Below are 115343 nucleotides of genomic sequence, written 5' to 3'. Positions count from 1 at the left end.
TAAAGTAACCAAATGGTCGTGCCTTGTAATCGCCGTTATGCGAAAATTAGATTGATTTGTTTTTCGATAAGAGGCCAATGCTGCTAAAATTAGGCTACCTAAACGGCGAGGTCCAAGAACAGCTACGTGGTCTCCAGATTTAGGAGGAGAGGCTAGGATTGCTTGGAGGGCCGCTGCAAATGGTTCCATAAGAACGGCTGCTTTGGGAGAAACTCCTTCCAAGGAAATAGCAGCATGAATTGGTGCTAAAATATAAGGACCAAATCCTCCGGGGAGCCTGTCGATTCCGAGGACCCTCCTTTCAGGGGAATGGGTAGGAATACCTTCTTTACAAAAAAGGTCTAAGTCTTTATCTCCTCGGGCCTCATAAGTATCGTTGATTTCGACTACAAATTGTTTGCCTTGGTTATCACCAAGCCCTTCAGCTAGAACTTCATGTCCGATGATTTGTGGGAGAGGGAAAGGTAAAAAACGTCGGTCTATGTCTGTAGAACAAACACCACAGGAGATTGTTTTGAGTGGAATGTAACCAGGTCCTAAATGAAGATAAGGTTGGCCATTTCGTTTGATTTCCCAACCTTCTGTTTCATTGCCAAAATACTCGTATTCTGCTGATTCAAACGAGTCATCGGATTTGTAATCCTTCGCTCGAAATTTTAAGTTCATTACCTATTGTTGATAAAAAATAGAAGAATGATAGTCAATGTAAAAAAGGTAAAGTTGAGAAGAAAGCCCTGTCTTATTTCACGTCTTTCTTTGTCACCAAGTAAGTAACTCGAAACAAAGACCGAAAAAAAACCACCTAGATGGGCCCAATGTGCCACTTGGTCACGAGCAAATAAATTGGTTACATCAGAATACACCATCATCCAACCAAATAGGAAAACGGGAAAAGGAATGGATTTTTTTTTAGAAATAGGAAAACGAAAGGGTGATAAGAAAGTTGCAGCAGATGCCAGACCCGAAATGGCACCACTTGCCCCAACGATGGGAGTTCTATCTCCGAAAATCAAACCTCTTACAATTCCATCACCTAATACTGATAATATGCCAGCCATAAAATAAAATAACAACCACTTTTCCTTGCCAACCCTGTTCTCTACAACTCTCCCTAGTAACAACAGAAAAAAAAGATTTGATAGAAGATGGGCACCCGATCCGTGAAAGAAAGTGGATAAAATCCAATTGATCGGTTCTAATTCTCCTGGTGTTGCTATAAAATAAACAGGAATCAAATCAGGGAAAAAAATAGAAACAGTAGGATACAGTAAAAAAAGAAATAATGAAAATCCGGCAGTGAGGGGAAATTCCCAAATAAATGATCGCATAACTATTTAAATGTGGGCGGAACAGCTTCTTCTGGGTTTCTTACGTATGCAGGATCAAAGCCAGGAATTCCTGCTGCCAATTCGTGAAGATCAGGTTGTTTCCAAATCAATTCGTAATAATCCAAAGAACCATAGGAATCAAAATGACTATCATATAACAATCGCAAGTATTTTTCACGATCATTAAACATGATTCTGTTTACCTCATGAACCATATCTGCGAAAGTTCGGGTTTCTTTATCAAATTCATCAATTGAATCATGTAACAAACCTAGCATAACTATGTACTTTTCTGCTTGTTTGAGCGATTTTAATGAATAAGCCAACTCTTGTAGTTTCATTAAATATAAATAAGGCCGAATGTTCTTTCCTACTAGTAGTTTTTGTTTTGCTACAGCGATTTCACGATATCCCAACCGCAAATATAACTTAGTTTCTGTTTTTTCTTTTCCGTTTGCAAGTCTTGCTAGCCTACCTAATTCAACTTCCAATTCTTCAATTTCATCTTCTAAAACGAGAATATAAAGTTGGATGAGTAACCCTTGTGTCCTTCTGAGTTCAGAGTAGGAACGACCCAAATCCATTTGCAAATGAAGAATTTCTGATTCGATATGGTGTTGTACGCAACGTTTGAAGTATTTTTTTTGATCTTCGGTACCACGATTGCTAATTGTCGAATTTAGAATGCGCAGAAACTCGTAGTTGTCCTTAAGTCCGTAGCTAACACGAATTAACTGAGTCGCTTTGGAACTGGACTGATCCGGTGTCATCTCTCCAATTGCAGTCAGAAAGAGCATTACTATGACCGAAAAACGTTTCATCTATGCAAATAGTTTCGGTCGTACGCAGAAAACATTAGCATGATAAAAAAGAAAAGACATATACGTCTCATATTCTAGTATTATGTCGGAGAAGAACCTTTGCAAAAGTTAGGATCACTACCAACTTCCCCTCTGGAAGCCATCGACCTCCTTAAATCAGAAATGGACCAACCAGTCTGGGAATCACGTCTTTTGGATTTGATGAAACTGGCCGCAGATGGAGATAAAAACATCTGGACTTTGATTTACCAAATCATACGGGAAGCCGACTCGGGTCGACTGAGTTGGGGATACCATAAATCTTTACTCTCTGGTATGGTTTATCTTCTATCTTATGTAGGAGATTCCAAAAGTTACCGAGTACTACTGAATTATGTCAAATCACTCGACCGAGCCATTCCCATTGGAGCGATGGAACTGATTTCAGATTTGCTCCCGACTTTTGCTGAGTTAGATGTAAAAGAGTTATTTACCATTGCTTCCAACTCTGATGAATTAAAATCTGCCTTCGGTGTACTTGCTTTATGCAAACTCAATTTGGAAAACAGACTTTCCGATGATGAAAAGGAAAAACTAAAAGAATTTTTAGTTTCTTATAAAAATTATAAATATTACCTCACTGATACAATCGAATTAACGTTAGAACAATTAAATGAAACGGATGCAAGCGATATGTTGACGGAGTTAGATGGAATCTTTCAATGAAAGCTGCAGTACTCCCGCAAGGCTCAAGAACTCTTGAAATCCAAGAATTGGATCTACCTTCCCTTCTCCCTAACCAAGTAAAAATCAAAGTCAAAGCCTGCGGAATTTGTGGTTCAGACATCCACCTAGTCCTACATGGAAAAATGAAGGCAACCTATACGCCTTGTGTTCCTGGGCATGAAACATCTGGAGTTGTGGAAGATGTAGGAGAACAGGTCACCAAATTCAAAAAGGGGGATCGGGTTGTTGTCAGTGCCGGGACTTCTTGTGGAAAATGTAAGCACTGTTTGGTGGGAAGAGAAAACCTTTGTGAAGAAATTGGAGTACTTGGATTTAACCAACGTGGTGGTTTTGCTGAGTATTTACAAATTGAAGAACGTTACCTTCACAACTTGCCAGACGAAATACCATTTGCAGAGGGAGCTATTTTGGCTGATGCCGTCTCTACCCCTTACCATGCCGTCAAATACCAAGGGGAAATCAAACCAGGAGACACAGTAGCCATCATTGGATGTGGAGGACTAGGAATCCATGCCGTTGCCATTGCCAAAGCTTTGGGTGCTGGCCGTATTTTCGCAGTTGATATCGATAGCGGATCTTTAGAAAATGCAAAAGCCTATGGGGCCGACGAACTCATATTAGTTGAAAAAAACATCCAGGTGGGGAAGGTTTTAAAGGAAAAATCAGGCGGCATAGATTTGTTATGCGACTTTTCCGGATTTATGCCAAATATCGAAAATTCGGTTCGTGCGATGAATCGTGGCGGAAGGATTGTACTTGTAGGAATTGGCAGAAACAAATTAGAAATTCCTATGCCTTTTTTTCTAATTGAAAGGCAGATACGTATCACAGGTTCTTATGGGTCGGACAGACGGGCAATCCCCGAACTCATACAACTCTATAAAGATAAAAAATTAAATCTTACTAAGTCCATTAGTGGAGTTCATAAATTAGAAGAAACCAATGAATTTTTACATGCTCTAGAAGAAAAAAAAGGTAACCCTATTCGCTTTATCATCAATCCAGAATTATAATTTTTAGTAGGAAGCTAATTGGATTTTGGTTTCAAATGAAAGACATAATATTGTTGGTTTAAAGTTTTGAAACGAGAGAATCATTTTATTTAATTTCTAATAATAAAAAACTTAAATCGTCCATCTGGTATTTCCAACCTGAAGAAAACCGAAAGAGAGAGTCTTGCACAATTGTTGCGAGTTCCTGAAATTTTTGGTACCGATTGTCCCATAACAATGATTTGAGTCTCTCTTCACCGAAGCTGTCACCTGCCTCATTTAACAAATCAAAAATTCCATCTGTGTATAATAAAATCTTATCACCTGGATAGAGTTTCACCGTATCTTCTGCATAAGGGATTTGAGAGAACAAACCCAAAGGTTTTCCTTTTACATTTAAATGAATGACTTCTGATTCTGAATTTCGAATGAGAAAAAAACCGGGATGGCCCGCATTACTGAAAGTAGCCGAATAAGATTCCGTATCAATAAACACATAAGAGGCCGTTATAAAAAGATTTTTGGTTTTACCCACTAAATGTCTGTTCATTAGATGAAACACACGAGAAGGAAACTGTAAATAGGGTCCGGCACCTACAAAGGCCATCTTGGACATGGCAGCTACCATCGCCGATGAAATCCCATGTCCAGATACATCTGCCATAAGAATGGCCCAATTTCCCATACTATCTTTTGTATGATCAAAGTAATCACCACCCACCGATTCTAAGTTTTGCGAAAATCCAATGATTCGAATTTTATCATCTTCATTATATTTAGAAGATAATAAAGATTTTTGGAGCGCATGAGCCAAAGCTAAATCTTTATCAATTTGAATTAACCTCTGAAGTTCTTTGTTTTTTGTACGTAGTTCTGCATTCATACGGTTGATTGAATGTAGAAGTTGCCAATAATGTTTGAATACATAAAATCCAAAAAGCATCAACATCATAAAAAAACCATAATGGATTACTCTTTGTCGATAACCAAACCATTCAAGATCTACTAAAATGTCATGCAGACCAGCGAAAACAATGACCAATAAACCGGAAGTAATAGTCTGTAAGTTTTTATTCCCTTTGATTAATACATAAATTGAAGCAAAAATTGCAACAATCGCTTCTAATACAATCACCCAATTATAATCATCTTCGCTATTAAGAAATGAGATTCCGTTTTCATAATTTTTAATAATCGAAAGAAAAAAGGCAACTATATGAAGGAAAGCTAGTATCTTAAATAAATTTCTAAAGAAGGGAGGAAAGATTCCGATCAAAAAAAGCAAAAGTGCAAATGGAAAAAATGCAAAATTAATATATGTTAGGGGAGTCACAATATACGAAAACTGACTCAATGAAAATCCAACAAAACCATTTAGAGCTTCTAGAAGTGATGCTGAAAATAATAGAATCGAAAAATTCAGAAATATAATTTCTCTTTTTCGCAGAAAATAAAATCCAAGAAATATAATTGATAAAACAAGTAAAACAGGAGCAAAAAAAGTTTCAGAAAAATTTTCTAAAAACAAATCAACCAATGCCATCGAATGATCTTTGAAAAACACTTTTCGATCCATTCCAATATAACCACGATACCTAGATTGAAATTGAATGATGAGAGAACCGGAAGGGTTTTGGTTTAATGGAATTATGTAAGGAAAAAAATGATCTTGCAGTTTGGATTCAAAAACTAATTCGTATCCTTGGTAAAGTTTAAATTGTTCTAAAGCAATTTCAACATAAAGAACTGGACTTTTGAGTTGTCTTACAAACTGATCGCTAAATTTTACATAAAGGTACTGGTTCTTTAATGAATCAAATCCTAATTGATTTGGTTCCATTTTTTGCCAATCATCGTTTGGAATAGAAGAAGGGTCTTTTATTTCCTCTGTTGACCAATAGTAATACCGGTCTAAAAGATAAATCGACTGTTGGAATTGCCGGTCGGGAGTAACTTCCGATTGCAAATCCAAACATCCAAATAACTGGATCAAAATCCCGAAATAAAGAACAAACTTTAAGAAAGTATGAATCGATTTATATGATTTGACTTCTTTCAAAATTTAATTCCTATAGGATCAAGCAGGATACGTTCAATGAATCGCAATCGATTCCTATCATTTTTTTATCTACTCTCCTTTCTATTATTGTCTCTTTCCACTCTTGTGGCCCAAGAAGAGAAAACTGCCCAAGAACTATTCGTGGAAGACAAAATGGAATGTTATTCCATAGCAACAGAAATCGACGGACAAGATTATCAGAAATCCCTAAAATGTATCTCTAAGGATTCTATCTGTTTCATCATCCAAGGATTTGCTATGAGTTGTATTCCCCGTTCCGGAAGGTATTCCTCCGAACTACCGAATCTAATTCCAAAACCGACCCAACCATAATCGTATAACAGGAGAATTATGAAAATCAAAACAAAAATCAGTGAAATGCTAAAAATTGATCTGCCAATCATTGCAGCCCCAATGTTCCTTGTCTCCTATCCGGAGTTAGTGGTGGCAGTTTCGGAAGCTGGTGGGATTGGATGTTTCCCATCATTAAATTACCGAACACCAGAACAGTTACGTGAAGGAATCTTAGAAATCAGATCCAAAACTAAAAAACCTATTGGTGTCAATTTGATCCTACACAAAGAACATAATCCGAATTGGGCAAAACAATTCGAAGTAGTTATGGATTTAAAAGTAGAGTTAATCATTACAAGTTTAGGAACTCCAAGAACCATCGCCAAAGAAATCAAAGCCAATGGATCAACTTTGTTTTGCGATGTTACCACTCTCAAACATGCGAATATAGTCGCAAAATCAGGAGCAGACGCTCTCATCGCAGTTTCTCAAGGAGCCGGCGGGCATGCTGGTGCCATCACACCTTTTGCATTAATTCCTTACTTAAAAAAAGAAGTTGGTTTGCCAGTAATTGCGGCAGGTGCCATTTCTACTGGTTCACAAATGGCCGCAGCGTTGTCTTTAGGAGCTGACGCAGTTTATATCGGAACTCGATTTATTGCAACTCCAGAATCAAAAGCACAAAACGAATACAAACAAATGTTAATTGATTCAAGTCCTGATGAAATCATCTATACCGAAAAAATTTCAGGAATCCCTGCTAACTGGTTAGCAAAATCAGTAGAACGGTCTCCTGATGTTTTAGAAGACGGTCCTAAAAAAATTGCCGCTGGTCATGCCGGTGGAGAACAAGCAGCAGAACAAGAGTACAAACGTTGGAGAGATATTTGGTCTGCGGGCCAAGGTGTAGCACAAATCCATGAAGTGAAACCTGCTGGTGACATTGTTAAAGAAATAGCCAGTGAATACTTAGCCACTCTCAACAATCTTCCTCGCTAAACATTTATTATGCGAACTGACCAAGTCAAGGTCAGTTCGTTTTACCTCAGTTTCCGAATTGTCTCGATCATTCCTTTGGTATCTAAATAATCATTCGATTTATAAATCATCTTTCCTTCAGAATCTAATATTAAAAAGAAAGGCAATCCTATTTTTAATTCTGGATAATTGGGATTGTTTGCAAACTCTTCAAAAATAGGATCTGTATCGTATACTTTCCAAAGTATGGCCTTGTTTTTAAATGTTTGATTCCACTCTTTATGGGTGAGTGTAAGTTTTTGAAACTCTTTACAATTGGTACACCAATCTGCATAAAAATCGATAAATATCGGTTTTCCGGTTTCCTTTGCGATTCTGTAAACTTCCGAGTCTGCACGGTGCCATTCTAAATTTCCATGAAATTCTATTGGCTCTAAGTTTGTTCTTAAATGCGAAGATCCCGGTTCCAGTTTCCAAAGAGCGGATTGTAAAAGCAAAATAAGAATGATCAGCGAAGTAAAGGCACCCATTTGTAAAAGTGCTAATTTCATTTTTTCGTGGGGAAGACCTTCTTTCTTTTGTAAATAGAGAAATACCAAAGTCAAAGTCCAAGTGAAAAATACTTTTATTGAAAGTGCAGAATCAAATCCCCAAAGAACAAAGGCTTTTTCTAGATAAGTAAAAGAAAAATAAAGAATCATCAAAGCAAGTATCCATTGGACGGCTTTCATCCACTTTCCCGATTTTGGTAAGGCAAAACCAAATACACCGATCAGTAAAAAAGGAATCCCAAGTCCCAAACCAAATACAAACATCTTTAGAGAAGTAAAAAGAATGGGAAATAAACTTATCCCTTCTGTTTGGTAAGCTATGAGTTGGACAAGTATCGATACGACAACCGGACCCACACAAGGAGAGGAAAGAAGTCCTGCACCAAGTCCTAAAAAAAATGTATTCGCATAACTTACATTTGCTGAATTTCTTAAGTCACCTGCAAAAAAAGGAAAGTATAAAAACTCAGCAACACTAAGACCCAAAACAAATAACAAAATAGAAAGGAAAACTTGTGTTTCAGGATATCGTAAAAAGGAATTGAATGCACCCCCGCTCAGTCCGGCAACGAGTCCAAAAACAGCATACATGAATGCAAGACCCAGATAATAAACAAAAGGGTGTGACCATTTGTGTTTTGAAACTCGCGATTTTAAAATTCCTGCTGTAATAGGATACAATGGATAGACACAAGGCAAAAGGCCTGCCAATAGCCCACCTAGTGCTAAAAAGAAAAAACTATAAACGGAAAAGGAACCAGAAGACAATTGCGATTCTATAAAGGTTTGGATTTCAGATACCATACTCTCATTCTTAGAACGTGGCTGTGGCTTTCAAAACAATACTCCGATCCAATCTTCCGTACTCAGAGATAGGATGCGCTACCGGTTTTGAAAACTGTTCTATATATTCGACACGATTTGATGCCTCCCCGGTACTGTCTACATACCATTTATTTGGTTCTCCTTTAGAATCATACGAACGCACTTCCGTATATCCTAATGCTAACCGAGCCGAAGGGGTCATAAACCATTCTCCAAAGATTTGTCTTGTGATATAGTAAGACTGGTCAGAATAAAGAGGGTCAGTAGTCCCTGGTTTGAATCGTAACCAAGGTTCCCGCTCAACTGTTTCTGTGGCTCTTAATCCAGGGGAAGGTCCACCTGTCGCAATTTCACCACGCATGACAAGGCGAACAGTTCCATTGCCAATACCTGCCCAAAGGTAAGCCCCGCGTCCTGTGAATTCTGCCACTTTGGTTGCAGGTTGGTAAGGTGCTGACTTATCTACGATTTCCCCACCTAGTTGTTTTTTTACCATTCCTCCAAGCCCTAAATTGAGAGTGTCTTTCCATAGCAAATGGGATTCGACAGCAATCACTTGCTCTTGGTTCAGGGAAACACTTCCTTGCTTTCTTGTGGCCGGATTTCCATCACTTGCGAGACAACTGGTTTTTCCTTCGCGACATTCATCACTCGCATAACCAAAAGCATTTGATGCCCTACCTAAAACATGGAGGCCAGTTTTTAAATTTTCAGACCAGGTGGGTTCCCATCCTAGTTTTCCAATCACATCATATCCCGTATTATTTGTATTTTGTGTATTCCTATACCCTTCGCCATTGACGACAGCAGTTTGTACAGAAAAGGATTTCCATCGAAGGATATAATTGATTCCTAGATCTACAGGATCTTTAGCAAAACCCATAGACTCCAACGGTGATTTATCAAAATAACGCCAATCGTAATTTCCTGACCAAACAGAAAACATATGTGGAAGTTCAAACATTCCAAATTGAATTTGGTGTTTCGTATTTCCCAATTCAAATGTTTTAGCAAGATTTGCTCGCCTAACTAAAAATACATACGGGTTTGATTTATTTCCTGTTCCCGCCAAGGTATCATTTGTTAATGCATCGTTTCTAAGAATTTCTCCCCAAAATTCCGCTTTAATCCCGGTATCCTCCCATTCTTTAGAAATGGTAACCATAGTCCATGGAAGGGAAAACCCAGCTTTATCAGAAGGAGATAGATCCGTGTTACCCGAGGCATTGTCTCGAATGCGGTAGGAGAGAGTGGGTGTTAAGATGGCACCAAGTTTTAATCCATAATAGGCATCTGGTTCGTCTTTTTTAGTTGTGATTACTTCTTCACCAAAGATTGGATAGGTGAAGAAGTATAAAAATAAAATTACTCGGAAATAAAAATTCACTTTTTACCGTAAGTTTCGTCCGGAGTAAAAGATTTGTCCTCCCAACCCACTGGTTTGTGACAAGGAAGGCAGCGAGATAACATCGGCATCTCTTTTCGTTTTTCTCTAAACTGAATGGTAGCACCTTCCTTGGTAATTATATCCTTGTAATCATTTTTTTCTAATTCAGTTGCTCCTTCCTTTAAGGCACCACCTGACCCTTTAGAAAATTCCGTTCCGTTGATATTGACAAGACCTTCACAAACGCAAGTATATCCTTTCTTTTCTTTTTCTTCATAAAATACACCGAATGCTGTTCCGCGAACACCGGCAGTGGTAGTAGGTGTTGAAACTTCAAAATTCCCTTTTTTAAAATTACTGACACGAAACCAAGCTGCGCCCTTTTCTACATAGGCTTTTGCGACTTTATTTTCAGTATTCCATTCTTTTAGCGTAAAATCAGAGTTTGGTTGGATTCGAATTTCTGTTTCTTTGTAGAAAAAGTCCGCTTTGGATCCATTCCCTGTTTTGATTCGATCCCCTGGTTTCAGAACATCATTGACTTTGAGAGTTTTCCAAAGTTTGGAGGAGTCAGTGGAGGAAAGAAAACTCACCTTCCCACGAGTAAATGTCGCCACGGCAAATTCTTCCGCAGATAGGGAAACGCTGGTTAGCAGGATGGAAAAAAGGGTTAGAAGGATTCTGAGGCTCATAATCCTTCTAACAACCATATTGATAGAATTTATCAATCAATTTTATCAATAAATTTACATGAGCAAGGTCTTACCAAGGAATGGCAAAACCCATATCTTTCAATTTGTACTCCAATTCCTCACGTTCACGACTTTTTTTAGCGGTGGAACCTTGTTCATCTAACAATCCTAGTTCGATTGCCTTTTGTTTGGCCCCTTCTTTACCGGAGGTATTGAGTGCTTGGATGATTTGTGTATCGTATTTTGTAAGATTTAATGCACTCAATCGATAATCAACAAAGGCTTCCCAAGCATTTGGAACCCATTTTTGAACAATTTGTTCGCCAATGGTTTTTGCAAATAATCGGATTTCCAACTGAGCATGGTCATCCATACGAAGAGCTAAAAAATGTAACAAATTATGTAAGTCTATTTTCCAATAAGCTTCTGTATAAGTAGCAAGAGGAAGATCTTTTCTTGCTTGTTCGCGAGCCACACCCATTTCTAATCTTTCATTATAAATATCAGTAGCAAACTTTTGGAATTCAGTTTCTCTTTTTGTTAGGTGGTCACCCTTGGATGATTCTAAATATCCATCACTTCCTTGTTTGTTTCCTACCGATTGTACTCGCCATTCTCCAGGAAGAGTCGTTTGTGCCGAGTCGATGGCTACGGAGTAACGCGTAGAGTATTCATTGACATTTGCCATACGGTGGCGAATCCATTGGCGCCAAGTGTCCATAGGAACGCGGACATGTAGCTTTAGTTCGCACATTTCGAAGGGAGTGCTATGTCTGTGGCGCATCAAATAACGAATGAGTCCGCGGTCTTCATTTACCTTTTTTGTTCCTTTTCCGTACGAAACGCGTGCAGCCTGAACGATGGATTCATCAGAACCCATGTAATCAACGAGCCTGACAAACCCATCGTCCAGAATTGGGAATGGTTTTCCGAGAATTGAGTCTAATTCGGGAACGGATACTCTTGAAATGGATTCGAAATCAGATTGTTGCATATTAGCTTTATTTTTTAGTTCACAGGCATATGAAAAGTCGAAAATAGAGTTATAGCGTACCGTATCGCCACATAAATAGAAAGGATGCTAAATGGCACTTGAAGAAAATTCGTTGGAAGATCGTTTGATCAAAATTTCTACCAGAGACAGCAATAAAAGCCTCATGGTAAACCCGGACAAAATCTTTATTTTTCCGGTTCCAAAAACTACGTTTCAATTTTTGGAAAATATTTGGCAATCCTTCGCTAATAAAATGGTTTCCCTTGTTGACTTCAACGACGATCCCATTTTTAACTTTTCCATTTTTGAAGTCATTGACCAAGATGAAATGAAAATTGTGGCCACTGCCACCCACTTTAAACTCAAGGAAATTGCAGAACGTAGAAGAATTCCAGGCATTGAAGAATATATCAAAAAATCGCGCCCCATCCATTTGGCTGATCCGCGTAACGAGTCTGCCGGTTTTATTCGAAAGTCTATCATTGATTTTAACAAAGGACTGAGACCAGAAGTCACTTTTATCAACCTCAAAGAAGAAGAAATCCATCCTGAGAAAAAAGTGTTACTTTCTGAAACGATGAACCATGCGATTGGGATTCCTCTCTTTGTAAATGAAAACCCAATTGGTATCCTTTGGGGAATCACGAAAGATCCAATCCCTGAGGAAAAAATTCGTCCACTCACTCTCCAACTTTATTCCTTGTTTGATGTGATCGAGTTTGTTGTCGCAAAAGAAATGGAATCGGGAAATGACCATTACATTGCTCAAAAAAATATCGAAAAAGCAGATACAGTTTCCAATTCAAGGAATTTGTTTTACACAACCACAAAAGACCAAAAAGAACCAGTCACTTCTATTATCTTTAAATCTCATCAGTATAATATTGAATACAGAATGGATGCATCCTTCATTATTCCGACGACTGATGGTTATGCGGTATCTTTAAAAAGTTTTACACCTGAAAAATTAAACAATACAGGAAAAAATATTTTATTGATTCCTGGATTTTTTTGCAGACGTTCCGTTATGGATAAACTTGCCAAAGAACTCGCTCTAAAATATGGTTATCGTGTTTTCCTGATGGATATGAGGGGAAGGTCCAGACAAACCATGCCAAAACATGGAAAAAAAGAAGGATGGACAGTTGATAATTACATCCAAGATGATTTTCCGGAAATTTTGCGTTGGATCCGTTGGCATTATCCAAGTGAAAGAACAGTAGTTCTTGGTCACAGTATGGGAGGAATGATCCCTCGTTTTTATGTATCTTCTTATGAAAAAATCAAAGAACTAAAAGAAGAGTTTAATTTACCAAAACCTGAAGAATACATTGCAGGAATTGTTTCGATCACTTCACCAAACTATATTAGTTTAAAATCCAACTTCATCGGACTTGATACTTTGAAACGTGGGTTTAGTATGCTTCCGCATAAAATGATTTCCGATATGATTTTGAGTATGGCAAGTTTTTCTATGCAAGCCACGATCCAAACCATTGACTTAAAAAAATTCTTTAAACTAATTTTGAACTTACATTCGAGTTTACGAAGTTTTAGTTATAATATTGGAACCAAAGTTTTGACAATCAAAGACTTTGTGGGTTATAAAGAAATCACACCTCCGGAATGGTATTTTCTCATGGAAGATGTGTTTTGCGAAGAGTCTGTCTCCGTAATTATGCAGTTTTTCCAAAGCCAAATTTCTAACGAAAGGAGCTTCTGGTCAAACGATGGTCGTATCAATTATACGGAAAACTTTTTAAACAACTTCAATATGCCAATTTATAGTGTAGTTGGTACAGTTGATAAAATTGTTCCCGAAGAAAGTTTAACCGAATTAAAAGATCTGAAATCAGAAAACAAGGTGATCACTTATTATGAACAAGGCCACCTTGGGATCATCTTTCATGGAGAGACAGTGCGAAAAATTTGTAAAGGGATCGATGAATGGATCCAAGGATTAAAATAATCTCTCTTTTCCCCTAACGTCCGCTAAACCGGTTGTGGATGAGTTCCATCTCTTTTTGAAGAGTAGCGTCCCGACCGGCCAGAAAATATGCCCCTCTTACAGGAATACTTGTGATTTCTGAATCTTCCGTAATTGTAACCACTGTTCCAGGAATTTTTCTTTCCAGTGAATACGTCCAAGACCCACGCATTTTAAAACTCGCATCCGTTAGTTCAATTTTCCAAAGTTTATCGGGAATGGATTCACGAAGTTCAAAAATCATATAACCGCCCATTTCTGGTGTTTCTTCCCATTTTGAAATCGTACCATCTGGCTTAGTTTCTAAAATTTTAATCGCTACCACATCTTTTCTGCGATTGGGTAGGTCACGAACATCCGTAATGTATGCCCAAATATCTTCTGGTTCAGCCTTTAACCATTCACTTGTTTCTGAATGGTATTTTGGATTTTGAAAATAACCGACAGCTAAAAAAAGAACAACAAGTCCGATGAGTAAAAAACTGGTTCCAAAAGCAAAGAGAACAATTCGTTTCATAACTTTTTTTCTTGCTAAGTCTTGGATTGATCAATCATAATCTTTTCCACAATGAATGCAAATGAAGAGTTAATTCAAAAGTTTTACACGGCCTTCCAAAACAAAGATGGCCAAACAATGGTTTCCCTTTACCATCCCGAAATTGAATTCAAAGATCCTGCCTTTGGTCATTTGAAAGGAAAAGAAGCTGTAGCTATGTGGCTTATGTTAATCGAAAAAAGCCAAAACCTAACCATTCGATTTTCGAATATCAAAGCAGATGACTCTCAAGGTTCTGCAGATTGGGAAGCAGATTATAGTTTTAGTAAAACTGGAAGATTGGTTCAGAACAAAATCCATGCTAACTTTACCTTTAAAGATGGAAAGATCTTCACTCACAAAGATCATTTTTCCATGTGGAAGTGGCTTGGAATGGCAATGGGTCCTGTCGGTTATTTTCTCGGTTGGTGGCCGGCACTCGGTAACAAAGTCCGAAAAGAAGCTGTGACAGGTTTACAATTATATATGAAACGAAAACGTATGTAGTTTGTTTCTTCAAATAGGGAATCCAATTTGGTTTCTAAATAAAACCAAATTGCCTTTTCTATTCAATGACCATTGGTATTGCCAGTTAAGGATTTGGCATATTGGAAAGTCCACCGGCGTTTGTTACATCCGAATAACCAATGGATTCCAAAAACGATTTTGCACTTCCGCTGCGACCACCAGAAGCACAATAAACTATGATCGATTTATTTTTATCGCCAAACTCATCCAAACGTTTGGATACTTGGTCTACGGGAATATTAATCGCACCAGGGAAATGGCCAGATTGGTATTCCGCAACGGTTCTTACATCTACAACCAAAGCACCAGCGTCGATTTTTTCCTTAACGAGTGAAGGATTTCCACCTAACGAAGTTTTTAATTTATAAACTATAAAGATTACGCATACAACAACTAAGACGATTAAGACAATTCGATTCAAATCTACGCTCCCACTTTACTTGTATAGACGAATGAAACAGAATCATTCGCACCTAACTCTCGGAAAAAACAAGAATAATATCCCGTGTGGCATGCTGCCCCGATTTGGTTTGTTATGTATTGCACAAAAAAAGGATTAGTATGTACATAAATTGCATTTAGGTTTTGAAGATGACCCGACTCTTCTCCTTTCACCCACTTTCCCTTTCTAGAACGACTATAGTAAGTACCAAGTCCGGATTCTACTGCCGACAAAAGACTTTCCTTTTTCCCCCAAGCCAACATCAAATCTTTTCCCGAGAGGTCTTGTGCAAGAAACGGAGAAAGCGGCGGAATGGTTTTTTGAAATAATTTCCATTCTTCTTCCGAAAATTTCAAAGATCCAGATTCCCATAACAGACGTTTATTGAAATTTGATAAACTTGGATTGATCTCCAATAAGGCATCTTCATCACAATCAATAAACAATTGTTTTTTAGTAAAATCAAAATGATTCACAAAATCTTGTGCGAGATCGGAAGTCATCACTTTCAAACTTACCTCATTTGAGTTTAAAGAAGATTTCGAAATGATGGTGATCTCTTTTTCTTTTGGAAGTTGGATCATCAATTTGTCTCCAGAGATAAAATTTCCGTTGTTTTAGTTTTTCCACGAAGAGACAATATGCCCATCGATTTGATTTTTAAATTTTGTCGAAACTCTAGTGAAATATGGTCGTACAATTCTTTTGAAATAAGAAAATTTCGTTTTAATTCTTTTCCTAAAGATTCCAGTCTACTGGCAGCATTGACTGTATCGCCAATGACAGTATATTCCAAACGTTTTTCCACACCTACGTTTCCGACGATGACTGGACCATAGTGAATCCCGATCCGAATGGATATAGGTTTTTCGCCGTTTGATTCTCTTTTTTCGTTCCAAAGAGATAAGGCCTGTAACATGGCAACACCTGCTTTGATTGCATTGGTGGCATCGTCTCTGCTAGGTATGGGTGTTCCGAAAGTTACCATCATTCCATCTCCAATAAATTTATCGAGAGTTCCATTGTGACCAAAAACGATATCCAACATAAAACTATGGTATTCCGAGAGTAAGGACATTGTTTTTTCAGGTCCGAGGGTTTCTGAAATTTGAGTGAAATTAGCAATGTCACAAAATAAAACGGCGACTGTTGATTCTTTCCCGCCCGGTTTAAAAAAATCATCATCTGCTTGCCCCATTTGGTTAGCTACATTCGGCGAAAAATACCTGGAAAGTTGAGACATTTTAATTTCATTTGTGACGGCAGTAAGAACTGTTCGCCTAACACGATATGTAAGGTATGCCAAAAAAAATCCAAGAACACCGATGATGCCCATAGACATGATGTAATTATTTACATGGGCCGCTGGACCAAGAAAGGCTTCTTTAAAACTTTCGGTACTGACAAACCTTGGATCCTGTTGTGCGTACACTAGAATTCCCGCTTGGCTTATAACAACTCCCAAAGCATAAATCATTGGATAAATTGGTTGGATGCTAAAGGCATTCATCACTAACGTTGCTGCTATGATAAAATGTAAATATGTTTTGATTAAATAGGTTCTTGGTACCTGTGACTCACCACCAACTGCATTGTACCAAATGAAAGGTAGGATAGTAATGATAAACAAATCGATCAATACACAAAACAATCCAATAAAAGAAATATACTTCCCTCGTTTCAAAAACTTGGACAAAATATAAAGAATAAGATTTAAAGCTAAAGAAATTGATGCAATCGTTAATAATTCAAATAAAGTCTGGGCAACAAAGAAAGTTCCAATAGTTAGGAGAGAAAATATGATAATTTTACCATAGAGACTAAATTTAATCCCTTCGATTTCCTTCTCTCTTAAGATTTGTTCTGACTTTGTTGCCATTGTATTATTTTAAAAGGTCTCCTGGAGCTGCATCACGATCCGGAACAAATAACGATAAAGTTTTTTCTTTTCCTGATGCCAGTAACATAGCTTCTGATAACCCAAATTTCATTTGTCTTGGTTTTAAATTAGCAACCACAACAACTTTTTTTCCTACTAGCTCTTCTGCTGTATAACTCGCTTTGATACCTGCAAAAACGTTTTTGATTCCTTTTTCTCCGAGATTTACCTTTACGAACAAAAGTTTGTCGGCGCCTTCCACAGGGTTTGCTTCTATAATTTGTCCCACACGAAGTTCAACTTTAGAAAGTTCGTCTATGGTAATGAATCCATCTTCCGAAACAGTTGTTGCACCCGCTGGAGTGGCAGCTGTTTTACCAGGTTCAGATTTTGATTTCTCTGGATTTGCTTTGAGAAATGCCTCTTTTGTTTCCTCAATCATAAGTGAAATATTTTTTTCCTCTACACGTTTTGATAACATTTGGTATGGCCCAAGGACTTGATTTTCCAGTGTTCCTTTCAAATTTAAAAAACTTAAATTTTCCACTTGGAAAAGCTGAGCCACCGAATTTACAATTTTAGGAGTGACTGGTGCTAAATAAGTAAATAGTATCTTTGCACAATTGAGAGAAGTAGTCACGACCTCTCTTGCTTTTTCCACATCCGTTTTGATTAAATTCCATGGAGCATAATCGTTTACGTATTTATTAACTTTATCACCAAGGCCTGTGATTTCTCTCATCACCTTTGAGTAGTTACGCGACTCATATGCCTCACAAATTTCACCTTCTTTGGATAAAAGTTCCGAAACTAATGATTTTCCTTCTGCAGAAAGACTACCTAGTTTACGATCCATTTTATCTAAGATAGACGTAGACACACGAGAGACTAGATTCACAAGATTTCCAATAAGATCGGAATTGACTCTAGATACAAAATCATCGAAAGAAATATCTACGTCTTCCATTCCAGATCCCAAACGGCAAGCGAGATAAAATCGGAAATGTTCTGCATCTAAATACTTTGCGAAAGTAGAAGCATTGATAAACGTCCCTCTGGATTTGGACATCTTCTCACCATTGACAGTTAAAAATCCATGAACATTGAGTTGGGATGGTGTTTGGTAATCGGATCCCATGAGCATCGCTGGCCAAAAAAGTCCGTGAAAATATAAAATGTCTTTTCCAATAAAATGAACAATTTCTCCTTTGCCTTCTTTCCAAATTTCATTGAACTTCTTTTCATCTTTTAAAAAGTTCATTGCGGATGCCATATACCCGATCGGTGCATCCAACCAAACATAAAAGTATTTATTCTCTTCTTCAGGAATCGCAAAACCAAAGTATGGGCCATCACGACTGATATCCCATTCTTGTAATCCAGAGGTAAACCATTCCTTCAATTTTTTCTGTGCACCTTCATTCAATCGGCTTTCACCTTCGATCCATGTTTGAAGTTGGGATTGAAAGTCTTGGAGTTTAAAAAATAAATGTTTGGATTCTTTGAGTACGGGTGTTGTTCCACAAATTGAACAATAAGAATCTTTTAAATCTTTTGGAGAATAACTAGTCCCGCATACTTCACAAGAATCACCATATTGGTCTTTGGATCCACACTTGGGGCAAGTTCCCTTAATGAATCTATCAGGAAGGAACATTTTGTCATGTTCGCAATACGACTGTTCAATGTTACGAGCAACAATATGTCCTTTTTTCTTTAAGGTGAGATAAATTGATTCTGAGAATTTTTTGTTTTCTTCAGAATTAGTCGTATAATAGTTATCATACGAAACACCAAAAGAAGTTAGGTCTTTATAATGTTCCTTCTGTACTTCTTCGATCATGGTTTCGGGAGTTTTACCTGCTTTTTTTGCGGCAATCATAATGGGAGTTCCGTGCGTGTCATCCGCACAGAAAAAATAACAATTGTTCCCAACTAACTTTTGGAAACGTACCCAGATATCTGTTTGGACCGCTTCTAACACATGTCCTAAATGGATGGAACCATTCGCATAGGGAAGCGCACTTGTAACGAGTATATTTTTCGACATAGATTAATTCCAGTTTCCTGATTCGAAGTTCCAATTCAGCCCATTTTTGGGAAAAATCAAGAAAAGAGTAAAAAAATGAAGTTGAAGGGAGAATCCGAAGCAATAAAATTCCTGATTGTTATGGCAAAGAAAATCGTTCAAAATTTGAAACAAGTCAAGGGAAACAAAAAGAGACATCCAGAATCCATCCAATCGACTTTGGATATCGAAAGTGACCTTCATATTGAATATGCCAAAGTCCTTCTCAGTTTATGGTCCTATGCTTGTCATGCTGATGGGCAGTTCAAAAAGAAAGAAGGCGAAATTGTTGGGGAACTTGTGAACGTACTGTTCGAACCGGATTGCCTACTCAGCGGCTTCCAAACCCAAAAAAAACAAGTTTTAGATATCTTATCAAAAACTTTTGAAAATCCACTCCCTATGAAGACTATTACCAAGGTTGTTTCTGACAACGATGAGTATGCTTTGAATTTTTTTGAAGACGCTGTCTGTATTGTTGCCTCCGACGGGTCACTCAATCAAGAGGAAATTCGTTTTTTGGAAGATTTAGCTACCGAATTAAAAATCAGTCATATGGATAAAGTCAGAGTTGAAAAAAAATATTTAAGTTGAGATCGTAAAAACCTCCCTATAAAACAATCGTTTTCAAATACCAGGGCATCTCACGATGATCAATGCCTTGGTTTGGAATAACAAATCCAGTGACGATCGGTGATTGTTTCTAAATTCAATTTTGAATCAAGCCTTACAACCTCTAACATTTCTTTTACTTCTTCTAGTCGATAAGCCGCAAGCAAACTATTATAAAAATCTCTTTTCAAAACTTCAGGTTCATCATTCGCATAACGCTCTACTAGTTGATTTGCAATGTTAAGTGAATCTGGTCGTATCAAATCAGAAATAAAGATAAAACTTTCTGGTTGTATGGACCTTTGCACCGCAGCCCAAAATTCAAATGGATCATACAAATGGTGCAATAGGGAATTAGAAAATACTAAATCATACGGGGATTCAGGAACAAAATCCTGAATGAGTTCTTTTTTAAATTCAATTTTTTTGTTTCTTTTTTTTGAAACCAATGTACCCATACGCTTCTTACAAAGATCTAACATGAACTCAGAACCATCTAAAAACGTAAAATTTCCATTCGGAAATTGTGAATACAAACGAGAAGACATATCTCCAGGTCCACAACCTAAATCCAAAATGGATTCAGGAGTAAACCTTTGAGGAAGTCTATCTTGAAATTTACGTATCAGGAAGGAATGAGCTGTTTCGAAGTCAGCATTGGCATAGGACTCTACTTGAGTAGGTTCTTCCATAAGTTCTGGCTCTGGAATTCGAATCATGTGGTGAAAGGAAAAGTTAACAGACCGTTTCATTTTATACTAAGGATAAAATTCTCATGAGACAAATTTTTCTATCCATTCTTTTCTTTGTCTTTCTGACAAATTGTATGCTCACAGAAGCAATTGGTGTTCCAACGTATGGTGCCATCAAAGGTTCAGAGGCCAAAAAAAGGATTTCCGAAGCAATTTTTGAGGCGGAAACTACCGCTTCTTCCTTTTGGTTAGCACAATCTGGAATGAAAGGTGGCCAAGGACCCATCTCACCTCTCCTCCTGATCAATGGTTTTCTAGCAAAAATTCTATATTCGTATCTTGCAAAAGTTGAAGATGAAGAATTTTTTATGGAATCCTCTGTTTTACAGTGTGAATCAGATATTCGTACCAAAGGTGCATTAGTTTTGGGTTCTATATATGATGGTTTAACGACTGTTGGGGGAGTATCGCGTGATGCATTATTGTTACCTGAATTTGCCTCCTGCGACCTGGATCGCACCGGAAAAATCATCACTTTGGAACCAATCCGCTTTTAAATGAGGTAACTATGAAATCAAAAATTTGTATAATATTCGTAATGTTTGTTTCTTCTTTTTTAGTGAATTGTCAAAAACCTGTGTCAACAGATAAGGACACTCAATCAGTTCTTATTGCCGGAATTTTTGGATCCTGTTTTAGTCTCGATAGTTGTTTTGATCAATACGCAAAAACAACGGACGAAGGTGCCAGTTTCCAAGTATTCGATCAGTCAGGTAACAGAATTTATGCGAGACAATCCGTTTTAGATTACAGTACTTATCGACCGATTGCTTCTGGATCAAAATGGGTAACTGCAATTACTGCTATGAGGGCCATAGATTGTAACACCAATAGTGGCACTTTTGCAAACTGTGGTTCAGTGACCACTGGGACCTGTGCCACCGGTGGTACTTTATCTTTAAGTAGGACTACGGGAGATATTCTTGGTTGGACTGGGACAAAGGGAACAATTACGCTTCGTCAGTTATTATCTTTTACCTCGGGATTGAATGCCGGAGGTGGAAATGGTTCAGGACAAGCGACTTGTATTTCTACACTACCAGTCGGTGCTTCCGGTACACAAAAAGATACTTGTGTCAATGAAATCCGAGATCTATCTACCGGAACACCTGGCGCTTTGTTCCAATACAATTCCAATCACATGGCAGTCGCACAACGTATGTTAGAAGTATCATGCGGAAAAACATGGAACACCATTTTCACGCAACTCATTCTCACTCCATTGGGATGGGATGCAAGCCAAGCGGTTTGGAAAGGAAATACTAGATCTGCGGAAGATACAGATGGGAGTCTGTCTGGAGCCTATGGCCTTTCAATTTCTCCAGAACATTATGCAAGAATGATCAACGCACTCCTTACAAATGGGACCGCAAAAAATGCAGCAGGGGGAAATATTGCCAATTTTCTTTCCACAACTTCTGTGACTGAAATTTTAGCAGACCAGTACCAAGGTGCAAAAATTGGATACTCTCAATTTTCTGCCTTTGGGTATCGTTGGCAATATGGCCTTGGCAACTGGCGATTTTGTACCATTACGGATATACCCGCAGAATGCGACCGTGATTTAATTTCGCACAGTATTGGAATCAATGGATTCTATCCATGGATCGATAAAAATAGAAATTACATGGCAATTCTCGCTGTAAATAATTCGGGAAGAAAAAATGGATTGAGTTTGTTGCCGGCATCGTCAACCTCATTATTCTTTGCCGAAACAGTGAGACCACTCATCCATCTACAAATAGGTAAGTAACCATGACAAAAAAACAAATTCTAATCATTTCTTTGATAGGAATTTCCTTTCTATCAAATCTATCATCACTCTTTGCCCAATCAGCCGAATGGTCGGAGTCAAAACGTAAAAAAGGAATCCAAGTATTCACTCGTCCTTTTGCAGGTTCTAACTTAGATGAATTTTTAGGTCGAACAGAAATTGATGCGTCCATTTCTCAAGTCATAGCTCTGTTGACTGACCCCGCTTCTTGCAAAAATCTTTATCACCAATGCAAAGAACTCACTGTACTTTCTGGCACAGAAAAAAAATCAATAGTGTACCTTCGTAACGGTGCACCTTGGCCAGTGAATGATCGAGATTTGATTATGGACAGGGGATTTGAACAAAACGATAAAACCTTGGCAACCGTAATGAAAATCAAACGCCTTGATTCCAATGCACGTCCGACTCCCTCTGGAGTCACTCGAATGGAAAACTTTGAAGGTGTTTGGCGAATCATTCCTCAATCAAATGGAAAACTAAAAGTAGAATACCAAGCTCATTTTGAACCAGGCGGATCTGTACCACAATCGGTTATCAATTTAGTTTTAACTGACACACCTTATGAATCACTTTTAAATTTAAAAACATTAGTTGAAGAAGGAAAACATAAGGATACAAAATTTGATTGGATCAAAGAACCAACAAAAAACTAAATTCAATCGCTGATTGACTTAGATTTCTAAGACCAACTATATTGACATCACCAAGAATTTTATTTAATTTGTAAGTGATGTCAGAAGGCCGTTCTAAATCCATAACTGACAAAATTGGAACCACAATTTGGATCGGGTGGGCAATACAATCCAAATACACCTGACCGGTGGTGCACTCGTAAAAACAATTCGGTTTTTCTTTCAAATGGCAAATAGGAACTAAATTCCACCATCATATAATTCAACAAAGTCCTAGATTCAATGGCATCTTTTTGTAATCCATCCAAATAGTATCCTTTTGCTTTATTTTCTAATTTTGGATTTTCCGAGGCAAGTGAGAGTCCTTCGCCTAACGACAAACTGAAAGGAGAACCGTACATACGATCAATTTTTACAATATAAAATCCATTCACTTCCCAATGATTCATTTCTCCAAAATGTTTGGTAACATTTCCTTCCCAGAGAAAATCGAACCATCGAATACGGTAATCCAAAGGTCGTGAGATTCCTAAACTTCCAATATAGGATTCTTTGTAGTCGGTTTTTTGGCGAAATACGATGGGGATAAGGTCTGTGGTAGTAAAGATTCCGCCATACAAAACCATACTCCAATTTTCTTTTGGTATGGAAACGGAATGAAGATCTCGCAATGGATACACCCCAGAGACAAAAGCAAAAGATAAAAACACAAATAATTTATAAAAAGTTATGCGAATGAATTTTATATTTTGGAACTGGATCAAATGAAAAATACCTATGTTATGGTTGAAACCAATCTTGGTTCCTTTTTTCCCATTCCTTCAATTGCGAATGGATGTTGTCGTAATTTTGAAGGAAGAGTCTCTTAAGGAATGTTTCATATTCTTTGCAGTTTTCTATTTGAGATTGTTCGAGGGATTCTCTTAATTTAGTAGGTTTTTCTTGTGTACAGTATTTTTGGAGTGTAGATGGATAACGATTCGAATTAATAGCAGGTCCTACAATGCTTGATCCAGTTCCAATATAAAAAGGCATAGGAGCCCAAATGGTTTCATGAGTTGATAAAAAAGAAATTCTATAGAGATTTGTTTCGCCAGATGTCCAAACTAATTCCGCTTCTGCCTCCATAGTGCCATAATATAACATAGTTAAAGCAAGTAAACTCACTCCGATACTATAAAATGGCCTTTGACTTTCTTTTCGAATGACAACCGTAAGATTATCTATATTAGATAATTCAAATCCGCGATCCCATCTTGGTAGTTCATTTGGATCGATTGGCTTTTCTTGCTTTGGTTTGGGTGCAAATTTTGGATCTGGTTCTGGGAGCGGAATCGTTGTCAAATCTGCTACATTCTCATTCCCATCTAACAAAATAGCAGGTGGAACAGGAAAAACTTCATTAAAAACTTTAGCGAGAATAGGATCTGTCGTCGTCCATCTAATCGATATCATTTTATTTTTGGAAAGTTTTGCCTCAGAACTCAACTCAGGCATTGGTGTTTTGCAAGAGAAGTTCAAAACAGAAAAAATAAGAAAATAAAATATTTGTCGTAGAATCATATTAAGTTTAGTTTCAAAATTTTGTTTTGTATTATCCTAAATTCTTTTCGTGTGATCTTAAAAACATAAACAAAAATGAAAAAAGTAAAATAAATAAGATTACTGTATCTCAAATTAGACTTCCAAAATGAAAATGAATAGGAGATTATCCTTCTGAATTTTATCGATATTTCAGCAAATATCCATCCGAATCTATAACATAAAACTCACGCAATTCCCAAGGATTGTCCATTCGATGCGTATTTTTATGGACAATTCCCTTTATTTTGTAATATCCATACAAGGATTGAACTTTACATCGCAAAACAGAAGTCATCTGCTGAATCTAATTGACAAAAAATCGAATTTAGTTTCTGATACTCACGAGAAATTACATATGAAAATGATCAAATATTTAATTCTTCTATTGTCCATGATTCTATTGGCAAATTGCGATCGAGGCATTGCAAATGTAACAGGGAAATGTGATAAAGAAAAGAAAAAATCCAATCTATGCTTAGTTTCCACAGTTCTTGCTTGTGAAAAAAGTCCCGATGCTGAGCGTTATCGAAAATTAGGCATTAATATCTGTACTAATTTTGATGGATATTTGTTTATGATTAATGCGTTTTGTGACGTACCTGGAGAATGCTAACGTAAGCAAGAGACTATCCGATTATTTTGGCTTAGGTATAAAAAAAGCCCGATTTCTCGGGCTTTTCCTTTATTTTGCCGATGGAGTTTGTAAATCCTATCGACTCACATACACTTAGTTTCTAACTAAGAAGCGAGTGCTTGGTCAAGTAGGTCTTTCGCAACAACACGAAGAGCCATTACTTCTTCCGCACCTTCAAAGATAGAGAATACACGAGCATCAACAAAATATCTTGATACTGGATATTCTTCCGCATAACCCATACCACCATGAATTTGCATTGCTTCACGAGTGACCCACTCAGCGATTTTGGATGCATACAACTTAACAAGTGTTGCTTCCATTTGGCCTTTGTGTTCATCGAGTAATGTTGCTACATAGTTAGTATACTGGCGAGTTGCTTGGACAATCATTGCCATCTTCGCAATTTTGAACTTTGTTAAAGTATAATCGTAAATTGGTTTTGCGAATACTTTACGTTCTTGGGAATAACGAAGTGCGGCTTCTAGAGCGGCTTGCATCACACCGTTAGCACGAGCTGCGGTTTGGATACGTCCACCGGCAAATCCTTCCATTTGGAAGTAGAATCCTTTTCCACGTCCTGCATCCCCACCAAGAAGGTTTTCTTTTGGAACAAAATAATCTTCGAAAGAAACTTCGTAAGAGTGCATTCCTCGGTAACCAATGGTTCCGATTGCTTTTCCTTGGATGGTTCCGCCGCCGTCTTGTTTGTAATTGAATTCGTGGCCATCAAAAGATGGTTTTTCAGCCAGTAGGATGGAAAGACCTCTGTGTTTGAGACTTGGATCAGATTCTGTACGGCAAAGGATAAGTAGGAGGTTCGCATAACCTGCGAATGTGCACCAAGTTTTTACACCGTTGATTACAAATCCACCGTCTACTTCTTTTGCAGTTACAGAAACTCCAGCAACGTCAGAACCGTAGTTAGGTTCTGTTACCATAATTCCTGCGAATTTTTCACCGGAAGCAAGTAGTGGTAACCATTTGTTTTTTTGTTCTTCTGTTCCCCCTTTGAGGAGGGCCTTGGACATAATTTCTGGTCTTGTGATAAGAGATCCAGCAGCTCCAAGGGAACCACGAGAAAGTTCTTCCGTTACCACTAACATGGAAATGTTATCTGGGCGGTCATCTGGTTGGATTCCACCAAACTGTTCTGGAATACAAAGTCCAAAACAACCCATGTCTTTTAATCCGTTGATGATTTCTTGTGGGATCAGGTCGTCATGTCTGTGGACATGTTCTGCATGTGGAACCACTACGTTTTCAGCAAAATCTTTGAAAATTCCGCGAAAGTTTTCATGGTCTTCGGAAAGTCCATAAGCACCGAAGTGTCCAAGATCAATAATCTTGTCTACAATGGCCTCGTAGTTTTCCATTTTGGATGCTGCTTCAACGTAAACATTGATTTCATCAGAAAAAAGTTTGGAGAATAGTTCTTGGTATGTGAGTTCATATTCAGCAGGACGAGCTGCCAGTTCAGAACGAATGTTAGAAACAGTTTCGGCTGCAAAAGTAAGAGCCATTTTCTGTTCCATTTCACCAGTTCCCTTGGACGCATCCCAAGCATAAACGATAAAGTTCTCAGCAACACGTTGTTGAGCCGTCATCCAAGCCAATTGGTAAAACACATGTTGCGTTTTGTCCATTTTGCTTACGGATACTTTGCCGTTATCGGAATTTTTCTGAGCTAGTCGTTTGGTAACTTCATTAAGGAGGGCGGCTTGGGCACTAAGAGCCTTCTCCGCCTGGGATTTTTCGAGTTTCACTGCCGTTGCGGTCATGTGTTTAACGTTCCTGCGGTGGTTTTCTTCCACTATACGGAAAGAAAGTACCTTGTCATTTTCATTTTTAGACTAGGTTTTGGGTCGGGGAGGGCCAAACTGGACAAAAGTTGGGGCTAAGGAAAGAAATTATTGAAAATCATAGGCATTGATCCCGGATCCCACCGTGTAGGGTATGCGATTCTTTCTTTTCCCGAAGGCATGCGTCGTAATCCAAAGCTTTTAACTTACGGAACGATTGAAGTGGCACCGAAAACCCCGTCCCCAGACAATCTCCTCCAAATCAGAAAGGAACTAATGGACATTCTTTCGGAATACCAACCGGAAACAGCCGCAGTGGAAGAACTGTTCTTTGTTCAGAACACGACAACGGGGATGAAGGTTTCGGAATCTCGCGGGGTCATTTTACTTTCTCTCGGAGAAAAACAAATCCCTGTGGTTTCTCTCACGGCCACACAAATCAAAAAAGGAATTTCCGCCAAAGGGAACGCTACCAAAAAAGAAGTTCGGGCAGCAATCCAAATGATTTTAGGATTTAAAGATCTGAAAGGCCACGACGACTCATGGGACGCCATCGCTTGTGCCTTTGTGGGTCGGTCTTTAGTTTGAAGCACTCCTAGCTTGGTTCATAGACAAAAAGATTTCATTTTTTTGTTCCCGACTTGCATTCGCTGAAACGGTAGAAAATCCAGTGGTGATTTCTAATTCCCCATTTCGCAGGCCTTCCATAACACTATTTGCATATTCATCTAAGTTTAGTCCCGCCGTATGTGTGTTAGGGATTCCTAAATCTGTATCTACCATTGGTGGAGAAACTTCAATCACTTCAATTGGTTGGTTACGAAATTGAAATCGTAACGTCAATGTGAAGGAATGTAAGGCCGCTTTTGTCGCACTGTACACAGGCGCATAAGCCAAAGGAATATGTGACAATCCAGAGGTTGTATTGAGAATGGCTGCATTTTTCTTTGCAAACAGGTGTTTAGCGAATAACATGGAGAGATGGATAGGAGCTCCCAAATTCACATCAATTTCCTTTCCTAAATCTGTCCAAGGTTCTAGTTCACCAAGTTTAGGATACCTTTGTATGCCTGCGTTATTGAATAACACATTCAGTTCCGGAAAATCCTTTGTGGTTTGTTGAAACAACTTTTCCCTTTCTTCCGGACGAGAGATATCAAAAAGATATGTTCCCCATTTAGGATAAGATTTCCGAATCTCTTCCATTTTCGTTTCGTTTGTTCCGCAAATTAGAATTTGGTTTCCCAAATCAGAGAATCGTTTGGCAAGAGCAAGGCCGATCCCACTCGTTCCCCCAGTGATGAGGATTGTATTTCCATTCAATTGCATATATTTTACCGTTTCCTTAGTTACATTTACAATATTTTGTAAGTTACAAAAAGTCAAGTCCGTAAGTTTCGAAACTAACGTTTTTTTCATTTTGTAATTTGAGATTGACCCCCAAGATTTCGATTTGATCCTTTCCTTATGCCAAGAACCGGTCTCACAGCCTCGGAAATCCAAGACAAGGCCGTGGAAATTGCCATAAACCAAATGCGGGCCAAGGGTTTTGAAAAGGTTCGATTGGTGGACGTTGCGAAAGAAATGGGGATTAGCCACGCGGCCCTCTATTCCCATTTTCAGGACAAAACAGCTCTATTCGACGCTGTTTCCGAAAGGTGGCTTGTGAAGTTAGATGAAAAACAAGACCTTCTCGTGGCAGAAAAACGAGACCCCATCCAAAAGATCCTCACTTGGTTTCTAAACCTCCACCGAATGAAATTGGAAAAAGTAAAACTGGATCCCGAGTTGTATAAAGCTTTTGATATGGCGGCAGAAGAATCCAAGCCCTTTATCCAAACTCATTTGACCAATATGCAAACCCAAATGTCGAAATTGGTTACCGAAGCCATAAACCAAAAGAAAATCAAAAAACGTGATGTGAACCTTGTAGCAGAAATTCTGATTTCTGCAGGAGCGGCTTTCACCCACCCCAAACTTGTGGCTCAGCATTGCGGGGAGAACAGAGAACTGTTGTTAGTTGATACGATTGAAGCGGTATTAAAGGGATTAGGCTGAGATGATAATCAATGTAGAAACTTATCTGAGAAGTAATTTCGAGATAATTACTAAATATGGGAAGCTTTCCAAAACAGTAGATTATACTACCAAACCACTGGCCGATTTAAAATCCTTCTCTTCAAAATAAATTCTATAGATTAGGGAAAATGTTGGATCTCTAAATTATTGTTACTCTGTTTCTCCTGCTAAAAACCTAGCAGTATTTACATTTCGTATCGTCATGGATTTGTACAGTTTATGACTGATGAGTTTCGCCAGTTGGCTTTTGTTTACATTTTCTCGTTTGATATTCCAAAAGAGGGCACCTTTTACATAACGAATTTCTAAAAATTCTATTTTGAGAGGAAGTTCCTCAATGATTTTTTTGGAATCAGCTTCTGGAAATAAATAGGCAACATCCGTTTTTTGTGTTGGATCATTCTGCCATTCCTCGGGGATAGCACTGACAATTTTTATCATTTCCTTTTCTGTCTTCACAAGAGTGGGAATTTCAAAATCAAAAGTTTTCTCAAAACTCTTTTGTATTTTAATAAGTACGTTCTTTGCGTCAAGATTGGATTCAAAGATAATATTACCAGAATTGATATAAGTAGAAACGTTTGTAAATCCTAAGGATTCAAAAAGGTTTCGGAGTTTTTTCATTTCTACCTTTCTGTTTCCTCCAACATTGATCCCTCTGAGCAGTGCGATGTATTTCATGGTGGCGTTAGGTGGAAAAATTAGGAAGATATACTGCCTTCATTTACTCCAATTCTCGATTCTTAAATCGGGAATCATGGAAAAGTGTCTTTCGTTATTAGTAACTAATGTGTAATTTAGAAATAAAGCAGTAGATCCGATTAATAAATCGAAATCATCAACAATATTTCCTTTTTTCTGTAATACGGCTTTCACTTCGCCAAATGTTTCGACAATTCCTTTAGTCAATTCGACAACGTGGAAAAGTTCGCCAATTCTATATACGGTTGCTAAATTCTTTTCTCTACTTTTTGATTTTTTCGCACCAAAGATTAACTCACCATAAGTAATGACGGAAATTGCTTTTGAAGTATGCTTTTTTTCGATGAGATTTTTCTGAACTTTCTCATTTCCCTTGAGACTATAAATGATAATATCTGTATCAATCAAAAAGCTCATCTGTGACCTTTGATCTATTTTTTTTAGATCTTGATGATCGAATGTCGGATATGATTTCTTTTGCGGTTTTTTCATCGTGCCAAGAATTTGTAAGTTTTAGAAATTCAACAGTTTGTCTCTCTGTTTCAAGATTATCTCTTTTTAAATGACTTTCAATGATCATGACTACTTCTTGACTGACAGATCGATGTTCCAACTCTGCCCTTCTCTTTAATGATTCGTATAGCCTGTCATCAATATCTCTAACTTGAAGATTTGCCATATTTAATAACCAATCGTAATTCTATTCAAATTCATGAATTTGCAAGCATTTTTCATACATTCTCTGGTCTGAACTTTAGGGCATTCTAAACTAAGAGAGCACGGCCTTACATTTCTCACCTTTTTTTAACTAATATAGTAAAAAAGGTTTAGAATTTGTTTTTTAATTCATGTATAAAAAAAATTTAATACGACAGCACCTCTCATCACCATCGTATCCTAAAACTAATTCAAAATCGTTCCCTTACGGCCTTGGGCAAACCAAAAGGAAATCTTCAAACACTTGCGAAATCAAAAGTTTGTTTTTAAAAACAAGCCCCGTGCTTCCTGCTGATATTTCTGCGCCTTCATTGGCATACACTTCCGTAACTTCTTTTGTTTCTGGATTGATTTTAAAAACACGAGTGGGTGCTAAATTCGTTCGGTTCATCACGTGACGAATGAATTTATAAGTGGAATCGTGGGCCGCAAGCCATAACATTCCATTTTCATCTTCTAAAATATTATCAGGGCCTGCGCCAATGGCTATGGATTCCAAATACTTTAAATTGATTTTACCAGAATTTCGTTCCACTTGGTACACTCGAATGGCTTTTTCAGAAAATACGGATCGATACAACAATTCATCATTTCCTTTTTTACGAATGTAAATTCCATTCCCAAGCATCACGGGAACACCAAGTGTTTGGAATGTTTTTCCATCATAGTAAGATACGTCGGCCCGACCACTTCGGATGATCATGTCCCAATACTTACGAAAGGCATTACTAGTTCCATTATCATTGGAGGCAAAAATCTCTCCGGCTTCGTTCATAAAAATATCGTTTGGACTTGTGAGAGTGGGATCACTCAATGTTTTGGTAAATGTCCATTTGCCTGACTTGGAACGTTCAAAAATTTCGATGGTATGTGGGTTTTCATCTACTAATGTATGAGAGATAACAGCTAAGGTATCGACACCGTTAACTTTCGCATAACTAATTCCATGCGGACGAAAGTTTTCAGGATAATTGGTTTCTATTTTTTTTGCTTCCAATTTTCCATCGGGATTGGTTAACGATACTTCGAACAATGCACCAATATCTTTTAGTCCATTGCGACGTTCATGGGACGAAACAATCACTGTAGAGGTATCTCGGATGAGATCCAAATCTTCAGGACCCGGAGTTCCTGAAATTCGTTCACAACCAACAATTGGTTTTTCTTGGATGGGGCTACTGCAGTTCACAAACAGAAAAACTAGGGTCGAAATGGAAATGAAAGTCCATAGGGTTTTTACACGCATCCGACCATTTTAGCCCAGGAATTCAGAATCCTCCAGAAAATTCTTTCTGGACATTATTGTGCACTGCAAAATAATGGAATGATAAGGAGTAACATCCGATGAGCAATGTGGAAAACAAGCTACAAGATATCGTAAATGCTGGGATTGGCGCCGTCAAAACTTCCAAAGAAGTCTGGGAGAAACTGGTAGTTGACTTAAATGAGAAAAAAAGCAAATTTGAAACTAACTTTCAAAAGCTAAAAGAACAAGGCGAAAGCGATACAAGTGATAATGCCCTCAAAGTAAAAATGGGAATTGCTTGGGGAATCGTCCGTATTGATGAACTCAAAGACAACGTAGTTAAATATTTAGATAAAGTAAAAGAAGGAAATCAAAACAAACCTTCATAAGTTTTTAGTTTTTTTTGTATCTCACCATCCTGAATTTTCTTCCGGCAGGTTTGTTCGCAGGCCTGCTGGGTTTTTTAAATCCAAACTTTTGAACTTCGGAGTGACCGGATTTGAACCGGCGACCCCTTGCCCCCCAGACAAGTGCGCTACCGCTGCGCTACACCCCGTGTTCTGGAATCCAAAAACATTACGATCTATGTTGGGTCAAGTCTTACTGACAAATTAAGAATTCAAAGCCCAAGATTGTCTGGTGAAATGGCCCAAATAATTTGACCATGTGCAAATTTTTCCCGAGCTACATTGATGGCAATGGTAGACCCAGGTTGGAAGATTAAATTCTCTGCAGCACTGGAATTTCCCAAAAGTTTTGCGGCGAAATATGTGATGTCTGGATTGTGTCCGACTAACAGAACTGTGTCGGAATTTGTAAAATTGACTAAACAAGAGATAATATCAGTACAACCTTTACCTGCAAGTAAATCATCTGAGGCAACCATTTCACAGCCATACTTTAATTCTTCGGAAAGGATTTCTGCAGTATGTTTGGTTCTTGTATACGGACTATAGTATACTTGTTTGACTGCTAAGGAAGAATTTTTAATGAACTTTCCGATTTTATGAATATCACTGACACCTTTATCTGTTAGATCCCGCTGTGAATCGGAAACTGCTGGACCTGGGTTTTCAGCCTCTCCGTGACGAACCAAAATGATCTTCATAGTACTTCCTAAGTCCAAGATTGGAACCAAGGACTGGCGGAGAAACAAAAAATTAAGGAATTTCTTGCGAAAATGGATGATAGACCTATTCTAAGGAATATGACAGACAAACCCTACCGCAAAAATGTAGGCATGGTGGTTTTTAATTCTTTAGGCAAAGTCATTGTAGGCGAACGAGTACAATTCCCAGGTTCTTGGCAATTTCCTCAAGGTGGAATCGATGAAAATGAGGATTATTTGGAAGCCGCTAAACGAGAATTATATGAAGAATTGGGAATCAAAAAAGCAACCTATGTAACCGAATATCCCGATTGGATTCCCTATGATTTTCCGAATTCTTTAGGTCTCAATTCTCACTTACAAAAATTCCGCGGGCAATTACAAAGATGGATTTTATTTTATTGGAATGGAACATTAGATGAATGTGATTTGGTCCACCATGAACAAGAGTTTTTAACGGTCCAATTTATGGAAATCGAAGATACTATCCTTTCCGTTGTTGAGTTCAAACGAGCCGTCTACGAGAAGTTTGTCCCTCTTTTTAAATCTGCCATTCAAAATTACATTGCAGAGAATTCAAAATCCAAGTAAGTTCTAGAAAGGAGACTATCTTTGGGAAAATCAGAAGAAGCAAGAGCGAGAATATTAATACGAGGAATCGTACAAGGGGTAGGATTTCGTTACTATATCCTCCAAAAAGCCCAAGAGATGAGACTCAAAGGTTATACACAAAACTTACCCAATGGGGAAGTCGAAGCAGTGGTTGAAGGTGATAAACTTTTTATAGAAGATTTGTATAGAGCCATGCAACGTGGGCCCACAAAAGCAAAAGTAAAAGATCACGTTATAGAATGGAGTGATCCAAAAAATCAATTCAGAACATTTTTAATCAAAAAATAACATGAAAAAACGAAGACTTGGAAAAACAGGAATGGTGGTATCCGAAATTTGTATGGGCACCATGACATTTGGCTCCTCGTGTAACGAGGATGAGGCGTTTCGAATTTTGGATCGTGCTTACGATGCCGGAATTGATTTTTATGATACCGCGGAAATTTATCCTGTGCCTCCTCAAAAATCTTGGGTGCATCGAACTGAAGAAATTTTTGGAAAGTGGCTCAAAACAAAACCTCGAGATGGTATCATTCTCGCAACGAAAGTCGCAGGCCCAGGACACGGTTGGTTTAGTCCCCCACTCCGCGAAGGAAAAACTGCACTAGACAAGTACCATATTCGTCGTGCGATTGAAGGTTCCTTACAAAGATTAGGTATTGAAACTATTGATTTGTATCAAACACATTGGCCAGACCATGATGTTGCTTATGATGAAACCATGGAAGTTTTGACAGAACTAAAAGAAGAAGGAAAAATTAGGTATGCCGGTTGTTCCAACGAAACTTCTTTTGGGCTGATGAAAAGCCTTTGGACTTCAGACAAATACAATCTAATTCGTTATGATTCCATTCAAAATAACTTTTCCATTTTGAATCGTCGTTTCGAAGATGAGTTAGCACAAGTTTGCCGAAAAGAAGGAGTATCTTTATTACCTTATTCTCCTCTTGCTGGTGGAGTCCTCACAGGAAAATACAACGGGACTGTTCCTCCGGAAGGGGCTAGGTTTGTTCGTTATATTGCCGAAGGAGAGAGACAGCGACGGATGGCCAGTCGTTTCTTAAATGAAAACACTTTGGCAGCCACTGCAGACCTAATGAAAATTGCGGAAAAATATGGAATGAGTGCCACTGTCCTTTCTGTCGCTTGGAGCAAACAACATGACTTTGTTGCTTCGACGATAATAGGAGCCAATACAGTCGCACAACTGGACGAGTCTTTAAAAGCAACTGATGTCATTTTGTCTGATGAAATTCTATCGGAAATCAATCTTGTTTCTAAGAAGATCCAATACCCAATGGGTTGAGGTAAATAAAATCAATGAGTTCTAATTCTTACGAAGATCATTCAGAAAAAAGTTTCGATATAGATGGAGAATCAAATCCATCAGATAAAAAAATTTCCAAGTTAGAAAAGATTACTTCAGGAATTTTTCGGAAGGTTTTGATTTTATTTTTAATTACTTATCTCTTTCCGGAATGTTCTAGTTTTGGACCAAAAAATGCACAGAGTAGTCTCATCATTCTTCACATGACGATTGTTAAGGATGAAATGGTTTTAGATGAACTCATTGATCCTAGATTCCAGAAAGTTACTCTTAGAAAAGGTGATAAATCCTTTGAATACAATGAAAGTTCGGAACACTACTATTACTTCCAAAATTTAAAGGAAGGTCAGTACGAAATTTATGATGCCGTCCATCTTTTGAATCGTGGTGCATCGGACTTTGCATTTGGAAGTACAAAACAACCCACAAAAATAGATATCGATTTTGACCGAGCCGATATTGAAAAATCAAGAGTTGATCTACAACCAGGAACTGTTGTTTTTATGGGAAGTTTTCACGTCACCGTTGATTTTAAATTCCAAGAAGAACCAAAAATCGCAATTCGTTATAGTAAATCGAATGAAGAAGAATTAGCAGCGATGGAACATTTGTATAAAAATTATCCGAGAACTGGTTGGGGACAAAAAGCAAAAAATAGAGTCAAACTTCTATCCTCCTTTGCCCAATAACTTCACCAATTCGTCATTATACGTTTTTTCAAATGAACTTAGTTTCAGGTTAATTTCAAACTAAGGTAACTAAATCTGGATCTTGTAAATGGGGTGTGTTGTTCCAACTCACAGGCTCCCAATGATCTTTTTCCCGTCTAAAAATACTGAGAGAAGAATTGGTAATCGATTTCATAAATACGGGAAATTCGACAGGTTGCATTTTACAAGATAGACCCATCATAATCGCTATAGGAGTACTAGAAGAAACTACTAACGTACTTTTTACATCGTTCGGTATCTCTTTCGGGCCAGAAGAAACTTTATCTACGTATTCTTTGAATGTATAAGGTTCTACAGGATCCCAAACTCCATGAACCCAATCGTGTAAAACAGTTTGAATGAGTTCTTGGAAATAGTCTCTTGTTTCCTCTTTTCCGTCTTCCCAGGCTTTTTTATAAGATTCGTACAATTTTGCAAAGTTACCATTCGCATGACGAATCTTAGCCGCAAGACCAAGCCACATTTTGGAATCAAATTCGTCCCAAGCTGGATTTTCTATTGGTTCTGGAATACAAAACTGGTCTTTTGAAAAACTTTCAATGATTCCTTGTGCAGTTTGTTTTTGTCGGTTGAGACTACCTGTGTATACAGAATCAAATTCGATTCTTTGGTTTTTGAAGTATTCTCCCAGTAATTTTGCTTGTTTCCAACCGTGTTCTGTTAGTTGATCATAGTTTTTCCCAAGACGATCTGCCTGCCCATGACGGACCAAATACAGTAAAGACATTTATGTTTGGAACCTCGGATTGGAAATACTGAGCGATTCTTTTAATCGGTCTTTCGCAAAATTCCAAATCTTTCCTCCGGGTTTAATGTCCGAATTTGTTTTGTCTTTAGATAGTCTACGAATCATTGCTGAGAATTCTTTGTTCCAAGTAAATAGAAGATTGTATTTTTCCTTACGAGTTAAATTTGAAAATTGTTCCGAATTAAAATTTGATTCCAAATCAGAAATTTTTAAATTTAAACTTAGAATTTGATGAAAATCCGATTCAAATTCTTTCGACTCCGTTTCTCTAGCAATCACACCCAACATATTCCAAGAAACTAATGTTTTGTAAGATAACAATTCATCACCTTCCAATTTTGGAAGAAGTTCTTTCATCAAAAAATCTTGAATGGTTGATATGAGTTCTTTTGTTTCTGGTCTATATTGCATTACTAATTTCCTCGATGAGTCTCATTGCTTCCCATTCCATTTCAGCGGTTCGTCGGCCGATGGCAGCAAGTTCGATTCCTTTGTCTTTACCTGATAAATGCCTCTCTGTCTGTTGTGCACTTCCAATGGCCCAGCGAACATTCCCCATAATTTCCCAGAAAGTTACTTTAAACGGATCCACTGGAATACCGGAAGTGTTTTGATAAGCTTTATAAAAATCTTTCCGATCTCCAAAGCCACCGACTTCTTTGTTAAGTCTGCCAAATCGCCAGTCGCGCATACACAACCAAGCGATGTCTTCGTGCCGATCCCCAAAGTGCGCAAATTCATAATCTAAAATCCCTTGGAGTCCTTCTGCATTCATCATAAAATTTCCAGTGCGAAAATCACCGTGGACTAAGACGATTTCATCAATCGATGGTGCATTTGATTCCAACCAAAACAAACACAATTCAATGGCCGGGTGTGCTTCAGGAAGTTCGTCTAACGATTGTCTTAGATCTAATAGTGCAATAGAAATATAATTTTCAATAGTAACAAGTTTTAGTTTTTGTTTAAGTTCTTCATCAGAAACTGAACTTGGTTTTACTGTATGAAGTTTTGCCAAGTTTTCGGCTAGATCTACTACCATCCGAGTTTTTCGATAAGAATCTAATTCCTTATCTTTTGTAATGTACCGTCCGGTGGCTTTGCCTCCAATTTTTTCCATTAGAAAAAAAGGAGAACCAATGATATCAGGGGTTTCTTCCAAATGCACTGGAATCGGTGTTTTTACTCCAGCTTTGTAAACAAGTTCGGCTACTTTAAATTCATCTCGTTTAGACAAAGAAGAAAGTAAACTTGCCCCTTTGTCCGTACGTAAAACTAACGACTGTTTCCCGGATTTGGAAATTAAGTCCAATGCATAATTATCTTGGCAAGCACCTCCACTCAAATGTTGTATTTGTGAGACTTTTACATTGTCTTTCCAAATAGAAGATAAGTGGAGTTCTACTTTTTCTTGTAATTCCTTAATTTCCATGAATCCTTAAAAGTCCCATTTTTCAGAAATGTAGTTTCGACCAATGACCATCTTATGAACTTCGGATGGTCCATCGGCAATTCTTGCGGCTCTTGCATCCCTGTAAAACAATTCTAAAGGAAGATCTCTCGAATATCCTTTGCCTCCGCAGATTTGGATGCCCATATCGATGGTATTACACAAAGACTCACTCACTTTCCATTTTGCCATAGAAGTTTCTTGGCGCGCATCTTTTCCTTTTTGAAGTAACCAAGCAGCTTTCAAAGTCAAAAGGAATGCCATTTCAATTTCAGTAGCACGTTCTGCAAACATCCATTGAATTCCTTGGTGGTCAGCAATTCGGGAACTAAAAACTTCTCGTTCTTTCGCATAACTACGTGCAATGGATAATGCGCGTCTGGCCATTCCTGTCCAACGCATACAGTGAGTCAAACGTGCAGGACCGAGTCTCTCTTGGGAAAGACGAAAACCTTCACCTATACGTCCAAGAATCATATCTTCGGGAACTTCTACATTTTCAAAATTAAGTTCGCAGTGTCCGCCTGGTCCATGGGAACCCATAAGTTCAATTTCTCGAACCATAGTGTAACCTTTGGCATCCGTTGGAACAAGGAACATAGTTGTTTTACGGAAACTTCCATTTACCTTCGCCATTACAATTAAATACTTAGCACCATTGGCTCCAGTGCAGTACCACTTACGGCCATTGAGAATATATTTATCTCCATGTTTTTCCGCATTTGTTTGTAATGTGGTTGGATCAGAACCTGCACCAGGCGCTGGTTCTGTCATTGCAAAGCCAGTCCTTAAATCACCTTTGATGAGTGGATGGAGAATTAATTCTTTTTGTTTTTCTGTGGCAGCAATCGAAAGTAAATGCATATTTCCTTCATCTGGTGCATCACAATTAAATATGTATGGTGCTATAGGTGAACGACCTAGTTCACTAAAGATAATGCAGGTTCCAATCAAATCTAAACCCAATCCACCCTCAGATTTTGGAAGATGTGGAGTCCAAAAACCAGCTGCCTTTACTTTAGCACGCGCTTGTTGGTTAATATCTTCTGGCATTCGACCTTTTTCATAATCATAATGTTTTTCCAGAGGGATGATTTCATTTGTAATGAAGTCTCGGATGTTTTTGCGAAGTGTTTCCACTTCTTGTGAAATTTCAAAGTCCATTGATTCCCAGAATTACAAAAATCAATAAGTAACGTAAAATCTTTTTTTAATGAGATCGAAAAATAGGTCTTTCACGTTTTGAATTTCTTCTAATTTCAAAATGCAAATGTGGACCGGTCGCTCTACCTGTTTGACCAACTTCCGCAATTTTTTGGCCCTTTTTTACTTTCTGACCTACATTAATATTAAAATCAAAAAGATGACCATAACGAGTTTCATATCCTAAGTTGTGTTTTAAGATGATTAAATTTCCATAACCACCTTGTTTCCCTTTGAATATAACTTCGCCTTCCATAGAAGCAAATACGTCTGATCCTTGTTCGGCGGCTAAATCTATCCCACCATGAAATGTGTCTTTTTTTGTAAATGGATCTGCTCGTTTTCCAAAACCTGAAGAGATTCTTGCTTCCGTTAATGGAAATTGAAATCCAAATCCATAAAAAAATGATTTTTCGGATTTTCCCATCGATATGCCAGGCAAAAACCATTTTTCTCTTTCTGTATCATATTGTAATTTATTTGAATCAATATTATATTTTTCAGCTAATGTTAGTTTTGTTTTCTCATCACCTGTTGTTTCTTCGGGATGAAAGGTTCCACGCATGTTAGGAATTTCTAAGATCATTCCTGGAGACAAATCATGGGGTGAACTAAGCTCGTTGACGGAAGAAAGAGTTTCCAAATCCATTCCTGTGCGAGCCATTATTTTAAAAAAATTATCTTCCTTACGAACTTTGTATTCATAGTATTTGAGGGGAATGAGCTCCTCTTTTTTTGCACCAGACTTGGAGATCCGTAAATTTTCTTTGATTTCAGAACGAAGATTTTTTAGCGAAGGATTGGTGTATTCCAAATTTGCCAAAGAAAGAGGGCTGGAAATAAGCGAGGGAAATGCGCTTAGAGTGAATAGAAACAGGGCCCATTTTGGAAAATTTGTGGTTTTAGACATAATCTTCTTATTTGAATATCGGCCATTTCCCAAAAAAACGATGACGATTCTTGCCGAAATTGAGGAACTGTAAGGCAGATGCAGAATCGTTTTTTTGAGATCTTTCGACTTACAGCTTACTCACTTGGTCTCGTTTATGTATGTTCTTTCTTCTATTCCGTTATTTTTTTAGCCTTTGTTAACAATACGGTGCTAGGCGATCGAATTCCTGAAGACCAGTTACTTCCCCTTTATGAAGAATATTGGGAAGGCAAGATGGATTTTTCCACAATGCTTACCGAATATGAAAAGATTGTAACGCCTATCAAAGACCAGTTCCAGAAGGAAATCACTGAGAACCCAAGTTTGCTTTTGTCGCAGTTTTACGATAAAGTTTTTTCTGAAAAACCACATTACCTATTAGGTCATTCAATTCCTTGGTTTCTATGTTATGTTGGTTTGGGATATTTACTTTATAAAAAAGTCCTACAAATTCCGGTTACGAATCTTCAAGATGAGTTGTCTATCCCGATTTTACTTCGAGGTATAGCAAACGGATTTATTTGTTTTATCGTAGTAGTTATATTTGGTTTGGTATTGGAAAAATTATCAGTACCTGTTGATTCTGGGGTATTTGCAAAAAAACTTTATGAAGCAATACATGGAAACACATATCTATTAGCTTGGGGCATATATGTTGTTGGTATCATTACTGGAATTCTCGAAGAAATTTTTTTTAGAGGATTTTTGTTGAAAGCTTTCATCGATAAAAACCTTGCACAAGAAGGATTGTTTATTGTTTCTCTACTGTTTGGTTGGCTTCATTACGGGGAAGGAACATCGATTGCGATACCATTTATCATTGGTGGCGTGGGAATGTTCTTTGGATATATCTATATTAAAACAGGTAATATTTGGATTGCAATGGCCTGTCATGCCACATATAATTCGTTAGGTTTAATTAATGCTTACCTTCAACTTCCTGGAGTCCAGTCATGAATTTTTGTTTAAAAGGTCTCCTATCCTTCGTTTTCTTTTTTTGTTTTCTATTACTTTTGCCAACTAGCGGCGTTAATCCCTTGGTTGCAGGGGAAACTGTAGAAATCTTAGGTGGCCCAGAAGATGTTAATCTTCGTTTGGTGGCTCTACTAAATAAATTAGATCCTGATTTTTATGCAGATGAAAAAACACAAGGTTTTGTTTACAGATACAAAAACCGTTGGAAAAATCCTTATGATTTTAATATTTATGTAGGAAAAGTTGGAAAAACTTCTCCCGATTCCATCATTCGCATTGAATCTCCTAGACGTGGTCAAGAGAGGATGTGGAAAGAAATTTTGGAACAAGAGTTACTCCAAAAAGCTCCACATGAATCTGCAGTTCCCCTTTCAGAAAAATACCATGTTGTCTCACAAGGATTAAATTTAATCTCTCCAATGGCTTCTGTTGGTTATAACTCTTGGAACTCACCTCTTTTTTCGAATCGAGATACCTTTGTTAGTATGAGTATTTATTTATTATGTGATTTGATCTTGGCTGGTGGTGCTTATCTGTACGCACAAGAAAATTTGCCAAAAAAAAATATTTGGGATAATATGGCCAATGTTAAAGGTGCCGGAAATGTTTGGGATTCGCCGAATGCAGTGGGAGTTTTTGCCGCCCTTGCTGTCTCAAGAGCGGTTCGAGCTTTTGATGCTTGGGAAGATACTTCCGCACATAACAAAACAGCCCAATTTGGTTGGTCGTTTAAGTTTTAATTCGTTAAAACATCCCAATCTTCACTTGCTTTTATGATTTAAATAGGTCTCTTGCTGCGTCAGCTGCACTGGACCTTTCAAAATCGTCTCTCTCGATTAATGTTAAATCTAAACCTTCTTTGTCAATTCGGCTTAGAATCTTTCCAATATCTGCCACCTTACTTAATTTAGTTGCTAAATATTTAAAAGTAACTCCGCAATCAGGGCATTTTTTATCTTTTAGATAATTAAGTCCTAATTTTTTACAATTTCCGCAGGTGCCATATAGGTCATCGATATAGAGTAGTTGTTTTTTTACATCCTCAACATTGAGTTGTCGCCAAACTCTTACAAATTTAGTATTCTTTCCGGATGCATCTGAAGTCATAGGCAATAGGAAGTATCGTCAATGAATCTTGTCAAGAAGCAATCCTCTGCGGTTTTAATCCTTCTCATTTGTCTTTTTGGTTTTTTAGCAGTAGCCATCGGGGCATTCGGCGCACACGGTCTTAAAAAAATGATAGCTCCAGAACTTATGGTGATTTTCGAAACAGGAAATCGTTACCATTTTTATCATACTCTGACCGCCCTCGTTTCTTTTCTATTATTACAAAAGTCACTCCAAACAGACTCTCAAAATAAAAGCTCAACTTTATTAAGTGTGGCTACTTGGATGTTCCTTTTGGGAATTCTGATTTTTTCTTTTAGTTTATATACTCTATCAGTTACTGGAATTCGAATTTTAGGAGCCATCACTCCCATTGGAGGAGTGAGTTTTTTAGTGGGTTGGATTTGTTTAGGGTTGGGATCTTTTTATCTTTTTGTTCCGAAAAAGTAGTTTCCTTGTTTGCTAATTAAATTTCTAGAAATTAAGCCGTCAGCAATAAGTAACAAGCCTTCTGCGGCGGCTTTTCTTGCTTCTTCCAAACTATCTTTTTGAAGAGACATTAATTCATGTACATACTTTCTTTTTTGTACATCTAAAACACCTAACATTGAACCTGCAATTTTCTCATCCATTTGCATAAAAGCTAACGCAAGAGTTTGTGGAGGTGTTTCTATACATAAATAGTATAAGGCGAGATTATCAAAATACGATAATTGACTTAGTTTCTCTAAAACTTGTTCTGATCCTGACATATATTATCCTTCTGTTTTAATATTTCGATTTTAGTTATTTCGTTACTTCTTTAATTTTTCCATTTAAATAAGAAATTAAATATTTGGAATTTGCAGATTCACCTGTTGTCTGTTTCATGAGCGTATCCACATCAAAGATTTTTCCTTTAGAATGAATATTTTTTCTAAGCCAAGTTAAAAGATCAGAAAAATCACCTTTTGTTGAAAACTTGTTATGTGAATCTGGAAATTCTTCTGTAAATTTTTTGAAAAACTGTGAACTAAAAATATTTCCCAATGTGTAAGTAGGAAAATATCCGAAAGCACCCATTGACCAGTGGATGTCCTGCAATACACCTTCCGCATCGTTCTCGATAGTAAGTCCAAAACTTTCTTTCATTTTTGAATTCCAGATCTCAGGTAAATCCTTTACTTGAATCTTCCCATTGATGAGATCTCTTTCAATTTCAAATCGTAAAATGATATGAAGGTTGTAGGTAACCTGGTCTGCTTCCACTCTGACTTTTGTTTTTTCAGTACTATTAATGTATTGGTATAAGTCTTTAAAAGGAAGTTCTTTATCAGTTAAACCAAAATCAGATAACAATATAGGATAAACAAATTCCCAAAATGGTAAGGAACGTCCCACTTGATTTTCCCACAATCTGCTTTGTGATTCATGGATTCCTAAACTTAAAAACTCCGTTAAAGGGGTGGGCCAGTCTGGCATTGCCGATAATCCAGATTCATATAACGAATGGCCCGTCTCATGTAACACACCAAAAATGGAAGAAAGGGGATCTTGTTCTGAATAGCGAGTTGTGATTCGTTTATCACCTTTACCTAAACTAGTTGAAAACGGATGGTTACTTGTATCCAATCTAGATTCTTTTGTTGTTAATCCAAGAAGCGATGGCAAACGATTACAAAATTTAGTTTGTTTGTCTATGGAGATCAAACCTGGGAAAGGATTTCTAAATTTAGGTGCAGTGGCAACGATTGGAACCAACGATTCTTTCAAATCAGAAAATAAAATCTGTATTTGGTTGGCTTTGGCTCCTTTTTCATAACTGTCGAGTAAGGCATCGTATGGCTCGGTCACATAACCAAAGTAATCTGCTTGTTTTTTAGATAATTGAACCAGCTCCTCTAATCGATTTGCAAAGGATTGGAAGTTTTTGTCTTTTTTTGCCGTCGCCCATTCTGCATGTGCTAAGTTTGTTACCTTCGCAAATTCGGAAACAAATTCAGAAGGTAATTTATCTGCTTTCTCTTTCTCTTCCATAAGAACTTCTAACTCACGAGTCCAAACAGACCGCGCAGATTCAGGAAGTTCGCCAATAGTTTTTTTGGCCGATTGGATTTGGTTTAAGAAAGATTTATCGGTCATCCAAACGTGAGTGAGTTCTGCCACAGCTGCGATTTGTGCAGATCGGTATTCACGGCCCTCCTCAGGCATCATCACCTCTGAATCCCAATGCAAAACAGATGCTACATCTTGGAATAATTTGATTTTACGATATTGTTTTCGGTAATTTTCGAGTGCTTGGGGCAGGGCCATAGTCTCATTTTCTTCCTGCCACGCTTTCTGGAACCAAAAATCATTGACCCTTTACCCCCAACCAAAACTATGTATTTACTGTCGCGGGTGTGGTGTAACGGTAGCACAGCAGCCTTCCAAGCTTCTGGCGAGGGTTCGAGCCCCTTCGCCCGCAAAAGACAGATCTCCATTTCCCAAAATCCATCATCATATAAAAATCAATCCGAAGGGATCGAACAGTGGCGCGAGCTGGAACATGAGTGACCCATAGGGAACGAACAAATCAGTAAGAAAGCCAGGATGGCGAATCAAGAGCGTCGCCGTGCCTTGAAGCGCAGTGAGGACACGGTGTCCGAGTGATCTCTTAGCCCCTTCACTATTGCGGTACAGAATGGATATTCGTATCCCCACCCGATGAGGGAGGGGAACTAGACCCGCCACCCAATGACTTCCATTTATCACAAACAGCCAAAAGCAAAAAGTCGAATTGGAATTCGAAAAAATTTTTTCCAGAATAAGTTCACAGTAGCACTCAAGTTATTCATCATTACCGAATAAGAACCAAATGCTCGTGCCACCGATCGCAGTGGAAATCCTTTCCCGAAGGGAAAGATTGGAACGTAGAGCGGGATCGCTGTTTGAACAAAAGTTTGATTTTGTCTTTTTTGCGAGGCACCCAAATGATTCAACTAAATATTGTTAGGGTAAGGCATTGTGACAAAACCTTTGAATCCATCTTGGTAAACTGCTAAATATAGTTTGTTTTTTCCCGGCACAACAACAATAATATGAGAAAACAAACTTCCATCATGCATAGCAAAATATAAAGGTTTAGATCCGTTAGGCGATAACGCAAGAAGACCCGTTTTTTTAGATACCGGAAGAAGACTTTCAGGTATGTACAAAACAAGAAGTTTCCAAAATGGATGTTTATGCAACCAAGTGATTAACTTTGACCTTTCCACTGGGATAGCGATCCAAATTCGACCAACCTGGTCTCTATCCATCCCATCCGGAAATCCCGGTAGGCCATCGATAACTACTTCGTCTTCTCCTTTTTTATCTCCAGATAAATGCAGACGTATGAGTCTTGATTTTGAGAGTTCATTTAAAAGTATTGATGATTCATTATTATTATTATCTGAATATTCTAATAATATGCCATCTAAATATGTATATTGGTGAGCGACAAGGCTAACCGTATTATCCTTTATATCATATTTCCAGAGATGTCCATTCCTTCCTAAAGTAAGAACTTCATGTTTTGATTGAGAACTTACACCAAGAATAGAATTTGGATGGTCGTAAGGTTCTGTAAAATAAATACGCTCTCCATCATTACTAATCGCTATGTCATCAGCCTTTTCCACATTACGGCTATTTGATTCATTCAATTGGACAATGGGGATTTTTGTTTCATTGTTCCAAGGAAAAAATTTTCCAATTTTTCCTTGAGAGACTTCTATTGATTTATCAACATTTGGCACTCTTGTTCCAATTTTACGTAATTGTTTAGTGGAAATTTTTAATTCATATATACCCGGGCCATCCACTAAAGAATCCTTATGTTCTTTGCCACGTGACAAACACATATAAATAATATCTTGGTTTTTTGGATGAAAAACCATTCCACCCGGTAACAAAGGAGTTTTAACAAATGGTTCGAAGGTGTTTTCTGCTAAGTCAACTTTCCAAATCCAGCCATCTATGGATGCAACAAATGCACGATTTAATTCTTCTTGCAAAAGGATTTCATCTTGGGCAGGTAGAACATTTCCATCGATTGTAACATTCTTTTTAATAGGATCTCCCTCTGATTTAATAGAATCTATTATAGGGTTATAAGAAAGTTCAACAGGATCTTTGATTTGATTTTTAAAGTATTCTTCTGGTGTTTTACATGAAATGAAAACTAAACATGAAACGAATACAAAAAAAGATATATTAACTTTTTGTTTTTTAGATAATTTCAATAGATTAAGATACATATTCATTCACCTAACTTAAGCTTGTTCAATGGAATAGAATACAATCCACGTGATGAGGTATCAAACGACGGAAAATAAACAGAATCTATATTCGGAACGGCAACAGAGATATCTTTGATTTTCGAACCATCATGCATAACGAAGTATAATGCTTTTTTTCCTAAAGGATCTAATACCAAAATTCCTGTTTTTTTTGCAATTGGCAAAATCCGTTGTGGTAGTGATAACAACAACGGTTTCATCCAGGGATTGTTATGGATAAAATTCACAAGTCCGGATCGTGGTTTAATGATCCCAACCCAAATCCTACCTTTTGTATCTCGTTCCAACCCATCAGCAAGGCCAGGTAAATTCTCAAAAAGAACTTCAAACGTACCTTCCTTTTTTCCACTTATGTTTGCTCTGATAATTCGAAACTTGGTAGTTTCTGTAATTATTACCGACTCTTCTTTGGACGCAGAATGTTCTGCAATGATGATACCATCAACAAAAGTAAAACCATTCATAACTAGTGATATTGTATTCTTTTTTCTATCATACATCCAAAGTTTACCGTGAGGATAAAGTCCAATGGCTTCTGGTACAGCTCCACTTCCCATGGCTGCATCTTCTCTTTCAAATGGTTCTGAAATATAAATTCGATTTCCATCTTTTGAAACCGCAAGATCGTTACATAAAGAGAAAGGTCTAGAATTATTTTCATTTAACGAATGTATTGAAAAGATGGGACGTTTTGATTCTGGATAAACAATTTCGAAATCAGAATTTTCTAACTTAGGCAAAGTGAGAAGAAGTGGTGTCAAAGACATTGTTTTGATATTTACTTCGTACAATCCAACTTTCTGATGATCTTCGTATTTGACTCCTCCCAGTTTTGAAGCACAAAACAAAATAGATTCTTTTTTATCATTAGTGAATTGTAATCCTGCTGGATTAACTGGAGGTTTTATCCAGGTAGTTCCATGATTTGTTTTTAAATCTAATTTCCAAATCCAACCATCCATTCCTGATGCATAGGCGACTTGTTTTTGATTATCAAAAATTAAATCATCATGGCCAGGTAACAAAGGAATTGTAGTATTCATATGATCCAAAAATGGATCTGGATTTGTAACTTCCTGTATAGAATTAGGAACAGGACCTAATTTGTATGCTTTTCCTATTTTGATATTGTTTGTATTACATCCAATAATAATTAAAAGTAGGAAAAATATAAAATTTTGTTTTTGAATTCTCATTTTAGCTCAATCCTTTTAACAATTGGTATTTTTTTACATGCGGGACTTCATCGTCCAACCAATATGCTTTATTTTCTTCTACAACTAAAATCTCTTCGAATTTAAAACCAGTTTTACCTCTACCTAAATGTGGTTCTATCGCCCATAGTCCTACTTTATCACCTTCATGATCTGGCGTTAATAATTCGGGTAAAACTTTGTGAGACAAAAATTCATATGAACCTTGCATACTAAACCAACTTGCAAAGCTAACAGGCAATAGCGGAAAAGAAATATTGGGAAGATTAACTTTATAAACTCTGTGTCCTAGAACTGCAAAAGGATATAACGAATGTACATTATCGAAGCCAGAATTTTTGGCATCAATATCAATTTTCCACCAAATTTCTGAAGGAGTCATCGATGAACTAAAGTATTTTGGAATTTCATCACGAAGCTGTAATAAATATTTCATACCAGAATCAAGTTCTGAGTTTTTGATTAATGAAGATGAATAACCTATATCTCCAATATAGCCATCTACCACCGGCGATACATCTAAGATAAAAGATTCTTCTTCAACCAATCGTTTTTTGCCTGGATGAAATTGAGTGAACCGTTGGTAACCGTCAAATCTTGCATGTTCGCCAAACCAAGCAAATGGCCTATGTAAAAAAGTTTTTACTCCATGATCTCGTAAAAACTCATTCATACGTTTAGCTGTTTGTTTTTCTGTCCAACCAGGCAACATTTCTTTCTCGATGGTAGTGACACATTCGTAAGCAAGTTTTTGTGCTTTTAAAAATCCATTTTTTTCTTCTATTGTTGGGATTCGAATCGATTCAGATTTTAATTTTGATAGTTTGGAGGATAATTTAGATAAGAATCCTTTTTCTTGGAGTAAGGGCATATTGGTCTCTTTTCCTTAGTAGAAAATGAGAATAACAAAATATCCGATTCTCTGCTTGAACGATTCCGGTATTTTTTAGATTTATTGTAAACTGTCATCAGATTCACAAAATCTAACTTCAGCTGTTTTGAGGTGACCAAAAAAGAGAGAAGGTATAAATCCAAAATTTTCTTTAAACGTTCTTGAGAAATGTGCTGAATCAGAAAAACCTGCTGCATGAGCAGCATCAGTAAGATTGTTCCCTGCTTTTAGTTCTTTGACTGCGCGCAAAATACGGACCCATAGTAGATATCTGCGTAAGGGAATTCCAAGATTTTCTTTAAATAAACGAATCAATCGATCTTCAGAAATAGAAAAATCTTTTCCTATTTCTTTCATTCGAATGCTACTGGGAACTTCAAATCTAATTTTTTGGGCAATTTTTTGAATCCTTGGATCCATTGTTGTTTTTAATTCTTCAAACGGATAAACAGTTCGAAGTAAACTTAACTGAAGTTGAGTTGCCTCGTTATTATTTAAATCACCATAATACAATGACCATAACGAGTCTATCAGAGGTAAAAATTTTTGAATGTCTAAACGTTTTACTTCGCCCGATGATACCGATTCAGAAATGGATCCAAATTCGTATGTTTCGGGATCAATTAGTAACGCTACCATTTCGATACCAGGTGAAACTGTTCGGTGGTATGTATTTGGACCAACCAAAGCAACTCGATACTCATCTTTGCCTAATTCAGTTTCGATTGTTATATTTTTGTCTAAAGAGATTGCCAGTGTCGCTGCGTAATGCGAATGAAAATCTGTCTGCATACTATTGGTTGCAAACATGACTCGACTGTTCCATAAATAAAGTATGCTTTGACTTTCAAACTCCATCTATGATCCTCATCCATAAAAACAGATGAATTGATTTTTTTGATAAATCATCTCTTGTAAATCTAAATATAATTTAAAGAGATAACGAAATAAGTTTATTCTTTCTTAAAATAGAAAGTAATAACATCGCAGAAATAATAAATCTGCATTTATGATTTCTTTGAGATTGGTTTTTTTAACTTTGTAGTCTTTTTTTTTTGAACCTTTTTCTTTATTTTTTGCCCATTTTCGTTCACTCTGAATTTAACAATTTTTTTGATCAGAGCATATGGAATTGGTTCATCCAATGGAAATTGAATGGAACCTTTTCCATTTTTATATTTTGAAATTTCTTTTTGGAAGGCTATATTTCCTGAAGGAAGTGCATAAAAACCTATATGTTTTGCATAAGCGGCAAAATGTACTAAGTTTCCATTTTGTACGAAAGTTGGCATCGCATAACTAATTGCTTCTGTCGCTTCCGGTGCTTCTTTCTGTATTGTGTTTCGAACTTTTTGAAGAATTTGTTGCACATCTTTAGGAAATTTTTCTATGTATTCATCAATTGATTTAGGAATTGCTGATTTCATACTTTAGTCCTCTTATACCTTTGATTGTTTCCAATTCCCTTTAGTAAATAACCAAAGAGTAAAAATCCCAACAGATGATTCGGAAATCATAATAGACCAAAATACTCCAGTTGAGCCGAAAGCAAAATATTTTCCCAAAAGATAAGCTAAGGGAATTTGAATGATCCAAAAGAATACAATATTAATTTTTGTAGGTGTGATTGTATCTCCTGCACCGTTGAAAGCCTGTCCTGCTGCCATCCACCAAGCATGAATAAAATATGAATACGATACAATTTGCAACCATTTGCCACCAATGGCTATGACTTCTCGGTCGTTAGAGAAAATTGAAATTAGATTTTCACTCCAAAAAAAGTAAAAAAATGATACTAAGATCAAATAACCCATATTACAAAACCCTGTAAACCATACAGATTGTTCCGCCCTTTCTGGTTTACCCGCACCTAAGTTTTGTCCAACTAACGTAGCTACTGCGTTAGACATTCCCCAAGAAGGCATCACAGTAAACATCATCGTTCTTAGGGCGATGGTCGCACCGGCTACTGTTTGACTTCCAAATTCGGAAAGGATTCGTATGATAAAGATCCAGGATGTCATACCAACAATCATTTGTCCAATCCCGCCAAGAGATGTTTTTAAGATCCCTTGGATCGTTTCCCATTCTAATTTTAGATGTGATCTCAGAATTTTGATATGTTTACCACCCTGAAATAACAACCAAATTTGAAACATAACACCGATCCCTCGACCGAGGTTAGTTGCAATTGCAGCTCCAGTAATTCCATAAGCTGGAATCGGTCCCCAACCAAAAATAAAAATAGGATCTAAAATAATGTTCAGTCCATTAGATATCCACAATACTCTCATTGAAATCGCAGCATCCCCTGCTCCACGAAAAACAGCATTGATAAGAAACAGAAGAATGATAACAATGTTACCACCTAACATCCATTGCATATAATGATAACCTTCAGTTAAAACCCACTCATCTGCACCCATAAGTTTAAGGAGTTCTTTTGAAAAGAATATCCCTGCAATAGCAAATGGAACTGATGCAAGGATGGCGATCCAAATTGATTGGATAGCCGCAACTCCCGCTTTGTCTTTTTCTTTTTCACCAATTCGCCTAGCAATGATCGCAGTTACAGAGAAAGATAAACCCATTGCAACAGAATATAATAGAAATAGATAAGTTTCAGTTAAACCAACTGTTGCGATTGCAGAAGCTCCCAAGGCACCAACAAAGTAAATATCGACAACTGCAAATACCGATTCTAAAACGAGTTCTAAAACCATTGGAACAGAGAGAAGAAACACTGCCTTTCGAATGCTCACTTCGGTATAATCTTCTTCCGAACCAGCAAGTGCCTTCTTTAAATCTTCCCATAAACTAGCACTTGTCATTTGGATTTCTCCTGTAATACATAAAGTTTACCGCCTAAATGAGCAATGAAAGGAGTGAGAACCACAAGTGACCATGCATACCACCATGGGCCTAAATGACCTGCAAATATAACACCTGCGATTCCAAATATTAATCCAATTCCACCTAAGATGTACGCATGTTTCATCGGGTTTTGAGGTGCTAACTTTGCTGCCAAATAACAACCAAAGATACTAAATACAATTCGATAACCTAAGACAAACAAAACCAATGGTGTTGATACAAACATATGATCATAAGGAAGAAAATTTAGCATTTTGAGAATTGAATCACAAAGAACGGAAAGGATAACATTGGATAATAATCCAACGACAATTGCTACGATACTTTTAAACATTTATACTTTCCCTATTTTTGATTTAAGAACTGATCTAGTTTAGAAAGTGTTTGTTGTCCACTTTCAATTGCACCAAAACCAATGACCGCATTTCGAACGTTTGTGTCAGAAAAAGTCAATTGCATTTTTACTACGGTTTGGTTTTCACCGAATGCAATTAGAAATATTTTCGCTAAAAAATCATCCTTTTTATTTGTATCACCAGAACCATGTGAGTATTCCAAGTAATCGAATTTTCTGATTTCCTTATATTCAATTACGTTAGGATAAATTGTACCATCTGGCCCAACCATAGTAAAAATCCATTTCCCACCAATCCGAAAGTCCATCGATTTTGTTGTAGTTTTGAATCCGCTTGGACCCCACCAAAGGTCAATTGTTAATGGATTTGAAAGAGTATTAAAAATCAATTCCTGAGAATGGTTCATTTTTTTCTCAATATATATTTCATTCGCTTTAGGTAATGCATTAGTCTCTAATTTTTCAAAACTTTCTGACCAACCTTCCTTCATACCTGAACTAGCAAATCCATCTCGAATTTGGTTACTTGCAAATTCAGTAAGTAAAACAACTTTTGTTTTACCGTCAATCTCCTCGAATAACACTCTTAACTTTGAATTTAATATTTCTCGGTCTCCAGTGACCCCAGCCATCTTCTGCACTTCCGCTACCCATTCATCCGGATGTTCATCTACCAAATCGCTGATTACAAAACTTTGAAATGGGGTGATTTCTAAAAACTTTCCGATGATCGGATAATCAACTCCTTCTGGTGATCGCATAACAATGCGATAAGACCCTCCTACTTTAAAATCAAACTCAACAGTTGGATTTGTAAAATTCTTTGGACCCCACCATTTTTCAATGTGCAAAGGATTTGTCCAAACTTCCCAAACAAGTTGAATGGGGGCATTAAACAATCGTTCGATGCGAACAGTTTTTTCTTCTAAAGTTAAGATTGTATCTGATTTAAACATTTTAAAAATTTCCTTTTGATTTTTGTAATTCGGTTAAGTAGGCATCTAAACGATCCAATCTTTCTTCCCATAATTTTTTATATTGTTCTAACCATTGGTTGGCTTCCTGAAGTGCTTCCACTTTTAACCGACAAGGCCGAAATTGAGCTGTTTTTCCTTTTTCGATGAGACCGGCTTTTTCCAAAACTTTTAGATGTTTTGAAATTCCTGGAAGACTCATTTGAAATGGTTCGGCTAATTCCAGTACGGTTGCCTCACCTGATACTAGTTGCATCAATATCTTTCTACGAGTTGGATCTGCCAATGCCTGGAACGTTGCATTGAGTGTTTCTTCCGAATCCTGCAATTTAACCATTTAGATAATTAACCACTTGGTTAAATTAGAAAGGTAGCCAAATTTTGTCAAGGGAGAATTGCAGTGGGTCATACTGGATTAACCGCAGGTACAGATTGGATATCCGTATCCCCACCCGATGAGGGAGGGGAACTAGACCCGCCACCCAATGACGTCCATCTACCACGGAAACTTAGTTAAGAAAATACAATTCCGTAAAACTGAAAATATATTCATATAAAGTTCATGTTTAGAAATTCTCCGTGAATGATTTTTGCAAAATGGTTTTAAAAAAGAAAGGATCCCAACTAGTGATAGTTTGTTGGGATTTTTTTAGGTTCTCGTTTGAGTTGAGTTTGTTTTTGGAATTACGAAGCCCTACCAATCTTCGTGGCTTCTTTGACCTCTACTAACTTTCCAGTTTTCACGTCGTAATAATATCCATAAACAGGGATGTCTTTAGGAATCAAAGGATGGTTCCTGATCCGTTTGACATCTTCAATGACACTATGTTCTAAATTTTCAAAAGTTAAAAAAGGAATGAACTTTGCTTCGTCTGAGCCACCTGATTCTTCTAAGTTGCGCCACCCATTTGCATCGATGGTTGCCGTTTTTAAACTTTTGGAAAGCAGGTTACGAATGATAGGATCAGTAAAAAGTTGCATTCCGCAGTCCGAATGATGGATCACAAAAAATTCTTTAGTTCCCAATAACTTATAAGAGATGATGAGAGACCGAATGGCATCGTCACTAGCGCGACCACCAGCATTCCGAATCACATGAGCATCACCTTCCGCTAGGCCTGCATATTTAGCGGGATCGAGTCGAGCATCCATACATGTAAGGATGGTAAAACTTCTTGCCGGAGGAAGTGCCAATTCCCCTTTTTTCCCAAATTCTGATGCATACTTTTCATTTGCACCTATGACTTCTTTATGCACTTTGCTTGTTTCTTGTTGGATGAGCGTGTTTGACATAATAGAAATAAAATCCAATATAACGAACAAAGCAAGGAAACTAAATTTAGACCAAAGATTTCGATTTCAGATTTGTACAGTGGATTTGGCAAATGAACAAGAAACTGGAGAGGATTTGTAAAGGTTAGGTTTTTTGCGCCAAGGATACGGAGGGCATGGTCACCTGCCATCGTTAGATGGAAGGTGACGGAAGCGAAAGCGGACCCCGTAGTAGCCCGGTCGGCTACGATAGGAGACCTTTTGCCTTTCCATTCGAGGCGCCATAGAAAATTGGAATCAAATGTTACAATTTAATTATAGCGACTGTTAGCTTGCAAATGGATAGTCGATATATCCTTTTCCATCAGCAGTATACAATGTGGTTTGGTCAAAAGATGCAAGTGGGATGTTTTTTTGGAATCTAGTAACCAAATCAGGATTGGCTAAAAAAGGTTTTCCAAAGGCAACTAGATCTGCATGACCCGAAGATAAATCTTTTTCAGCACGTTCAGCATCGTAACCACCACTTAAGATTAGTGTTCCTTTGAATGCTTTCCGAATGTTTTGAACAGTTTCTGGTTCTACTTTTGGGGCACCCATAGAAGAATGGTCGATCAAGTGGATGTAAACAATTCCAATTTCATTTAATTTTTCAGCTAACAATGAATATTCGTCATGAGTTTCTGGAAATGGGAAAAGGTCGTTAAAAGCACCATACGGAGATAAACGAATGGCTGTTTTTTCTTTGCCGATAGCTGCACTAACTGCAGTTGCCACTTCTAAAATAATTCGAATTCGGTTTTCGATAGATCCACCGTATTCATCGGAACGTTGGTTGGATGATGGATGTAAAAATTGTTCTAATAAATATCCGTTAGCTGCATGTAATTCAACGCCATCAAATCCTGCTTTGATTGCATTTTTAGATGCATTCACAAATTCTTCAATAGTCTCTTTAATTTCTGCTTTTGACATTTCTTTTGGAATCGGATGATCTTTCATTCCGTCCGTATCGGTCCAAATTTGTCCTTTTGCGAGGATTGCCGATGGTCCAACCACCTTTGCACCTTTTGGTAAATTCAATTCATGTCCAATTCGACCTGTATGCATCAGTTGGACAAAAATTTTACTTCCTTTCGCATGTACTTTGTCTGTGACTTTTTTCCAAGCATTGGTTTGTTCTTCAGAAAAAATTCCAGGGATTCTCGCATAACCGAGACCATTTGGCGAAGGAGAAGTTCCTTCGGTGACAATAAGTCCTGCCTCAGCTCTTTGCTCATAATATGTAGCAACTATATCTCCTGGTACATTTCCGATAGAACGGGAACGGGTCATGGGAGCCATCACCACTTTGTTTTTTAAGGTAAGATTTCCTAACTTCGCTTCTGAAAATAATGATTTCACAAGGTTCTCCAATTTTAGTTTACTATTTAGAAAATAGACTATATATGAAGTGATTTGATATTGTATTTATTTAATATTAAACTAATTTCTTAAAAAAAATTACAAATCTAAGCCCAAAAGGGTCAAATCGTCCTGTCGCTCTTGACCATTTAGAAAATTTTGTAGTGTTTTGAGGAGGTTATCCTCCACATCGGAAAGGCTTAAGTGGGTTGTCGATTGGAAAAGTTGGTAGAGAGATTCCTCTCCAAATTCTTCCTCTTTTGCGTTAAAAGCCTCAAAAACTCCGTCAGTAAACACAAAAAGCCGATCTCCTTTTGTAAAAGTAACTTCTGATTGTTCGTAATGGATTTGTTTTTTGAGTCCGATCATTCTTCCCGTTTTTGTAAGAAGTTGAAATTGTTCCTTCCGCAACAAAACGGCTGCGGGATGGCCAGCAGACGCATATTGGATTTTTTTATCTTTTAAATCGATATCAAGAATCATTGCCGTTAAAAGGCTATTTAATGAAACAAAATTATCCATAAACTCTTCATTAAAAATCTCCAACACTTTGGCAGGTGGTAATTCAAAATTTTTAATAGGATCATACAAACCTTTAATCGCCATCGTAATCATTGCTGCATGAACACCATGACCAGTTGCATCACCAATAAAAATCCGATACTTAGAATCTTTAATTAGGCTTACATCAAAAAAATCTCCACCAACCTCTGATATAGGAAGATAACGATACACTAAATTTAACTCTTTAATGAGAATAGGTTCAATGGCCAATGAATTCTCTTGGATTTTTTTGGCTACGAATAGATCTCGTTTCATTGCACTTAAAGTGCGATTCAAAGCAAAAGTTCTTTCTTTCACTTTCTCTTCCAAATCTAAATTAGATTTTTCTAAACTAAGTTTTGCTTTTTCTTCCGCCAGTTCCTTATCTTTGATGATGGTATGATAACGATCTGCTAAAGCAAATGCAAGCAACATCATTTCCGCAGCTGAACCATACTGTGGGCCATCAATGGTAAACGAATTGGTAGGAAGATAACCCAATGCGCGCAAAGTAGAAAGGATCAAAGCAAAAAATAAAAATGCAAAGGCTAAGAGAAAAAAATAGGCTAATCTCTCTTTTTGAAATGAACATACGATACCAATGAATAAAATCCAAAATGAAGTAACGGTATGACTAAAAACTAAAATCTTAATCCAAAACTCAAAGGAATTAATGTAAAAAATGGGTAGTACAATTTGAACTAAAATGAATAGAATACTCATTCGATCTAGTTTTGGAATAATTTGTTTTGTATTTAACAAACTTCGCATAAACACTAAAAAAAGAATTAAAACAACGGAGATAAAAAGATTCACTGAATATTGGTCCATCCATGGAGAATCTCTCCATAAATATTCAGAGGCAATTCCATTATGCGAAGCAATTGTAAACGCAGTGCTAGTGACGATTAAAACATATAAAAAATAATTAGAATCTCTCAGTATAAAAAACAAAAATAAATTGAAAAGTGCCATAGCAATCGCAATTCCAAAATAAATGGCTTGGATAACATGATCATTGATTTCATGACGATCATATAGGTTTTTATTCCATAACTGGATAGGTAGATTGATTGAATTCGGTGACTTTACTTTAAAATAAACAGTAGCTGTTGAATTTTCAGGAAATGATATGGGAAATACAAAAAACCGACTTTGGTAAGGACGGTTCAAAATAGGAACAGAATAACCGGAAGAAATCTTTTTGATTGTTTTTTGACTACGAAAATAGAAATCCAAAGTTTGTAATCTAGGATAAGAAACCACAAAGGTAATATCTTTCGAAGAAAAACTCTTATTTTCTAACACAACTTTTAGCCAATAAGTTGAGTTTGAATATGAAAAATTGAATGCCTCTTTCGAAGATTTTACCTTTATAAATTTTGATTCAAGTTTTGATGATACAATTTCTTCAAAATTTAAACGGTTTGTTGGATCCTCTAAAACTAATATCGAATTTGCGAGATAGAGAGGAGATATATCACTATCTTTAATGTTGATTGGAGTTTCATCAGCATAAATAGATGTTCCTAGAATCAATACTAAAACAAAGTAAAACCATTGTTTTCGAACCAATTTCATTTGGATTCTTCTGTCTCAAATAAATCAATTGAGTATATTTGATTGTTTTTTGCAAAAATACAAATCCCATCAAAACTTACCGACAATCCTTTTGGACCTGGGAACATTTTTTGTTTTATCACCATTCCATTCGGTGAGAGTAAAATGAGTTCAATTTGTTCGGCCTCACTGTAATCATCAAATAAACTTAAAATCAGAACTATGTGTTTGCCATCGAAAGTAAAAAGACGAATTATTTCACTATGGATTGGTTTTTCAAAAACTACATTTCCTAAAAAATCAATCATATGAATTGCTGAGTAGTCAGCAGTGATGGTGATTCGATCCTCTGTTACTAATACAGGAGACTTAGCAGTGCCAAAAGAATGCGGTCCAAGAGTGTCCGTTGTACTGAAGGGAAGTTCTTTGAGGGTTTTCAATTGTGAATCCAAAAGAAGTGAACCATCTAAACTAAATGGTAAATATATTCCACCAGGAAATTCTACAGGTGGGGATGCCAACTCTCGAACCAAAGAAATTCCAGAACTATGAGTTTGTTGAAAAAATTTTTTCTTTCCTGTATTTGCTGATTCTACAATCGCATAATAAAAATACAATTGGAATTGCGAATCGATATACACTGGATAGTAGGGAGAAAAATATTGAAACACTTCTTCCCCAGAAGGACTAACTCCATAAATTCCTTTTAAAGTATGGAATAAAAGATTCCCAGATTCTGTTTCGAATGCCTTTCCAGAAAAGATTTCAAACTTCGGTAAAGAAATGCTACTCATTAATTTTCCTGAAATCAAATCATACGTTTGAATTTTTGATTGGTGAGGTAGATACAAAGTTTCTGATAAAATCGTAAAACTAAAGTTATGTACCACTCTATTTTCTGAGAGATCTCGTTCTTCTGTCGATAGAATTTCATAACATTGGAAGGCCAGTTTGACTGATACAATGAGTTTTCCAGAAAGATCAAAAATACAAAGAGTATCCGGTTTATTTAGTTTTGAATAAAATTCTGAGCCTTTTTGAAATCCTTGGTAAATACAAAGGTAACCGGATTGATAAAAAAGAATTGGAATGTCGATACCTTCGAGGAAAGGTTTTTGGATTTTTTCCTTCCATAATATTTTTTTTTTACTGAGATCAAATGACTGTAAAAAATATTTTTCATTTCGATACGAAATGAAAACAAATTGATCCTTTCCAATGAATTCGGAAACAAGAATCGATTCATTTTCCTCCAATTGAATTAATAAATTAGCAGAATTAGGGAGCCCTTTATTCTGAATTCCTTGAAACTCTAAGGGAAATTCTTTTTGAAACCATTGACGTAACCAACGTTTTACGGCTGAAGGTAAACTTGGATCTCGATTGAAATATAAAACTTTTAATTTTTCCGTTTCTGTTTTAGAAAGGATTTCTAATATTTCTTCAAAAAATGAATACGGAAAAGAAGTTTCTTTTGCAGCAACAAGCCTTGAAACAGAAGGATTCCGAATCAATTCTGAACGTTGGTCGTCAATTCGTTCAGCCGTTTGTTCGTAAAACTCTGGATAGGTGGACCTGGGGTCACCAGTCCCTTTAGTTTTGATCCACCAGAGACTATGGCAATCCTTACATTCATAGATTTCCTTGAAACGATTCAGGGGATTTCCTACGATATCATCGATTGGAAATTGGTGTGTCACTCTTTCGTCTTGCACGGGAACATTACGAGAGAATTGTGTGGACTCTTTCTGGCAATATAAACAAGGCATATCGTTTCAGGGAGTATATTTCTATCTAGGGATACTACTTAAGTCAAGTCAGATTCAAGCCAAAGGAAATAAGATTTTCTATACTTAGTTCTTGGCAATAAATTTCGAAATTAGAATCTTATCATTCATCCATGTCACTTCTCCCTAAGACATATGAAGCATTGAGTGCCGATTTAAAACGTTTGGAATTAGAAAACCAACTTTTAAAACATAAGTTGTTTGAAACAGAATCAAATCATTCAAATCTATTTCAGGCTCTACAGTTCACCCAGTATTCCATTGATACCATCTCAGAATCCATTCTTTGGTTAGATTCCGAAGGAAATATTGTTTTCGTGAACGATGCCGCTTGTAAAAATTATGGATACACAAAAGAAGAATTACTTTCTATGAAAATGTTTCAAGTTGATCCGATATTTACTGTCGACATGTGGAAAAGCCATTGGCAGGAAATTTTAAACCGAAAAACGTTTTCGATTGAAACAATTAACCAACGTAAAGATGGTACTTCATTCCCGATAGAAGTGACTGTCAATTTAATCGAATATGGAGGCAAACAATATAATTGCGCTATAGTTAGGGACATCACTGAACGAAAATTAGTTGAAAATAATTTAAAAGAATCTGCAATTCGATTGTTAGAACTCAATACTTCTAAAGATAAATTTTTTTCGATCATAGCTCATGACTTACGTGGTCCACTCGGTACCCAAAGAGAATTCACTAAAATTTTAAGCGAAAAAGATTCTAAATTTTCAGAAACCGAAAGAACTTCTTATTTAAAAATGTTAGAAGAATCTTCGGATTTAGTTTATTCATTATTAGAAAATTTATTAGATTGGGCCAGGTCTCAAAGTGGAAATATTAATTCCCAACCGGTTACAATTCATTTTTATGAACTTATCGAAAGAGTGATCGGCCTTTTGGCCTTATCAGCTAATAAAAAAAATCTAATGATTTCCAATCAGATTCCAAATACTCAAACAATCTTCGCTGATTTGTATATGATTGAAACTGTGATACGAAATCTAATTTCTAATGCTATTAAATATAGCAACGTAAATACAGAAATAACCATTGGCGTTTCACATAAGGATTCGATTTTCTTTATAAAGGACCAAGGTGTGGGAATGGTGAAGGAACAAATCGAGAATCTTTTTCGAGTCGATCATAAATTTTCAACTAAAGGTACTGCGCAAGAGTCGGGAACAGGTCTTGGACTCATACTCTGCAAAGAATTTTTAGAAAAACAAGGAGGCAAAATTTGGGTAGAGAGTGAATCAGGATTTGGATCTACTTTTTATATTCAATTAGTACAAAACATTTAATCGCACTTCATTCCAAATCGAAACTCATTGTGCATAGGATTAAGGAATATGGTTCTTTCGGAGTGAATGTTTCTATTGTGAAAAACTTTTGGTTCTAAATTACTGTCTTATAAATAGCGATACATTACGCAAAAATAGGACTCAAAGATGAAACATAAATCGATATTATACGCACAAAAGCTGGACTTCCAATGGCCGACTTCCGATCCTTTTTTGTTTTGTGTCCACCACGAAGACTATTATCCCAAAGGAAATGGAAAGTTTGGGCCGGATGCTTCCCTCCAAGGAAGACAAATTGGCCAAGACTTTGCTGGAAAAGACGGATGGAGGATGTACCACGGGGAAACCATACCAGGTTTTCCAGGCCACCCCCACCGCGGATTTGAAACAGTGACTGTGGTCCAAAGAGGACTCATTGACCATGCCGATTCCCAAGGTGCCGCTGGTAGGTACGGAGATGGGGACGTACAATGGATGACGGCAGGTGCTGGGATCCAACATTCAGAAATGTTTCCTTTGGTGAATGAAGCAGGTGATAATACTTTGGAACTTTTTCAGATTTGGATGAATCTGCCGGCAAAAAATAAATTTGTAGATCCACACTTCAAAATGTTTTGGAACGAAGACATTCCTGTAAAAGTGGTTTCGGATGCCAATGGGAGAAAGGTAAAAATTAAAACAGTCGCCGGATCATTGTTTGGTGATAAACCACTCGACCCACCTCCAGATTCCTGGGCAGGTGATCCAAAAAACGAAGTAGGAATATATATTTTAGATTTAGATCCAGAAGTTAGTTTTGTGATTCCTGGAAGTTCGATTGGAAACAATAGAAATTTGTATTACTTCCGAGGAGAAGGTCTAGTACTCGATGAAGTTGTCGTACCAGGCAAACATATGTACAACCTAAAATCGGATGTTTCTCTAGAACTAAAGAATGGATCGGAACCAGGACGCATTTTGATTTTGGAAGGAAAACCTATTGCAGAACCTGTAGTCCAATATGGGCCTTTTGTGATGAACAAACAAGAAGAAATCCAACAAGCGTTTGACGACTATCGCAAAACACAGTTTGGCGGTTGGCCTTGGGATTCCTACGATCCAGTACATGTTGGTAAATCTAGATTTGCCAGACATGCGGATGGGAAAGAAGAAGTTCCCAAAGAAAAGAGTGGGAACTCCAATTGAAATGGACGCCTAACGGTCCGTTAGGCAACCAGTACTAGCATCTTTTACCATCTGGATGTACTTCCAAAGATATCCAGAGGTAATGCGGTATGGAGGTTTTTTCCAAGTCGCTCTCCGTTTTTCTAGCTCCTCTGGTGCAATTTGTAGTTCGAGTTTGTTGGTGCGAGCATCAATCAAGATACTGTCCCCATCATTCACAAATGCCAACTCTCCCCCTTCCATTGCTTCCGGAGTGATATGGCCCACAACAAATCCATGACTTCCGCCCGAGAACCTTCCATCAGTGATGAGAGCCACATTGTCCCCAAGACCTGCGCCGATGATGGCAGAAGTTGGTTTTAACATCTCTGGCATTCCCGGACCGCCTTTTGGGCCTACGTAACGGATCACTACCACATGGCCTGGTTTGACTTTACCGTCGCGAATCCCGGCATTGGCTTCCACTTCAGAATCAAAACAAATGGCTTTGCCTTCGAACCTTTCCCCTTCATGGCCTGTGATTTTTGCCACAGCACCTTTTTTGGCGATATTGCCATATAGGACTTGAATATGGCCTTCTTTTTTAATGGGATTACTAACGGGTCGAAGTAAATCTTGGTCAGCCGGAAGATCAGGAAGACTTTCCAAGTTTTCTGCGATGGTTTTTCCAGTGACTGTCAAACAAGATCCGTCAAGCAAACCTTCGCGTAACATAAATTTCATGATTGCAGGGGTTCCCCCGATAGCATGTAAATCTTCCATTAGATACTTTCCACTTGGTTTCATATCTGCAAGTAGTGGTGTTGTATCTGTTACTTTTTGAATTTGTTCCAAATCCAAAGGGATACCCATAGTTCTTGCAATCGCAATCATATGTAAGGCAGCATTTGTGGAACCACCGAGGATAGTCACCACTCGTAGTGCATTTAAAATTGATTTAGGAGTGATGATATCTGAAGGTTTGATATCTTTTTCTAAAAGATTGTACATAAACTTTCCAATATTCATACATTCTTTCTTTTTTTCTTCACTGCGAGCCGGAGAAGAAGAACTATATGGTAAACTCATTCCCATTACTTCAATGGCCGTAGCCATAGTATTCGCAGTATACATTCCACCGCAAGCGCCAGGCCCTGGGCAGGAATTTTTAATGACTTCTTTAAAATCTTCTTCTGTGATTTTTCCGTTAATTTTTTTTCCGTATGCTTCAAAGGCAGAAACAATATTTAATTTTTCACCTTTGTAATTTCCGCCATTGATGGTTCCACCATATACCATGATGGATGGCCTGTTGAGTCTTGACATTGCCATGATCGCACCTGGCATATTTTTATCACAACCGGCAGTAAATATAATCCCATCATAATAATGTGCACCAGAAATCGTTTCAATGGAATCAGCGATGATTTCTCTTGAAGGAAGTGAGTAACGCATCCCGTCATTACCGTTGGTAATTCCGTCGCTTACACCAATGGTGTTAAATAATAAACCCACCATTTGTTTTGTATCTAATACACTTTTCTTTTGTAAAGAAGCAAGAGTGGTGAGATGCATATTACATGGATTTCCATCAAATCCAGTACTACCAATTCCAATGAATGGTTTATTTAAATCTTCATAAGGAACTCCAGATCCAATGATCATTGCTTGGGAGGCAGGAAGGGATTCATCTTGGGTAAGAATGCGGCTATATCGATTCAAAGTCATAAAATTCAATTTCCTTCAGATTAAAGACAAAATGTGAGATGGCGAGGTTAAGGAAAGCGGATTTTGATTTTAAGGATGTACGATTTCGACCAGAATTTTATTGTCATTACTTCCTTGCGCGAGGTCCCTTTCCCAATCTTTAAATTCTAAATTCAAACAACTGTTAGCGCGGTCACGGTTTGCCTGAGGTAAAAAACCATTGGCAACTATGGTTTTTGCAGCTTTGGCAATTTTTCCGCGAACAGAATCTAACCAAAGAATTTCTGTAAAATTAGCGAACCTGGTTCCATTACTTGTCAGGAATCCTTCTAATTCACAGGATTCGGCAACACGGAATGTATATTGGGATTTAAAGTTATCAACGTTGGCCGTTGTTGTTGCTTTCAAACTCAAAACTCCCGATTGCAAAATTGACTCTTGGCAATCGACCGTTCTTGTTTGAATGATCCTTGCATCATTGATCATCACATTCACTTCGCTCTGAGTGACAATGAGTTGATTGACGTTGCATACTCCAAGAGGTCTTCGGCTACAAAATTGGTTATTTGAAGATAAGGAAGTATTGGTTTTGATACAATTTCCATACTGCCGAATTAGGTATAGGGTAGTTAAATTAAAAGTTTGTTTGTTCTCTTCTTCTTTTTGTTTTTCTTCCCCACCTTCAAGACAAGAGGTCAAAAATAAAGTGATAGAAAATAAAATGATTTTATTTTTCAAAATCGTACCTCCATTCCAATATTGATGAGAGGAATAAAAGCTAATTTTCCATTTGGAGTTTGCGAAATAATATATGGTGAATTTACAGTATCATATGTTGGTGCAGGATTCTGATTTCTTTGATAATTTTTGGTATTATCAAATTCGAAACCAGCCTGATTTCTTCGTCCGTAAAAATTCACAAATTCAATATACGTATTGATATAACCCCAAGAATAGTTTTCAATCCGATCAATCCGCAAATCAAATTGGTGAAAAGGTAAAAATCGATCACTGTTATAGTTTCCTGAATAATTTGGAAAATACAAATTTAAACCAAAAGTTGCCGCTTGGTTTGCTCGTGTAGCACTTGTAATGGGAGTGTAAGGTGTACCTGAAAAATATCGAAACCTTCCGCCAACCATCCATTCTGGATTAAATTTATAACCAAAAACAATATTTAAAATATGTGTTCTATCTAAATCATAAAGTTGTTCCTTATCATTGTTATAGATAACTTCAAATTGATTATCATCATAATAATTTATGTAGTTTGTTCCAATTTTGGATTGGGCAAGTAGTGTTCTGGAATTATTCAATAAAGTTCTGTTTCTTGTTTCATCACTGGATAACCTGGCTTGGTTATTGATTCGTTTGGTGATAGAATTTGTATAGGAAATCCAACCAAAAAGGCCGGATTGTTCTCTTGGATCTTTGGTTTTTTTGATAAAAATTTCAATCCCTTCCGAATGTCCATAACCAGCATTTGAATAATTTAGATTTTTTGGTGTGATGGGATTTGCGAGAACTTTGGCTGTCTCATTCACAAAAACGCGAGTGTCATTGTTCAAAGCATACGGATCAGCAATGTAGGCATCAGGAACAATGATGTTTTGAAATATATTTCGAAAGCCTTCAATTTTAATTTGCCAGTTGTTGGAAAATTCCTGGCTGACTCCGACGGAATTGTGTTCGGAACGTTCCATAAAAAGATTGGGATTTCCGGATTTTGCTGACAAAGCTTCAACAGATACAGGTGCATTGTAATGAATCCCATGCCCAATCATAAATCCAGTTTTTGTGGATTCAAAAAGATAACCACCAGTGATTCGCGGTGCTAAATTGGTTTCATTGCTACCAGAATAATTATCTACCCTTGCTCCCGGTGTTAGGCGAAAACCACCGTATTTAAATGGAAGTTCCGCATAAGCGGATTTTTCCCGGTATCGAATTCTGTCTCCATCGATCACGGATCGGAAAGCTGCATTAGAATTTAAAAGATCATTAAAAATATTGTAAAACAATCGATTGTAAGAAGAAATATTTTCTCCTTTTAAGGTTGTCTCTCGGAACCTACCTTGGATTCCAGCTTCTAACTTGAGATGTTCTTCCCATAGTTCCCATTCAAACGCATTATGAACATAAGTGGTTGTATCTGCAGTTCTATTTTGTAACCCAAAAATATTTTCTGCTGTCAGCGGATTTGTAAATCTCAGTTCAAAAAATTCATTAAAAGAAGTACGTGAATAAGATAATGTGTTTCGAAATGTTTTACCTTTCCAAACGTAACGAATGGCATCTGTGCGAAACATTCGGTCAAGGCCAGTCGGAGGACGTGGGTCTTGCCCTCCTCTTTCTAAATCTGCTTGGGCTTTGGTGTATGCTTGTCTATCTCTTGTTCCAAACGTTTGGATCGAAAGGCGATGTTCCGAACTAATATCCCAAATCAGTTTCCATTGGTAATCTTGGTACTCTGCATACTTTGCATCTTCGGGAATCCCTTGTGGGTAGGCTTGTAATAGAACTAAGTTTGGATAGTTTTTCCTTCCCGAACTGATCATTGCTAGGCCCGGCAAAACTTTGGATTGGTTGTAAATATCTGATAAAAATAAATTGATATTGATGACGGTTTTATTTTCATCAACACGGTCAGTGCCTTCAATGGCAATGATTCCGCCAGTCGCATAACCATATTTAGCTGGAAAGGCACCAGTAAATACATCAAAGGATTTAATTAAATTATTATTTAGTACGGAAGATTGATTTCCCAAATGGAATGGATAAGAAAGTGGGAATCCATCGAAATAATATTGGTTTTGTCTAGTGCCGCCGCCACGTAAGGATAAATCTCCTCTTTCACTATTGGAATAGGGATTTCCAGTTAATAAATTGGTTCCTATGTTTGTAAAAACAGAAGGTAAAATTCCAACAGGTGCTCCAATCACTACGCCAGGAATGGTTTGCAGTGCTTTTAAGGAATCACCAGATACTCCAGGAAGTCGTTTGATTTCATCTTGTACAAGTCCATATCGAGAGAGAGGAGTTTTGTCCCTTTCACCACTCACTAAAATTCCAGATAAATTTGCTTCAGAGATGGTGACGAGGATCACCTGCCCTTTGAATCGAACTTCCCGAAACACAGATTCGGTTCTGTCCGCGGTAGAAATTTTAATTTCATAATAACCTGGTTCGGGAAATCGAAGTTTGGCGATCCCTTCCTCATTGGAAACACCACTTGTTTTGCCTTTTTTTGAAATAACAACTGCGTTTGTGACTGGTTTTCCTGAATTGGATTTTACTATTTGAAATACAACTTCCAGGTTTCCCTCTGCGTATAGAGGTATAAACCATCCCAAACAAAAAATAAAAATTAGAAATTTAGCGTATTTCATTTAGATGTTGGGATCAAACATTCGGCAATTCGGTAAAGATCTTCCAATGATCTTTTATCATCAAGCAAACGATAACCTTGCAAAACCCCTTCGTAGACAAAAAATAATTGTTTGGCGAGTGATCGACAATCCACTTTAGAAATTATTTGACCATTTTCCAGAGACTCTTGTAAATACTCAGCCAAACAATCGATGGTTTTGTGGGCAATTTCCTCAATTTCTTTCAAAATCTCCAATTCGTTTGCTGCAATCTGTGCTCGGAAATTGGCCATTCCACATCCAAAGAGTTGGGATTCTCTCGCTTCCCGGGAAAGAATCCGAACCCAAGCCTTCACAAAATCAAGAGGTTTTGGATTTCGTTTCATAAGAGATTTGAGAAGAGTTAAATTTTCATTCGAATAAATTCGAAGTACTTCCTTACCTAACATCTCTTTTGAGGAAAAATGTTGGTATAAACTCGCTTTGACGGTTTCTGCTTCACCTACGATTTGATTGAGACCTGTTTCCGAATACCCTTGTTTTAAAAAGAGATCTTTGCTTACTTGCAAGAGGCGTACACGAGTTGGTTCTTTTTTCATATCCCTTACAAATTCCAAAATTACAAAAACTATGCAAACATTATACCAACTGGTCTGTATGAAAAGTTCTTGCATATACAGACCGGTCGGTATGTATATGCACCAGGAGCATCCATATGAATTCTGAAATGATATCCATCCATGAGTCTGCCAAAACAACAACGGAGGCCTTAGAAACTAGACATAGCATCCGAGAATATTTACCAGAACCTATCCCAGAAGAAATCCTCCAAAGGATCTTTAAAAAGGCCCTGCGTTCCCCCAGTTGGAAAAACTCGCAACCTTGGAAGGTACATATTGTGAGTGGCAATAAACGAGAGAAGTTAGCATTAGAACTTACGAAAGCAGCAAGGGAGTCTTCCCCCCAACCAGAAACCAATTGGCCAGAATCATATCCAAGTGATGCCAAAAAACGAATGTTTGATTTAGGGATGAAAATTTATGGAGTGGCAGGAATTGATCGTAAAGACAAAGAAGCGAGGGACCAATTTATGCTTCGAAATTTTGAATTCTTTGGGGCACCGACTGCAGTTTTTATCACTTCTAAATTTGATCTCAATTTTTTTGTCGGAATTGATTTGGGTTGTTTTTTACAATCGATTCTTCTCCTAGCAAGGGAGGAAGGATTGGGAACTTGTCCACAAGCCGCTTTGGGTGCATTTCCTGATGTCGTTCGAAACCTTTTAGGGTTGCCTAAGGAAGAAAAGGTAATCCTTGGACTGAGCATCGGATATCCAAAACCGGATTCTGAACTCAATCGTTTCCATACACCGCGGGAATCTGCCGACGATTTAATTCATTATTACTGAAAAAATGGTTCTGATTCAGAAAGTTTAGTATATGATGATGCGATCAAAAAAATAAACAGCAGGGACACCATGTATTCTAAAACTTTCTGGAATGAACGTTATGCGAATGAAGACTATGTTTACGGAAAAGACCCAAACGATTTTTTACGCACTCGTCTACCTAATTTAAAAAAAGGAAGAATTCTTTTTCCCTGTGAAGGCGAAGGAAGGAATGCGGTATTTGCTGCAGGACTCGGCTGGGACGTATTTGCCTTTGATCAATCAGAAATCGGAAAACAAAAAGCAACCGCACTTGCGAACGAAAAAAATGTCACCATCCACTATGAGATTTCTGATGTTTTATCTTACCCCTATGCGCCAGAACAAATGGATATGGTTGCTTTGATTTACTGCCACTTTCATAAATCCATTCGCACTACTGCCCACCGTAATTGTGTTCGAACTTTAAAATCAGGTGGGATTTTATTGCTGGAGGCATTTTCTCCTGAGCAGTTGCAATACACATCAGGTGGTCCAAAAGATCCAGACATGTTGTATCAATTAAAAGATTTGCGTATGGATTTTTCAGAAATGAGCGTTGAATATGAAGAAGCCTTAGAAATTGAACTTAATGAAAGTCCGTTCCACAGAGGAAAGGCATCCATCGTTCGATTGGTTTTACGAAAAATCTAAGTTAGTTTTTTCTTTTAACTTTTGAAATCCATGATTCTCTTTTCCGGAGAGAAAGGGAGATTCATTTTTATGAAGGTTTTGGTTTCGGTATTTATTCTCGCGGTTTTAAGTTTACAATGTTCCTTCGGTCAAAAGGTAAAGTATGCGGAACTAAAACAATCATATCCCAAAGTCAATTGGGAAGCACGCAGGTCGGAAGCGGTAAAACTTTTATCAGATTTATTGAAAATACCATCGGTTCGTGGAAACGAAATTCAGGTGGCCAAATACGTCCAAGCGGTTCTTGCAAAAGAAGGGATCCCTTCTCGTTTTGTTTTTGATCCGAAATATCCAACAAGACCTAATTTGATTGCCGAATTACCAGCAACAGTTCCAAATCCCGAGCCAGGAATCATTCTCGCAAACCATTTGGACACAGTCGAATTTGATTCCAAAGAATGGAAGGTTAATCCACTTTCTGGTACGGTAAGTGAAGGTCGTGTTTGGGGGCGTGGTGCCATTGATATGAAAGGAATGGCCGTAATGGAATTACTTGCCTTTCTGGAAATCAAACGATCTGGAATTCCAAGAACTCGAAAAATTATGTATTTGGCTTTGGCCGATGAGGAATCAGGTTCAGAGTTAGGTGGCAAGTATATGACTTCAAAACAAAAACAAGTTTTTGAAGGATACGAATACGCACTCAATGAAGGTGGAGTGGCAACAAGGGACATTGTGATCCCAGGTTCCACTATCTTTAACATTCAATATGCGGAAAAAGGAAACATTTGGTTACGAGCAAAAATCAAAGGAACCAGTGGGCACGGATCTTCGCCTCCCACTCAATACCCAGCTTTGTCCTTAATTCAATTTTTTAACGAAGTCAGAGAACTCGAATCTGATATTCGTATCACCTCGGAAACCGATGCATTTTTTTACCAACTCGGGACAATCAGTTCCTTTCCAAATTCATTTTTTTTAAAGAATGCCAGAAACCCATTGATCAAACCATTGCTACACGGGACCATCCGAAGCAATCGTCACCTAACGGCAATGACGACAAACACCAAATCCATTACTGGTTTTAGAACCACAGAAGGCGAAGGGGGAGAAAACGTAATTGCAGGGGAAGCCTCAGGAAGACTCGACATCAGAACTTTACCCGGTGTTGATATTGAAGAATTTGCCAATAAAGTAAAAACCATTGCCGCTAAATACAATGCGGAAATTACTTTTACCGATATCAATCCAACTGACATATCTCCCATCAACACTCGACTTTTTAGCACTTTGGCAGCTGTGTCTGTCAAAAAGTTTCCCAATAGTACGGTAACTCCATTTCTTTCTCCTGGAAAAACAGACAATTCCTACTTGAGAAGGTTAGGAATTAAATCATACGGATTGATTCCTGCGGTTCTCAAATCGGAAGACATAGATGGGATGCATGGTAAAAACGAAAACATGACCATTGATAATTTGGAACTGGGGACTAAAATTCTTTTTGAAACCTTGGTGGAGATGAATCAGTAAGAGATCAGGAGTTGTGAAGGATGAAAGATGGCACTGACTCTGATAGGGGTGAGTGCCAGGTGGTATTTACCAAGAGATGTTATGTGGTAGTCGTTATTGATGAACATCATATTCTTGATAAAATCTATTAAATAGATCAAAGATTTTTGGCAACCTTTCCCTGAAACGTTTAGGATTTTCAAAGAAATATTCACTAAGATATGCAAAAAATTCCGATTCATCTTCAATATATGAGAATAGATGTTTAATTTCATTCTTTAATTGTTGAAAATCTTTGATAATTAGATTTTCCCAGTTATTAATTTCTCTATCAGCGTTTAATTGTGGAATACCATCGAAACCACCGGATAAAAGATCAATCGCATGAGCAAATTCATGTGTGATAACACAGTCACCGTCATTTGAATTTGAAATACCTCTGATTATTGCTTTCCAAGATAACCCAATAGATCCGTTATCTCCAGTTACTCCGTCAAGTTTGAATTGGAATTCGTTAGTTTCAAATTTGTCGGGAAAAACGATAATATTATTAATATAATCATAATGTCTCAATCCAATTTTGCGTATAAGTCTTACAGCGGCGCATGCCAGAAAAGTTTTATGATATTTAGTTAAGGTGATATCTGACGTAGATTTTATAGATTTCGAGAGTTTAAAATGTTTAATGAGAAAATTATACTCCTTCCTTTCTGTTCCAGTTAGTTTCCTATAAAATTCGAAGTTATATTCTAAAAGAGCAATTTCCTTTTTGTTTAAAGGAATAAAATATGAGAACGGTTTTGTAACTAGTCTTTTGATTTTTCCATATATTTTATTAATTTTCATTGGAATTTAACGACTTTCGCATAACGAACTAGGCTAATCGAGGCCGAAGCGTAGCGATTTGGTGCTGTTATGCGTAGTCGCTTTTTGATCAAATTAATTTTATTGAAAGAAATCTTTTTATCAAGAATTTTTCTTACTTATTGATTTCGAAAAATATGTGATAGAAATAAAATAAAATAGTGAAGAAAATAGGAACAAAGGAAAAAGGCGCATTAACAAATCTGACTTTCCGTAACTTTCATTACCTGGATTAGTGAAGTCGTTCCAAAGATGGTATCCATCGCAAATATGGTATCCTTTCAGAGATACAAAATATATGTAATTTGTTAGCTTAAAACTGAAATATGCAAAAGTCACGATATGTAATAAACCAAAAAACCAATATTTAGAACTTATTTTAACAAATGGTAAAACTAAGAGAGAGAAACTTATTAGTATATAGAAAATTAGGTAAATCGAAGTAAGAAATCCATCCGGAATCCCATTTGTACATGGATCTAATTCTGACATAGATGGAATTAGAATTATTAAATAAGATATAAGATAACCTACAATATAACAAAGATGGAACAAAGTTTTCTTAGTTATAAAGATGTAAGCTAAGCAATGACGCATAACGAACTAGACTATATGGCGCAGCCCAAGCGAGGTCGTAAGTGCCGAAGCGGAAAGTCGCTGTTATGCGCAACTTGGTTTTTATTGAGAATATATGTTGTGTTCAATCCGTACAATTGTAATTGCAAAAATATTAGCTTTAATCGTTTCTGAATTAAAGAATTTAATTTTTCCGCTGATATAAATGTCCATTTGATGTTTTTAACCTAATTTAACTCACCTAATTCGGTTAAACAAAGTTCCGCATTTGCTAGCTGTTGAGTCCAAAAACTGTGTGCAATACCATTAGAATAACTTATTTCGCCTTTACGAATTTTGCGAATTTCCATTTTTGCTGAAGATTTTAATTCTAGTAATGAGTTCCTAATTGTTTGAGAAGAAATCTTTTTTAAATATTTTGTCGGAATTAAATGTGCCATTAATCGACCACGTTGATCAATCGAATCGAATCGAGCATCATGTTTAATAAATTTTTCCTCATTAGCTGGAATTTCAAATAGTTTTTTTAAATGCAGCGTATTGAAAACAATAAAACCATTTTTATGGGCAAGTTCACCTGTTGGTAAACGGCAGTCTTCAATTAATAAAAGGAAGCCATCAGTCTTTAGGATTTTTTCAATGCTACTAAAGGTTTCACACCATGACTCATGTGGTATTTCATGGAGGACATTACTTAGGACAACCACATCAAAGTAATGGTCATCTACCTTAGACCGTAAATCTTCAAGTGAATTATGATAACGATTGGTTTCATTTGAATAAGATAATGAAATATTCTTAAGGCAATGTTCTTTCTCTGAATCTGATGAATCGTATGCATGATAATCCAATATAGCTGGTGATATGTTTTCGTAGTCTGCAAGGTTAGCAATCATTCGACCTTTACCTGCACCAAAATCAAGCAGACTAATAGTTTCTTTTTTTTTCCAAATTATTTCAAGTTGGTCATAAAGCTGTTTAGATTGTGGGTCTTTAGAATCAGTTTCAATAACTTTAGGAGAGCATAAACATTCGAATGCAAAACGATTTCTAGCCAATTCATTAGGTAAGCTTGTAAAATCTTTTAATTTCTGAATTCTTTCTTCATTGCCTAATAGACTTTTCAATACTTCTTCTGGTTTCTTACCTGAGTGTTTTATTATACCTTCTTCTACAAACCAAAGAGAAGAAGCGTCAAAGTGCGATAAAAGTGGTATTGAGTGGGTTGCTATCCAAATTTGACCATTTGGATTATGTTTTTTTATTGTATCTAATAAATCTATGACTGCAGAAGGATGTAAATGGTTTTCAGGTTCATCCATAAAGAGAATATGATTTGATAAATTACCTCCTTGAGCATAAATAGCGACGCAAAGTTGCAGTAATACTCTTTGCCCCGCTGAAAGCTGCGCTTTAGCAATTGGTTTTTTAAAGATAGTAGTATAGCCGTCATTGTCCCATTCTATTTCGGTACCTAAAAACGATTTTACTATGCTTTGTAAGCGGTGGTAATTATTTGTCGAAATCTCGATGTCGTTATCTGAATTCTGTAATTTTGGATGAGTTGAATTAATCCAACGATCTAATACTTGTTGTATTAAAGGGAGTGTTGAATGGTGAAGGTTTGAAACTCCTAGGTTTGTAGCTTGATGAGCCTTCCGCATCCAATTTTCTTTGCTTTGATTTGACCAATCCTCTAAATCAATCTTATTAGGAACAAAATCGACGATTATTATGTTTTTTTCATCGTTTTCTGTTATTATGGGAATTTGTGTTTTTACCAATTTTTCAAGATGTAGAATTTGTTGCTCAAAACTTTGTTTTTGTTCAGGTTGTTGTGATATTTGTTGTTCGTATTGTATGATTGCGTTTTGATAGGCTTGAATTTGTTGTTCAAAACTTTGTTTTTGTTGGGGTTGTTGTGATATTTGTTGTTCGTATTGTATGATTGCGTTTTGATAGGCTTGAATTTGTTGCTCGAAACTTTGTTTTTGTTGGGGTTGTTGTATAATTCTCTGTTTAATTTGCTCTAGTTGATTAGCCGCTTGTTGTTTCTGATTAAAAAAGTTGTTTAAATTTACTGTTTGATCACGTATAAGATTTAGGATTCGTGTTTTACCTGATCCATTTTTTCCTGCTAAGAGTATAGTGTTGCCAACTTTCTTCATAGAAATTTGTTTAAGACCAACTATGCTTGCTGTTTCTTCATTTATATTAACCTCAGATATTTTCATGATTTATTTCCTTTAATTGTATGAATGAACACATAATAAGTAATTTATACACGCAAATATATAGGAATATAATATTAAAACGATGCACCAAATGGCGTATAACACTATATATGCAAATTTACTTAAATAATAAATTCCTATTTAAGCGAGTGTAGATACTTCAAAATCCCTTCTTCCCCTCTTTCTTCCGCAAGTTCCGCAATGCTAACCCCACCTACAGTTTTGACTTTGGTTTCTGCACCTGCCTCTACCAAAAGTTTGACTAATTCTAAATTTCCCCGATACACAGCGCGATAGAGAGCAGTTTCTCCTGTGGTATTACGAAGATTGACGTTGGCACCTTTGTGGATCAAAAATTTTGCCATCACCATCTCTTCGTCGTCCACAGCTTTGATTAAAGGGGAATTGCCTAAGGAATCTTTTGCATTGATCGACACACCTTCGGCTAACAGTTCTTTGACTAGTTCGAGGTTTCCCTTGTCGATTGCCTGAAAGAGACGTAATTCTAAACTTTTAGGGGCTTTGACTACAGATTCATCTTCCATACAGGAAATACCCATCCCTATGAAAGTGAAAAAAACAAGGTAGAATGCTGCGGGAATTAAAAATCGACTGGATATAAATTGTAACATCCGTTTTAGTCTAATGGTTTAACTATGAAACGTCGATCCATTTTTCAAACCAGTTTCCAGTTCCTATCCATTTTAGGTGTGAGCCTTTTTTTTACATCATGCCTCTCCATCATCAGTCCAGGTGAGGTGGGTCTTATGTGGCGCCCCTACAGCACGGGCCTTAGCCAAAAACCATTAGAATCTCGAGTTCAAACCTATATGCCATGGAATAGTGTCTATGTTTATTCGGTTCAATGGAGTAGTTACCAGGAAAAAGTTGAGGTCCTCACTCGAGATGATTTAACTATTACTGTCACAGCTGCAATCATCATTCGACCGGTGCAAAATGAAATCTATGAACTTGAAATGGAAATTGGAAGGGGTTACTATGAGAAAGTAGTTAAACCGCAATTCCGAACTGCCATAAGAAATATTTTATCTGCATACAATATGGTTTCGATATCCAAGGAGACGCCTAACGTATCTGCACAGATCAAAAAGTCACTGAGTGAAAAGTTAAAAGATAAACACGTTGAAATTGATGATGTAATTATCGACGATGTTGAGTACAGTCCGTCCATCTTAAAAGCAATCGAAAGTAAACTTACCAAACAACAAGAACAAGAACAGATGAAATTCGAAATCAATATTGCTAAAAGGGATGCTGAGATCCAACAAATCTCTGCTGATGGTAGAGCAAAAGCCGTGCTCATTGAAGCAGAAGCGCAAGCGAAAGCCCAGAAGATGATTTCAGAATCATTGACTCCAAAATACATTCAATTGAAAGCAATGGAGAATCCGAATAATAAATTGATTTTTGTACCAAATGGAAAAGATGGTTTGCCGATTATAGTGAATCCAGAAGGGAAATAGGTAGAGGAATTAACTAAATTGATCTTTAGGAAAGAAACGGCTAAATTACAAACGCCCGAATTTTTGGCTCGGGGTTTGTAATTCAGAATTAATATTAGGTTTTCTTTTAAAATTTATACCCCATTGACATCGAAAAAGAAACCCCTTCACGATATGATCGGAAAAGCTTTTCTTCGTTGAGGAGCTCATCTTTCACGTAGATTCTAAATCTTTGGTCTGTTACGTTTTTTGCTGCAAATTTAAAATCAAGTTTATCATCCATTTTATGGGAGAAAACAATATCCGTTAAACCAACTCCTCGTTCATAAGCGTCGGGAGTTCCGTTCGCACCAACAACAAAGATCCGATCACCGAAGTAGTTGTAATATAAACCAATCGTGGTTGTTTTTAGTTTATTCAAATATACATCAAACTTCAAGTTTGCTACGAAATCAGACTGTCCTTGTAATGGTCGTCGAATGTTTGTTGGATCGTAAGAAAAACTTCTATCAATAGGATCTAACAATCCTGCTTTAGAAATTGTATACTGTTCCCAAGACACAACGTTCACAAGAGATTTAATAAAGAATACGTTGGTTTCAAATCGGAATTTATCAAAGAATTCTCTTCTAAAATCCAACTCCACTCCTCGAATGGTTGCTCGACTAGCATTCGCATAAGTGAAGAAAGGTGAAATCTGACCAGCCACTGGCTGTCCAATCAACTCAATTGGGTTAGAAAGATCTTTGTGAAAGACACCTGCTCCTACATAGTTTGCTCCACCCATAAAGTATTCATATCTAAAATCAAAGTTATGAATGTAGGTTCTTTGGAGATTTGGATTTCCTCGGATTCTATCTCCACCGAAATAAGGAGTAAATGCAAACGGAGACATTTCTCTGAAATCCGGCCTAGTGAGTGTTTGAGTATAACCAAATCTTAAATTTTGATCTTGAAGAAATTCATAAACAAAATTAACACTAGGCAAAATATCTTTTGTTCTAATTTCACCAACACCGTTATTATCGGCAGAACAAATATTATTTTTTACTAATAGAATTCGTTCTCCCTCAGATCCAGTATCACATCCATAACCTGGTCGTCTTACATCGAATTGTTCTTTTAGAACAAATGTTTTAACCTTTTGATAAGAATCTTCGTACCTTGCTCCGCCAATGAACCTAAACTTTGGAAATAATGGAACATCAAATTGAGAAAAATAGGAGTGCAACTTTTGATACGCATCGTAAGCATTCGGCTCTACTTGTCTTTCGGAGAAGGTTCTATTTGCAAGACCAGTACTATTCGTTCGTAAAAATTCTAACGGATTATAAACAATTTCCCCGGGCACTGGATATAAATCAGTGGTGGTAGTCCCTACGTTTGATTTAGACCCAAATTCTCGAAAGGTAAATGACTTGAAGCGATCCAAAGCAGAACCACCAAATTTAAATGTCGATTTAAGTCCGTTCCATTGATCAAAAGGGACTTCATAAGCAACACTAAAACTTCTAACAGTGTCATTTGATGTGGAGTAAAACCTTGAACCATCAGGGTTATTTCCCAGTCTCGTTGGAATGGTTGTTACTGGACTTGTTGAAGACCTTCGCCATACTTGTTGCGTCAAATTGGGTTCATCTCTTTTGGCTTCTCCATAATTTACTTGCCAATCAAGCGTATGTGGTCTACTCAACGAACCTAAATTGATAGCATGTTTTCCGCCAAAACTTGAATTAAACAATTGTCTACTAATGAAGTCATTGGTTTGGGAGAAGAACTGAAAATTATCAATATTATTGGTTCCAACAGATTCTCTAACCGATTTTTCAGAAGAAACTGAATAGAAATTTTTCAAGAAAAATTGTTGGCCGCTCATCGGTTCATACGCAAAGTTTAAATTGTTTCCGAACAAGCGATCTTCGACATAGATGTCTGCATCTTGTGTCTGCAAAGGAGAGACTGTTGTTAAATCCTTAACTGATAGTGAAACAGGGTTTCCTGGAATATACCTTACGTCTTTTTGACGTCTAAATCGATAATCGACGGAATGGGTAGTACCAAATATAACGCCAAGTCTTTGTCCAGATTCTGTTAATTTAAAAGTATTACCAACAGTTAAGTTAAAGTTTTTGTCATATGGCGCCTTTGTCGTATCAGGTGTCCATTGTGAAGGAAAGGTAACGGCACCAAGGTTGATTAATGAAGGATTGATTCCTCCAAAACGACTTCCTGGCTCAAAAGGTAGAAAATCAGGAACTGCTTTGACTGCGGAAGGAAGTTCTTGATTAGCAGTCGGTCTTCCAAAAAAATCTCCTCCATCAAATGTTTGCCATTTCTTTCGTGTTGTATTTCCATTATATCCAACGCCGAAACCTACTTTCATTGTAAATTCATCTGGATACTCTTTAGTTTCAATTTTTACAAGTCCACCAGAGAACTCTGCTGACTCTTCCGGTACAAATGTTTTAATGACTCGTATATTTTTAATTAAGTTGGCTGGAAATAAATCTAAAGGCACAACCCTTTTATCAGGTTCAGTAGAAGGTATATATGCATCGTTCAAATAAGTTGATGAATATCTTTCACCTAATCCGCGAACAAATACATACTTACCACCAATCAAAGTAATTCCTGTGACCCTTTTGATCACATCACCAGCAGATGAATCTGGAGATTTTTTGATCGATTCAGCACCGATCGCATCTGAAACTGTTGCCGATTTTTTCTGTACTTGCAGTAAGGAAGCATCCGATTCATTGATAGCACGATCTTTCACTTCAACAGTTTGTAACACTTGAGCACCAAATGTTACATTCATTTGGCTCGGTTTTCCAGAACCTACAACGATCGTTCTATTCTGCGGGCCGTATCCATACATTTGGTATTCCACTTGGTAAGTTCCAGGGGGAAGTTCTAAAATATACTTTCCGTCAAAATCAGTTTTAGCGAATTTTTTCTCTGATCGAACAACGATAGTAGCACCGAATACCGGTTCTCCGTTTTCTGAATCAATGATAGTTCCTCGAATTGATCCATTACTTTGTGCAGATAAGCCAAAAGTTGAAAAAAAGACCAATAAGGATAAGGTAAGAAGAGTATTGATTGATTTCATAAATTCCTTAAGAGCCAAGCTTATAGAATTTACTGATACGTAAATGAAAAGGGATTTGAATTGAGTTACGTTTACGTGAACTAATTATTACAAAACGATTACAAAGCTAAGGACTTAAAACACCAACTTTGTAACCTGAATTCGTTTGAAAGACCATTTTGATCTGTGGGATCGATACTGATTTTCCCATGATCTTAAGTTTTAAATTTTTAGGTTTATATCCTTTTAAATTCCCAAACAATCTTGGTTTTTCCCAATCAATACTTTCGATAGTAAAAGTTTTTTCTGCTAAAAGGTTACTAAGTTCAGTAATGGCAAATTCTTCGCGGCTTTCTAATACTTTTCTGTATTCGTCAAGAGGAGTTGTATCAAGTAAAGTTCCTGATCCTTTGGTGTTCGGAAAAATTACGGTCAATTTCTCTTCCCAACTAACATAGAATGCTTCTGCTTTTTTAGTTTTAGAAATTTCTTTCAAAAAGTTCTCAATAGCGAGTTCTTTTGTTTTTGAAGAAACAGACCAGTCTTTTGGATTTAAACGATAGGAATCAAATTGTTTGTGATCCTGTTCAACTTGTAAGATAACTTTTTGATTTTTGGCTTCCATTTGTTCGCGCCAATCTTCTTGGCTACAAAATGAGAAACTTAAGAGGGAGAATATAAGTAGGAGATTACGCATAATAAACCTAGTGACCTTGGATTAGGCCACTAGGTAAAGTTTTAAATTAACTATCTCGCTCTATAAACAGTCCAGTCCTTAAACCAATCAGTAGTTGCACCACCGATGTAAGTTCCAGAAAGTGATCCGATTGTTTTATAATCTGGTTTTGTATCCCCAAAACCACAATTGGAAGTTGATCCATCGGAGGTTATTGGAGTTGCACTAATCGTAGTAGAACCAGTAGGAGTGATCGCAGTAGTCTTTCCTGTTTCATATGCTAGGTTTGAAATTGTACCTGTTACAGCAGGAAAAGTTCCCGTTGTAGAAGTACTAACTGCAGCTGGATCAGCAAAACCGAATACGATTGCTCTGTTGATTGTTCCGGCGAATCCTTCACGAAGTCTCATCCCTTGACCAGATGGGATATTCGCCCCAATTAAAGTAACGTTTGTGATAGCAGGATTTGTACATCTGTTCAAAGATCCTGACGCACAGGACGAACCAGCACCGCTTGTCGCATCAGTTCCATCCATCTCAAAACCATGTGGATCTGTTGAGAAGGAACCACCGCAGGAAGAAGGATACTTGTGGCCGATTAGATTTGTCATCGTTCCAGTAAATGCTTCATCTAAGTCGAAGTCATCATCCAATCCGCCAGTTGCTAATAGGTTTGACCATGTTCCAGATCCACCCCATGCTTCAAAACCATCATCGAGACCTCTATGAACTTGCACATAACTAAGTACTGATTTTGATGCATAAATTGAAAGGTTATTCAATTCATCACCAGGTGCAACCTCATTGCCTGCAAATTCAACGATGTTATATGACATATTCAAATTTTCTACGTCCGAGCCGATTGCCCCACCATATCCTTGTGGAGTGGTTCCCTCTGTGTTGGATGCGCGTGAAGCTCCACTAGTTCCAATCATAACAATACCACCCCAATCGCCAGGAAAACGGGAACCAAGAGCACTTGCTGATGACCAACAAATTGGATCTGCTGCAGTTCCGTTTGAAACTAACTTGGAACCTTGTTTAAAGAAAATAGAAGATCCTCTTTGTCCAAAGATAGCAGTTCCTGGGGTTACTGTAATAGTTGCACCAGTTTCTATAAATACTGTACCTTGAAGTAGAATTCCACCAGACCAAGTTTCTGATGCCGATATAGATCCGGATTTAATTACTGGGCCACCGAAAAGGCGTTTCCCGTCGCAAACATTTTCTCCAACCGTAGGACTTACAATTGGATATTCACCTTTAACAAAGACGTTTACTGATTTCACGGTTACAGAATAACCCGCGGCTGTAACTGGAAAGGCTGCAACATTTGTTCTGTTACCTAGATCAATATTTACTCCGAGTGTTCCATCTCCTAGTGAGTTAGTAAATGCACTTCCTGCCAACGCAGTCACAGTGGAACAAGCTGTTGTATTATCTGCACCTACTGCTTCTACAGCAGATAAAGTAAGATTTCCGGTCAATGAAGTGAGTCGAAAGCTCAATACAAATTCACCATCAAGGGCACCTGCAGCTCCAGCTGTTGCGTAAGAATTGGTTTGACATGTTGTAAAGTCAGAAAGAGCAGTTTGTCCACTTGATAAAATTCCACTTGCATCAGTGATAGTAACTTTTCCGTCTTTGATCGGGAGTCCACCTGAAGTTTTTAATGTACCCGTTAGTACAACAGTGTATTCAGGTTGGTTGAGCAATGCTGCTAAGCCAAGAAACAAAGCAGTATCATCTTTCTTCTTACCTGGACAATTAACCATAGTGAATCCCATCAACGCGATGGAAAGAAGCACCATGCTTTTTTTGAATGAATTTTTCATTTTAAATCCTCTTTCGAAAAAATTCGAATTTGTTTGGCTAGCGGGTCTTCCCGAAAGGGATTTGTAAAAAATTCTCCCTCTAGCTATAGAAAACTATGTTCTTTATATGTTACAAGGGAATGACAAGCTGGTGAAGGTTTTATGAAGGTTTCGTTAAAGAGGTTTATTCTGAAGCCGCTTTAGAATTTTTGCAAGATTACTTTTGATGCGACGAATTTGGTCAGCAGTTAATTGGAGTTCACCTTTTTCTGCTTTTTCGATGACAAGCTCCGCTTTATTCACAAAGGTGATCGCTTCTTCATCAATTGCTTCTTTTCGCTTTTGTTTTTCTCGGTAGGCATCTAAAGCTTTTTGTACATCCAAAAGCTCCTTCGATATCCCACCGATTGCGATATTCAGTTCAACTATGTTTTCATCCATTGGTTAAAAACTCAATTCACGTAAAAAGCATTTGATGGTTTCTTTCTTTTCTATTGATACAACACATCAATAAATTTCTTTTTTGCGTCCAAATGTTCTTTAAATGTCGCTGAAAAATAATGAGATCCATCTGGTTTTAAAAGGAAGAATAATTTATCGGATTTCATTGGTTTGAACGAAGCCTCTAACGCTGGTAAGCCTGGATTAGAAATTGGTCCGGGTGGCCATCCACCATTGATATACGTATTGTATGGAGAAACAATCTTTAAGTCAGATTCAAATAATCTCTTTTTAGGTTTATCGAATAAATACTGAATTGTAGCACAAGATTCTAAATTGATATTTTTTTCAATACGAGTTAAAAACACACCAGCCATCATTGGTCTTTCTTCTTTTCTAACTGCTTCTCTTTCCACAATGGAGGCTAACACAACTCGAAAATGAAGGTCTGCAGGTTTGATATCCTTTGCTTCTGGAATAGATTCTAGTTTTTTATAGAATCGTTTGATCATCATCTCTGTAATTCTTTCTAAAGGATAATTCAAAGGAACAGAATACGTTTCTGGAAATAGGTAGCCTTCCAAAGTTTTTGCAGGGATATTATACTTTGTAAGGAGTGCCGGACTCTGGGTTACTTTCAAAAACTCTTCGCGTGATATGGCAAGTTTTTTAGAAACTAACAAATCTCCGATCTGACGGTTGTTATACCCTTCCGGAACAGTGAAGTTAACTAGTTTAACTTTTCCAGAAATAATGACATCCAAAATCTTACGGGAACTCATCCCATCATTGATATCATAAACACCTTGTTTGATTTTGTTTCCTGCTCTTGTAAACTTCATCAAATAATTAAAGTATACAGACGATTTGATCATGCCGGCAGCAGCTAACTCTCGAACTACGCTTGAGGATGGTTCTCCCGAATCAATGATGAGTTCGTATTTATTTTGACCATCTCCTACAGCTCCACCTTTGATTTCGTCCACGACAAAAAATCCAACCAAAGTGAGTATTAGTAATAAGGAAACACCAAGTCCTGAAAGAATCAGGTATTTTTTAAGTTTAGAGTTCATTCCATCCCCATTCTCTTTGTTATATCGACAATTACCAAATCTTTTTTAGGGTCTTACAACCGGTTCCATTTCCAATCGCACAAAAAAAGTATCAAATACTCGTTGTCTCACTGATTCTGCCATTTCCAAAAGTGCAGAGGTTGTCCCCTCTATATTGATTAGACCTAAACAATGGTTCTCCGAGATGCCGACACCACCCGGATATTTCGACCCTTTTTGGATTCCAGAATTTTCAATTAGCCAGGCAGCAGAGAGTTTTTTAAAACCGGTAGATTCAGGATAAATTGGAGGATTGTCAAATCCGAGTTTCTTTGCATTTTCCAAAAATGAAACGATTTCTTTTTCTTCTAAAATGGGGTTCGTAAAAAATGAACCCACCGAACGAGTGTTTGGATCATTTTCATCCAATACCATTGACTTTTTTTTTCTCAATTCGATGACCAAATTCCTAACAGCTTCCAATTGGACAATTCGTTTGTCCATATCTGATGTAGAAGAACTATTAGAAGAAAATTCTTCCAAATCTATTTTCTCCCATGCTTTTTGAACTTCCGGATATCGAAAACAAGGTGAAGATAATTTAGATAATTGAAAAGTTACGGAAACTACAATATGTTCTTTATAAATTCCAGATTTAAATTCACTGTTTCGATATCGAAACTTACAATCTTCATTTGAGATGGTGATACATTCTCCGGATGGGTGCATACATTCAACATTTACAATTGAATCCTTTACTTCTTGGCCATAGGCTCCGATGTTTTGGATAGGGGATGCACCAACACAACCTGGAATTCCAGAAAGACATTCAATTCCAGCTAACCCTTGTTTTACTGTATATTCAACGAATTGGTCCCAAGGAACTCCTGCACCAACTTGGTAGATTGTATTATTTTCATTTGAGTCTAAACAACGAATTCCAGGAATTTTCATTTGTAAAACAACACCAGGATAACCGGAATCCCGAAAAATTGTATTGGAGCCACCACCCAAAATTAAATATGTTTGGTTTTGATTTTTACAAAATCTTAAGGCTTTCGCTAAGTCTTCTTTTGTTTTGATCGATATAAAATAATTGGCCTCGCCACCCAAACGCAACGTTGTGAACGGAGCCAAAGGAATATTGTTTTGGACCAACATTGTTCCAATAAAAAGTTTCCGCAAAAATCGTAAGTAAGAAAATCAGTCTTATGAGTCGTTCCAATCCCAAAGTTTACGAATATTCTGGTTGTAGTACCTGTCGCAATGCTCTGAAATTTCTAAAATCAAAAAAAGTGGAATTCCAACAAATTCCCATCCGAGAAACAGCCCCAACTGCCACTGAATTAAAAAAAGCAAAACAATACTTAGGCGACATTAAGAAACTTTTTAATACCTCAGGAAAAGATTACCGAGAAGGAAATTGGAAGGAGAAATTGGGGAGCCTTACTGAGGAACAAATTTACAAAGCACTTTCAGCCAACGGAAATTTAGTGAAGCGGCCTTTTGTTGTCGGTGATGGCTGGTTTTTGGTGGGATTTAAGGAAGAGGAATGGAAAGAAAAATTGGGGTGAGTGGGTACAGATGGGATATGAGTATCCCCGCCCTGACTAGGGAGGGGAACTAGACCCGCCACCCAATGAGTCCCTTCTATCACAACTTTCCAATAAACTCGAGTGATAACTTGAACCTCTCAAAAATACTTTCAGAAAGTTCATATTTGTTCGCGAATCACGTCTACTTCCACTTTCAATTTATGTTTCCCACCACCAAATAAAATGCCTTTCAAAGGGGATACGTCTGCATAGTCACGTCCAATTGCGGTGATGATGTATTCTTCTGTAATCATTTTTCCATTTGTCGGATCAAAATCCATCCAGCCAAACGTCGGACAATAGACAGAGACCCAAGCATGTGTGGCATCACTTCCTTGTAATTTCTGTGTTCCAGGAGGAGGCAATGTTTCTAAATAGCCACTCACATACCTCGTTGGAATTCTTAACGAACGTAAGGCGGCAATCATCAAATGAGAAAAATCCTGACATACTCCTTTTTTTTCATTTAAAACTTGATCAATGGGAGTGTTGATACTTGTAGCTTTAGGGTCATATTGAAAAGTCTGGTAGATAAAAGTTGTCATCTCTATTGCCGCAGCAAATACAGGTTTTCCTTCGGTAAAAAACATTCGGGCAAATTCAGAGTAACTCTCTTTTGCTGCAATAAAAGATGATGGTTGAATGTATTCAATAGATAAAATATCAGCATCTAACATAGATTCATGAATGAGCGAATAAATATTTTCCCAAGGAGTCGATTTATACAAATCAATTCCTAATGATTGGTGAGTCCGCACAGTTGATTCAACCACTACCTCTAAAAAACGATGAGGATCTTCCACTGAAAAAAGAAATACCTGGTTTCCAAAATAATCTCTGCGAAACGAAGATACTACTGGTTTAGGATTCACAGTCACATGAGTTCTAAAACAATCTTGGTGCGGCGACGTCAAAGGATACATGTGAGCCATATTATGGCAATAAGCAACTGTATCGTCATAACTGTATTTGGTTTTATGAATTACCTTAAAATCAGCCATTACCATCACCGATTCGTGTTTGTTCTTCTGTATAATTAAAGTATCGTGATGCCAACGAATCTGATAAATTTTTCAAATGGTTGTGTAACTCTTCTAGCCAAATCGATACAGATTCCAAAGGATTTTCCGATTCAAAGAAAATGGATATATCTTTCATTTTAAAATGAGTATAAAGTTGTAAGGCAGCTCGGTCTTCTGAATACACAACCTTTTCATTTTTTCCAGGTAAATATTTTATGTCTGAATTGATTTGTTCTAATTGATAAGCAAAAGACCTTGGATTAGTTGTATCAAATAGTAAAATATCCAATACCGATTCCTGATCTACTTTTCCACTATAACGTCTATTATAAGTTAAACGAATATCATTGATTCTTAAAAAAGTTTCAAAAGAAGCTTTGTCTCTAAAACTATCCCAACGAATCATACCTTGTAGCATCAAAATCATATTGATTGATCTTTCAATTCGGCGACCCAAGTTTAGGAAATACCAACCAGCTTCCCGACTCATATTTTCAAAAGACAGACCAGTGAGAGAAGAAAGATTTACGACAATTTTCTGAAGGAAATCTATGATCTGATCGTAAGATTCAATTTGATGATTCGACTGATCTTCCAAATGAAGCAGAATTTTTTTCATATCATCCGATAAACGATCTCTTACTGATTTCGATGCCATCACCAAACTGCGTAAATGGAAGGCCAAACTTCCCACAACCCCACGATCTGAAGTCAATCGCTGTAATTCTGAAAATGGATTTAAGAATAATTCACCAGCATCATCACCCAAAAAACCTGGATAACTATTGGTTACATGAGTTACGAGTTTTAATGCGTTTTCTAAAGATTCCCTTTCATAACCATCTTCTACTTGTAAAATTTTAAAAACAGCCTCTCGTATAACCCTAGTTTGGTTCTCTGATCTTTCTAAATACCTCGCTAACCAAAATAGGTTGTCAGCAACACGGCTAGGGACACCAGAACTTTTCCGAGAGATCATGACATGATCTGATTTTGTGACAAGTAATGATTCTTCTTTTTGAGTTTCTGTTGCCAGAACCCAAAGGTCTTTACTCCAAGCTCCTCTTTGGCTCGTAATGAAAAAATCATCTAAGGAAGGGGATACTCTTACTAAACCACCAGCCATAGTCTGATAACCAGACCCAGAAGAAGAAACAAAGGTTCTCATAATGGCTCGTCCTGGTCGGAACCCATTCTCACCTAATACAGGTACGGTGGCAGAAGCAATCATTTCTTGTGCAATAAATCGATTTGGTGATGATTTTAGCTTTTGTAAAAATGAATCTTTCCTATCTCCACTCAGTTCGATAAAGGTAACCGGCTTTTCCTCGTCCATACGAGACACAGTTTTAAAAACATATTTTTCCGGGTTTTGTAATACCCATTGAAAATGTTCTTTGGTTCCCATCCAATAAGTAGGAGCCATTGGAAGAATTAAATCTTCGCCTAAATAAAATCGACACAAGTCTGAATAAAAAGGCAACAAGGCACGGTTCTCTAAAAATCCTGTTCCAATAGGATTTGCGATTTTTACATGCCCTGAACGTACTGATTCTAAAAGTCCAGGAACACCTAAGAGAGAGTCTCCTCTTAGTTCTAATGGATCCATAAAATCATCATCAACCCGACGCAAAATCAAATCGATCTGTTGCAAACCTTCTACGGTTTTCATATAAACTTTATTTTTTCTAACTGTTAAATCTTCACCTTGAACCAGAGTGTAACCCAAATAACCAGCTAGATAGGCATGTTCAAAATAGGTTTCATTCGAAGGTCCCGGAGTTAAAAGAACGATCACAGGTTCGCGCCCAGTAACACCTGCAAGTTGAGTTAGTGATTTACGAAGAGACCTAAAATAAACAGCAACTCGATGTACCATGGCATCGCGATACATACTTGGAAATATTCGAGATAAAACAATTCGGTTTTCCAAAGAATAGCCGGAACCTGAAGGAGCCTGAACCCTGTCATTTAAAACGTAAAAATTTCCATCAGCAGCACGAATCAAATCACAAACAAAAAATAAAAGAGCAGGATTTTTAGTTAGGAAATGATTGGAATCATACATTCCGTCGCAAGCTCGCAAAAATGATGTTTCATTAAAAAGAATTTCTGGTGGGATTTTTTTTTCATATAACAGGCGTCTTTTGGAATAAACATCTCTTACGAGAGCATCTAATAAATCCGCTCGTTGGTTTAGTCCTCTTTCTAATACTCGCCATTCCTCACTTTCCATAACCAAAGGAAATAAATCCAAATCCCAAGGACGTTCTTTTGCTTCAGGTGAGTCTGATTGGTATAAATTATAAGTAACACCATTTTCTCTAAGAATACGATCTGTATCTCGCCTACGATTGATAAGTTCTGCAGGTCCTAACTCTTGAAATGATTTGACTAAGAACTTATATTTATTTCGGATTTGGCCTTCTGCATCATAAAGTTCATCATAAACTCCAGGTATCGTTTTATAATTTCCGATTAAATGATAAGGATCTTGTGTCATCATCTACTTGAATGTTACCATCCTAAGATCCAAGGTTGTTGGGAAGGCTTTATTTTCCAATCGAATTGGCGGAAGGCTTTTTCCAATCTTATGGCCATGAGTCCAAAAACGTGAGATCCTTCTGGATTCTGCTTCATATCCATTGATAGGAATGGTTTGGTAAGACAAGCCTCCTGGATGAGAAACATGATAAGTACATCCTCCAAGTGCTCTATGATTCCATGTATCATAAACATCAAACACTAGGGATTGTTGCGCAGGTATTTGGGGGTGTAAAGTAAAAACAGGAGACCAAGCTTTGAATCTGACACCTGCAACAAATTCATTTTGGACAGATGTTGGCTGTAGCGGAACTTCGTACCCATTACAACTCAATCTGTATCTCTCTGGATGAAATCCTTTTACTTTAACTTGGACTCGTTCTGTGGCAGAGTCTACTCCTCTCGAAGTTCCTTGTGCTGTGTTTTCTTCACCAAGTACGTTCCAAGGTTCAAGTGCCATACGTAATTCAATTTCCATTCCATCCAAATAACAAATTCCATATTGAGGGAATCGAAATTCAAAAAAAGGATCAAAGTCTTTTGATAAAAATCCAAATCCACTATTTTGTAAATCCTGGATTACTTCTTTGAAATCACGGTACACAAAGTACGGTAACATATATCGATCATGTAATTCTGTATTCCAATTGATTGGATTTCCATAATAAGGATCTTCCCAAAACTTACAAATGATAGCCATCATAAACGCTTGTTGGATGACACTCAATTGGTAATGAGGTGGCATTTCAAATGCACGCATTTCAATTAGCCCCAAACGTCCGGTAGGTGATCCTGGATCAAAAAGTTTATCAATAGAAATTTCAGTTCTGTGAGTATTCCCTGTAATATCAATTAAGATATTTCTTAAAACTCGATCCAACATCCAAGGTGGTGTGTGGCGACTCGAATCAATTTGTTGGAAAGCAATTTTTAGTTCATGTAATGAATCATTTCTTGCTTCATCAATTCTAGGGGATTGGGAAGTAGGACCGATGAACATTCCAGAAAATAAATATGAAAGACCTGGATGATTTTGCCAATAGGCCACTAAACTTCGCAAAAGCGATGGTTTCCTTAGGAAAGGACTATCACCGACAGATGCTCCCCCAAGTGTGATATGATTTCCACCGCCAGTGCCCGAGTGTCGACCATCGATCAAAAACTTTTCAGCAGTCAATCGGAGTTGATAAGCTTCTTCATATAACACTTTAGTTTTTTCTACAATCTCTCCAAAGGAAGAAGAAGGATGAAAATTGACTTCTATCACTCCTGGATCTGGCGTGATCTTAAAACGATTGAGTCTAGGATCATGAGGAGCCTCATAACCTTCTAAAACAATTGGTATATCAGTTTCTAAAGCAGTTTGTTCGATTGCATAGATAAGCCGAAGCCAACCTTCTAAAGATTTGATTGGCGGTAAAAAAACACGAATGTTCCCATTTCGGGGTTCGACACATAGTGCGGTACGTGTCCGTTCTTCAGCAATCTTATAACTTGCAGTGGTAGTTAAGAAAGGTGACTGACCTAATTCTTTAGCTTTTGGAAGAGCTGGTTTCGGAGCTGCCGGATCCTCAGGAAGTGTGAACGATTGTTTTCCACTTAACGAATGCAATGGTAACCGTAAACCGATTGGTGAATCTCCCGGAATTAAATACATTTTCCCACGTCGGAAAATCCATTCGTCCGATGTCCAACTCTGGTTTAAAACATCATAATCTAAAGGAAGAGTATATCCTACTTCACGATGTAAACCAGAATCAACTACTTTCAGGATTCTTTTTCTTTCCATTTCATCGTAGGTATTCAAATCATTTAAGATAGATTCAGTTTCTGCAGGTAAGTTTGCTTCCTGCCATAAATAGTATAAATTATCTTCGTAAGCCGTATGAATTGAAGTAGTTGGAACTCGAAGATAATCACCAAGAACACTTATGAATCTTCTTGCATCTTCTGTAGTTGCCGATCCCGTATAACGATCGTCAGCTCGTAAATAGGGATGGTTCCAAATGGGTTCTCCATCTTTTCGCCAGTATGATATCATTGCCCATCTTGGAAGTGGTTCTCCTGGATACCATTTCCCTTGCCCATATTGCAGGAGGCCACCGGGAGCAAAATGTTTTCCCAATCGTTTGATGAGTTGTTCTGACTTAGAATACTTTTCAAAACCTAAGGCATCAAAATTCCATTCCGGTGCTTCCCGATTTTCTGTGGATACAAAGGTTGGTTCGCCACCAATTGTAAGTCTGATATCATTTTTACGAATTCGTTTATCAATGGAATCACCCAAACGAATGATCCTATCCCAATCTTCGCCTTGGTAAGGTAATGTGACTCGTGGAGTTTCTAAAACTCGTTCCACACCCATATGAAAGGAAAACTCAGCTTTGGCTTTTTCCGCAAAACCATAAATAGGTCCTGCTGATTCGGGTTCTGGTGTTGCTGCCAAAGGAATATGACCTTCTCCGGTAAATAAACCCGAAGTAGGATCGAGGCCTACCCATCCCGCACCAGGAACATATACTTCTGCCCAAGCATGTAAATCAGTAAAATCAGATTCTGCTCCCGAAGGCCCATCCAGTGATTTTACATCTGCTTTTAATTGGATCAAATAACCAGAAACAAATCTAGCAGCAAGGCCCATATTCCTAAGAATTTGAACGAGTAAATAAGCGGAGTCACGACAAGAACCCATTCGCGAAGATAGTGTTAACTCAGGCGTTTGGATTCCCGTTTCCATCCGGATCACATAACCAATGTCAGAGTATATTTTTGCATTTAAGGTTACTAAGAATTCAACGATTCTTCTCGGAGTTTTATCGATTGTTTTTAAGTATGGAGAGAGTAACTTCCCCGGTTTTTTAACTTTTAAGTAAGGAGCGAGTTCCTTTTTTAATACCTTATCATAAGTAAATGGAAAGTTCTCTGCATACTCTTCTACAAAAAAATCAAATGGATTGATTACTTTTAAATCGGTGACTAAATCAACAGCTACTTGTAAGATATTCGTTTTTTCAGGAAATACTAACCTTGCTAAATAATTTCCAAATGGATCTTGTTGCCAGTTGAGAAATTTTTGTTCAGGTAAGATATTGAGTGAATAAGAAACTATATGGTTTTTAGTATGCGGTGCTGGTCTCAGCCGAATCACATGAGGAGACAGTTTAATCGACTTATCATACTGGTAGGTTGTGATATGGGAAAGGGCAACTCGTATACTCATAGTTAGTTTGTAAAAAATCGTTCCACAATTTTGGAACCTATATGATTCAGCTCAATTTGAATATCATCTAGATATTCATGTAGACCTTTATCAAAAATGGATTTGATATTTTCTGATCGCAACCGATTCAAATAAACTGTCGTCGCATCTTGCGCTAAGTTTCTAGGCAAACCTTCTTTAATTCCAGAAATTTTATCCAGAGCCTCTTGCATCTCTTGGATGCAGAAAAAAATGGATCTAGGAAAGGTTTCATTCAAAATCAAAAACTCAGCAATATCCGTTGGATCAACACGTTTGTATTTTTGATTGTACATCTCATGTGCAGAAGCTGATTTTAAAAGAGATAACCATTGTAATAAATCTAAAGTAGAACCCACATCATGCACAGAAGGAAGTAAGATAAAGTACTTCATATCTAGAATTCTAGTGGTTTTGTCTGCTCGTTCTAAGAATCTTCCAAGCAATGAAAAATTCCAAACTTCATCATGAGAAATGGTAGCATCAGAACATCCATAAAAACTTTGGCAACTTTTTCGTACTGTGCTAAGAAAGTCGGAAAGTCCCATGGAAAGTGTATCTCCATGAATTTCGGAACTTTCCATATACACTTTACGATAGTCTTTTACAAAGAGATAAAACTCATTTAACACTTCCCACATAGAAGTAGAAATGTTCTCACGAATGGTTCGTGCATTCTCACGGGCTCTAGACAAACATTGAAAAATTGAGTTTGGATTCTCTTCATCAAAGGTCATAAACCGTATAACATTGACCGGACTGGGACTAGAGTATCGTTTTTCAAATAACTCAATGTCACCCGTTGTATGCACAAGTGGTAACCACTGATTGGGTACCTCTTCATGCAAATCTAATGATAACTGATGATTGACATCAATAAACCTCGAGTAATTTTCTGCCCTCTCGATGTATCGATTCATCCAAAAAACTGATTCGGCAACTCGGCTTAACATATAACACCTTATCCTAAAACCCAGGTGTCTTTTGAACCGCCTCCCTGGGATGAATTGACCACAAGCGATCCTTTGCGAAGTGCCACACGAGTGAGTCCACCTGGCATTACATAAATATCTTTTCCGTACAAAATGAACGGCCTTAAATCAACGTGCCTTGATTCAATTTTATCTGCAATGAGTGTAGGAACTGTAGAAAGGTTTAGTACTGGTTGAGCAATGTAATTTCTTGGATCCGCTTTGATCAGTTCCTTAAAATCTTCTTGTTCTTGTTTGCTTGCCTTTGGACCAATGATCATTCCGTAACCACCAGCGCCGTTGGCGGCTTTTACTACTAAGTTATGAATGTTATCCAAAACAAATTTTAAGTCGGCTGCTTCAGAACAAAGGTAAGTAGGAACATTTGGAATGATAGGTTCTTCACCTAAGTAATATTTAATAATCTTAGGAACATAAGAATAAATTACTTTATCATCAGCAACACCCGTTCCTGGAGCATTGGCGAGAGCTACGTTCCCTCTTTTGAATGCTTCAAAAATTCCTTTCACACCAAGTAAAGAGTCTGGCCTGAAAGTGGATTGGTCCATAAAGGTATCGTCAATTCTGCGATAAATCACATCTACCTTACGAAGACCTTTGGTTGTTTTCATATATACTTTGTGATTTTCAACAATGAGATCAGATCCTTCCACAAGATACACACCCATCTTTTGTGCTAAAAAACTATGTTCATAATACGCTGAGTTAAAAACACCAGGTGTCCAAACAGCAATCACTGGATCGACAACATCAGTTAGATTTTCTAACATGGATCTTAAGTGGTAAGGGTAATCATAAACTTGACGAATGTTTAATTTTTCAAAAAGTTCAGGAAAGGTTCGTTTCATTACTTCCCGATTTTCCAATACATACGAAACACCAGATGGGCAGCGTAAATTATCTTCTAACACATGAAAGGCGCCTGCACCGTCACGAACCAAATCAGTTCCAGTAATATGAATCCAAATATCTTTTGGAGGTTTGATTCCGATACACTGCTTGAGGTATCCAGAACTCGATTCAATCAATTCCCGAGGAATGATTTTATCTTTTAAAATTTTTCCTTCCCCATAAATATCTGTTAAAAATAAATTGAGAGCCTGGATTCTTTGTTTCAGTCCTTTTTCCATACTGATCCATTCTTCACTTGGAACAATACGAGGGATGACATCAAAAGGCATGATCCTTTCTTGTTCCCCACCATCACCGTACAGAGTAAAGGTGATCCCTAGTGACATTAAGGCCCTTTCCGCCGAGCTACTGCGTTTTACGAGTTCGATCCCACCCAAACTCTCCATTTTTGTTTTTACGAAGTCGTAACTTTTGCGAGGAAAACCTTCGCTGGAAAACATCTCATCATATATATTTTTGGCACTATAATCGGCGATAAACATGGGGGTACCCTCTGCTTACTTAGTTAGCAATATTTGTACCAAATGGATGAAATGACCAGAAAGGATGGATTTCTTCCCCATCCGACATAAGTCCGTTAAACGGAGGTTTGAATCTGTTTAAAAAGTAAGCACGAGGAAAGAATCGAAGGAGACGATGTATACAAAGAGTACGAAATGACTAATTTTCGGAGGAAGGAGCCAAATCAGAGGAGGCAATTTTTCGTTTTTTCTCCTGTTTGAGTCGAAATGCGTAGGCTAAACTTCGGAAAAAATGTAAAAACGGCAAAAATTTTAATAAAATTCGATTTCCCCATTGGTAAAAATGTTCGTATCTACGTTTTTTCGGGCGAAGGACTGATTGAAACACTCGTTTTGCCAATCGATTTGGATTTGAAAGTTTTGGTTCCATTGCAATGATTCGCGAGAACCGAAACTTTCTTCCCATTTGACCTCGAAACGAATCCCAAAAATAATCCAAAGCAGATTTAGACGATCCGTAGAGTCCAAATCCAGGCGTAGGAATTTTTGTTAAATCAGAACTAACAACAATAATATGAAGCCCAACAGAAACTAAATTGGTTAATCGTTGTATGGTGTGGATGGGAGCTAACGTATTTGAATTAAAAAGAATTTTTAATCTAGTCCAATCTTCTTTTTCATCTTCCGCATAAGTGATTTGTTCGGAGTTTAAAATAAAAACATCTATTTTATCTAATGTTTCGATAGCCGATTCAATCAACCGCTCCATTTGTTCGGGTTTGGAAGGATCAATTTTGTACTTTTGTAGATTCGGATGGTTGGGAATTTCTTCCGGATTTGGATCACCTACGACAACCAGTGCACCTTCTTTTAGAAGAAGTGGCAAAAGTTCTTTACCCAACAGAGAAGAACCTGAACTAAGAACAACCTTTTTCGACGAAAGTTTCATAACACTGACTCAATAAGTGGATCAATTGAGAGATGGATCTTTTGTATGGTCAACAAAGTATTTGTAGATTCCACCTTTGTTGCGAAGGGCCTCTCGCCAAACAACCTCAGATTCGCCTTCGCTAAAAACGATTGATTCGTCTACTAAATCCGATACTACCCAAGATAACCTTTCAAATTCACTTTCCAATTGGCCGGACGACCAACCAGCATATCCTTGCAAAACACGAAACTGAATTTGATCAGAGGACAAAACTTCAATCATCGTGTCAAAACTTCTAGCCATATATATGCCAGGAACAATTTCAACACCAGGATCTTCTGTTTGTTTTCCATTATGAAGTATAGATACGAACATATTGTCCACAGGCCCACCAGAGAACACCTGTTTGTTGGCATATGCGGTTTCAGGAAGATTTTTGATTAATGATTCCATGGTTTGGTCGGTAGGTTTATTTAAAACCAAACCAAAAGCCCCGTCATCATCATGATCTACCATAAGGACAACGGATTTGTGAAAAAAATCCTGAATCACACTTGAATTGGAAATGAGTAACTTTCCGCGAGTTGAATCAGGAATGTTTGTCATTATTTTTTCCCGTGAATTTCTTCCAGGATTTTATAAGCCACTTCTAATGTTTTAATGTCAGAATCACCCTTCACCATCGGTTCGGATTCTCCTTTGATACATTTTACAAAGTGCTCATGTTCCTGTTTGAGTGGATTGTCTTTGTGAACAAAGATTTTTTCCACGATGGATTCTTGTCGATATTTGATTTCACCACTTCCCAGTTGAGTGGTTGAACTTGCTTGTCTATGTAACTCAATCTCCTGGTTTGTAAAATCTAAAAACACATAAGAATCTTTTTGGGAAATGTTGAGAGTTCTAATTTTTGCTTGGGAAGCACGCGATGCATTGAGAGATGCAACACATCCATTTGCAAAGGTCAAAACAACACTTGCTACATCTTCATGGTTGGAAACAATAGAGGATCCAACTGCTTTGACATTCGTTACTTCTGATTTAACTAAGTTCAAAACAATGTCGATATCATGGATCATCATATCTAAAACCACACCAACGTCAGTGATACGACTGTTGTAAGGAGCAATCCTTCTAGATTCAATGAGAAGTGGGTGTTCGGCAATTTTTCCAAGTTCTAAAACTGCTCCGTTGAACCTTTCCACATGCCCCACTTGCAAAATCAAATTGTTTTGTTTTGCTAAGTTTACAAGTTCCTTGGCTTCTTCTACAGTTTGTGAAATTGGTTTTTCTACCAATACATGTTTCTTTGCTGTTAACGCTTGTTTAGCGATTTTGTGATGTAGGAACGTTGGCGCTGCAATGACCAAAGCATCTGTTTCCGCTAACAATTCTTCTATTGTAGGGAATGCTTTAGTTTTGTGTTTTTCAGCAATTTGATTTGCACGTTCCAAGTTGGCATCAAAGATTCCGATGAGTTCAGCATCAGAAAGCTGTTTAGCAACGTTTACGTGGTATTGACCCATATGGCCAGTACCAATGACTCCGAGTCGGACTTTTTTATCCATAGATGCTCTCAATACTCCAAAAGTTCAGCGGAAAAACAACTTAGATTTTCCGCCACTGCCGACCTTTTCGCCGGACTCACGGGCAAATTCTTCCATCAGTTCTCTCTGTTTTTTAGAAAGTTTCTTAGGAATTTCTACTTTAATGATTACGTGTTGGTCCCCTTTTCCATAAGAACCAAGGTATGGGATTCCGTGTCCTTTCAATCGGAAGATTTGTCCACTCTCTGTTCCTTCCGGAATTTTCAAGTTGATGGTTTTTCCGTCAATGGAAGGCACTTCAATCTCACCACCAAGGCAAGCCATGGATAAAGAAATTGTTTTTTGAACAATTAGATCATTTCCTTGGCGTTCAAAGGTTGGGTGTTTTTTAATATGTGTGACTACATACAAATCCCCACTCGGGCCACCGTTTGGTCCAGACTCACCTTCCCCAGAAACTTTGAGTCGGCTACCCGATTCAACACCTGCTGGAATTTTAATATGGATAGTTCGTCTTTTCTCTGTTAGGCCCTCACCCTTACAAGTTTTACAAGGATTTGAGATGACCTTTCCTTTTCCTTTACAACGAGGGCAAGTGGTTGTGACACTAAAGAAACCTTGTGTCCTTCGCACTTGGCCTGTTCCCGAACAATCAGGACAAACTGTAGGCGAAGATCCTTTTGACGCACCTGAACCAGAACAATCCACACAGGTTTCGAGTCTTGGAATTTCTATTTTATATTCTTTTCCAAGTGCGGCATCTTCTAAACTTACTTCTAAATTATAACGGAGATCCGATCCCCTTTGAGGACCGGACCTTCTTCCACCACCGCGGCTACCGCCAGCACCTCCGCCTCCGAAAAATTCACTGAAGATATCACCGAAGTCTCCAAAGATATCAGAGAAGTCTGTATAAGCTCCTGCTCCATACCCTCCGCCAGCTCCAGCATTTACGCCTGCTTTGCCGTACTGATCGTAAGCTGCACGTTTTTGCGCGTCACGTAACACTTCATAGGCTTCTGTCGCCTCTTTGAATTTTTCTTCCGCTTCTTTATCACCCTTATTTTTGTCAGGGTGATATTTAATGGCTAACTTACGATAGGCGCTCTTGATCTCATCATCAGAGGCACCTTTCGAAACGCCTAATACTTCGTAGTAACCACGGTCGCTCATAGTTTTACTTCTTTTTCTCTATTTATTTTTTATCTTCATCAACTACGGTGTAATCCGCATCAACGACCTTTTCGCCACCGGCAGAAGATTCACTTGCACCTTGTCCAGGAGCACCTGTTTGGTCTGCACCTGGAGCTCCGGCTTCAGGACCTGCTTGTGAATAAATCTTTTGTCCAATTTGCATTGCGACTTCTTGGATGGAATCACGAGAAGCTTTCATTCTTTCTACGTCACCAGATTCCATAGCTTCACGGCCGCGTTTGATTTCGTCCTGTGCTCTTTGTTTTTCTGATTCGTCGAGTTTGTCGGCAGATTCACCGATGGTTTTTTCTAATTGGTAAACAATGGCTTCCAATTCGTTTTTAGTATCAGCAGCTTCGCGAAGTTTTTTATCTTCTTCTGCATGAGCTTCTGCATCTTTTACCATCTTTTTGATTTCTTCTTCAGAGAGTCCCGAAGAAGATTCAATACGAATCTTTTGTTCTTTTCCTGTTCCTAAATCTTTCGCAGATACATGGACGATACCGTTTGCGTCGATATCAAACGTTACTTCGATTTGAGGTACTCCTCTTGGTGCCGATGGAATTCCCACTAAGTCAAAACGACCAAGGGTTCTGTTGGCACTAGCCATTTCACGTTCCCCTTGTAATACATGAACCGAAACTGTTGTTTGGCTGTCTGCAGCAGTAGAGAACACTTGTGACTTTCTTGTAGGGATGGTTGTGTTTCTTTCGATGAGTTTTGTCATCACACCACCGAGAGTTTCAATCCCAAGAGATAATGGAGTTACATCGAGTAACAATACGTCAGTAACATCACCTGCAAGAACTCCCCCTTGAATCGCAGCACCAACGGCTACCACTTCATCAGGGTTCACAGATTTGTTTGGCTCTTTACCAAAAATTTCTTTTACAAGTGCTTGCACTGCAGGGATACGAATCGATCCACCCACAAGGATAACTTCATCAATTTCGCTAGCAGAAAGACCTGCATCTTTTAATGCATTGATACATGGAATACGAGTTCTTTCTACAAGAGATCTTGTGATTTCATCAAACTTTGCTTTGGTGAGTGTCATATCCAAATGTTTTGGACCAGAAGCATCAGCTGTGATGAACGGAAGGTTGATTTGAGTGGAAGATGTTCCAGACAACTCGATTTTAGCTTTTTCAGCAGCTTCTTTCAATCGTTGTACTGTGTTTTTATCTCCTGAAATATCAATTCCAGTTTGTTTTTTGAATTCATCGATCATCCACTGCATGACCACGTTATCAAAGTCGTCACCACCAAGATGAGTGTCCCCATTTGTGGATTTTACTTCGAATACACCGTCACCAAGTTCTAGGATAGAAACGTCAAATGTTCCACCACCTAAGTCGTATACGGCGATCTTTGCACTGGTTTTTTTCTTATCAAAACCATATGCAAGTGCAGCTGCTGTTGGTTCGTTGATGATACGTTCTACTTCGAGACCTGCAATTCGACCTGCGTCTTTAGTTGCTTGTCTTTGTTCGTCATTGAAGTAAGCAGGAACAGTTACTACTGCTTTTTTTACTTCATGGCCAAGAAAGTCTTCCGCAGTTTTCTTCATTTTTTGAAGAACACGAGCCGCAATTTCTTGTGGAGTGAATTCACCAGAAACGGTTTCAAATTTCACACCATCATTTCCGGCACGGATCACTTTGTAGGATACCATCTTGGATTCGTCACCAGCTTCGTTAAATCGACGACCGATAAAACGTTTCGCAGAACGGATAGTGTTTACTGCATTCGTAATTGCCTGGTTCTTGGCGAACTGACCTACAATGGTTTCACCCTTTGCGGTAAAGGCAACAATCGAAGGAGTGGTTCTTGCCCCTTCTGAGTTTTGAATGACAACAGGATCTCCACCTTCCATAACCGCCACACAAGAGTTAGTGGTTCCTAAATCGATACCTATAATTTTTTCCTTAGACATAGTCTTCTCCTTCTTACTTATATTAACTTTGTGGTTTTCCCACTTTTACACGTGCAGGACGAATGGATTGTTTGTTTTCACCTTCTTCATGGTAATAACCAGCTTGGTAAGTTTCCACAACAGTCTCTTCCGTAAACTCTGCACTTTCCTCAGAAGCAATTGCTTCCATAAGCATTGGATCAAACGGCATTCCTTTCGGATCTAAACGTTTGATTCCTTCTTTTTCCAATACGGAATAAAATTCCTTTTGAACCATCTTAATCCCTTCAACGAAAGCTACCACTTCAGGAGTTTGGTTTGGAACATTCGATACTCGTTCCAAATTATCCAAAGCACCAGTGAGTCCTTCCGCGAATTTTTTAATGGATTCTTTTCTTGCATTTAACAAGTCGTTTGCGGATCTACGTTTGTAGTTTTGAAACTCCGCACGTTCTCTTAACCAAGAATCTTTTAAAGTTTCGATTTCCTTTTTAGCGTTATCGAGTTCTTTTTCAGCACCTTCTACCGCTTGTTCAATGGCTTCATCCGTAATGGCCTGCCCTTCTTCGACTGACACATTTTGTTCATCCACGGATCCGTTTGTTTCTTCTGCCATTTTTCCTCCTACTATCTACTCAATTTCGTAATCATTTCTGAAACTAACTTTGAAGTGAATTCAATCAAAGGTAATGCCTTGTTGTAATTCATCCTCTGAGGACCAATGATTCCCATGGAACCAATCCTCTTCTCTCCCATTCGGTAATTGGTTGTAATGATGGTAACTCCACCTAACTTCTCATTACCGTCTTTTCCGATAATGGTATAAACACCATCCATCGGAACATAATCGCTAAAAAACTCTTTGAGGAACTGTTTTTCATCAAATAGATGCAGGATGTTTTCTAATTGTTCCTCTTCATCCTTAAAGTTTTCGTATAAATTTTTTAATCCATCGATATACAAGTTATCAACGGACAAACTGTCCGATCCCATGGCTCTCGCAATTGATGGTGCAAATTGAGAAAATCCTTCTGGACCTTCCTTTTTCATCATCATCTGAGGGATCAGATTACTTTGAATTTCATGAACATCAAAACCTTTGACGTTATCATTCAAATATCTTGAAATTTGATACAGGGTCTCTTGTGAGATGTGATAATCGAAAAATATATTTCGATTGAGCACAGTACCTGACCGCATCACAAGAATCATAAGAACTTCTCCACCATTTACATGGATGAGTTCAATATGTTTGAGTGTGTCAAGTGACCCTTCAGGGCCAAGAACCACACTCGCTGATTGCGAAAGGGAAGCCAAAACTTTGGATGTGGCTATGAGAACTTGGTCCAAACGAAATTGCATCCGAAGATACTCTTCCTGGATCCTTTGTTTCTCACGCATGGTTAACTCAAACAAAGTCACCAAACTATCCACATACAACCGGTACCCACGTTCTGTGGGAACACGACCGCCAGACGTATGCCTTGCCACGATGAAACCCATCTCTTCCAATTCCGCCAAACAAGAGCGGATGGTGGCTGGGGAAACACCGATATCGTATTTTTCAGAAAGGGTTTTGGATCCTACCGGTTTGTTGTCCGATACAAATTCCTCAACCAACGCTTTCAAAATAGATCGATGTCTAGGCGATAGATCCATGTCCTACTGGCACTTCCTTTAGCACTCTGATGATTAGAGTGCCAATCTATGCTTAAAGTTTATGGATTTGGGATTTTTTCGTCAAGCAGGAAGAAGACTGGAGCCTGGAATTTTAGCAGAGTTTGTGATAATCTGCTAAAATTATGTCACACTGGATAGACTTGGATCTGGTTTCGTCCGTGATTCTTCGCTTGGTAGAGTGCAATGTCCGCCAATTTCAAAATTTCTTCTGGCTTTTGGAGGGGATGCACCTTTGTGTAACCGATACTTAGCGTGATGTTGAGGTAATAGTTATCAAAGATGAAAAACCGATGGTTTTCTACCGATTCCCGCAAGCGGTCGAGGACAATCGTCGCTCCTTCTGTAGTTGTGTCTGGAAGGATGCAGCCAAACTCTTCTCCGCCAATCCTACCCACTGTGTCTTCTTCCCGGAGGCAATCCACAAAGATATTGGCCATTTTTTTGAGAACCAAATCCCCTATATCATGCCCGTAAGTATCGTTAATGACTTTGAAATGATCAATGTCGAGGACCGCAAGAACCGATTCCCGGTTGCGGCGTTTGACAGTGGCCACTGTTTTTTGCAAACTCTCTGAGAAGGAACGGCGGTTCGGCAACATCGTGAGTTCATCCATATAAGCCAAACGTTTCAAACTATTGATGAGAACATTTTTTTGTTCTTCGAGACGTCTACGTTCACGAACATCACGAATGATGGCCGCATAAAACATTTGGTTTTCGTTACGAATGGTAAAGGCTCGGATTTCCACGGGAATGGTTCCTTTCGGTTTGGTAACCAATTCCAGCTCTTTCAAAAAACCTGCAATATAATGTGAATCTTTGGAACTAACAAAGGTTTCAATAGAACTTTGTTCCCCTTTTTCGTTAGGGGGAAAAAGAAAAGAAAACGTTCTTTGTTCTAATTCCTCCTTAGTAAATCCAGTTAACGATTGTAATGCTACATTACTAAAAAGTATTTTACTTTCCGTGTCTAAAACAACGATTGCATCGATGGATTGGGATACAATTTCTCTAACAAATACGTCTGTATAAATCTCATTCATTGCCCCAAATTTCCCCATAACCTTTTTCGCTTCGGAACGAATCCCGCCACTTGTGGATATGACGAAAATTAATTTCTGGTTTGTTGGACCGGAATTCCTTTTTCGGCAAAACCTTCATGGGTTTTGGATTCAGACCTTGATACCAATAAGCAACAGAGATTAAATCCAAGGTCAAGGAATTTGCATGTCCATGCTCCAATAAGAAAAGGAAATTTTTTTCAAATCGAATGGGGGATTCCACCCAAAATCGATATAAATGAGTTCTGCCTAACCAACCAACAGATTCGGAAACTCGTGGATATCCGAAGTACGGATGCATAAAGATTTCCTTTGGTGACCAAGCTGTGTTAAAAACATCTTCGGTTCCAGTTCCCTTTAGGTTTGCTTCTGTTTGGTTTCCATCGATGAAAATCAGATCATCGCCTTCTCCATACCAAAGTGGTGTAGGAGAATCCACATACAAATTAAGACCAATGAACTGACCTTTGCCTTCCGTTTCGAGAACAGAAAAGTAATTTTCCTTTTTAAAAACAGTTTTTTCTGTATTACCAAGAAGGCCCCATTCGTTTTCTTTCCCATTCTTTGTGTTAGGTTGGGTCACTGAACGATTCCACTGTGCATGGAAACGTAAATTAGAATTTAAAGGTTCTTTCCATTCTTCATAATCAATATAAAAATAAAAATTGCTGATGTCTTCCTCAGATTCATTTTCAATTTCAATCTTTGCCCCCGATTCAAAAGGCATAGGAAAATAAGAGTTCATAGATTTTCCTTTTTTGGGAGCAGCCACAAGTGGTGCGGAATTCATAATGTATTCTTCTCCCCAACCTTGTCCAAAAAATTCACCTAACGGAACTTCGACGGATGGATGAGAATGGTTGTCCCAATAAATGCGAATTATAGTATTTTTTCTGGCCATAAGATCCTTACTCGCTAGGGTCATCCAAATATGTTTGATGATTCCTCTGGATTTGATCTCGGCGATTGTGACTGTTTTTTTCTTTGGAATTTTGATAAAGTCATCATTTCCATTTGTGGGATCTGCACTCGATATTCTTTGGTTGCGATAAGTTTTGTCTTTCCAAATCGAAGATTCCCATCCATCAGCGAACAATGGATTGGTGGAATTGCAACAAATTCCGATAAATAGAATCATGATTCTTTTATTTTGGAAACAAAATAAGTTTGTCCCAAAACCAGTTAAAATTTGAAGATAGCGGATGAACATAAGGTAAGTTCTCAATTTTTTTTTAGATAACGTCAGCCAGTCTGTGCCTTTTGTTTCCCACGATTCACTAATGTAAGAAAAATTCCAGCTAACACAAGTGATTGCAAAAAGATTTCAAAAACTACATAAATATGTATAGAGAGAGAAACTTCAGGAATCAAAAAGACCATTCCTTCCAAACTCCCAACAGCGGGAGAAATCGCTGCAAGACCTCCAAGCACAGTCCTCATCCAAACCAAAACAAACATCTGTTTGCCGAAAGTTTGAGTCCGAAACCAATCCCAAATCAGAATCAAAAAAATAACCATTAGGATTGCTTGCAAAATAAGTGTGGGAAACAGCCAAAACATCGCCCTTGACCAAGCGGCACCATCGTTTGCCGTGATGAGGAACAATGGGAATACTGCGCTTTCACCTTCATAATACTCTTTCATTACTAACTGGAAATAGGGGATAGAAACCAGCAGATACGCGGAAAGATGGCTGAAAATAAACTGAATTGTGATTTTAATCTTCGGATTCATGTTAAAGTTGTCCAATAAGGTAGGAAACCCATCTTAACATGATGAAATCAGAACTCAAGGCAAAACTGCAACGGACATTTCCAAAAGCCAAAACAGTTTCTTCAGGTCGCTTATTCACTCGCCAGTTGAGTAATCTTGTAGATGAGTCCATTCGTGCTCTTTTCAACGAGGTCTCTGTAGGAATTCCTTTAAAAGACCATCTATGTTTGATTGCCGTCGGTGGTTATGGTCGTAGGGAACTTGCACCCTACTCTGATATTGACATTCTCTATCTTCACGATGGAAAGTTACCAGAAAAAATCCTCGGCGAAATCATTTCTAAAATTAATACATTTTTATATAACAATGAAAAGGAAGTAGGACATTCTTGTCGTACGATCAAAGAATCTTTTTTATATTTGGACCAAATCGAAACCTTTCATTCTGTTCTTGATTCCCGATTTCTTGTAGGATCAGAGATCCTATTTCAAAAATACAAAACAGAATTTTTAGCAAAAATTCCAGAGAAAACCATCAAAGTTTTTAATGAATGGAAACTTTCATATCTTAGAGAACGAATCATCAATTCATACAATCCAATTCTACTTTCTGAACCTAATATCAAAAACGATCCATTGGGACTTCGTGATATCCAACATATGTATTGGATTGAAAAAACCAATCCGCTCGCTGATTCTGCTGATGGAGGAATTTTTGATTTTTATCTGATTGGAGATAGTTTAACTCTTTTATCTGCTTATGATTTTTTACTTTTAACAAGATCTGCACTTCATATCATCAGCGGAAGAAAAAATGATAGATTGGATTTAGGATTACAACCAGAGGTCGCAGAATTTTTGGGTTTTGGTCCTAAGAACGAAATCAAAACTCTCGAATCATTTATGAGCCAATTTTACAAAGCTCAAAAAGATGTGTATTTTTATATTGGAACTTATTTAGATGAAAAAACTAATTTAAATAAAAAAAGAATTCAAAAAGAACTTTCAAACCCAGACAGTTTGTATGATGACATCATTCAGTTTTTTGCAGAATCACAAAACAACCAAGAAGAACCTTCCCGCATAGATCTAAACCAAATTCGTTTCGCATCACATTTCTTAGATGATGATTTCAAAAATCAAAAATCTGTTTTAGATACCTTTTTGGAAATGTTAAGAAAAAAAAATCGAATTGGGCATACACTCACTCTAATGCATGAATGTAACATACTTGGAAAACTCATTCCCGAGTTTGGAGCTTGTACAAACTTTCCTCTGTTCAGTTACCACCACCAATACACTGTCGACGAACATACCCTTTTGATCTTGAGGGAATTGGATGTTCTCATCGCTGATTTATGGGAAGATCGACAAGTCCAAGATGTGTTTAACGTTTGTGAAAAAATCGAAATTTTAGCACTAGCGATTCTCATCCATGATGCAGGGAAAGTGAAAGAGGGAGACCATAGCCAATACGGAGCAGAGCTTGCTCTCATCATTGCGGAAAGGTTTCGATTGTCTGAAGAAGATACGGAACTTTTACGATTCCTCGTCGCCGAACATATAGTCATGTCGGAGTTATCTTCCAAAAGAGATATTTATGATCCAAAACTAATCTCTTCTTTTGCAAAACAATTTTCTAATGAAAATACACTTAGACTATTGTACATTCTCACCATCATTGATACAAAATCGGTAGGACAGGGTATCTTAACTAACTGGAAAAAAGAAATATTACACTTTCTCTTTACTTCTACACTCACTTATCTACAAAAAAAAGAAAACTTAACCGACACCCAAGATCGAATTGAGACAACTTTAGAAACATACTTAATCGAAAAAGAAGGCCTTACCGCCGAACAAGCAGAACATATTGTCGCGTTTGGGATGAAAATAAGACCCAACTCTTACTTAAACTACAATACACCAAGGCGAGTTTTTCAACATTTCAGCATACTTTTTGATTGGATCAGTTCAGGTTTGCCCTTCCGAATGATCACCGAAAGAGAACCAGCATTTGTCACATTATCTATTTTTGCAAAACCCGATAAACAAATGTTACTTTATCTTTCTGGAACGATATCCTCATTAGGACTGAACTTAGTAGGTTTGCGACTCTTTCGAACAGAAGAAAACCAACTTATCTTACAAGCACAAATCACAGATGAGTATGGTAGTGGTGAAATTGCCGAACAACAAATTGTAGATATTGAAACCACATTAACAGAATGTATTGAAGGCAAAACTAATATCGAAGATTTAGCATCCACAACAAACATTTGGAAAACTCTCCCACAAATTCCCGATGGAATGGTAGAAGAACTAGTGAAATTTGCTAATGATATCTCCGAATCCTATTCCGTTTTAGAAGTTAGAGTTCCCGATTCTATTGGACTAGTGTATCGAATTTTAAAAACATTACTCGACTTTGAGTTAGATGTTATTTTTGTTAGGATCTCAACCAGTGCGGATTTTGCTTATGACTCATTTCATATTCAAACCAAAAATGGTAGAAAAATTGAAGATACTGGATTACTCTTAGCAATCAAAGAAAGAATCCTTTCAGTGGCTCGAGTCAAAGAAAACCAAGGAATCATGGAGATTAATTTTTAATATGGCATGGTGGAAAGAAGCAGTCATCTATCAAATTTATCCACGTAGTTTCCAAGATTCCGATGGAGATGGAATTGGAGATTTAGAAGGGATCATCGAACGATTGGATTACCTAGCCGGTTCCAAAGATTCCCTTGGAATTGATGCAATCTGGTTATCTCCAGTATATCCATCTCCCATGTTTGATTTTGGATATGATATTTCTGATTATGAAGAAATAGATCCTGTGTATGGAGACATCCAAACCTTTAAACGTTTGTTAAAGGAAGCTCATAAACGTGGAATTCGAATCATTATGGACCTTGTGGTCAATCACACCTCGCATCTGCATCCTTGGTTTATTGAATCCAGATCTTCTGTCAATAGTCCCAAAAGAGATTGGTATATATGGAAGGAACCAAACCACAATGGACCACCAAATAATTGGTTAGGCGCATTTGGAGGCTCCGGTTGGGAATATGATAAACGTACTGGTGAGTATTATTTCCATTCCTTTCTAAAAGAACAACCAGATCTCAACTGGCGCAATCCCGATGTAGAGGATGCCATATTCAAGATGATGAAGTTTTGGTTGGATATGGGAGTAGATGGGTTCAGACTAGATGTTGTCAACTTATATGTAAAAGATGAATTTTTAAGAAACAATGCCTCCTACTTTATGAAAGGACCGAGACCTTATGATAAACAAGTGCATGCTTATGATCGTGATCGTCCCGAAATGCATGGAATCCTTCGACGGATGCGTAAACTTTTAGATTCCTATCCCGAAAAACGAATGTTTGTTGGTGAGATCATGCAAGATTTCCCAGGAAATGTTCTTCTACCTGCAACATACTGTGGTAGAAATGATGAGTTGCACCTTGCTTTTAATTTTATGTTCCTCTTCTCACCATGGAAGGCCGAACGGTTCTTTCAAATCGTAAAAGATTTTGAATCTGCACTTGGAGAAGACAACTGGCCAAACTATACTCTTTCTAACCATGATTTCCCAAGACATATCACAAGGTATGAAAAAGGTGTAGATACCTTATCAAGAGCAAAACTCGCAGCTTGTATGATGTTAACTCTTCGAGGAACTCCGTTTTTATACTACGGCGAAGAAATTGGAATGAAACGCCAGAAAGTTCCTTATAACAAAATCCAAGACCCGGTTGGGAAACGTTATTGGCCTTTTCATCCTGGTCGCGATCCTGAACGCATTCCTATGCCTTGGAATGGTACAGAAACAACCGGATTTTCAACAGGAAAACCATGGCTTCCTCTTTATGAAGATGCTCATAATGTCAATGTGGAATCCCAAAAAGAAGATCCCAATTCTTTGTTTTACACTTATAAAAAATTAATCCAACTCAGAAAAGACAGAAAGTCTCTAAGAAAAGGTAAGTTAAAAATTTTTCTAAGCCCCGATAAACAGGCGCTCTATTACAGAAGAAGAGAAGGTAAAGAAGAGACATATATATTTTTGAACTTTTCTTCAAAGCCAGTCAATGTTTCTTATCCAAGAAAATGGATCCTAGGTGAAATTCTATTTAGTACAACAAATCGATCTTCCTCATTTGAATTAGAAAAAGAGTTGGACCTCGGTGGTTTAGTTTTGTTCCCAAATGAAGCTGTAATTTTTGCGAAATAAAAAATATTTTTTTAATAACAAAACAAACAATTTCTCTTCTAATATTTGGATCAAATTTAGAATTGTTTTAAACTGTTGACAATTCTCCTTTCGGGAATTGCCTGGCAGTAGATGGTTCGGGTAATGAAAAAAACTGTCATGAGTAGATTAGCAATCATACTATTCTCACTTATATTCATCAGTACTAACACTGAAGGATACCCGGCTAGTTTTACTTCCAACGTTGAAACAAAATCATATAATCCATCGAGTTTATATGATTTTAACTCTGTTGTTAGCAGTATTTCTGAACCAAGTGAAGAAGAAGCAAAGTTAGATTTTTTCCACCAGAATCAAATTCATTCTGCTTTATCTTCTTATTCTCCACTACTTGTTGATTTTTTCTCTGAATTGATTGCTTTCGGTTCATTAGAACCTGTTTCAATTGAAAGTCTAGAAAAACCAAAGAACCGCGCTCCTCCCATCCATTCCACCTAACATCTTTTCCCTTTAATGGCAGCATACCTATGCCGCCTGATGATCGTAGATCAAAATCATTTGTTGTAACATTGCGTTCACAAAGTGAGGACACCATGGAATTTTCTTTAGAGTATAAAAACTCGCATATTCGCAAATTTTCAATATTTATCATTAGTATATTCTTATTAAATTTTATTCTAGTAAACTGTCATTCTGGCAACCACGAAGAAAAAAATTCTCTTACAGCTGCTTATCCTTGGAAACAAGATGTAACAATTGAAAAAAATTACGTGGCCCAGGTAAAAGCGATTCAAAGGATTGAAGTGAGGGCTTTTGAAAAAGGTTACTTAACAAACATCTATATGGATGAAGGAAAAGTTGTCAAAAAAGGACAAAAACTTTTTCAAGTCATGCCAATGCTTGTAAATGCTCAATACGAAAAAGCAAAAGCTGAGTATGAATCAACTTCCATCGAATATGAAAACACAGAAAAACTTTTTAAGGAGAACGTGGTTTCACAAACGGAGTTATCATTAATTAAAGCTAGATTGAAAAAAAATAAAGCAACAATGGATTTGGCTCAAATCCATCTCAACTTGGCAACTGTTACGGCTCCGTTTACAGGGATTACCGATCGTTTCCAAGTTCGTCTTGGAAGTTTGGTAGAAGAAGGAACACTTTTAACAACCATATCTGATATTTCAAAACTTTGGGTTTACTTTAATGTTTCTGAAAAGGATTATCTAAATTTTACAAATGAAAGGAAATCAGGGGATAAACCATTAAAAGTTAAATTTTTAATGGCAAATAACCAACTTTTCAAATACGAAGGTGTCGCTGATACAATCGAAGGAGAATTCGATAGCGAAACAGGAACAATACCATTTCGAGCTACATTCCCAAATCCAGAAAGACTTTTGCGTCACGGTGAAACTGGTAATGTTGTAGTTCATGAAAAATTAAACGATGCATTGATCATTCCTCAAAAAGCAACCTTTGAAGTTTTAGATAAACACTACGTTTATATAGTTAATCTTAAAGGTAAAATCAAAGCCACTGAGATCAAAATAGCAAATGAGATTCCTCATCTATTCGTAGTCGAATCAGGCATAACAGAAAATGGTATCATTCTATTAGAAGGACTTGGAAAAGTTCATGATGATGATGTTATCAAATATAAAGTAGAATCTCGTGAAAATATTCTGAAAAGTTTTGATTTAGCTGCACATTAGGAGATTAATTTATGTTTACTAAATTTCTCCAACGACCAGTTCTAGCCATCGTCTTATCCGTTTTAATTGTTTTTGTAGGATTAATTTCTATAAAAAACATTCCTGTATCACAATTTCCTGAAATTGCTCCTCCAAGGGTAACCATCACTTTATCCTTTCCAGGTGCAAGCGCACAAGTATTAGTTCAATCAACAATCACCACTTTAGAACAAGCAATCAATGGAGTCGCAGGGATGCGATATATGATTTCTTCTTCTACAAGTTCAGGTGATGCCATCATACAAGTATTATTTGATCCTGGAACCAATCCAAACGATGCGTTGGTTCAAGTAAAAACTAGGGTAGATCAAATGATGTATCGGGTTCCGGCTCTAGTACGTTTGGAAGGTATTTTTGTACAACCAGTTCAACCCAGTATGTTGTTGTATGTAAACTTATACAGCAAAGACCCAAATGCGAGTGAAAAGTTTCTCTATAACTATGCTACTGTTTTTCTGTTACCTGAATTAAAACGAATTCATGGAATCGGACAGGCAAAGATTTTAGGAACAAGACAATATGCCATGCGTATTTGGTTAAATCCTGATCGAATGCGAGCCTACAATGTTACAACAGCCGAAGTGATGAAAGCAATTGAAAATCAAAGTATCATTGCAAGGCCGGGTCGACTTGGACAAAGTTCTGGAAAACAAGCTCAGTCATTAGAATATACACTCACTTATGAAGGTTGGTACAACGAACCTGGGCAATATGAAAACATAATCATTCGCGCAAAAACTGGAGGCGAAGTTTTATATTTAAAAGATATTTCTAAAGTAGAACTTGATAGTGAGTTTTATAATATTTACTCCGATGTCGATGGCCATCCAGCTGCAGCCATTATGTTCAAACAAACAGAAGGAAGTAATGCAAAAGAAGTTATCGAGGATATCAAATCAAAGTTAGAAGAATTAAAGAAAACATTTCCTCCTCAAATGGATTACAAACTCAGTTACGATGTTTCAAACTTTATTGATGCAGCGATTGAAAAGGTAATCCATACTCTTGTAGAAGCATTTGTACTTGTTGCCATTGTAGTTTTTATCTTTCTCGGAGACTGGCGTTCCACCCTCATACCAATTATCGCGGTTCCAGTGTCATTAATAGGTGCCTTCTCTTTTATGATGGCATTAGGTCTCACTATTAATTTAATTACACTCTTTGCAATGGTACTTGCGATCGGAATTGTCGTAGATGATGCCATCGTTGTTGTCGAGGCAGTCCATGCAAAAATGTCAGAAGAACATTTGAGCGTTTATTTATCAGTAAAAAGTGTTTTGGGTGAAATTAGTGGAGCTGTCATTGCCATCACACTTTTGATGACAGCCGTTTTTGTTCCTGTTACTTTTTTACCAGGGCCAGTGGGAGTTTTCTATCGCCAATTTGCAATAACAATGGCAACTTCCATTGTATTGTCAGGATTTGTAGCCTTAACACTCACTCCAGTGTTGACTGCTATGATTCTAAAAACCCATACACACAAAAGTAAAACTCACAACCCAATTGATATTTTCTTAAACAAATTCAATTTTTATTTTGATATAGTCACAGAAAAATATGTAAACTTAATGCATCGTTTTTCGGGATCAAAAGTTTTTATCATATCCATCCTACTTAGTTTTACCGTTGGATTTTTGATACTAACACAAATTGTTCCAGCCGGTTTTGTTCCTGGTGAAGATCAAGGTATGATTTACGCAGTCATACAAACTCCTCCGGGCTCAACAATTGAAAAAACAAATGATGTCGCACGTAAATTACAAGAAGTTGCTTTAAAAATTGAAGGAGTCGACTCGGTAGCTTCTCTTGCTGGTTATGAAATTTTAACAGAAGGGGAAGGTTCTAATGCTGGAACATGCCTAATTAGCTTAAAAGATTGGTCCGACAGAAAAAATTCCGTACACGATGTAATGGAAGAGCTCGAACATAATACAAAGAATTTTGGAGCAATTATCGAATTTTTTGAACCTCCCGCAGTACCAGGATTTGGTGCTGCTGGTGGTGTTATGTTTCGTTTGTTGGATAAAACAAATAGTGGTGATTATACGGCATTCGATAAAGTTCATGAAGAATTTATGGGTGAACTACGGAAAAGAAAAGAATTAACAGGTTTATTTTCTTTTTACTCCGCAAAATTTCCTCAACTCGAAGTAAAATTAGATCGAAAACTTGCCATGCAAAAAGGTGTGAATATCGGTGAAGCAATGGACAATTTAGATATCCTCGTTGGTAGCACCTATGAACAAGGATTCATTCGCTTTAATCAGTTTTTCAAAGTTTATGTTCAGTCTCTTCCAGAATTTCGAAGATTACCATCTGATATTTTGAAGTTATTCACACCGAATGATAAAGGAGAAATGGTTCCTTACTCTGCATTTTTGTCCCTTGAGCAAAAACAAGGTGCCAATGAGATTACAAGATACAATGCGTATACTTCATCAGTGATCAATGTTTTACCAAACAAAGGTTATACGACTGGTGATGCGATCCAAGGAATTAGAGAAGCCTCCAAAAACCTTCCTTCAGGATTTGAAGTAGGATGGGAAGGACTTTCCTACGATGAAGCTGCGAGAGGAAATGAAGCCATATTTATTTTTTTAGCGGTAATCGTCTTCGTTTATCTTGTCCTATCAGCGCAATATGAAAGTTTTATCATTCCCTTTTCGGTGATTCTTTCCCTCCCACCAGGAATTTTTGGTACATTCTTTCTATTAAAATTGTTAGGCCTTGCCAACGATATCTACGCTCAAATTGGAATGATTATGTTAATCGGACTACTAGGTAAAAATGCAGTGTTGATCGTCGAATTTGCAAGACAGAGACAAGAAGCAGGATTAACCGTGTTTGATGCTGCCATTGAAGGGGCAAAAGCAAGGTTTCGTCCAATTCTTATGACTTCCTTTGCATTTGTCGCAGGTTTATTACCTCTAGTTTTTGCAACTGGACCTGGTGCCATTGCAAATCATACGATCGGTGCTTGTGCATTAGGTGGAATGGTGTTTGGAACCATCTTCGGTGTGATCATCGTTCCAGGTTTATATATCATCTTTGGAAATATTGCCAAAGGAAAAACATTAATCTATAAAGAAGACAATATGCCTCTTTCAGAATCTGAATCCAGCTACATCACTTCCGAAATAGAAAGAAAAAAAATAAGAAAAGGAAAAAAATAAAATGAAACGATTAATTTTATCTATTTTAGTTTTGCTAAATTTTTCCTGTATTCCTACACTTTTTCAAAGAGATAAGGAAGAATTAAAACTCCCAGAAGAATTTTCAAATTGGGAAAGTTCAGAAAAATCAGAAAAGTTAGCCAATCAAATTTGGAAAGAATTCTTCAAAGAATCACAGTTAGTTGAACTAATTGATGTCGCCATCGAAAATAATCAGGAACTTGCGATTCTAGAACAAGAGATTAGCATTTCCAATAATGAAGTGTTCGCTAGACAAGGGGAGTATCTTCCTAAATTATCCCTACAAGGCGATGCGGGAAGTGAACAGAAAGAACGATTCAGTACTCCCAATGCAAACTCACCAACACTTTTTGCCCATGGCGGACTCGTAATGAGTTGGGAAATTGATATTTGGAAAAAATTACGAAATGCAACTAAATCAGCTTATCTTCGGTATTTGGCTGGTATCGAAGGAAAACGATATGTTGTCACCAATTTAGTTGCGGAGATTACAGATACTTATTTTGAATTAGTTGCCCTTGATAACCAGTTAAGCTTGGTGGAGAACTATATTGAAGTTTTAACAAAAGTCAAAGAAATGGTAGTTCTACAAAGAGAAGCTGGAAGGACAACCTCTCTAGCTGTGAAACGATTTGAAGCAGAAGTTTCAAAAAATTTAGCAAGGAAATATGATATAGTCCAACGCATCGCTATCACCGAAAACCGTTTGAACTTTTTATTAGGAAGATTTCCAGAAAAAATCACAAGGAGATCTGAAGATTTTTTAGATATCTCTCTGCCTGAAATTCAAAAATCGGTTCCAGTTGATCTTTTGGAAAATCGTCCAGACATCAAACAAGCTACTTTGATTTTAGAATCAAGAAAATTAGATGTCGAAGTAGCACGAGCTCGCTTTTACCCCTCACTAATGATTGATGGAAACATTGGATATGAAGCTTTTAATTCAAAACATTTTAAAGGTACACCGGTTTCCTTAGCTTATGGTTTAGGAGGCGGAATCATTGCACCACTCATTAACAGAAAAGCCATTGAAGCAAATTATGCAACAGCAAACAATTTGCAGATCCAAGCTTTATACAACTATGAAGTATCACTCTTGAAAGCCTTTACAGAAGTCACTAACCAAATCGTAAAAATAAACAATCTAAACCAAAAATTTGAAGCAAAAACAAAACAAGTGTTAAATTTAAAAGAATCTGTAGAAATTTCTAACATTCTCTTTAAAGCCGGCCGTATCGATTACATAGATGTTTTATTCACACAACGCGACTTCTTAGAAGCGCAGATCGAAGTGTATGAATTAAAATATAGTTTACTAGAATCTAACGTCGGTTTGTATAAAGCACTTGGTGGTGGATGGAGAGGTCAAAAAGAACCGGACGGAGAAAGGAAAACGAGTAACTTTTAAGTTACTCGGAATTTTTTTATCATTTTAAGGATATATAAATAGATCAAAAATGAGTAGGTAATTCTAGTAGACAGCCAATGATTAGTATCGAATTTTCTAAAAGTAGTGGTTTTAGGAAATCGAAAGGTAACGTTATTATTTCTTTTTTTAGTAAACCAACTTACTTTCTTTCAGTGCAATCAGTTCATATTCCATTCAAATTCACCAGTAGCTAAGAATGGGTATCTCGATTTATCCAATCCTAATGACCAAATCATAAAAAATGAGTTCGCAAATTTAAAAGGTGAATGGAAATTTTTTTGGAATGAATCTAAAAATGCAAACCAACTAGAAAATTTAGAATCCGAATCAGAAACCATCATTGTTCCAAGTTCTTGGAATCAAAAAATGATTAATGGGAAAAAACTAGGCAGTACCGGATATGCTACTTATTTCCTCCAAGTTAAAATACCTGAACATTGGAAAAATAAAGTCTTATTATTGAGAGTCGATTACCATGCAGGTGCTTACGAATTATTTGTTAACGGAAAACTTTCACAATCTGTAGGAACATTCGGAACAAAAAAGGAAACTTCAAAAAATGTTCATGCACCTTCCATCGGATATATTTATTCGAATTCAGAAATTCTAAACATTGTCGTTCACGAATCTAATTTTGAACATAGAGTTGGTGGAATCGGTAGAGAAATATATCTTGGTTCTCCAAAAGCAATCAATTCAATTTCCAATGAACGAAAGATTTCCGATCTATTTTCAATTAGTGTTCTATTTATTATCAGTTTATATTATTTTTTCTATTTTTTAATTAGAAATTCGGATAAATCTAGTTTAATCTTTTCGATTTTATGTTTTTTCCTACTGATCAGAGCATTGGTACAAAATGAACAAATTTTACGTGAATTTTTCCCAAATGGAAATTATAAACTATTTTTATTAATTGAATATAGTGCAATGTATTTTGCACCAAGTCTCGCATTCCATTTTTTCTCATTACCAATCGAATTTAAATTTAAAAATAAAATTATATTTTCATGTTATACTATTTCTATAAGCTACTTTGCTTATTCATTACTAGTTGATACGTTATCTATTTCGTATACAGTTTTACACTTTCAATATATAGTATTAATTTTAAGCCTGTCAACTATCGCACTAAATGTTCTTTCAATTAAAAAAAAGATAAAACATTCATGGTTATCATTAGGGAGTATGTTCATTGCCCTAATCACAATCATAATTGATATGTTAATTATCCAAGAGAAGATACAATTTCCATTTACTGCATCTTATGGCTTAATTTTTATGATTTTTACTCAAGGAATCATATTAGCGGTCAGGCATTCGGAGGCATTTAGTACAAATGAAAAACTTACAAACGAATTAACTTTATTTAATGAAAACTTAGAAAATAAGGTAAATGAGAGAACTATTGAATTAAACTCAGCTATCGAACGAATGGAAAAGTCCGTTAAAGCTAGAAACGATTTTTTAGCCAATATGAGCCATGAAATTAGGACTCCACTGAATATTATCTCAGGTATGGCTGAGTTACTTGATGAGTCCGAATTAAAACCTGAACAAAAAGAATATGTATCCATCAATATCACCGAGGAATGGGAGTTTGGATCCCAGGTTCCAAAATTAGATCCTGTCACATAACTACCAT

General features: G+C 37.3%; 107 protein-coding genes and 2 tRNA genes (1 of these 109 running past the window's edge). 36 read left to right on the top strand and 73 right to left on the bottom strand.

Going from position 1 to position 115343, the window contains the following annotated elements:
* The 3 genes in view from CH364_RS10350 to CH364_RS10340 are tightly spaced (at most 2 nt apart) and all read right to left on the bottom strand, a layout consistent with a single transcriptional unit that may run on beyond the window.
* On the bottom strand, nucleotides 1-666 hold the 5' end (the start) of the coding sequence (locus CH364_RS10350; RefSeq protein ID WP_100743836.1) for an MDR/zinc-dependent alcohol dehydrogenase-like family protein. It extends 777 nt beyond the left edge of the window; the window shows 666 of its 1443 coding nt (coding positions 1-666); the start codon lies at nucleotides 664-666; the stop codon falls past the left edge of the window.
* Nucleotides 666-1328, bottom strand: coding sequence for a rhomboid family intramembrane serine protease (locus tag CH364_RS10345; RefSeq protein ID WP_100743835.1), 663 nt, complete (start codon nucleotides 1326-1328; stop codon nucleotides 666-668). The genes CH364_RS10350 and CH364_RS10345 overlap by 1 nt, the downstream gene beginning before the upstream one ends.
* A 2-nt stretch (nucleotides 1329-1330) precedes the next feature.
* The gene (locus CH364_RS10340) at nucleotides 1331-2149 is read right to left on the bottom strand and encodes an adhesin OmpL37 family surface protein (RefSeq protein ID WP_165779506.1); all 819 of its coding nucleotides are present in this window, start codon (nucleotides 2147-2149) and stop codon (nucleotides 1331-1333) included.
* Nucleotides 2150-2248: 99 nt separating this feature from the next.
* On the opposite strand from CH364_RS10340, the gene CH364_RS10335 reads away from it, so the two are divergent.
* Together CH364_RS10335 and CH364_RS10330 are read left to right on the top strand one after the other, a co-directional pair.
* Complete coding sequence (locus CH364_RS10335) at nucleotides 2249-2854, top strand: hypothetical protein (protein ID WP_100743833.1); 606 nt, start codon at nucleotides 2249-2251, stop codon at nucleotides 2852-2854.
* Nucleotides 2851-3888: a zinc-binding dehydrogenase gene (locus tag CH364_RS10330; RefSeq protein WP_100743832.1), complete on the top strand. Its 1038-nt coding sequence runs from the start codon at nucleotides 2851-2853 to the stop codon at nucleotides 3886-3888. The genes CH364_RS10335 and CH364_RS10330 overlap by 4 nt, the downstream gene beginning before the upstream one ends.
* Before the next feature lie 85 nt (nucleotides 3889-3973).
* On the opposite strand, the gene CH364_RS10325 is transcribed toward CH364_RS10330, so the two are convergent.
* Nucleotides 3974-5926 carry a PP2C family protein-serine/threonine phosphatase gene (locus CH364_RS10325; RefSeq protein WP_100743831.1) on the bottom strand — a complete coding sequence of 651 codons (1953 nt, stop codon included), beginning with the start codon at nucleotides 5924-5926 and terminating at the stop codon, nucleotides 3974-3976.
* A gap of 36 nt (nucleotides 5927-5962) precedes the next feature.
* Here CH364_RS10325 and CH364_RS10320 point away from each other — a divergent pair, with 36 nt between their 5' ends.
* Both CH364_RS10320 and CH364_RS10315 read left to right on the top strand, forming a co-directional pair.
* Nucleotides 5963-6259: a hypothetical protein gene (locus tag CH364_RS10320; RefSeq protein WP_100743830.1), complete on the top strand. Its 297-nt coding sequence runs from the start codon at nucleotides 5963-5965 to the stop codon at nucleotides 6257-6259.
* Between the two features lie 18 nt (nucleotides 6260-6277).
* Nucleotides 6278-7219, top strand: coding sequence for an NAD(P)H-dependent flavin oxidoreductase (locus tag CH364_RS10315; protein WP_100743829.1), 942 nt, complete (start codon nucleotides 6278-6280; stop codon nucleotides 7217-7219).
* 41 nt (nucleotides 7220-7260) lie between these two features.
* Here the strand turns inward: CH364_RS10315 and CH364_RS10310 are convergent, their stop codons facing one another.
* Genes CH364_RS10310 through thyX form a run of 4 tightly spaced genes read right to left on the bottom strand, consistent with a single transcriptional unit; the run spans nucleotide 7261 to nucleotide 11647 of the window.
* Nucleotides 7261-8553, bottom strand: coding sequence for a protein-disulfide reductase DsbD family protein (locus tag CH364_RS10310; RefSeq protein ID WP_100743828.1), 1293 nt, complete (start codon nucleotides 8551-8553; stop codon nucleotides 7261-7263).
* A 10-nt stretch (nucleotides 8554-8563) separates the two neighbouring features.
* Nucleotides 8564-9961, bottom strand: coding sequence for a hypothetical protein (locus tag CH364_RS10305; protein ID WP_100743827.1), 1398 nt, complete (start codon nucleotides 9959-9961; stop codon nucleotides 8564-8566).
* A complete protein-coding gene (locus CH364_RS10300) occupies nucleotides 9958-10671 on the bottom strand; it encodes a FecR family protein (protein ID WP_100743826.1) in 714 nt (237 codons plus the stop codon). Before CH364_RS10300 ends, CH364_RS10305 begins: the two co-directional genes overlap by 4 nt.
* A 52-nt stretch (nucleotides 10672-10723) precedes the next feature.
* The gene (gene thyX / locus CH364_RS10295; protein WP_100743825.1) at nucleotides 10724-11647 is read right to left on the bottom strand and encodes an FAD-dependent thymidylate synthase; all 924 of its coding nucleotides are present in this window, start codon (nucleotides 11645-11647) and stop codon (nucleotides 10724-10726) included.
* Between the two features lie 91 nt (nucleotides 11648-11738).
* On the opposite strand from thyX, the gene CH364_RS10290 reads away from it, so the two are divergent.
* Nucleotides 11739-13616, top strand: a complete 1878-nt coding sequence (locus CH364_RS10290; protein ID WP_100743824.1) for an alpha/beta fold hydrolase — start codon at nucleotides 11739-11741, stop codon at nucleotides 13614-13616.
* Nucleotides 13617-13629: 13 nt separating this feature from the next.
* Here the strand turns inward: CH364_RS10290 and CH364_RS10285 are convergent, their stop codons facing one another.
* The gene (locus CH364_RS10285; RefSeq protein ID WP_100743823.1) at nucleotides 13630-14151 is read right to left on the bottom strand and encodes an SRPBCC family protein; all 522 of its coding nucleotides are present in this window, start codon (nucleotides 14149-14151) and stop codon (nucleotides 13630-13632) included.
* A gap of 51 nt (nucleotides 14152-14202) precedes the next feature.
* On the opposite strand from CH364_RS10285, the gene CH364_RS10280 reads away from it, so the two are divergent.
* Nucleotides 14203-14676 (top strand): nuclear transport factor 2 family protein, encoded by a 474-nt coding sequence (locus CH364_RS10280; RefSeq protein WP_100743822.1) that lies wholly within the window; start codon nucleotides 14203-14205, stop codon nucleotides 14674-14676.
* An 85-nt stretch (nucleotides 14677-14761) separates the two neighbouring features.
* On the opposite strand, the gene CH364_RS10275 is transcribed toward CH364_RS10280, so the two are convergent.
* The 4 genes from CH364_RS10275 to metG are packed head-to-tail and all read right to left on the bottom strand — an operon-like array spanning nucleotide 14762 to nucleotide 19068.
* On the bottom strand, nucleotides 14762-15118 hold the full coding sequence (locus CH364_RS10275; RefSeq protein ID WP_100743821.1) for a rhodanese-like domain-containing protein: 357 nt from the start codon (nucleotides 15116-15118) through the stop codon (nucleotides 14762-14764).
* 2 nt (nucleotides 15119-15120) lie between these two features.
* Nucleotides 15121-15723 carry a phosphoribosyl-AMP cyclohydrolase gene (locus CH364_RS10270; protein WP_100743820.1) on the bottom strand — a complete coding sequence of 201 codons (603 nt, stop codon included), beginning with the start codon at nucleotides 15721-15723 and terminating at the stop codon, nucleotides 15121-15123.
* Nucleotides 15723-17018, bottom strand: a complete 1296-nt coding sequence (locus tag CH364_RS10265) for an adenylate/guanylate cyclase domain-containing protein (protein WP_100743819.1) — start codon at nucleotides 17016-17018, stop codon at nucleotides 15723-15725. The genes CH364_RS10270 and CH364_RS10265 overlap by 1 nt, the downstream gene beginning before the upstream one ends.
* 4 nt (nucleotides 17019-17022) lie before the next feature.
* Nucleotides 17023-19068: a methionine--tRNA ligase gene (metG, locus tag CH364_RS10260; RefSeq protein WP_100743818.1), complete on the bottom strand. Its 2046-nt coding sequence runs from the start codon at nucleotides 19066-19068 to the stop codon at nucleotides 17023-17025.
* A 120-nt stretch (nucleotides 19069-19188) separates the two neighbouring features.
* Here metG and CH364_RS10255 point away from each other — a divergent pair, with 120 nt between their 5' ends.
* Entirely contained in the window at nucleotides 19189-19680 is a 492-nt protein-coding gene (locus CH364_RS10255; protein WP_423790178.1) for a TerB family tellurite resistance protein, read from the top strand.
* Between the two features lie 59 nt (nucleotides 19681-19739).
* Here CH364_RS10255 and CH364_RS10250 read toward each other — a convergent pair whose 3' ends face one another.
* Nucleotides 19740-20450 (bottom strand): class I SAM-dependent methyltransferase, encoded by a 711-nt coding sequence (locus tag CH364_RS10250; protein ID WP_207762260.1) that lies wholly within the window; start codon nucleotides 20448-20450, stop codon nucleotides 19740-19742.
* A 23-nt stretch (nucleotides 20451-20473) separates the two neighbouring features.
* Between CH364_RS10250 and CH364_RS10245 the strand changes: the two genes are divergently transcribed.
* Genes CH364_RS10245 through CH364_RS10235 form a run of 3 tightly spaced genes read left to right on the top strand, consistent with a single transcriptional unit; the run spans nucleotide 20474 to nucleotide 22880 of the window.
* Nucleotides 20474-20947 (top strand): TIGR04452 family lipoprotein, encoded by a 474-nt coding sequence (locus CH364_RS10245; RefSeq protein WP_100743816.1) that lies wholly within the window; start codon nucleotides 20474-20476, stop codon nucleotides 20945-20947.
* An 11-nt stretch (nucleotides 20948-20958) separates the two neighbouring features.
* Nucleotides 20959-22203, top strand: coding sequence for a serine hydrolase domain-containing protein (locus tag CH364_RS10240; RefSeq protein WP_100743815.1), 1245 nt, complete (start codon nucleotides 20959-20961; stop codon nucleotides 22201-22203).
* 2 nt (nucleotides 22204-22205) lie between these two features.
* On the top strand, nucleotides 22206-22880 hold the full coding sequence (locus CH364_RS10235; RefSeq protein WP_100743814.1) for an START domain-containing protein: 675 nt from the start codon (nucleotides 22206-22208) through the stop codon (nucleotides 22878-22880).
* 80 nt (nucleotides 22881-22960) lie between these two features.
* Here the strand turns inward: CH364_RS10235 and CH364_RS10230 are convergent, their stop codons facing one another.
* Both CH364_RS10230 and CH364_RS10225 read right to left on the bottom strand, forming a co-directional pair.
* Nucleotides 22961-23623, bottom strand: a complete 663-nt coding sequence (locus CH364_RS10230; RefSeq protein ID WP_100743813.1) for a hypothetical protein — start codon at nucleotides 23621-23623, stop codon at nucleotides 22961-22963.
* Nucleotides 23624-23639: 16 nt separating this feature from the next.
* On the bottom strand, nucleotides 23640-24422 hold the full coding sequence (locus CH364_RS10225) for a hypothetical protein (protein ID WP_100743812.1): 783 nt from the start codon (nucleotides 24420-24422) through the stop codon (nucleotides 23640-23642).
* Nucleotides 24423-24798: 376 nt separating this feature from the next.
* Here CH364_RS10225 and CH364_RS18640 point away from each other — a divergent pair, with 376 nt between their 5' ends.
* On the top strand, nucleotides 24799-25056 hold the full coding sequence (locus CH364_RS18640) for a hypothetical protein (RefSeq protein WP_125178694.1): 258 nt from the start codon (nucleotides 24799-24801) through the stop codon (nucleotides 25054-25056).
* Nucleotides 25057-25181: 125 nt separating this feature from the next.
* On the opposite strand, the gene CH364_RS10215 is transcribed toward CH364_RS18640, so the two are convergent.
* A complete protein-coding gene (locus CH364_RS10215) occupies nucleotides 25182-26858 on the bottom strand; it encodes an acyl-CoA dehydrogenase family protein (protein WP_100743810.1) in 1677 nt (558 codons plus the stop codon).
* A gap of 132 nt (nucleotides 26859-26990) precedes the next feature.
* Here CH364_RS10215 and CH364_RS10210 point away from each other — a divergent pair, with 132 nt between their 5' ends.
* Nucleotides 26991-27467: a crossover junction endodeoxyribonuclease RuvC gene (locus CH364_RS10210; RefSeq protein ID WP_100743809.1), complete on the top strand. Its 477-nt coding sequence runs from the start codon at nucleotides 26991-26993 to the stop codon at nucleotides 27465-27467.
* Here CH364_RS10210 and CH364_RS10205 read toward each other — a convergent pair.
* The gene (locus tag CH364_RS10205) at nucleotides 27459-28208 is read right to left on the bottom strand and encodes an SDR family oxidoreductase (RefSeq protein ID WP_100744722.1); all 750 of its coding nucleotides are present in this window, start codon (nucleotides 28206-28208) and stop codon (nucleotides 27459-27461) included. The two genes, CH364_RS10210 and CH364_RS10205, sit on opposite strands and share 9 nt — an antisense overlap.
* A 138-nt stretch (nucleotides 28209-28346) precedes the next feature.
* Between CH364_RS10205 and CH364_RS10200 the strand changes: the two genes are divergently transcribed.
* Nucleotides 28347-28937 carry a TetR/AcrR family transcriptional regulator gene (locus CH364_RS10200; RefSeq protein WP_100743808.1) on the top strand — a complete coding sequence of 197 codons (591 nt, stop codon included), beginning with the start codon at nucleotides 28347-28349 and terminating at the stop codon, nucleotides 28935-28937.
* Between the two features lie 171 nt (nucleotides 28938-29108).
* On the opposite strand, the gene CH364_RS10195 is transcribed toward CH364_RS10200, so the two are convergent.
* The 4 genes from CH364_RS10195 to CH364_RS10180 all read right to left on the bottom strand — a co-directional run bounded on the left by CH364_RS10195 (nucleotide 29109) and on the right by CH364_RS10180 (nucleotide 31566).
* On the bottom strand, nucleotides 29109-29639 hold the full coding sequence (locus tag CH364_RS10195; RefSeq protein ID WP_100743807.1) for a DUF1697 domain-containing protein: 531 nt from the start codon (nucleotides 29637-29639) through the stop codon (nucleotides 29109-29111).
* 39 nt (nucleotides 29640-29678) lie between these two features.
* On the bottom strand, nucleotides 29679-30077 hold the full coding sequence (locus CH364_RS10190) for a type II toxin-antitoxin system VapC family toxin (RefSeq protein ID WP_100743806.1): 399 nt from the start codon (nucleotides 30075-30077) through the stop codon (nucleotides 29679-29681).
* Complete coding sequence (locus CH364_RS10185; RefSeq protein ID WP_100743805.1) at nucleotides 30061-30339, bottom strand: FitA-like ribbon-helix-helix domain-containing protein; 279 nt, start codon at nucleotides 30337-30339, stop codon at nucleotides 30061-30063. Before CH364_RS10185 ends, CH364_RS10190 begins: the two co-directional genes overlap by 17 nt.
* Nucleotides 30340-30582: 243 nt before the next feature.
* Nucleotides 30583-31566 (bottom strand): arylesterase, encoded by a 984-nt coding sequence (locus tag CH364_RS10180; protein WP_243401342.1) that lies wholly within the window; start codon nucleotides 31564-31566, stop codon nucleotides 30583-30585.
* A 155-nt stretch (nucleotides 31567-31721) separates the two neighbouring features.
* Here CH364_RS10180 and CH364_RS10175 point away from each other — a divergent pair, with 155 nt between their 5' ends.
* Nucleotides 31722-32012, top strand: a complete 291-nt coding sequence (locus CH364_RS10175; protein ID WP_100743803.1) for an LIMLP_16025 family protein — start codon at nucleotides 31722-31724, stop codon at nucleotides 32010-32012.
* Nucleotides 32013-32107: 95 nt separating this feature from the next.
* Here the strand turns inward: CH364_RS10175 and CH364_RS10170 are convergent.
* A tRNA-Pro gene (locus CH364_RS10170) sits at nucleotides 32108-32179 on the bottom strand.
* Between the two features lie 63 nt (nucleotides 32180-32242).
* Nucleotides 32243-32731 carry a phosphohistidine phosphatase SixA gene (sixA, locus tag CH364_RS10165; protein WP_100743802.1) on the bottom strand — a complete coding sequence of 163 codons (489 nt, stop codon included), beginning with the start codon at nucleotides 32729-32731 and terminating at the stop codon, nucleotides 32243-32245.
* A gap of 72 nt (nucleotides 32732-32803) precedes the next feature.
* Between sixA and CH364_RS10160 the strand changes: the two genes are divergently transcribed.
* Genes CH364_RS10160 through CH364_RS10145 form a run of 4 tightly spaced genes read left to right on the top strand, consistent with a single transcriptional unit; the run spans nucleotide 32804 to nucleotide 35359 of the window.
* Nucleotides 32804-33322, top strand: a complete 519-nt coding sequence (locus tag CH364_RS10160) for an RNA pyrophosphohydrolase (RefSeq protein WP_100743801.1) — start codon at nucleotides 32804-32806, stop codon at nucleotides 33320-33322.
* A 21-nt stretch (nucleotides 33323-33343) separates the two neighbouring features.
* On the top strand, nucleotides 33344-33631 hold the full coding sequence (locus CH364_RS10155) for an acylphosphatase (protein WP_100743800.1): 288 nt from the start codon (nucleotides 33344-33346) through the stop codon (nucleotides 33629-33631).
* 1 nt (nucleotide 33632) lies between these two features.
* The gene (locus CH364_RS10150; protein WP_100743799.1) at nucleotides 33633-34649 is read left to right on the top strand and encodes an aldo/keto reductase; all 1017 of its coding nucleotides are present in this window, start codon (nucleotides 33633-33635) and stop codon (nucleotides 34647-34649) included.
* A 14-nt stretch (nucleotides 34650-34663) separates the two neighbouring features.
* Entirely contained in the window at nucleotides 34664-35359 is a 696-nt protein-coding gene (locus CH364_RS10145) for a hypothetical protein (protein WP_100743798.1), read from the top strand.
* A gap of 55 nt (nucleotides 35360-35414) precedes the next feature.
* Here CH364_RS10145 and CH364_RS10140 read toward each other — a convergent pair whose 3' ends face one another.
* Genes CH364_RS10140 through CH364_RS10120 form a run of 5 tightly spaced genes read right to left on the bottom strand, consistent with a single transcriptional unit; the run spans nucleotide 35415 to nucleotide 39712 of the window.
* The gene (locus CH364_RS10140; protein WP_100743797.1) at nucleotides 35415-36128 is read right to left on the bottom strand and encodes a histidine phosphatase family protein; all 714 of its coding nucleotides are present in this window, start codon (nucleotides 36126-36128) and stop codon (nucleotides 35415-35417) included.
* Entirely contained in the window at nucleotides 36129-36560 is a 432-nt protein-coding gene (locus CH364_RS10135; RefSeq protein WP_100743796.1) for a hypothetical protein, read from the bottom strand.
* The gene (locus CH364_RS10130; RefSeq protein WP_100743795.1) at nucleotides 36550-37581 is read right to left on the bottom strand and encodes a phosphotransferase family protein; all 1032 of its coding nucleotides are present in this window, start codon (nucleotides 37579-37581) and stop codon (nucleotides 36550-36552) included. Before CH364_RS10130 ends, CH364_RS10135 begins: the two co-directional genes overlap by 11 nt.
* A 6-nt stretch (nucleotides 37582-37587) precedes the next feature.
* A complete protein-coding gene (locus CH364_RS10125; protein ID WP_100743794.1) occupies nucleotides 37588-38763 on the bottom strand; it encodes an acyl-CoA dehydrogenase family protein in 1176 nt (391 codons plus the stop codon).
* Nucleotides 38764-38809: 46 nt separating this feature from the next.
* Nucleotides 38810-39712 (bottom strand): LysM peptidoglycan-binding domain-containing M23 family metallopeptidase, encoded by a 903-nt coding sequence (locus CH364_RS10120; protein ID WP_100743793.1) that lies wholly within the window; start codon nucleotides 39710-39712, stop codon nucleotides 38810-38812.
* Nucleotides 39713-39790: 78 nt separating this feature from the next.
* On the opposite strand from CH364_RS10120, the gene CH364_RS10115 reads away from it, so the two are divergent.
* Together CH364_RS10115 and CH364_RS10110 are read left to right on the top strand one after the other, a co-directional pair.
* Nucleotides 39791-40690, top strand: a complete 900-nt coding sequence (locus tag CH364_RS10115; protein ID WP_100743792.1) for a CPBP family intramembrane glutamic endopeptidase — start codon at nucleotides 39791-39793, stop codon at nucleotides 40688-40690.
* Nucleotides 40687-41448 carry a hypothetical protein gene (locus CH364_RS10110; RefSeq protein WP_100743791.1) on the top strand — a complete coding sequence of 254 codons (762 nt, stop codon included), beginning with the start codon at nucleotides 40687-40689 and terminating at the stop codon, nucleotides 41446-41448. Before CH364_RS10115 ends, CH364_RS10110 begins: the two co-directional genes overlap by 4 nt.
* 31 nt (nucleotides 41449-41479) lie before the next feature.
* On the opposite strand, the gene CH364_RS10105 is transcribed toward CH364_RS10110, so the two are convergent.
* Complete coding sequence (locus CH364_RS10105; protein ID WP_100743790.1) at nucleotides 41480-41815, bottom strand: hypothetical protein; 336 nt, start codon at nucleotides 41813-41815, stop codon at nucleotides 41480-41482.
* 21 nt (nucleotides 41816-41836) lie between these two features.
* Here CH364_RS10105 and CH364_RS10100 point away from each other — a divergent pair, with 21 nt between their 5' ends.
* Entirely contained in the window at nucleotides 41837-42265 is a 429-nt protein-coding gene (locus CH364_RS10100; RefSeq protein ID WP_100743789.1) for a DUF423 domain-containing protein, read from the top strand.
* On the opposite strand, the gene CH364_RS10095 is transcribed toward CH364_RS10100, so the two are convergent.
* Nucleotides 42241-42567 carry a hypothetical protein gene (locus CH364_RS10095; RefSeq protein WP_100743788.1) on the bottom strand — a complete coding sequence of 109 codons (327 nt, stop codon included), beginning with the start codon at nucleotides 42565-42567 and terminating at the stop codon, nucleotides 42241-42243. The two genes, CH364_RS10100 and CH364_RS10095, sit on opposite strands and share 25 nt — an antisense overlap.
* A gap of 34 nt (nucleotides 42568-42601) precedes the next feature.
* On the bottom strand, nucleotides 42602-44107 hold the full coding sequence (locus CH364_RS10090) for a carboxypeptidase M32 (protein WP_100743787.1): 1506 nt from the start codon (nucleotides 44105-44107) through the stop codon (nucleotides 42602-42604).
* A gap of 83 nt (nucleotides 44108-44190) precedes the next feature.
* On the opposite strand from CH364_RS10090, the gene CH364_RS10085 reads away from it, so the two are divergent.
* A tRNA-Gly gene (locus CH364_RS10085) sits at nucleotides 44191-44261 on the top strand.
* A gap of 514 nt (nucleotides 44262-44775) precedes the next feature.
* Here CH364_RS10085 and CH364_RS10075 read toward each other — a convergent pair.
* From CH364_RS10075 to CH364_RS10015, 13 genes are all read right to left on the bottom strand, one after another.
* Complete coding sequence (locus CH364_RS10075) at nucleotides 44776-46074, bottom strand: SMP-30/gluconolactonase/LRE family protein (RefSeq protein WP_100743785.1); 1299 nt, start codon at nucleotides 46072-46074, stop codon at nucleotides 44776-44778.
* A 2-nt stretch (nucleotides 46075-46076) separates the two neighbouring features.
* Complete coding sequence (locus tag CH364_RS10070; protein WP_100743784.1) at nucleotides 46077-47312, bottom strand: SMP-30/gluconolactonase/LRE family protein; 1236 nt, start codon at nucleotides 47310-47312, stop codon at nucleotides 46077-46079.
* A 1-nt stretch (nucleotide 47313) separates the two neighbouring features.
* Entirely contained in the window at nucleotides 47314-48201 is an 888-nt protein-coding gene (locus tag CH364_RS10065) for a M24 family metallopeptidase (protein ID WP_100743783.1), read from the bottom strand.
* An 81-nt stretch (nucleotides 48202-48282) separates the two neighbouring features.
* Nucleotides 48283-49032: a helix-turn-helix transcriptional regulator gene (locus CH364_RS10060; RefSeq protein WP_100743782.1), complete on the bottom strand. Its 750-nt coding sequence runs from the start codon at nucleotides 49030-49032 to the stop codon at nucleotides 48283-48285.
* 197 nt (nucleotides 49033-49229) lie between these two features.
* A complete protein-coding gene (locus CH364_RS10055) occupies nucleotides 49230-49649 on the bottom strand; it encodes an iron chaperone (protein WP_100743781.1) in 420 nt (139 codons plus the stop codon).
* Between the two features lie 12 nt (nucleotides 49650-49661).
* Complete coding sequence (locus CH364_RS10050) at nucleotides 49662-51053, bottom strand: MATE family efflux transporter (protein ID WP_100743780.1); 1392 nt, start codon at nucleotides 51051-51053, stop codon at nucleotides 49662-49664.
* Complete coding sequence (locus CH364_RS10045) at nucleotides 51050-51430, bottom strand: hypothetical protein (protein ID WP_100743779.1); 381 nt, start codon at nucleotides 51428-51430, stop codon at nucleotides 51050-51052. Before CH364_RS10045 ends, CH364_RS10050 begins: the two co-directional genes overlap by 4 nt.
* A gap of 11 nt (nucleotides 51431-51441) precedes the next feature.
* Nucleotides 51442-52407, bottom strand: coding sequence for an SRPBCC family protein (locus CH364_RS10040; RefSeq protein ID WP_100743778.1), 966 nt, complete (start codon nucleotides 52405-52407; stop codon nucleotides 51442-51444).
* 1 nt (nucleotide 52408) lies between these two features.
* Entirely contained in the window at nucleotides 52409-52762 is a 354-nt protein-coding gene (locus CH364_RS10035; protein ID WP_100743777.1) for an ArsR/SmtB family transcription factor, read from the bottom strand.
* Nucleotides 52763-53109: 347 nt separating this feature from the next.
* Entirely contained in the window at nucleotides 53110-53718 is a 609-nt protein-coding gene (locus CH364_RS10030; protein ID WP_100743776.1) for a beta-class carbonic anhydrase, read from the bottom strand.
* Nucleotides 53719-54024: 306 nt separating this feature from the next.
* Nucleotides 54025-55101, bottom strand: coding sequence for an alkene reductase (locus CH364_RS10025; RefSeq protein WP_100743775.1), 1077 nt, complete (start codon nucleotides 55099-55101; stop codon nucleotides 54025-54027).
* 99 nt (nucleotides 55102-55200) lie between these two features.
* Nucleotides 55201-57225, bottom strand: coding sequence for a SpoIIE family protein phosphatase (locus CH364_RS10020; RefSeq protein WP_100743774.1), 2025 nt, complete (start codon nucleotides 57223-57225; stop codon nucleotides 55201-55203).
* Nucleotides 57222-58973: a hypothetical protein gene (locus CH364_RS10015; protein ID WP_100743773.1), complete on the bottom strand. Its 1752-nt coding sequence runs from the start codon at nucleotides 58971-58973 to the stop codon at nucleotides 57222-57224. The genes CH364_RS10020 and CH364_RS10015 overlap by 4 nt, the downstream gene beginning before the upstream one ends.
* Before the next feature lie 131 nt (nucleotides 58974-59104).
* Between CH364_RS10015 and CH364_RS10010 the strand changes: the two genes are divergently transcribed.
* Nucleotides 59105-60301: a PAS domain-containing sensor histidine kinase gene (locus CH364_RS10010; RefSeq protein ID WP_100743772.1), complete on the top strand. Its 1197-nt coding sequence runs from the start codon at nucleotides 59105-59107 to the stop codon at nucleotides 60299-60301.
* Nucleotides 60302-60448: 147 nt separating this feature from the next.
* Nucleotides 60449-61486, top strand: coding sequence for a pirin family protein (locus tag CH364_RS10005; protein WP_100743771.1), 1038 nt, complete (start codon nucleotides 60449-60451; stop codon nucleotides 61484-61486).
* Between the two features lie 9 nt (nucleotides 61487-61495).
* Here the strand turns inward: CH364_RS10005 and ilvD are convergent, their stop codons facing one another.
* The 4 genes from ilvD to CH364_RS09985 all read right to left on the bottom strand — a co-directional run bounded on the left by ilvD (nucleotide 61496) and on the right by CH364_RS09985 (nucleotide 67118).
* Entirely contained in the window at nucleotides 61496-63172 is a 1677-nt protein-coding gene (gene ilvD / locus CH364_RS10000; protein ID WP_100743770.1) for a dihydroxy-acid dehydratase, read from the bottom strand.
* Between the two features lie 69 nt (nucleotides 63173-63241).
* Nucleotides 63242-63889, bottom strand: a complete 648-nt coding sequence (locus tag CH364_RS09995) for a hypothetical protein (RefSeq protein ID WP_100743769.1) — start codon at nucleotides 63887-63889, stop codon at nucleotides 63242-63244.
* Nucleotides 63886-66540: a TonB-dependent receptor plug domain-containing protein gene (locus tag CH364_RS09990; protein ID WP_100743768.1), complete on the bottom strand. Its 2655-nt coding sequence runs from the start codon at nucleotides 66538-66540 to the stop codon at nucleotides 63886-63888. Before CH364_RS09990 ends, CH364_RS09995 begins: the two co-directional genes overlap by 4 nt.
* Nucleotides 66537-67118: a TetR/AcrR family transcriptional regulator gene (locus CH364_RS09985; RefSeq protein ID WP_100743767.1), complete on the bottom strand. Its 582-nt coding sequence runs from the start codon at nucleotides 67116-67118 to the stop codon at nucleotides 66537-66539. The genes CH364_RS09990 and CH364_RS09985 overlap by 4 nt, the downstream gene beginning before the upstream one ends.
* 116 nt (nucleotides 67119-67234) lie before the next feature.
* On the opposite strand from CH364_RS09985, the gene CH364_RS09980 reads away from it, so the two are divergent.
* The 3 genes from CH364_RS09980 (at nucleotide 67235) to CH364_RS09970 (ending at nucleotide 70108) form a co-directional block, all read left to right on the top strand.
* Nucleotides 67235-67927 carry a nitroreductase gene (locus CH364_RS09980; RefSeq protein ID WP_100743766.1) on the top strand — a complete coding sequence of 231 codons (693 nt, stop codon included), beginning with the start codon at nucleotides 67235-67237 and terminating at the stop codon, nucleotides 67925-67927.
* Nucleotides 67928-67996: 69 nt separating this feature from the next.
* On the top strand, nucleotides 67997-68599 hold the full coding sequence (locus CH364_RS09975) for a class I SAM-dependent methyltransferase (protein ID WP_100743765.1): 603 nt from the start codon (nucleotides 67997-67999) through the stop codon (nucleotides 68597-68599).
* Between the two features lie 69 nt (nucleotides 68600-68668).
* Nucleotides 68669-70108: a M20/M25/M40 family metallo-hydrolase gene (locus CH364_RS09970; RefSeq protein WP_100744721.1), complete on the top strand. Its 1440-nt coding sequence runs from the start codon at nucleotides 68669-68671 to the stop codon at nucleotides 70106-70108.
* A gap of 93 nt (nucleotides 70109-70201) precedes the next feature.
* Here CH364_RS09970 and CH364_RS09965 read toward each other — a convergent pair whose 3' ends face one another.
* The 3 genes from CH364_RS09965 to CH364_RS09950 form a co-directional block, all read right to left on the bottom strand.
* Nucleotides 70202-70933 carry a M90 family metallopeptidase gene (locus CH364_RS09965; protein ID WP_100743764.1) on the bottom strand — a complete coding sequence of 244 codons (732 nt, stop codon included), beginning with the start codon at nucleotides 70931-70933 and terminating at the stop codon, nucleotides 70202-70204.
* A gap of 821 nt (nucleotides 70934-71754) precedes the next feature.
* Entirely contained in the window at nucleotides 71755-73761 is a 2007-nt protein-coding gene (locus tag CH364_RS09955; RefSeq protein WP_100743762.1) for an AAA family ATPase, read from the bottom strand.
* A 137-nt stretch (nucleotides 73762-73898) separates the two neighbouring features.
* Nucleotides 73899-74306, bottom strand: a complete 408-nt coding sequence (locus CH364_RS09950; RefSeq protein ID WP_100743761.1) for an ankyrin repeat domain-containing protein — start codon at nucleotides 74304-74306, stop codon at nucleotides 73899-73901.
* A 111-nt stretch (nucleotides 74307-74417) separates the two neighbouring features.
* Here CH364_RS09950 and CH364_RS09945 point away from each other — a divergent pair, with 111 nt between their 5' ends.
* Nucleotides 74418-75245: a prohibitin family protein gene (locus CH364_RS09945; RefSeq protein ID WP_100743760.1), complete on the top strand. Its 828-nt coding sequence runs from the start codon at nucleotides 74418-74420 to the stop codon at nucleotides 75243-75245.
* Nucleotides 75246-75351: 106 nt separating this feature from the next.
* Here the strand turns inward: CH364_RS09945 and CH364_RS09940 are convergent, their stop codons facing one another.
* The 6 genes from CH364_RS09940 to CH364_RS09915 form a co-directional block, all read right to left on the bottom strand.
* Nucleotides 75352-78336 carry a TonB-dependent receptor domain-containing protein gene (locus CH364_RS09940; protein ID WP_100743759.1) on the bottom strand — a complete coding sequence of 995 codons (2985 nt, stop codon included), beginning with the start codon at nucleotides 78334-78336 and terminating at the stop codon, nucleotides 75352-75354.
* Nucleotides 78337-78442: 106 nt separating this feature from the next.
* Complete coding sequence (locus CH364_RS09935) at nucleotides 78443-79012, bottom strand: hypothetical protein (RefSeq protein ID WP_100743758.1); 570 nt, start codon at nucleotides 79010-79012, stop codon at nucleotides 78443-78445.
* Between the two features lie 50 nt (nucleotides 79013-79062).
* Nucleotides 79063-80766 carry a hypothetical protein gene (locus CH364_RS09930; RefSeq protein ID WP_243401341.1) on the bottom strand — a complete coding sequence of 568 codons (1704 nt, stop codon included), beginning with the start codon at nucleotides 80764-80766 and terminating at the stop codon, nucleotides 79063-79065.
* Between the two features lie 213 nt (nucleotides 80767-80979).
* Nucleotides 80980-81246 carry a hypothetical protein gene (locus CH364_RS09925; RefSeq protein ID WP_100743756.1) on the bottom strand — a complete coding sequence of 89 codons (267 nt, stop codon included), beginning with the start codon at nucleotides 81244-81246 and terminating at the stop codon, nucleotides 80980-80982.
* 50 nt (nucleotides 81247-81296) lie between these two features.
* Nucleotides 81297-82319 (bottom strand): endolytic transglycosylase MltG, encoded by a 1023-nt coding sequence (mltG, locus tag CH364_RS09920; protein WP_100743755.1) that lies wholly within the window; start codon nucleotides 82317-82319, stop codon nucleotides 81297-81299.
* 45 nt (nucleotides 82320-82364) lie between these two features.
* Nucleotides 82365-83459: a UDP-N-acetylmuramate dehydrogenase gene (locus CH364_RS09915; RefSeq protein WP_100744720.1), complete on the bottom strand. Its 1095-nt coding sequence runs from the start codon at nucleotides 83457-83459 to the stop codon at nucleotides 82365-82367.
* 50 nt (nucleotides 83460-83509) lie between these two features.
* Here CH364_RS09915 and CH364_RS09910 point away from each other — a divergent pair, with 50 nt between their 5' ends.
* Entirely contained in the window at nucleotides 83510-83872 is a 363-nt protein-coding gene (locus CH364_RS09910; RefSeq protein WP_100743754.1) for an arsenate reductase family protein, read from the top strand.
* Between the two features lie 140 nt (nucleotides 83873-84012).
* On the opposite strand, the gene CH364_RS09905 is transcribed toward CH364_RS09910, so the two are convergent.
* The 15 genes from CH364_RS09905 to CH364_RS09835 form a co-directional block, all read right to left on the bottom strand.
* Complete coding sequence (locus CH364_RS09905; RefSeq protein ID WP_100743753.1) at nucleotides 84013-84894, bottom strand: transglutaminase family protein; 882 nt, start codon at nucleotides 84892-84894, stop codon at nucleotides 84013-84015.
* Entirely contained in the window at nucleotides 84887-87421 is a 2535-nt protein-coding gene (locus CH364_RS09900; protein ID WP_100743752.1) for a circularly permuted type 2 ATP-grasp protein, read from the bottom strand. Before CH364_RS09900 ends, CH364_RS09905 begins: the two co-directional genes overlap by 8 nt.
* Nucleotides 87422-90679 carry a transglutaminase family protein gene (locus CH364_RS09895; protein WP_100743751.1) on the bottom strand — a complete coding sequence of 1086 codons (3258 nt, stop codon included), beginning with the start codon at nucleotides 90677-90679 and terminating at the stop codon, nucleotides 87422-87424.
* A 2-nt stretch (nucleotides 90680-90681) separates the two neighbouring features.
* Nucleotides 90682-91650: an alpha-E domain-containing protein gene (locus CH364_RS09890; protein WP_100743750.1), complete on the bottom strand. Its 969-nt coding sequence runs from the start codon at nucleotides 91648-91650 to the stop codon at nucleotides 90682-90684.
* An 8-nt stretch (nucleotides 91651-91658) separates the two neighbouring features.
* Nucleotides 91659-93083: a circularly permuted type 2 ATP-grasp protein gene (locus CH364_RS09885; protein WP_100743749.1), complete on the bottom strand. Its 1425-nt coding sequence runs from the start codon at nucleotides 93081-93083 to the stop codon at nucleotides 91659-91661.
* A 178-nt stretch (nucleotides 93084-93261) separates the two neighbouring features.
* On the bottom strand, nucleotides 93262-94011 hold the full coding sequence (locus CH364_RS09880; RefSeq protein WP_100743748.1) for an SDR family NAD(P)-dependent oxidoreductase: 750 nt from the start codon (nucleotides 94009-94011) through the stop codon (nucleotides 93262-93264).
* A 21-nt stretch (nucleotides 94012-94032) separates the two neighbouring features.
* Entirely contained in the window at nucleotides 94033-94590 is a 558-nt protein-coding gene (locus CH364_RS09875) for a YqgE/AlgH family protein (RefSeq protein ID WP_207762282.1), read from the bottom strand.
* A gap of 8 nt (nucleotides 94591-94598) precedes the next feature.
* Nucleotides 94599-95561 carry a Gfo/Idh/MocA family protein gene (locus CH364_RS09870; protein ID WP_100743746.1) on the bottom strand — a complete coding sequence of 321 codons (963 nt, stop codon included), beginning with the start codon at nucleotides 95559-95561 and terminating at the stop codon, nucleotides 94599-94601.
* Between the two features lie 24 nt (nucleotides 95562-95585).
* Nucleotides 95586-96713 carry a molecular chaperone DnaJ gene (gene dnaJ / locus CH364_RS09865; protein WP_100743745.1) on the bottom strand — a complete coding sequence of 376 codons (1128 nt, stop codon included), beginning with the start codon at nucleotides 96711-96713 and terminating at the stop codon, nucleotides 95586-95588.
* 22 nt (nucleotides 96714-96735) lie between these two features.
* The gene (gene dnaK / locus CH364_RS09860; protein WP_100743744.1) at nucleotides 96736-98670 is read right to left on the bottom strand and encodes a molecular chaperone DnaK; all 1935 of its coding nucleotides are present in this window, start codon (nucleotides 98668-98670) and stop codon (nucleotides 96736-96738) included.
* Nucleotides 98671-98692: 22 nt separating this feature from the next.
* The gene (gene grpE / locus CH364_RS09855) at nucleotides 98693-99265 is read right to left on the bottom strand and encodes a nucleotide exchange factor GrpE (protein WP_100743743.1); all 573 of its coding nucleotides are present in this window, start codon (nucleotides 99263-99265) and stop codon (nucleotides 98693-98695) included.
* Between the two features lie 11 nt (nucleotides 99266-99276).
* Nucleotides 99277-100308: a heat-inducible transcriptional repressor HrcA gene (gene hrcA, locus CH364_RS09850; RefSeq protein ID WP_100743742.1), complete on the bottom strand. Its 1032-nt coding sequence runs from the start codon at nucleotides 100306-100308 to the stop codon at nucleotides 99277-99279.
* 146 nt (nucleotides 100309-100454) lie between these two features.
* Nucleotides 100455-101372, bottom strand: coding sequence for a sensor domain-containing diguanylate cyclase (locus CH364_RS09845; protein WP_100743741.1), 918 nt, complete (start codon nucleotides 101370-101372; stop codon nucleotides 100455-100457).
* Entirely contained in the window at nucleotides 101365-102528 is a 1164-nt protein-coding gene (locus CH364_RS09840) for a glycoside hydrolase family 172 protein (protein ID WP_243401340.1), read from the bottom strand. Before CH364_RS09840 ends, CH364_RS09845 begins: the two co-directional genes overlap by 8 nt.
* 104 nt (nucleotides 102529-102632) lie before the next feature.
* Complete coding sequence (locus CH364_RS09835; RefSeq protein ID WP_100743739.1) at nucleotides 102633-103124, bottom strand: hypothetical protein; 492 nt, start codon at nucleotides 103122-103124, stop codon at nucleotides 102633-102635.
* Between the two features lie 38 nt (nucleotides 103125-103162).
* Here CH364_RS09835 and CH364_RS09830 point away from each other — a divergent pair, with 38 nt between their 5' ends.
* The 7 genes from CH364_RS09830 (at nucleotide 103163) to CH364_RS09800 (ending at nucleotide 115336) form a co-directional block, all read left to right on the top strand.
* Nucleotides 103163-105715: a [protein-PII] uridylyltransferase family protein gene (locus tag CH364_RS09830; protein ID WP_100743738.1), complete on the top strand. Its 2553-nt coding sequence runs from the start codon at nucleotides 103163-103165 to the stop codon at nucleotides 105713-105715.
* Nucleotide 105716: 1 nt separating this feature from the next.
* Entirely contained in the window at nucleotides 105717-107345 is a 1629-nt protein-coding gene (locus CH364_RS09825; RefSeq protein WP_100743737.1) for an alpha-glucosidase, read from the top strand.
* Between the two features lie 138 nt (nucleotides 107346-107483).
* Nucleotides 107484-107822: a hypothetical protein gene (locus tag CH364_RS09820; protein ID WP_125232007.1), complete on the top strand. Its 339-nt coding sequence runs from the start codon at nucleotides 107484-107486 to the stop codon at nucleotides 107820-107822.
* Nucleotides 107823-107917: 95 nt separating this feature from the next.
* Nucleotides 107918-109036: an efflux RND transporter periplasmic adaptor subunit gene (locus CH364_RS09815; RefSeq protein ID WP_100744719.1), complete on the top strand. Its 1119-nt coding sequence runs from the start codon at nucleotides 107918-107920 to the stop codon at nucleotides 109034-109036.
* Nucleotides 109037-109047: 11 nt separating this feature from the next.
* The gene (locus tag CH364_RS09810) at nucleotides 109048-112248 is read left to right on the top strand and encodes an efflux RND transporter permease subunit (RefSeq protein ID WP_100743735.1); all 3201 of its coding nucleotides are present in this window, start codon (nucleotides 109048-109050) and stop codon (nucleotides 112246-112248) included.
* 1 nt (nucleotide 112249) lies between these two features.
* Nucleotides 112250-113677, top strand: coding sequence for a TolC family protein (locus CH364_RS09805; RefSeq protein WP_100743734.1), 1428 nt, complete (start codon nucleotides 112250-112252; stop codon nucleotides 113675-113677).
* A gap of 105 nt (nucleotides 113678-113782) precedes the next feature.
* The gene (locus CH364_RS09800; protein WP_100787861.1) at nucleotides 113783-115336 is read left to right on the top strand and encodes a histidine kinase dimerization/phospho-acceptor domain-containing protein; all 1554 of its coding nucleotides are present in this window, start codon (nucleotides 113783-113785) and stop codon (nucleotides 115334-115336) included.
* The last annotated feature ends 7 nt before the right edge of the window (nucleotides 115337-115343 follow it).

Origin of the sequence: Leptospira harrisiae (assembly GCF_002811945.1) — a bacterium.
Lineage (GTDB): Bacteria > Spirochaetota > Leptospiria > Leptospirales > Leptospiraceae > Leptospira_A > Leptospira_A harrisiae.
Note: the sequence above shows the minus strand (reverse complement) of the source record. Positions and strands in the feature narration are given on the sequence as shown.

Excerpts from the sequence above, each read along its gene's own strand:
- CH364_RS10095 (WP_100743788.1), bottom strand. The coding sequence starts at position 42,567 with ATGTCAGGATCAGAACAAGTTTTAGAGAAACTAAGTCAATTATCGTAT.
- CH364_RS09925 (WP_100743756.1), bottom strand. The coding sequence starts at position 81,246 with ATGGATGAAAACATAGTTGAACTGAATATCGCAATCGGTGGGATATCG.
- CH364_RS09905 (WP_100743753.1), bottom strand. The coding sequence starts at position 84,894 with ATGGCTGATTTTAAGGTAATTCATAAAACCAAATACAGTTATGACGAT.
- CH364_RS10245 (WP_100743816.1), top strand. The coding sequence starts at position 20,474 with ATGAGACAAATTTTTCTATCCATTCTTTTCTTTGTCTTTCTGACAAAT.
- CH364_RS10115 (WP_100743792.1), top strand. The coding sequence starts at position 39,791 with ATGCAGAATCGTTTTTTTGAGATCTTTCGACTTACAGCTTACTCACTT.
- CH364_RS10300 (WP_100743826.1), bottom strand. The coding sequence starts at position 10,671 with ATGGTTGTTAGAAGGATTATGAGCCTCAGAATCCTTCTAACCCTTTTT.
- CH364_RS10185 (WP_100743805.1), bottom strand. The coding sequence starts at position 30,339 with ATGGCAAATCTTCAAGTTAGAGATATTGATGACAGGCTATACGAATCA.
- CH364_RS10135 (WP_100743796.1), bottom strand. The coding sequence starts at position 36,560 with ATGCAATATAGACCAGAAACAAAAGAACTCATATCAACCATTCAAGAT.
- CH364_RS10045 (WP_100743779.1), bottom strand. The coding sequence starts at position 51,430 with ATGTTTAAAAGTATCGTAGCAATTGTCGTTGGATTATTATCCAATGTT.
- CH364_RS10145 (WP_100743798.1), top strand. The coding sequence starts at position 34,664 with ATGAGTTCTAATTCTTACGAAGATCATTCAGAAAAAAGTTTCGATATA.
- mltG (WP_100743755.1), bottom strand. The coding sequence starts at position 82,319 with ATGAACTCTAAACTTAAAAAATACCTGATTCTTTCAGGACTTGGTGTT.
- CH364_RS09940 (WP_100743759.1), bottom strand. The coding sequence starts at position 78,336 with ATGAAATCAATCAATACTCTTCTTACCTTATCCTTATTGGTCTTTTTT.
- CH364_RS10040 (WP_100743778.1), bottom strand. The coding sequence starts at position 52,407 with ATGTTTAAATCAGATACAATCTTAACTTTAGAAGAAAAAACTGTTCGC.
- CH364_RS10005 (WP_100743771.1), top strand. The coding sequence starts at position 60,449 with ATGAAACATAAATCGATATTATACGCACAAAAGCTGGACTTCCAATGG.
- CH364_RS09840 (WP_243401340.1), bottom strand. The coding sequence starts at position 102,528 with ATGATTCTATTTATCGGAATTTGTTGCAATTCCACCAATCCATTGTTC.
- CH364_RS10090 (WP_100743787.1), bottom strand. The coding sequence starts at position 44,107 with ATGGCCCTGCCCCAAGCACTCGAAAATTACCGAAAACAATATCGTAAA.
- CH364_RS10030 (WP_100743776.1), bottom strand. The coding sequence starts at position 53,718 with ATGTCAAACACGCTCATCCAACAAGAAACAAGCAAAGTGCATAAAGAA.
- CH364_RS09910 (WP_100743754.1), top strand. The coding sequence starts at position 83,510 with ATGAGTCGTTCCAATCCCAAAGTTTACGAATATTCTGGTTGTAGTACC.
- CH364_RS09890 (WP_100743750.1), bottom strand. The coding sequence starts at position 91,650 with ATGTTAAGCCGAGTTGCCGAATCAGTTTTTTGGATGAATCGATACATC.
- CH364_RS10270 (WP_100743820.1), bottom strand. The coding sequence starts at position 15,723 with ATGATCCAACTTCCAAAAGAAAAAGAGATCACCATCATTTCGAAATCT.
- CH364_RS09965 (WP_100743764.1), bottom strand. The coding sequence starts at position 70,933 with ATGAAAATTAATAAAATATATGGAAAAATCAAAAGACTAGTTACAAAA.
- CH364_RS10200 (WP_100743808.1), top strand. The coding sequence starts at position 28,347 with ATGCCAAGAACCGGTCTCACAGCCTCGGAAATCCAAGACAAGGCCGTG.
- CH364_RS09930 (WP_243401341.1), bottom strand. The coding sequence starts at position 80,766 with ATGGTTAATTGTCCAGGTAAGAAGAAAGATGATACTGCTTTGTTTCTT.
- CH364_RS10280 (WP_100743822.1), top strand. The coding sequence starts at position 14,203 with ATGAATGCAAATGAAGAGTTAATTCAAAAGTTTTACACGGCCTTCCAA.
- CH364_RS09825 (WP_100743737.1), top strand. The coding sequence starts at position 105,717 with ATGGCATGGTGGAAAGAAGCAGTCATCTATCAAATTTATCCACGTAGT.
- CH364_RS10340 (WP_165779506.1), bottom strand. The coding sequence starts at position 2,149 with ATGAAACGTTTTTCGGTCATAGTAATGCTCTTTCTGACTGCAATTGGA.
- dnaK (WP_100743744.1), bottom strand. The coding sequence starts at position 98,670 with ATGTCTAAGGAAAAAATTATAGGTATCGATTTAGGAACCACTAACTCT.
- CH364_RS09970 (WP_100744721.1), top strand. The coding sequence starts at position 68,669 with ATGAAGGTTTTGGTTTCGGTATTTATTCTCGCGGTTTTAAGTTTACAA.
- CH364_RS10290 (WP_100743824.1), top strand. The coding sequence starts at position 11,739 with ATGGCACTTGAAGAAAATTCGTTGGAAGATCGTTTGATCAAAATTTCT.
- grpE (WP_100743743.1), bottom strand. The coding sequence starts at position 99,265 with ATGGCAGAAGAAACAAACGGATCCGTGGATGAACAAAATGTGTCAGTC.
- CH364_RS10125 (WP_100743794.1), bottom strand. The coding sequence starts at position 38,763 with ATGGACTTTGAAATTTCACAAGAAGTGGAAACACTTCGCAAAAACATC.
- CH364_RS10250 (WP_207762260.1), bottom strand. The coding sequence starts at position 20,450 with ATGAAACGGTCTGTTAACTTTTCCTTTCACCACATGATTCGAATTCCA.
- CH364_RS10190 (WP_100743806.1), bottom strand. The coding sequence starts at position 30,077 with ATGAGCTTTTTGATTGATACAGATATTATCATTTATAGTCTCAAGGGA.
- CH364_RS10060 (WP_100743782.1), bottom strand. The coding sequence starts at position 49,032 with ATGTTTGCAACCAATAGTATGCAGACAGATTTTCATTCGCATTACGCA.
- CH364_RS10065 (WP_100743783.1), bottom strand. The coding sequence starts at position 48,201 with ATGCCCTTACTCCAAGAAAAAGGATTCTTATCTAAATTATCCTCCAAA.
- CH364_RS09810 (WP_100743735.1), top strand. The coding sequence starts at position 109,048 with ATGTTTACTAAATTTCTCCAACGACCAGTTCTAGCCATCGTCTTATCC.
- CH364_RS10050 (WP_100743780.1), bottom strand. The coding sequence starts at position 51,053 with ATGACAAGTGCTAGTTTATGGGAAGATTTAAAGAAGGCACTTGCTGGT.
- CH364_RS10310 (WP_100743828.1), bottom strand. The coding sequence starts at position 8,553 with ATGGTATCTGAAATCCAAACCTTTATAGAATCGCAATTGTCTTCTGGT.
- CH364_RS10240 (WP_100743815.1), top strand. The coding sequence starts at position 20,959 with ATGAAATCAAAAATTTGTATAATATTCGTAATGTTTGTTTCTTCTTTT.
- CH364_RS09835 (WP_100743739.1), bottom strand. The coding sequence starts at position 103,124 with ATGAATCCGAAGATTAAAATCACAATTCAGTTTATTTTCAGCCATCTT.
- CH364_RS10140 (WP_100743797.1), bottom strand. The coding sequence starts at position 36,128 with ATGTCTTTACTGTATTTGGTCCGTCATGGGCAGGCAGATCGTCTTGGG.
- CH364_RS18640 (WP_125178694.1), top strand. The coding sequence starts at position 24,799 with ATGAAAATGATCAAATATTTAATTCTTCTATTGTCCATGATTCTATTG.
- metG (WP_100743818.1), bottom strand. The coding sequence starts at position 19,068 with ATGTCGAAAAATATACTCGTTACAAGTGCGCTTCCCTATGCGAATGGT.
- dnaJ (WP_100743745.1), bottom strand. The coding sequence starts at position 96,713 with ATGAGCGACCGTGGTTACTACGAAGTATTAGGCGTTTCGAAAGGTGCC.
- CH364_RS09990 (WP_100743768.1), bottom strand. The coding sequence starts at position 66,540 with ATGAAATACGCTAAATTTCTAATTTTTATTTTTTGTTTGGGATGGTTT.
- CH364_RS10160 (WP_100743801.1), top strand. The coding sequence starts at position 32,804 with ATGGATGATAGACCTATTCTAAGGAATATGACAGACAAACCCTACCGC.
- CH364_RS10055 (WP_100743781.1), bottom strand. The coding sequence starts at position 49,649 with ATGAAATCAGCAATTCCTAAATCAATTGATGAATACATAGAAAAATTT.
- CH364_RS09830 (WP_100743738.1), top strand. The coding sequence starts at position 103,163 with ATGATGAAATCAGAACTCAAGGCAAAACTGCAACGGACATTTCCAAAA.
- CH364_RS10015 (WP_100743773.1), bottom strand. The coding sequence starts at position 58,973 with ATGCCTTGTTTATATTGCCAGAAAGAGTCCACACAATTCTCTCGTAAT.
- thyX (WP_100743825.1), bottom strand. The coding sequence starts at position 11,647 with ATGCAACAATCTGATTTCGAATCCATTTCAAGAGTATCCGTTCCCGAA.
- CH364_RS10330 (WP_100743832.1), top strand. The coding sequence starts at position 2,851 with ATGAAAGCTGCAGTACTCCCGCAAGGCTCAAGAACTCTTGAAATCCAA.
- CH364_RS10120 (WP_100743793.1), bottom strand. The coding sequence starts at position 39,712 with ATGTCTAAAACCACAAATTTTCCAAAATGGGCCCTGTTTCTATTCACT.
- CH364_RS09915 (WP_100744720.1), bottom strand. The coding sequence starts at position 83,459 with ATGTTGGTCCAAAACAATATTCCTTTGGCTCCGTTCACAACGTTGCGT.
- CH364_RS10150 (WP_100743799.1), top strand. The coding sequence starts at position 33,633 with ATGAAAAAACGAAGACTTGGAAAAACAGGAATGGTGGTATCCGAAATT.
- CH364_RS09980 (WP_100743766.1), top strand. The coding sequence starts at position 67,235 with ATGAATTCTGAAATGATATCCATCCATGAGTCTGCCAAAACAACAACG.
- CH364_RS09805 (WP_100743734.1), top strand. The coding sequence starts at position 112,250 with ATGAAACGATTAATTTTATCTATTTTAGTTTTGCTAAATTTTTCCTGT.
- CH364_RS09975 (WP_100743765.1), top strand. The coding sequence starts at position 67,997 with ATGTATTCTAAAACTTTCTGGAATGAACGTTATGCGAATGAAGACTAT.
- CH364_RS10315 (WP_100743829.1), top strand. The coding sequence starts at position 6,278 with ATGAAAATCAAAACAAAAATCAGTGAAATGCTAAAAATTGATCTGCCA.
- CH364_RS09945 (WP_100743760.1), top strand. The coding sequence starts at position 74,418 with ATGAAACGTCGATCCATTTTTCAAACCAGTTTCCAGTTCCTATCCATT.
- CH364_RS09985 (WP_100743767.1), bottom strand. The coding sequence starts at position 67,118 with ATGAAAAAAGAACCAACTCGTGTACGCCTCTTGCAAGTAAGCAAAGAT.
- CH364_RS10020 (WP_100743774.1), bottom strand. The coding sequence starts at position 57,225 with ATGAAATTGGTTCGAAAACAATGGTTTTACTTTGTTTTAGTATTGATT.
- CH364_RS09870 (WP_100743746.1), bottom strand. The coding sequence starts at position 95,561 with ATGGATAAAAAAGTCCGACTCGGAGTCATTGGTACTGGCCATATGGGT.
- CH364_RS10175 (WP_100743803.1), top strand. The coding sequence starts at position 31,722 with ATGAGCAATGTGGAAAACAAGCTACAAGATATCGTAAATGCTGGGATT.
- CH364_RS10255 (WP_423790178.1), top strand. The coding sequence starts at position 19,189 with ATGGCAAAGAAAATCGTTCAAAATTTGAAACAAGTCAAGGGAAACAAA.
- CH364_RS10265 (WP_100743819.1), bottom strand. The coding sequence starts at position 17,018 with ATGGCAACAAAGTCAGAACAAATCTTAAGAGAGAAGGAAATCGAAGGG.
- CH364_RS10345 (WP_100743835.1), bottom strand. The coding sequence starts at position 1,328 with ATGCGATCATTTATTTGGGAATTTCCCCTCACTGCCGGATTTTCATTA.
- CH364_RS09950 (WP_100743761.1), bottom strand. The coding sequence starts at position 74,306 with ATGGAAGATGAATCTGTAGTCAAAGCCCCTAAAAGTTTAGAATTACGT.
- CH364_RS09955 (WP_100743762.1), bottom strand. The coding sequence starts at position 73,761 with ATGAAAATATCTGAGGTTAATATAAATGAAGAAACAGCAAGCATAGTT.
- sixA (WP_100743802.1), bottom strand. The coding sequence starts at position 32,731 with ATGAAGATCATTTTGGTTCGTCACGGAGAGGCTGAAAACCCAGGTCCA.
- CH364_RS10285 (WP_100743823.1), bottom strand. The coding sequence starts at position 14,151 with ATGAAACGAATTGTTCTCTTTGCTTTTGGAACCAGTTTTTTACTCATC.
- CH364_RS09820 (WP_125232007.1), top strand. The coding sequence starts at position 107,484 with ATGAGTAGATTAGCAATCATACTATTCTCACTTATATTCATCAGTACT.
- CH364_RS10235 (WP_100743814.1), top strand. The coding sequence starts at position 22,206 with ATGACAAAAAAACAAATTCTAATCATTTCTTTGATAGGAATTTCCTTT.
- CH364_RS10110 (WP_100743791.1), top strand. The coding sequence starts at position 40,687 with ATGAATTTTTGTTTAAAAGGTCTCCTATCCTTCGTTTTCTTTTTTTGT.
- CH364_RS10010 (WP_100743772.1), top strand. The coding sequence starts at position 59,105 with ATGTCACTTCTCCCTAAGACATATGAAGCATTGAGTGCCGATTTAAAA.
- CH364_RS10035 (WP_100743777.1), bottom strand. The coding sequence starts at position 52,762 with ATGGTTAAATTGCAGGATTCGGAAGAAACACTCAATGCAACGTTCCAG.
- ilvD (WP_100743770.1), bottom strand. The coding sequence starts at position 63,172 with ATGACTTTGAATCGATATAGCCGCATTCTTACCCAAGATGAATCCCTT.
- CH364_RS09845 (WP_100743741.1), bottom strand. The coding sequence starts at position 101,372 with ATGAATGAGATTTATACAGACGTATTTGTTAGAGAAATTGTATCCCAA.
- CH364_RS10205 (WP_100744722.1), bottom strand. The coding sequence starts at position 28,208 with ATGCAATTGAATGGAAATACAATCCTCATCACTGGGGGAACGAGTGGG.
- CH364_RS09815 (WP_100744719.1), top strand. The coding sequence starts at position 107,918 with ATGGAATTTTCTTTAGAGTATAAAAACTCGCATATTCGCAAATTTTCA.
- CH364_RS10320 (WP_100743830.1), top strand. The coding sequence starts at position 5,963 with ATGAATCGCAATCGATTCCTATCATTTTTTTATCTACTCTCCTTTCTA.
- CH364_RS09935 (WP_100743758.1), bottom strand. The coding sequence starts at position 79,012 with ATGCGTAATCTCCTACTTATATTCTCCCTCTTAAGTTTCTCATTTTGT.
- CH364_RS10195 (WP_100743807.1), bottom strand. The coding sequence starts at position 29,639 with ATGAAATACATCGCACTGCTCAGAGGGATCAATGTTGGAGGAAACAGA.
- CH364_RS09880 (WP_100743748.1), bottom strand. The coding sequence starts at position 94,011 with ATGAAACTTTCGTCGAAAAAGGTTGTTCTTAGTTCAGGTTCTTCTCTG.
- hrcA (WP_100743742.1), bottom strand. The coding sequence starts at position 100,308 with ATGGATCTATCGCCTAGACATCGATCTATTTTGAAAGCGTTGGTTGAG.
- CH364_RS10105 (WP_100743790.1), bottom strand. The coding sequence starts at position 41,815 with ATGACTTCAGATGCATCCGGAAAGAATACTAAATTTGTAAGAGTTTGG.
- CH364_RS10130 (WP_100743795.1), bottom strand. The coding sequence starts at position 37,581 with ATGGAAATTAAGGAATTACAAGAAAAAGTAGAACTCCACTTATCTTCT.
- CH364_RS09895 (WP_100743751.1), bottom strand. The coding sequence starts at position 90,679 with ATGAGTATACGAGTTGCCCTTTCCCATATCACAACCTACCAGTATGAT.
- CH364_RS10215 (WP_100743810.1), bottom strand. The coding sequence starts at position 26,858 with ATGACCGCAACGGCAGTGAAACTCGAAAAATCCCAGGCGGAGAAGGCT.
- CH364_RS09900 (WP_100743752.1), bottom strand. The coding sequence starts at position 87,421 with ATGATGACACAAGATCCTTATCATTTAATCGGAAATTATAAAACGATA.
- CH364_RS10070 (WP_100743784.1), bottom strand. The coding sequence starts at position 47,312 with ATGAGAATTCAAAAACAAAATTTTATATTTTTCCTACTTTTAATTATT.
- CH364_RS10075 (WP_100743785.1), bottom strand. The coding sequence starts at position 46,074 with ATGTATCTTAATCTATTGAAATTATCTAAAAAACAAAAAGTTAATATA.
- CH364_RS10225 (WP_100743812.1), bottom strand. The coding sequence starts at position 24,422 with ATGATTCTACGACAAATATTTTATTTTCTTATTTTTTCTGTTTTGAAC.
- CH364_RS09885 (WP_100743749.1), bottom strand. The coding sequence starts at position 93,083 with ATGTTTATCGCCGATTATAGTGCCAAAAATATATATGATGAGATGTTT.
- CH364_RS10100 (WP_100743789.1), top strand. The coding sequence starts at position 41,837 with ATGAATCTTGTCAAGAAGCAATCCTCTGCGGTTTTAATCCTTCTCATT.